Raw genomic sequence first — 110,931 nt, 5'->3', positions numbered from 1 at the left:
CCGGGGCGCGCTCTTGCGCGAACCCGGAACCTCGGAATGAGAGTCTCATATCGAGATTCCGGGTTCGCATGCGCAAGTGCGCACGCGCCCCGGAATGACGAGTGAGTTGCGAACAAGAAATTCAGGAAACGCTCAGGACCAGTCCCATGCCCGTGCCAACCCACGTGTTCGATCCGCCCTTCAACATCCTGCGTTCCAGCCACGTCGTGCTGGATGTCGTCGATCTCAAGGCCAGCCGCGACTTCTATGAGAACGCCGTAGGCCTGCATGTCGAGGACGCCGACAGCGAGACGGTGTATCTGCGCGCCGTCGAGGAACACCAGCATCACTCGCTGGTGCTACGCAAGGCGGCCACGGCCGCGTGTCACCGGCTCGGCTTCCGCGTCGCCAGCGAGAACGATCTCGACAAGGCCGCCGCCTGGTTCGCCGCCAACGGCATTGTCTATTCCTTTGTCGAGCGGCCGTTCCAGGGCCGCACCATGCATGTCACCGATCCGTTCGGATTCCAGATCGAACTCTATGCGACGATGGAGAAGCGCCCGCATCTGCTCCGCCGCTTCGATCTCTACAAGGGTTGCCATCCGCAGCGGCTCGATCATTTCAACGTCTTCGCCGCCGAGGTGCAGGACACCGTCGACTTCTATGCGCGGCTCGGCTTCCGGCTGACCGAATATGGCGAGGAAGACGGCGACAACGGCCGCATAGCCGCGGCCTGGATGCATCGCAAGGGCAATGTTCACGACTTCGCCATCACCAATGGCCGGGGACCGCGGCTGCACCACTTCGCCTATTGGGTGCCGACCGCGATGAACATCCTGCATCTCTGTGATGTGATGGCGTCATCGGGCTATCTGAAGAACCTCGAGCGCGGCCCCGGCCGCCACGGCATCTCCAATGCGTTCTTCCTTTACGTGCGTGATCCCGACGGCCATCGCCTCGAACTCTACACGTCAGACTACCAGACCATGGACACCGACCACGAGCCGCTGCGCTGGTCGCTGAAGGACCCGCGCCGCCAGACGCTGTGGGGGGCGCCTGCACCGAGGTCATGGTTCGAACAGGGCTCACAGTTCAATGGGCAGGCGGTGCGCGAGCCGGCCTTCGTGGCTGATGTAACGATTGCGGATTGAGGCAACATGGCTGTCCTTCGTTTGATACGCGCTATCGACGTGACTTCCCTCCCCCTTGCGGGGAGGGTCGGCCGAGCGAAGCGGAGGCCGGGGTGGGGGTGCCACAGACGCCGTCGCCCGTGGCACCCCCACCCGACCGGCCGAAGAGGGCCGGCCACCCTCCCCGCAAGGGGGAGGGATAAGAAAGGCCAGCGTGCCTTAACTGAATCGGACAAACGATGACCCACTCCCGCCTCGCCACCTTCACCGTCAATGGCACCCTGAAATACGGCGCCGTCACCGACGATGGGATCGTCGATCTGTCGGCGCGCTACGGCGGGGATTATCCGACGCTGCGTGAAGCCATCGCGCATGGCGCCTTGCACCGGCTTGCGGATGCCGCTGCCAACCAGCCTGCGGATTTCGCACTGGACGCCATCACCTGGCAGCCGCCGATCCCCGCCCCGGAAAAGATCATCTGCATCGGCGTCAACTATCCGGACCGCAACGCCGAATACAAGGACGGTCAGGACGCGCCGAAATATCCTTCGATGTTCATGCGCACGCCGCGCTCCTTTGTCGGACATGAGACGCCGCTGGTGCGCCCGCGCGTATCGAGGCAGCTCGACTATGAAGGCGAAGTCGTGCTGGTGATCGGTAAGGCCGGGCGCCACATCGCCGAGGGCGATGCGCTGGACCACATCGCCGCGCTGACGCTCTGCAACGAAGGTACCATCCGCGACTGGGTGCGGCACGCCAAGTTCAACGTCACGCAAGGCAAGAATTTCGAATCCACCGGCAGCCTCGGCCCATGGATCGTGCCTTATAGCGACGAAAGCCAGATCGCCGACATCCGGCTCACCACGCATGTGAACGGCGAGTTGCGGCAGGACGATCGCACCTCGCGGCTGATGTTCGGCTTCCGCTATCTCCTGAGCTATATCTCCACCTTCACGACGCTGGTGCCCGGCGATGTAATCGTCACCGGCACGCCGACCGGCGCCGGTGCGCGCTTCGATCCGCCACGCTATCTCGTCCCGGGCGATGTGATCGAGATCAAGGCGGACGGCATCGGCACGCTGCGCAACGGCGTCGTCGACGAACACTAACGGATTGGAATACGCATGACTGTTCTCACCGGTGGCGAAGCCATCGTCAGCGGGCTCAAGGCGCACGGCGTCGACACGGTCTTCGGCCTGCCCGGCGCGCAGGTCTATGGTCTGTTCGATGCCTTTCATCAGGCGAAGCTGAACGTCATCGGCGCACGTCACGAACAGGCCTGCGGCTATATGGCGTTCGGCTATGCCCGCGCTTCGGGCAAGCCCGGCGTGTTCAGCGTGGTGCCCGGGCCGGGCGTGCTCAATGCCGGCGCGGCGATGCTGACCGCCTTCGGCTGCAACGAGCCGGTGCTGTGCCTCACCGGCCAGGTACCGAGTGATTACCTTGGCAAGGGCCGCGGCCATCTGCATGAAATGCCCGACCAGCTCGCGACGCTCCGCAGTTTCGTGAAATGGGCCGAGCGCATCGACTATCCCGCGGATGCGCCGACCAAGGTGGCGCGCGGCTTCCAGGAGATGATGTCCGGCCGCCGCGGACCCGTCGCGCTGGAAATGCCATGGGACGTGTTCACGCAACGCGCGGATACCACCGCAGCGACGACGCTTGAACCGTTCGCAGCGCCCTCGCCCGATCCCGATCGGATCAAGGCCGCAGCCACGCTGATCAAGGCCGCCAAGGCACCGATGATCTTCGTCGGTGCAGGCGCGATGGATGCGGGCGACGACATCCTCGCACTCGCCGAGATGATCGACGCGCCCGTGGTCGCGTTCCGCTCGGGGCGCGGCATCGTCAGCAATGCCCATGAACTCGGCCTCACCATGGCCGCCGCCTATAATCTGTGGCCGCAGACCGACCTCATGATCGGCATCGGCTCGCGGATGGAATTGCCGACCACGTTCCGCTGGCCGTTCCGGCCGGAGGGACTGAAGTCCATCCGCATCGATATCGATCCCGTCGAATTCAGACGGCTCACGGTTGATGCGCCGATCGTTGCCGATGCGACAGAAGGAACGCGCGCGCTGGTCGCCGCCGTAAGCAAGGCCGGATATACGAAGACGGCCGGGCGTCGCGAGACGATCCGCGCCGCCTCGGCGAAAGCGCAGAAAGACATCCAGGCGATCCAGCCGCAGATGGCCTATCTCGACATCCTGCGCGATGTGTTGCCGGAGAATGCCATTGTCACCGACGAGCTGTCGCAGGTCGGCTTCACGTCGTGGTTCGGCTTTCCCGTTTATCAGCCGCGCACCTTCATCACCTCAGGCTATCAGGGCACGCTCGGCTCGGGCTTTCCCACCGCGCTCGGCGCCAAGGTCGCGCATCCCGATCGGCCGGTGGTGGCGATCACCGGCGATGGCGGCTTCATGTTCGCGGTACAGGAACTCGCCACTGCCGTTCAGTTCAAGATCGGCGTCGTGACGCTGGTGTTCAACAACAATGCCTATGGCAATGTCCGCCGCGACCAATTGCAGGTGTTCGACGGGCGCGTGGTCGCCGCCGATCTGGTCAATCCGGATTTCGTCAAGCTCGCGGAATCCTTCGGCGTCGGTGCTATCAGGGTGACGTCACCGGCGGAGTTCAAGCCTGCGCTGGAGAAGGCGCTGGCGGACGGCGGGCCGTATCTGATCGCGATCGACGTGGTCAGGGACTCGGAAGTCAGTCCGTGGGCGTTCATTCATCCGAAGAAGCCGTAATCACAAACTGTCATTCCGGGGCGCTCGCTTTTGCGCGAACCTCAGCCACTCCAATTGGAGTGGCGGGGAATCTCAAAGTGTTCATCACCTCTATCGTCCGGTTTGCGACGAAGTGGCTTCCATTCCGAGGTTCCGGGTTCGCGCAAGAGCGCGCCCCGGAACGACGAGTTTGTGGCGCTATTACTGCTTCACCGGCGGATCCAGCAACGTGCATCCGCCATCCGCGATCGGCCGCATGATGTCTTCGGCCTTCACCTTGCCCTTGATGCTCAGCAGGTCCCACTCGCCTTTCACGTCCGACGGCTTCTTCACTTCCGCCAGCAGCATGTCGTTCATCAGCCGGCCGTCCTCGCGCACGCGGGCGCCCGGCGCGAAGAAATCATCCACCGGCATCGCCTTCATCTGACGCATCACCTTCAACCCGTCATTCTCGTTCGCGGCTTCGGCGGCGCGCAGATAATGCTTCACGGCACTGTAGACGCCGGCCTGCGCGTGGGTCGGCATCTTGCCGTGCTTGGCCATGAAGCGCTTGCCGAATTCGCGGCTCTTGTCGTCATTGTCCCAGTAATAGCCCTCGAGATACTGCACGCCCTGCGTCGCTTCGGAGCCGAGTGCCTTCACCGAAGTGAGATAGAAGATCAGCACGGCCAATTTCTGCTTGCCCTCGCCGATCTGGAATTCGCGCGCCTGCTTGATATTGGTGACCGTGTCACCTGAGGCATTGGCGAGCGCGATCACCTTCGCGCCCGATGATTGCGCCTGCAGCAGGAAGGACGAGAAATCCATCGTGCCGACCGGATGCTTCACCGCGCCGAGCACCTTGCCGCCGGCAGCTTCCACCACTTTCGAGACTTCCGCCTGCATGGCGATGCCGAACGCATAGTCCGCCGTGATGAAATACCAGGTGTCGCCGCCCTGCTTGACCACGGCCTTGGCGATGCCCTGCGCCAGCGAATAGGTGTCGTACAGCCACATCGCGGCGGTCGGCGCGCATTGCTTGCCGAATACGTCGGCGGTTGCCGAGCCGACATGCACCAGCACCTTGCCGCGCTCGCGCGCCATGTTCTGCACTGCCAGCGAGATCGCCGAATTGCCGATGTCGAAGATCGCATCGACGCCCTGCTGATCGTAGAGATCGCGCGCCAGCGACACGCCGATATCGGTCTTGTTCTGATGATCCGGGCCAAGCAGTTTCACCGGCTGGCCACGCACCTTGCCGCCGACATCGTCGATCGCAAGCTGCGCCGCGACCACGCTGCCGGTGCCGCCGGCATCGGAGAACACCGAACTCTTGTCGTTCAGCACGGCGATGGTGAGAGGTTTGGTGATGGGTTCGGCAAGCGCCGAACCGTTCAAGCAAGCAACAGCAATGGCAGCCAATATGCCCATTCGGGTCATTGTCGTTTCCTCGTTCTGGTTTTTATTGAGGAAAGCGTAATGGCGGCCGAATGCCTTGGCCAGCGAAATTTAATCGATCGATTAAATCGAATTCCGACACGCGGAAAGCATCAGACGACTGGTATCGATGCGCTCCGCCGCTGCAGCCGAACCGCAGCGAGTGCCAGTAGTCCAGCACCGGCCACAGCCCAGCACGCGATGGGCGCCCAGTGCAGCAGCGGCGCATAGTCCGGCAGCTTCTGCAATCCGCCGGCGACCGCAGCCATGCGTGCGAAAGTCGCGAGCGCGAGCGCCGAGAAGACAAGACCGATGACCTTGCCTTCCGCGCCGGTCTCGCCGATCGCCATCGCCGCCGACACCGCGCTCATCATCATGCAGCCCCATGCGGCGCCTGCGATGAATTGCGCAGCGATCAGCATGTTGAGATTCACAGCGAATTCGGCGCCGATCACCGCAAGCGCGCCAAGCAATCCGGCTGCCCCGATGACGATGATGCCGCCCTGACGCTTAACCACCGCGCTGGCTGGAAACATCGCAATGTTGAAGCCGATCCAGAATATCGGCATCAGCCATTCCAGGTCGGCCGGTTTGGCGAAGCGCAGGAACATCGGCGCGCTGTTGATGCTGAAGTGAAGCTGGAAGCCCAACGCGAGAATGACCATGGCGGCGATAAAGAGCTGCGGCATGCGGCCAAGCGCCTTGCCTTGCGCCGGCGAGGCCTTCGCTTCACGCGCGCTGACCTGCACGAGGCCGCGCTCGACGCGCGAAAGCGCCAGCGTCACGATCAGCAAAACCACGCCGGCAAGAACGAAAGGCAGCCGCGGATCGACGCCGCGCAATGTCGCGCCGAGATAGGGCGCCAGCGCACCGGCGACGCCATAGCCGAGCATGGCCAGCGCGGCGAGAAACGGCCGCGACGGGCGCGCCGCATATTTGCCGAGCAATGTCAGCGGCGGCGCGCGCAAGGCCGAGGATGTCGCCGACCAGATCACGATCAATGCGATCAGCGCGACTTGCGCCTTCGGTCCCTGCCCGGCAACGAAAGGCAGCGCAACGAAGGCCGCGCCGGATACCGCAGTCAGGATGCCGACGATGAGACCGAGCCGCCCGACCACGCGCGCGATCCTGTCAGCGACCAGGCCCATCGCCGTATCGGTGACGGTGAAGATCGCCTGATCGAGCATCAGGATGAAGATGACGACAGTCGGCGCAATGCCGACATCGGCGGCGAGCTTCGGCAGATAGATCACATAGGTGACCCAGCCCAGCGTGAAGACCAGTTGCAGGACGGCGAGATAGACGCCCGCAGCATTGCTGGCGGCGGCTTGTGTGCCGGTTCGTTCCTGCTCGCTCATGGTCCCCTCGCCCCGCCCGACCATAGAATGGTCGCGGCAGCCAAGGAAAGCGTTCAACGCTTCTCTTCCTTCCCTTCTCCCCTTGCGGGAGAAGGTGGCGCGGCCGAAGGCCGTGCCGGATGAGGGGTAATGCTGGAGCCCCGCTGCTACCCCTCTCCCGTCTTCGCTTCGCGAAGCCACCCTCTCCCACAAGGGGAGAGGGGAAGATCGCGCGTCACTGCGTCTTGCGGAAGGTCAGATTGATGCGCTGGCCGCCCATGACGGGATGTTCGCCGTCCGGCAGCGGCGCGACGCCGTGATAGGCCAGCCGCGCCGGACCGCCCCAGACCACGACGTCGCCATGGGTCAGACGATAGCGCTTCTGAGGCGCGCTGCGGGTGAGACCACCAAACAGAAATGTCGCCGGCAGGCCGAGCGAGACCGAAACGATGGGCGCGCGCAGATCCAGCTCGTCCTTGTCCTGATGCAGCGAGAGTTTGGCGCCCGGCTTGTAGCGATTGATCAGGCAGGCATCCGGCATGAAGGCATCGAAGCCGGCCTGAACCGCCGCGCGCGCGGCGAGATCGCGAAACGGTGCCGGCATTTCGGGCCATGGCTTGCCGCTGTCGGGATCGACGGGGTCGTAGCGATAACCTGATGAATCCGACACCCATCCGACACGGCCGCAATTGGTCATGGCGACCGACATGGTGTGACCGCCCGGCGTGACCAGATGGCGGAACGGCGCGGCTTTCACGATTGTGCGCAGCGCCGCGATCACATCCGGCTGTTCGGCAGCGAAGAAGTTGCGCAGCAGAACCGCTCCCTCGGCGAGTTCTTCGCACGCAGGCTGGTCGTCCCTGATATCGGCGAACAGGTCGGTCATCGCGGTTGTTCAGTCGTCCCGTCATTTCGCATCGTGAAAGATCACCCCGAGCGTATGGCGCCGGCCCGACTTCACGCGGCTGACGCCATGGCGCAGATTGACGCGATAGCTGCCGCGCGTGCCGGCAACCGGGCGGTGATGCACGGCGAACACTACCGCATCGCCCTGCCGCAAGCCTACCACTTCGGCGCGCGACTGCATGCGCGGCCGCTGCTCCGTCAACACGAATTCTCCGCCGGTGAAATCCTCCGATGGCTCCGACAGCAGAATCGCGACCTGCAGCGGAAACACGTGTTCGCCATAGAGATCCTGATGCAGGCAGTTGTAGTCGCCGGCTTCATATTGCAGCAGCAGTGGCGTCGGCCGTGTCTGGCCGGCCTCATGGCAGCGCTTGAGGAAGGCGGCGTGATCGGCGGGAAAGCGGACGTCGATCCCCATCGCCTCGTTCCAGCGATTGGCGATTGTACTCAATGGTCCGTAGAGCGCCGGACGCAGGCCGGCGATCGGATCGGGCAGCGGATAGTTGAAATATTTGTATTCGCCGCGGCCGAAGCCGTGGCGGCCCATCACGATGCGGCTGCGAAAATGCGTGTCGTCGGGATAGAGCGCCGCGAGATGATGGCACTCGTCGGGGGACAGCAGCTTTTCGAATACCGCACAGCCCTGGGCATCGAGCTCGGTGCCAATGCGCTGCCAGTCGATGGCGGCGATGCGCGTTTGCGACATGGCGTCATTGTTTTCTGGGCGCTTCTTCGCGAGTGAAACCATGTCATCGCCTCCGTCATCCGGCCGCGATCATGTTGTCATGGCCTGTTGGCCATTTTGGGGAAATGGGCGAGCGAAGCCACCCGATTTCCGGATGGAAGCGCTGACCGCCCCACACTGTCATTCCGGGGCGGGACCGACGCCGAAGGCGGCGGCGAGCCCGGAATCTCGTCATGGGAGTCTCCGGGAGCCAAACACTCCGGGATTCCGGGTTCACGTGCGCGAAGATGCGCGCGTGCCCCGGAATGACGAGTGTAGGATTACGGCGAGTGCTTGGCCTCAGCCCACCACCGGCAACGTCTTCACATCATAGCCATGGCTGATCTTGCGCTTCAGCACGGGGTCTTCGATCTCATAATCGAAACGCTCCGCCGGACGGATGCCGCCCTTGGCTGCAAAGGTGCCGCCGAACATCGCGGTGCCGTCTGGCAGCTTGTCGCTGTCGAAACCTTTCTTGATCAGTTCCGCCACCGGCAACATGCCGCTCAGCAGGCCCTCCTGATACAGCACCTTCTCGCCCTTGATGGTGGCCCAGGAGCGCAGGATGATTTGGTCCCAATGCGGAAGCAGTTCGGAGAGCTCCCACACGACAGGTGCGATCGGCTTGTCGCACATCTGCTTCGACACGGTGATGTTGTAGGTCTCGACCTTGCGGTCGGTATGGTCGGAGCCGACGCCGACATAGGTCTTGCCGCCTGACGCGATCAGGCAAAACTCGACTTCACCCGACGAATTCTCGTCGGTGCATTCGATCATGCCATCAGTGGTGAAGCGGCGCGCCGAGCAGCGGTAATAGATCGGAGTCGAAGCCGGCGGCGCGATGCCGAGCGCCTCGAGTTCCTTGATGTGATGATCGCGCGCGACGGGATCGCGGCCGGTCCAGCCGGCGATGACGCCTTGCGTGATCTTGAGCGTCAACGGCGTCTTGCTGCCTTTTGCGTCCAGGGTGAACGCGATCTCGGTGGTCATGTGGTTCTTCCTTGCTTGCAATTGAAAGTGAGCTCCGGCGTCGCGCTCCCTCTCCCCGCCTGCGGGGAGAGGGGTGGGGTGAGGGGGAGCCAGCGAGTGAAACACCGGCTCCCCCTCACCCGGCGCTGCGCGCCGACCTCTCCCCGCAAGCGGGGAGAGGTTAGAAAACATCAGCCGCGAACGAGCGTCTCCATGCCCGCCGCGAGTTCGAAGATGCGGCGGTCGGAGCAGCCGGCGGCTGCCAGCATCAACCCGACAGGCGCTTCGTCCTTTGCGTGGATCGGCAGCGAGATGGCGCAGCCGTCGATCATGTTGATCAGCGTGCAGTTGCGCAACGCCATCAGGTTCTGCTTGGAGAACACCTTGTCGTCAGCCATGTCGGCGATCGACGGCGGCGTGATCGCGCAGGTCGGCAGCACCAGCGCATCGTAAGGCGCGATGCGCTTTTCGGTCCGCGCGATCAACGAACGGCGCATCGGCAGCAGGTCGAGATAATCGGCGGCGTTCTGGGTCTCGCCACGCTGGATGCGCAGCGCGACTCTGGGATCGTAGACGTCGCCCTTGCTGGCAAGCAAATAGCGATGCCAGGCATAGGATTCAGCAGCCGTGAAGCCGCCCTTGGTGCTCATCGGCGCGATATCGTTGAACTCAGGCACTTCGATGCGCTCGATGATCGCGCCCTTGTCGGCGAGCTTCTTCAGCGCGCGTTCGAAGGCGGTGGCCACGACGGGATCGAGATCGTCCATCGCCATGGTGGTCGGTACAGCAAGGCGCATGCCCTTGATCGGGCGCGGCGTGAGCTCAAATTCCGGTTCGCCGGCCAGCACAGCATCCATCGCCGCGCAGCAGGCGACCGAGCGTGCGAGCGGGCCGATGCTGTCGAGCGTAAAGGACAGCGGCACGGCGCCATCGAGCGGCACGCGGCGCTGCGTCGGCTTGTAGCCGACGATGCCGTTGAAGGCTGCCGGAATGCGGCAGGAACCGCCGGTGTCGGTACCCAATGCCGCATGCGCCATGCCATCGAGCACGGAGATGGCGGCACCGGAGGAGGATCCGCCGGGCACATGGCCAACCTCGCGCTTCCACGCCCCCTTCGGCGTGCCGTAATGCGGATTGGTGCCGATGCCCGAATAGGCGAATTCGACCATGTTGGTGCGGCCGATCACCACGAAGCCGGCGCGGCGCAGACGCGCGACGGTGGGCGCGTCGGCATCGGCGGGCGCGGAATCGTCCAGCGCGCGCGAACCGGCGCGGGTCACCTGGCCCTTGATGTCGAACAGGTCCTTGACGGAGATCGGAATGCCGGCAAAGCGCGACGGCGCGGCATTGGCTTTGCGCAGCGCGTCCATGGCATCGGCGGCGGCCAGTGCCGCGTCCTTGTCGACATGAATGAAGGTGCGCTCACCCTCGCCGTTCGGATCGGCGATTTTGGCCAGACAGGCTTCGACCAGTTTGCGGGACGTGGTGCGGCCGGCGGCGAGGTCGGCGGCCAGGCTGGCGAGGGTCGGTGCGGTCTGGTGGAAGTCGTTGCTCATGGTCGCGGCATCCTGTGTGTCTTGCCGGACCCGCAGGTGGTCACGGCGCCCGGTCGGTATCGCCGAAAGTGTCCTCGATTTCCAGATCGAGCAGCGCGGAGCTGAGCGATTTGCCATGCGCATCGAGCGCCAGCGATCGCGTCACCCCGCCGCCAAGCGCCTGATCCATCACGAAGTTCAACGCTGCGAGATTGGGCAGCTCGTAGCGGACCACCTCGCCCGCGACGATGCCCGCAAACAGGGCCTTCACGCGCGCGGCAGTCACCTGCGATACTATCAACGGATATAGCTTTGCGTCAAAGGCAATTACCGAGATGTTGGAAATGTTGCCTTTGTCACCTGTGCGGGAATGGGCGATCTCGCGCAGCTTCACGTCATGCTCCCTCAACCATCCGTACCAACCTACCCTGCCTGGTTGCAGCGGGACAAGCCTCGCACGTATTTCAACCTGAATTCCAATTCGAATTCCACGTCGTCCCGCAGTGAGCAGATACGGCCATGCAGCCCGCGCGCTGGACCGCCCCCGGTGGAATGTGGAATGTCCATCCAGAGGACAACGAACGGGGCCAAATCCCCGTCCAAGGGAGAGAAGACGACACATGGCTGAACCAGCCCGCGCGCGGCCGAAACCGACACCGGAAACCCAGCATTATTGGGACGGCGCCAAAGCCGGCGAATTGCGCCTGCAGCGCTGCGACGATTGCAGCAACGTGTATTTTCCGCCGCGGCCGTTCTGCCCAGGCTGCGCCTCGCGCAAGGTGTCGGTGTTCAAGGCCTCGGGCAAGGGTTTCCTCTACAGCTACGTCATCAATCACCGGCCCGCCGCGCCGGGCTTCACGCCGCCTTATGCGATCGCCGTGGTCGAGCTTGAGGAAGGTCCGCGGCTAATGAGCAACATCATCGATTGTCCGCAGACGCCGGAGGCGCTCGTGCTCGACATGAAGCTCGAGGTCGCCTTCGAGAAACTCGACGACACCATCACCCTCCCCGTATTCCGTCCGGCTGGGGGTTGAGATCATGCGCAGAAACGCAGTCGCCGTCGTCGGCGCAGCCGAGACCACCGAGCTCGGCGTCATCCCCAACACGTCGCAGATCCAGCTTCACGCGGATGCGGCGCTCAACGCCATCAAGGATGCCGGGCTGAAGCTCTCGGACATCGACGGCATCGCCACTGCGGTGGAGACACCGCAGCAGATCGCGCATTATCTCGGCATCACCCCGACCTGGGTCGACGGCACTTCCGTGGGCGGTTGCTCCTTCATGCTGCATGTTCGCCACGCGGCTGCCGCGATCGAGGCCGGGCTGTGCAAGACCGTGCTGATCACGCATGCCGAGTCCGGCAAGTCGATGATCGGCAAATTGCCGCGCTCGATTCCGGCCGACAGCCTGCAGGGCCAGTTCGAGGCGCCTTATGGCGTCTATGGCCCGCCGAGCATGTTCCCGATCCCCGTCCTGCGCTACATGAAGACGCACGGCATCACCCATGAGCAGATCGCTTCAGTGGCCGTGTTCCAGCGCGAATGGGCCGCGAAGAATCCGCGCGCGATGATGAAGGCGCCGATCACGGTCGAGGATGTACTGAACTCGAAGATGATCGCCTATCCGTTCCGCATCCTGCAATGCTGCCTCGTCACCGATGGCGGCGGCGCGTTGATCCTGACCTCGGCGGATCGCGCCAAGGATTTCCCGAACAAGCCGGTCTATATTCTGGGCACCGGTGAGAGCGTGGAAACGCCCATGGTCAGCCAGATGAAGACGTTCGATTCATCGCGCGCCTTCACCGTGGCAGGACCGACCGCGTTCCGCGAGGCGGGGATCACGCACAAGGACGTCGATCACCTGATGATCTACGATGCCTTCGCGCATCTGCCATTGTATGGTCTCGGCGATCTCGGCTTCATGCCGCATGAGGAAACCGGCCAATTCATCGCCGACGGCAACACCCGCCCCGGCGGCAAGCTGTCGATGAACACCAATGGCGGCGGCCTCAGCTACATGCATTCCGGCATGTACGGCATGTATGCGTTGCAGGAAAGCGTGCGCCAGATGCGCGGAATCGCGCCGGCGCAGGTCGAAGGCGCGAAGATCTCAGTCTGTCACGGCGTCGGCGGCATGTTCGCCGCGTCGGGGACGGTGATTTTTACGAACGAGAAGTAGCGCGGCATCGTTACCTTCTCCCCGCTCGCGGGGAGAAGGTGGCTCGAATGCGCGAAGCGCGTTCGAGTCGGATGAGGGGGACTATCCACAGGCTCCGAGCACATGGATAGTCCCCCTCACCCGGATCACGCGCTAACGCGCGTGACCCGACCTCTCCCCGCAAGCGGGGAGAGGTTAGCGCACAACATCAATTTCACCACCAAGAGGAACCACCACATGGCATCTACCAAATCACTCGACGGCAAGGTCATCGTCGTCACCGGCGCGGGTCGCGGCATCGGCCGTGGCATTGCGCTGCTCTGCGCGGCCGAAGGCGCCAAGGTCGTCGTCAACGATCCCGGCGTCGGCACCGACGGTTCGGGCGGCGATGGCGCAACACCTGCCGAGCAGGTCGTCGAGGAAATCACCAAGGCCGGCGGCACCGCCGTTGCCAACTTTGAATCGGTCGCCGAAGCGATCCCGGCCAGCAAGATCATCAAGCAGGCGATGGACACCTACGGCAAGATCGATGGCGTGGTGAACAATGCTGGCATCCTGCGCGACGCGATCTTCCACAAGATGTCCATCGATGCCTTCGAGATGGTGATCAAGGTCCATCTGATGGGCTCGTTCTACACCTCGCATGCCGCCGCGCGTTACTTCCGCGAGCAGAACTCCGGCTCGTTCGTGCACTTCACCTCGACCTCGGGCCTGATCGGCAATTTCGGCCAGGCCAATTACGCGGCGGCCAAGCTCGGCATCGTCGGCCTGTCGAAGTCGATTGCGCTCGACATGGGCCGTTTCGGCGTTAATTCGAACTGCGTCTCGCCGTTCGCCTGGAGCCGCATGATCGGCAGCATCCCGACCGAGACCGAAGCCGAGAAAGCCCGCGTCGAGCGCATGCAGCGCATGGGTCCGGAGAAGATCGCACCGCTGGTGGCGCATCTGCTCTCCGACGACGCCAAGGAAATCTCCGGGCAGATCTTTGCCGCGCGCATGAACGAGATCTTCCTGATGGGCCAGTCGCGCCCGCTGCGCTCCATCCACCGCGCCGAAGGCTGGACCCCGCAGAGCCTTGCCGAACACGGCATGCCGGCGCTGAAGTCGTCGTTCTACAAGCTCGACCGCTCGGCTGACATTTTCAGCTGGGATCCGGTGTAAGCGTTTAATCGGCTCGCGGAAGCATCACTCTCGCGAGCCGATTTCTACAACCCAGAATTTAAAACGAAACAATATTACTCAAATAGCTATGCATAGCGGTCTTATCTGACCCGAGATCGCGCTAATTTCGTCATAAAGAATTCAAACGCCGGCCAAGACCGGCTATGTCACCAGCAATCAACGGGTTTGACGTCACGCATTTGCGGACGAAACCGCATTTGCTGGACGAACATCATGACAGATCACGCGGGCGCGATGCCCTCCGCGGCCATGCCGCATTCCAAGCCGCTGAATTCCCCCGCCCGCGTTTTGCTAGCGAGCCTGATCGGCACCACGATCGAATTCTTCGACTTCTACGTCTATGCCACCGCCGCGGTGCTGGTGTTTCCAAAACTGTTCTTCCCGGCCGGCAACGACACCGCCGCGCTGCTGGCGTCTTTCGCGGTGTTCTCGATCGCATTCTTTGCGCGTCCATTCGGCGCCGTCGTGTTCGGCCATTTCGGCGATCGCGTCGGCCGCAAGACCACGCTGGTCGCAGCATTACTCACCATGGGCGTCTCCACCGTCCTGATCGGTCTGCTGCCGACGCATGCGCAGATCGGCCTCGCCGCACCGCTACTGCTAGTGCTGTGTCGTTTCGGCCAGGGTTTCGGCCTCGGCGGTGAATGGGGCGGCGCCGTGCTGCTCGCCACCGAGAACGCGCCGGAAGGCAAGCGCAACTGGTACGCCATGTTCCCGCAGCTCGGCGCGCCGCTCGGCCTGTTCCTCTCGTCGAGCACGTTCTTCATCCTCCTGCATTTCGTCTCGCCGGAAACTTTCCTGAGCTGGGCGTGGCGCGTGCCGTTCCTCGCCTCCATCGTGCTGATCGCCATCGGCCTGTGGGTGCGCCTGTCGATCACCGAGACGCCGGAATTCCAGAAGGCGATCGAGAAGGCCGAGCGCGTTGCCGTCCCCAGCATAGAGCTGCTGCGCAAGCACAAGCGCAGCCTCGTGCTCGGCACGCTGGTCGGTCTGATGACCTTCGTGTTCTTCTATGTCTGCACGGCCTATCTGCTGTCCTACAATGTCGGTATCGCGAAGATGTCGCTGCTCGATGCGCTCAAGGTGCAGATCGCCGGCGCCGTCGCCTTCGGCACCACCAACATCCTGGCCGGCCTGCTCGCCGACAAGATCGGTCGCCGCACGCTCCTGATCGCCAATTGCCTGATGGTGATCGTATTCTCGTTCTTCCTGGCACCGCTGCTGTCAGGCGGCGTGGCGGGCATCTATGCCTTCGCACTGATCGGTCTCGCGATCTTCGGCATCAATTACGGCCTGATCGGTGCCGCACTCGCGGCACCGTTCCCGACCACCGTGCGCTATACCGGCGCGTCGATGACGTTCAACCTCGCGAGCATCTTCGGTGCCTCGCTGGCGCCCTATATCGCCACCTGGCTGCAGGCAAATTACGGTCTCGCTTACATCGGCTATTATGTGCTTGCCGCCGCGGTGATCACGCTCATCGCGATCTTCGTGTCAGACAAGCACGAGGTCTGAGCGCACGCGCATGACGATTTCAAAGGGGCAGCGCCGGCGCTGCCCCTTTTTGTTTGTCAGTTCGACGACTGTTGCCGCTTGAGTTCATTGCGCGCCGCGTCGCGCTCGAATTCGCCATCGCCCCGGCACACCTCGGCTGCCTGTTTCAGATAGGGCAACGCTTCCTGCGGCTTGTGCTTCACCATCAGATACTGACCGAGATAGAACGACACGCCGCAAGCGCCAAAGTCGTCGTCGAGCCGCATGTCCTTCATTTTGGCGAGCATCTCGTCGCGGGTCATCTGGCCGAGATAGACCGCCACCATTGGCCATGGCCAGCCCTTCCGATCGAGCGTGTCGGTATTGCGCTTCAGCTCGCCCATATCAAAGTCGCCGCTGCGCGCCCGCGCGATGTAGCGCAGCAGCTTCGCCAGATCATATTCGGGCGTCTTCTCCACCACGTTGCCGAAATCGACAGCCGCCTCGGCAAAGTGCCCGACGATGAAATGCGAGTGAGCACGCCGGTTGCGAATGCTGTCATCGTCCGGCGTCAGTTTCAGCGCCGCATCATAGTTCGGAATCGCGCTGGCGTAATCGCCTTTGCGCGAGAACGCAACGCCACGATTGACATAGGCATCAACGGTATCGGAAGCAAGCTCGAGCGCCTTGCTATAGTCGGCGATCGCGCCGTCATTATCGCCGCGCTGCAGCTTGATCTCGGCACGGCCGTAATAGGCCATGTCCTGATTGGTGGTTGAGAGGCGCAACGCGGTTTCGAAATCGGCGAGCGCATGGTCGGAATCGTTGCGCAACAGATAGACGTTGCCGCGAAACGCCAGCGCCAGTGTATTTTTCGGATCAAGACGGATAGCCGAGGAGAAATCCGCGATGGCACCCTTCACATCCCCGCTATTCCGGCGCACGAGACCACGGTTGTTATAAAGCGCCCCCAGTTCCGGCTTGAGCCGGATCGCCTCGTCGTGATTTTTAAGTGCGCGAGCGAAATCACCCTTGGCGGCGTAGATGGCGCCGCGCGCCGCATAGGCAAACGGATAGTTAGGATCGAGCGCGATGGACTTGTCGTAATCGGCAAGGGCAAGCTCGTGATCGTCCTGCTTTTCATGGGCCGTCGCACGCATGTAATAGCCCAGCGCGCTATCCGGACGCATCGCGAGGAAAGCCGAGAAGTCGGCCAGCGCACGCTCCAGATTGCCGCGAGACATCTGCGCAGCCCCGCGGTAGCTCATGGCTTCCGCGCGTTCCGCAGTCGTTGCTGCGGGATTATCGATGATCTCCGTGCAGCCCGCGATCATGCGCTGGTTAACCGGCGGTCGACATGCATTGTCCGCCTGCGCTGACAATGACGTGACGAACAGCAATGCTGCAGAAGCGACTGCAACACATATGTGACAGCGAAACGACGACATGGGGAACCGCGCATCAAATGAGGGCTTTGGTCTTGGTCGCGCGGAACTATCAAAAAGTTCACTGCGGTGCGACGCGACCTTGTGCAGCGCCATGACCGCGCGGCAGCATCGAATTGTGTAGCATCCCCGTCGCAACGGTATTTAAATTCCCGGCAACGGCTGGAAAAAACCAGACAAGCCGGGAGGACGACGATGCCAACTCAGCTCACGCAAGACTCTGCTCACCCCGCCGCACCATCCAACTCGCTCAGTCGCAGAAATATCCTAGGCAGCGCCGCTGCATTGGCAGCGACGACGCTGATCGCACCTGATGCACTCGCGCGCAACTTCGGCCGCGGTGCGGAACCGCAGCGCTATCCCGATCCCGATATCGTCGTCATCGACGCCAATCGCTTCAAGGCGAGAGTCGGTAACACCGTCATCAAGCGGCTCTATACGGGTTGCCTGTGGGCGGAGGGACCGGCGTGGAATGCACAGGGTCAGTATCTGATCTGGAGCGATATCCCTGCCAATCGCCAGTTGCGTTATCTCGACGATGACGGCCACATCTCCGAGCGCTTCCGCTATCCATCCGAGGAGAGCAACGGGAATTCGTTCGACACCGAGGGCCGCCAGCTCAGCGCGCAGCGCACGCGCCTTGTCCGCTTCGAGCACAATGGCAGCGTCACGACGCTGGCTGAACAGGCAAACGGCAAGCCGCTCAACGGACCGAACGACATGGTGGTCAATCCGATCGACAAAGCGATCTGGTTCACCGATCCTGGCTACGGCGCCATCAATCTCTATGAAGGACAACGCGCGGCGGCTGGCGTGGTGCAGCCGAACCAGAAGGAAGCGGTGTATCGCATCGACCCCGCGAGCGGCCAGATCAGCAAGGTCGCGGACGATCCGTTCAAGCCGAACGGCTTGGCGTTCAGCCCGGACTACAAGAAGCTCTATGTCTGCGACACCGGCATCACGCATTATCCCAATGCCAAGAACGTGGTGTGGCAATACGACGTCGACGGCGGCAAGCTCAGCAATGCGAAGCCGCTGATCGACATGACGCTGGATGGCAAGTCCGGCTTCCCTGACGGGCTACGCGTCGATACCGAAGGCAATATCTGGGTCGGCGCCGGCTGGGTCGGCGAGGGCTATGACGGCGTGCAGATCTTTGCGCCGGACGGCCAGCGCATCGGCCAGATCAAGCTGCCGGAAACCTGTGCCAATGTCTGTTTCGGCGGCAAGAAGCGCAACCGGCTGTTCATGACCGCGAGCCAGTCATTGTATGCGGTCTATGTGGAGACGCAGGGCGCCCATTTCTGTTGAGAGGCGCTTTCCCTCCCTCAAGCGGCGGAGCCGCGCAGTGGGGAGGGAAAGAACTACCCGCTATTCCGCAGTCCCGCCGAGATGCCATTGATCGTCAGCTGAATCCCGCGCAGCACCTGCTCGTCCGGATTATTCGCGCGATGCTCTTTGAGCAGCTCAACCTGCACATGGTTGAGCGGATCGAGATACGGGAAACGATTGCGAATCGAGCGATCGAGCAGCGGATTGTTTTGCAGCAGGCGCTCCTGCTCCATGATATCCAGCAGCGTCTCGATGCACAGATGCCATTCGCCGCGGATGCGGCCGAAGATGGTCTCGCGCAGCTTCTGGTCGGCGACAAGCTCAGCATAACGCGAGGCGATGGCGATCGAACTCTTGGCCAACACCATGTCCATGTTGGACAACAGCGTGCGGAAGAATGGCCATTCGCGGTGCATCTCCTGCAGGAACGCCATGCCCTTGTCGGGATGATTGGCGAGCCAGGCCTCGATGGCGCTGCCGAAACCGTACCAGCCCGGCAGCATCAAGCGGCACTGCGCCCATGAGAACACCCAGGGAATGGCGCGCAGATCCTCGATGGCGCGAGTCTTCTTGCGCGAGGCCGGACGGCTGCCGATGTTCAGCGTCGAGATCTCGTTGATGACGGTGGATTCCCAGAAGTAATCGACAAAGCCCTCGGTCTCATAGACCAGACCGCGATAGGCCTTGAAGGCCAGTTCGGAAATCTCCTCCATGGCTTCGAGATATTCGCGGCGCGGCGCGCTGTGCTTCGGCGCCAGCAGGCTCGCTTCCAGCGTCGCGGCGGCCAGGATCTCCAGATTGTTGCGGCCGACTTCGGCGTTGGAATATTTGCTGGAGATGATCTCGCCCTGTTCGGTGATGCGGATCTGGCCATCCACCGCGCCGCCGGGCTGCGCCAGAATCGCATCGTGGCTCGGGCCGCCGCCGCGGCCCACAGAGCCCCCGCGGCCATGGAACAGCCGCAGCCGGATGTGATGCCGCTCGAACACTTCGATGAGCTCGATCTCGGCCTTGTACAGTTCCCAGCCGGACGTAACGAAACCGCCGTCCTTGTTACTGTCGGAATAACCGAGCATGACTTCCTGCACCGCGCCGCGGCTGTCGACCAGCTTGCGATAGTCGTGCAGCGAGAACATCCGGTCCATGATGGCTGCAGAGGCCTGCAGATCCTCGATGGTTTCGAACAGCGGCACGATATTGATGGCGCTGCGGCCGGAACAATCGACGAGCCCGACTTCCTTCAGCAGCACCGCGACTTCGAGCATGTCGGAGACGCCCTTGCACATCGAGATGATGCATTGGGGGATCGCCGCTGCGCCGAATTTCGCATGGACCTGCGCCGCCATGCGAAACAGCGCCAGTTCGCCCAGCGTCTCGTCGCTGTATTTGACGAACAGTGAGCCCAGCGGCCGCGCGTTCTTCAATTCATTCGCCAGCAGCGCGATGCGCGCTTCCTCGCCGAGCGCGAGATAGGACGTGCCGGGCATCGCGGCGTCGATCAGTTCGGCGACGGTGCGCTCATGCACCGCCGAGTTCTGCCGGATGTCGAGGCTGGCGAGATAGAAGCCGAAACAATCCACCGCGCGGCGGAGTTGCCGCAGCCGGCCACGGGCGATGACGGCGGAATTATCAGCGATCAGCGAACGATCGAGCACGTCGAGATCGGCCTTGAACTCCTGCGCCGATGCGTAAGCCGGGGCATCGCCCACGGCCGCGCGGCGGTTCGGCAATTCGAGCGCATGGGCCGTCGCCGCCATGCGGGCATAGACGCCGGATATCGCGAGCCGATAGGGCTCGCCAGCGCGGTGCGGCGACGGATCAGGCGAGCGTTCGGCCAATGCGCGGAGTTCATCGGAGACATCGGCGAGATGCGCCGCCATGGACAGTTCTGCGCCCAGCGCGTGAAGTTCGTCGAGATAGAAGCTGAAGGCGCGCCTGCTCTGCAGCATCATGGTGCCGCGCATCACATCTGCCGTGACGAACGGATTGCCGTCGCGGTCGCCGCCGATCCAGCTGCCCATGCGCAGGAACGAGCCGAGTTCAGTAGCGCCGCCCTGCGCGCGCAGGCTGTCTTCCAGCACACAATGCAGCCGCGGCACTTCGCGCAAAAACGTATAATCGTAGAACGACAATCCGTTGGCGACCTCGTCGAGCACCGTCAGCTTGCTCCGGCGCAGCAGATTGGTCTGCCACAGCGTCACGACGGCGCGGCGCAACTGTTCTTCCGACGCCTCGATCTCCTCGGCGGTGAGCTGCATGCGCTCGCGCCGGTCGAGCAATGCCGCGATTTCCATTTCGCGGTCGATGGTGCTCTTGCGGCGCACTTCGGTGGGATGCGCGGTCAGCACCGGCGAAATCAGCGCCTGTCCGAAGAACTTGCTGAGCAGCGCCGCATCGATCCCGGCCTCGCGCGCGCGCTTCACCGCATGGGCCAGCGTGCCCGATGCGTTAGCCGCATTCGCGCGCTGCGCCCGCATGCGGCGGATGTTGTTCTGGTCCTCCGCGATATTGGCGAGATGGGAGAAATAGCTGTAGGCGCGAACGATGCGCACGGTCTCGGCGATCGACATGCCGTCGAGAATGGCTTCGAGTTCACGCCGCGCCAGCTTGTCCTCGTCGCGGTGAAAACGGACCGAGGTCTGCCGGATATTCTCGACCAGGGCGAATACCGCCTCACCTTCCTGATCCCGCACGGTGTCGCCAAGGATACGGCCGAGCAGCCGGATGTCCTCGCGCAGCCGGGCATCGGCCTCCTGGTGAGCAGGATCGTCACCGCGCTGGGATGCGGGTTCTTCGGTGGGCAGGGTCAGGGACACAAGGACGCTCCAGGAAGTTGCCGGCGCCCCATTTGGTCGCAACTCATGCTGCGACGCAAGACGAAGTTGTGTGGCGATGTAATCCACAGGCCCCTCAGTTGTCGTCCCCGCGCAGGCGGGGACGACAACATAAATCGCGGAACTCACCCCTTCGGCTTCACCTTCGCCAGAATCCGATCCGCCTCTGTCCGCCAGTCGGCGTTGCGCGCGAAACCCGCCTCGCCCTTGGTGCCGAACAGGCCATCATCGGCGAGATCCGCGACCCAGCCCTGACGCTCGGCCGTGCCTTCGGCCGACCATGGCGTGAGCCCGATCTCGCGCACGGTCTCGGCGACCTCGCGGACTTCCTCGCTGCGGCGGCGGCCGTGTTCGATGACGCGCTGGAAGAAATAGGCGCCTTGCTTCTCCCAATCGATGCTCGGGAACGTCTCGACCAGCGAGGCAATCACCGCGTCCTCGACACCATAGGCGCGCGCGGTGGTGAAGCTCTCGATCACCATGGCCTCAAGGCCCTTGATCATGATACTGCGGCACATCTTGGTGGCCGAGGCGACGCCAAGCCTGTCGCTGGCGACTTTCGCATCGAAGCCGATGGCATTGAGCAGCGGCGCGAAATCACGCGCGCCGGTGCCGCCGAGCAGCAGCGGCACCTTGATGCGATACGGGGGAATCGAAGTCATGACCGCGCCCTCGACATAGCGCCCGCCGGCGCCATCGATCAGCGCGGCCGCACGTTGCTTCGCGCCGGGAGATGCCGAGTTGAAATCGAGAAACCATGCCTGCGGCTTCAGACCAGGCACGCAGGCCTGCGCCGCTGGCACCGTCTGGCTCGCGGTCACCGCACAGACGATGAAATCCGCGCGTGACGCGAGATCGGCATGCGAGGATGCGAGCGTGACACCATGGGTCTCGGCATGGTCCCGCAACGTCCCGGCATCTTTGCCGTCGAATTTGAGATCATAGGCGCTGACGCGGAGATCCTGCTTGCGCAGGTCTTCCGCGAGAATGCGCCCAACTTCGCCATAGCCGATCAGGCCGCAGTGCCACTGGTTCGAACGTTCAGTCATGCTTCTTACTGGACCTTGATGTTTGCCGCCTTCAGCACTGGCCCCCATTTGTCCGCTTCGGCATGCATGAATTTGTCGAACTCGGCCGGCGAGGAACCAACCGGCGTGGCATCGATCTTCTTCAGCGCCGCCAGCACCACCGGATCCTTCAACGCCGTCACCAGATCCGCATGGATCTTGGCGACGACATCGGCCGGCATGCCGGCGGGCCCGAGGAAGCCCCACCACACCGCCGTATCGTAACCGGCGACGCCAGATTCGGCGACGGTCGGCACATTGGGCAGCGCCGCCGAGCGCGTCGCCGTCGTCACGGCCATGGCACGCACCGCGCCGCCTTCGAGCTGTCCGACGATCTCGGGCAGCGGATTGATGCTCATGGGAATGTCGCCGGCAATCACGGCCGTGAGTGCCGGCGCACCGCCCTTGTAGGGGATCGAGACGATCTTGGTGCCAGCCATATGGTTCAGCAATTCGCCGGCGAGATGCGCCGAGGTGCCATTGCCGGACATGCCGTAGGACAGCGAGTCCGGCTTCGCTTTCGCCTGCGCCAGCAGCTCCTGCAGGTTCTTCGCCGGATTGTCCTTCGACACCACGATGGCCAGTGGCGAATAGGCGACTTCGCTGATCGCGGTGAAATCCTTGAACGTGTCGTAGGGCAGCTTCGGATAGAAGAACTGATTGAGCGGATGGCCCGATGCGACGAGGATCAGCGTGTAGCCATCGGGCGGTGACTTCGCGAGGGCCTGCGAGGCGATGATGCCACCGGCGCCCGGACGGTTGTCCACCACAGGCTGCTGGCCCCAGGTCTTCGAAAGCGACTGCGCAAAGGTCCGCGCCAGCACGTCAACGGCGCCGCCGGCCGCATAGGGCACCAGGATCGTCACCTGCTTGCTGGGAAACGTCTGGGCGTACAGCGCCGGGCTGGTGAAAGACAGCAGCACAGCCGCCGTGGCGATGGCCAGTTTCATGGGCGCAGGCAAAGACACAGGCATGGATGGTCGTCCCTCTTGTTAATATCGCGCAACAATATCGTGTCGTTGCTGCTTGATATAGCTACTTGGCTGTGGTCGCAGCGCGCAGTCCGGATCGTGCGATGGCCGCATCGACCAGTCCCTGCGCCTTCACATCCTCGGTGAATTTGCGGACAAATGCCATCCCCTCGTCGCGCCCCTTGGGGATCGCGATGGCGTGCCGCTCGACGCCCCAGCGACCGTCGAGCACTTTCGCCCCCGGCGCCTGTTCGGCGAGTTCAAACAGTGTCGCCTTGTTGGTGGCGAACACATCGATGCTGCCGGCGGCCAGCATCCCGGGCGCGAGTCTGATGGCCGGCACGCGGACGACCTCGGCATTCTTCAAATCGCGTGACAGCACCGCATCGGACGAACTGCCGGCGGTGACGCCGACATGAACGCCTTTGACATCGACATCATCAGACCCAGTAACCTTGGAGTCTTTCGCGACGAGATAGCCGAGATCGCTTTCCAGATAGGCCGGGCCGAAATCCATGTCCCTGGCGCGGGAGGCCGATGCATTGGTGAAGGCCGCGTCGACTGCGCCTGTCTTCACCGCCTCGAGAACCTCGGCATTCTTCGAAAAAACCACCGGCTCATAAGGCACGCCCAATTGGCGCGCGAGCTCCTTGCCGAGATCGTAGCCGACGCCGCGAGGGCCTTCGGATTGAGATTCCAGAATGGATGTCGGCGTGCCCGGATAGAGGCCGACACGCAGCTTGCCGGATGGTGCGAGGATCTGCTTCGGCTCGAGATCGACCGCTGTCGCGGGGCCGGCAAACGCCGCAATCACGAGAGTGATCGCCGCGATCTGCGCGGCAAGTTTGTTTCCAATCATTGCCGCACGCATCATCGTCCTCCTAGATGGTCCGTCCCGCTTTTGCCCAATAGGGATCGCGCAGCCGGCGCTTGAAGATCTTGCCGGAGTCTTCGCGCGGCAGATTTTTCTGGATTTCCATCTGCTTCGGCACCTTGTAGTCGGCCAGCGCCTTCTTGAGGTCCGCGCGCACCGTCGTAAGGTCGAGCACCACACCCGGCTGCGGCTCGATCACGGCCATCAGGGACTCGCCGAACTCCTCGTCGGGTATACCGAACACGGCGCAGTCATGCACGCCGGGCACGGCATGCAGTGCGGCTTCGATTTCGGCGGGATAGATGTTGACGCCGCCGGAGATCACCATGTCGCGCTTGCGGTCGCAGATGAAGACATAACCGTCGGCATCGAGATAGCCGACATCGCCCGAGGTGATGAAACCGTCGCGGTCGATCTCGGCGCGCTTCTCCGGCTTGTTGTGATAGGTGAAGTCCGGGTTGCCGGCGATGCGCGAATAAATCTCGCCAATCTCGCCCTGAGGCAGGATCTGGCCGTCATCGCCGAGGAAACGCAGTTCGGCGCCGGGGGCGATCTTGCCGACGGTGCCGGGCTTCTTCAGCGCGTCTTCGGAATTCGCGAAGGTCACCGCACCGGATTCGGTCGATCCGTAGAATTCGTAGATCACCGGCCCCCACCAGTCGATCATCGCTGTCTTGACGTCGGCCGGGCACGGCGCGGCAGCGTGGATGATGTGGCGCAGCGACGACATGTCGTATTTCTTGCGCACGTCCTCCGGCAGCTTCATCAGACGGATGAACATGGTCGGCACCATGAAAATCGTGTCGATCTTCTCGTCCTGCACCACGCGCAGGAATTCTTCGGGATCGAAGCGCGGCATCAGCACCAGCGCGCCGCCGAGGCGCCCGGCACGCAGGGCGAAGGCATTCGGCGCCGAGTGATAGAGCGGTCCGGGCAACAAAGCGCGTGCTCCGGGCTTGAGGCCATAGACGCGTGCACGCATCTGGTCGGCTGACGCCGCCTGCTCCGGTGTCGGCGCGAAACGGCGCACCCCCTTCGGATGGCCGGTGGTGCCCGATGTGTAGATCATGTTGTGCGGCTGCGGCAGCGCGGGGCCGTCATAGGGCGCCTGCTCCTTGAGCCAGCTTTCCAGATCGATCGCACCATCCGGCGTGCCGAGCCGTGCGGGATCGACCTTGTAATTGGCGACGATCTCCGGGGGTGTCGGCACGCTCAGCGATACGATGCCCTGCGGAATCGCATCGCGGAGCTGATGCAGCATGTCGGCATGGGCGATCAGCACGTTGCTGCCGGAATCCTTGATGACATAGGTGATCTCTTCCGGCTTGAAGTGCCAGTTCACCGGCACGCCGTAAGCGCCGAGCTGCGCCACCGCATAGGCGGCTTCGAGAAACGCGATGTCGTTGCGCATCAGGATGCTGACGCTGTCACCCTGCTTGACGCCAAGCCGCGACAGGCCGCCGGCGATGCGGCTCGCGCGTTCGGTCAATTCGGCAAAGCCGCGACGGCGATCGCCTGACATGACGCCTTGAAAGAGGGAGTTTGTCGACATGGATACGTTTCCGGATTTTTGTTTTTGATTTCAGTCGCAACGATGAAGAACCCTCATGGTGAGGAGGCGCCTTGCGCCGTCTCGCACCATCAGCTGATGTGCTCCGTCGCCATCCTTCGAGACGGTGCCAAAGTGGCGCCTTGTGGCTGCTAGTCCACAAAATTCGGCGCGCGCTTCTCGATATTCGCGCGCACGGCTTCGGTCTGGTTCGGTCCACCCATCAGCTTCATCTGCTCGACGGATTCGGCGAGCAGCGCCCGGCCGGGATCGATAGCGAGATTGTTGAGCATGCGCTTGGCGGCGCGGATCGCATCTGGGCTCTTGCCGGCGATCTCGCGCGCCGTCTCGAGCGCCGCTGCGCGCGGATCGTCGCAGATGCGCGTGGCGAGGCCGTAGCTCAGCGCTTCCTGCGCCGAGAAGATGCGGCCGGTGTAAGTGAGGTCGCGCAGGATATCATCACGCACGAGGCTGGCGAGGATCGGCGTGCCGGCCATGTCAGGCACGAGACCCCATTTGATTTCCATGACTGACATTCGCGTGTCCGGCGCGAGAAACCGCATGTCGGCACCGAGTGCCACCTGAAAACCACCGCCGAAGGCGACGCCATGCACAGCGGCAATCACCGGCACCGGCAATTGACGCCAGCCCCACACTGCCTGCTGGGAGTGATTGCAAAGACCGTGAGTGCGCAGCGCGAGGTCGCGCTTCTGACCGCCGCCGATACCGTCGCCGCCATTGTCGTTCATCGCGGCGAATCGTCCCATGTCGAGGCCGGCGCAGAACGCCCGGCCCTCGCCGGACAGCACCACCGCGCGCAGTCCCTTCTCGCGGCTGAGGCGCTCGGCAGTATCGACCAATGCCGCGAACATCGCCGCATCCAGCGCATTCATCTTGTCCGCGCGGACCAGCCGAACATCGGCAACGCCGTCCGTCATGGACACAGAGATGCGGTCTTCCATGGGAGGTTTCCTTCCTAGACTTGTTTTTCTTCCCGCTTTACACGCAAGCGGTATAGGGTTTAGTCAATCAACTAATTAACCCGTCCGCATCCTCTTAAAGCAGGACCCTCCCATGTTCAATCAGCAGCTCCTCGCAGGCCGAAAAATCCTCGTCACCGGCGGTGGCACAGGCCTGGGCAAATCGATGGCGGCGAAATTTCTCGAGCTCGGCGCCGAAGTGCATATCTGTAGTCGCCGCAAGGCTGTATGCGACGAGACCGCAACCGAGCTGATGGCGGAATTTGGCGGCAAGGTCTCCAGTCACGGCGTCGACATCCGCGACGCCGCGGCGGTCGATGCGATGATCGAAGGCATCTGGGCCGACGGTCCCCTCACCGACCTGATCAACAATGCCGCCGGAAATTTCATCTCGCGGACGCAGGACCTGTCAGCGCGCGGCTTCGACGCGGTCGCCAACACGGTGATGCACGGCACGTTCTACATGACCCATGCGGTCGGCCGGCGCTGGATCGCCGACAAGGTGCCGGGCAACGTGGTCTCGATCACCGTGACCTGGGTACGCAACGGCAGCCCCTATGTGGTGCCCTCCGCCATGAGCAAATCGGCGATCCATGCCATGACCATGTCGCTGGCCACCGAATGGGGCCGCTACGGCATCCGCCTCAACACCATCGCGCCCGGCGAGATTCCCACCGAAGGCATGAGCAAGCGCATCAAGCCCGGTGACGAGGCCGGTGCGCGCACCAAGGCGCTCAACCCAATGGGCCGCGTCGGCAAGATGGAAGAACTGCAGAACCTCGCGGTGTTCCTGATCTCCGGCGGCTGCGACTGGATCAGTGGCGAGACCATCGCCATGGACGGCGCACAGGCGCTCGCCATGGGCGGCAACTTCTATCAGCTTCGCGACTGGTCAGACGCCGAATGGATCCAGGCGCGCGACAGCATCAAGGCGCAGAACGAAAAGGACAAGGCGCAGCGGGGCTGATCTGCGTCACGTCGCTTCGCACGCCACAGCCCGACCTCATCCCCGTTTGAACGCAATTGCGTTCAAGCGGAGATGAGGCGCCAGTTGGCGCCGTCTCGAAGGACGAATGGAGTTCACCAGCTCATGGTTCGAGATGCGCGCCAGATGGCGCGCTCCTCACCATGAGGACTGAGTGTGAGACTTGCCGCGCGCCACGCCGCAAAGCCTTGTCTCATTTTTTCAGCCACGCGCCTGCTCCAGCAGTTTCCGCGCAACAAGAAACGCGTCTGCTTCGCAGGCGACGACTTTCGCCGCAATCCCGAATGCCTTTGCAGCCATCGCCGATTGCGCCTCGCGCAGCACGCGGATGACCGTATCCGGCTCGATCGCGATCACGGCGAGACACACGCCAGCCAAAGCCTGTTTGTTGCGCTTGAGCCAGAGCGCCCTCGCCTTTCGATCTTCGTGGGATTCATCGTGCTCACCCGCTTCGAAGATGATCACGAACGGTTCCCCTCGTTCGAGCAGGTCGTCCATTTCGATCTCCCACTGTGCAGGGCTGCGCACATGCATGGCGTCATGGCGCAACCACACGAATGGAAAAGCGGCAATGTCATGAATGAGAAAGGCACGGCTATCGAGGCTCATTGTTTGATCTCCAGATTGCATCGATTTGACCGCCGATGATCTAGACCACGACGCCTCGGGCCGTTAACGGTACTCGGACGATAAATACTGCAAACCGGCCACCTTAGAGGGGCTCTTGATGCGCCAGCGCCATGACATCTTTCACCGAACGCAGTGATGGTCCCGCCGCTGTGGCTGTCTGGGGCAGCGACGAGCCCGGCGATGAATTCCGGTTTGGCACGCGCGAACTCGACTGGCACCATCACCTGCGCGGTCAACTGTTCTGCATCGAAAGCGGATTGATCCGGGTTCACACCAAATACGGTTCATGGCTGCTGCCGCCGCAGCGTATCGGATGGCTGCCGCCCCGCCTCGAGCACAAGGTAACCATGAGCGGCGTGCTCAGCGGATGGGGCGTGTTGCTAACGCCTGCTGCAAGCAGGGCACTCCCCGATCAGCCATGCGTGATGGGCGGTAGTGAATTGCTGCGAGCTCTGGTGAGACGCGCCGCCGGCTGGACCAGCGCCAACCGACTGACCTCAGAACAGGGGCGCGTCGTCGCTGTTTTACTCGACGAGATTCGACATGCGCAGCGGGAAGCGCTGCATCTCCCCATGCCCACCGACCTCAGGGCATTGCGGATCGCCAACACGCTTATCAAACGACCGGACGATGCGCGGACACTGCAGGAACTGGCTGAGGCTGCCGGCCTCTCAGAGCGAACGGCACGCCGCATATTCGCCGCCGAAACCGGCATGAGCTTTATGCAGTGGCGGCAGCAGGCGCGCCTGACGCTGGCTCTAGAACGTCTCGCCGGCAATGAGCCCGTGGCGGACGTCGCCGAAGCACTCGGCTATGCCACGCCCAGCAACTTCATCGCGATGTTTCGTCGCGCCTTCGGCGAGCCGCCCGCGCGTTATTTTGCCAAACAACGCAGGACACCAGCTCGACCTGATCTGGACTAAACGATTTCATCAGATCAGCCAAATTGCTCCGCACGGCGCGTCGCCGCTCACCGCAGTGCAAAATCTTTCTCATCTTGTCAGCACAACCGGACACCCTCACACTCTCCGTAACTAAAAAATAATCGGAGGGAGGGAGACACATGTCCGTTGCGGAAGCGGCCACGCTGGCCGATGTCATTCGCGTGCAAGCAAAGGCGCGCGGCGATTCAATTGCGCTGGTGTTCGAAGGCCGCGACACCAGCTACAAATCACTCGATAGCAACGCCAACCGTGTCGCGAACGGGCTGATCGCGCTCGGCGTCAAGCCAAACGAACGCATTGCCTATCTCGGCAAGAACAGCGACCTCTTCATCGAGCTTCTCATCGGTGCCGTGAAGGCCAAGGTCGTCACCGCACCGGTGAACTGGCGCCTCGCCGCGCCGGAGATCGCCTTCATTGTCGACGACGCCAAGGCAGGCATTCTGTTCGTCGGCCCGGAATTCGTTGACCTCGTGCGCAGCCTGCAACCGCAGTTGCCAAGCGTGCGCGTCGTGATGACCATGGAAGGCGGCGCACCGGAGTGGCAGGACTTTGCCGCCTGGCGCGACGCGCAAAGCGACAGCGATCCGAACATCGCTACGACCAGGGACGACGTCGCGATCCAGCTCTATACGTCGGGCACCACAGGAAAACCAAAAGGCGCGATGCTGTCGCATCAGAATTTCCTGTCGCTGCTGCGCATCGGCGGGACCGACGCAAACCCGGACTGGAATGTCTGGACCGCCGACGACGTCTCGCTGGTGGCGATGCCGGTATTTCATATCGGCGGCGTCGGCTGGACGGTGTTCGGCCTCTATCACGGCGCGCCAAGAGCGTGATCGCGCGGGAGTTCGATCCCAACAAGGTGCTCGATTTCTTCCGCGACTATGGCATCAGCAAACTGTTCCTGGTGCCGGCGGCAATGCAGTTCATCGTGCGGCAGCCGCGTGCGCGCGAGATGGATTTCAGCAAGCTGCGTTACATCTTGTACGGCGCATCGCCGATCCCCGCCGCCCTGCTCAAGGAATGCATCAGCGTGTTCGGCTGCGGCTTCGTGCAGATGTACGGGATGACTGAGACCACCGGTACCATCGTGGTGCTGGCGCCTGAGGATCACGTCGAGGGCCGCGACTGCATGCGCTCCGCCGGCAAGGCGCTGCCGGGGATCGAGATCGCCATTCTCGATGCCGACGGCAAGCCGCTGCCAACAGGTGAAGTCGGCGAGATCGCGACGCGCTCGGCGTCCAATATGGTCGGCTACTGGAACCTGCCGGACGCCACCGCGCGCACGCTGGGTCGCGACAACTGGCTGCGCACCGGGGATGCCGGCTATCTCGACGGCGACGGCTTCCTCTACATCCACGACCGCATCAAGGACATGATCATCTCCGGCGGCGAGAACATCTATCCCGCCGAAGTGGAGAGCGCGATCTGCGATCATCCGGATGTGGCGGAGGTCGCCGTCATCGGCATTCCCGACGATACCTGGGGCGAAGCAGTGAAGGCCGTGGTGGTGGTGAAGCCCGGCAAGGAGCTCAGCGCAACCGACCTGATGAAGTTCACGCGCGAGCGCATCGCGGGATTCAAGGCGCCGAAGACGATCGACTTCATCGCAGCATTGCCACGCAATGCCTCGGGCAAGATCCTGCGACGACAGTTGCGCGATCCGTATTGGGTCGGGAAAGAGCGGCAGGTGAATTGAGAACTTGTTCTGCTGCCGCCGCATTCTACCGGCGCCGGGTATATCGATACAGCGAATGCGAGGGACTTCGTCATCTCGCTACCGCGCTGCTCGTCCGGAATCATCCGATTAGCGTTTTCAGCTAATTGTCTGACGGAGACGTTGAGCGTAGCGTCATGACGGCCGGCCGAACGGCTAGTGAACCTCGTGTATCAGTTGTAGAGGCGCGAAGTCATGCGCAGCGAGATTCGTGACATCAGTTCAGGCAGGGGGAAGGACCCCGCCACCCCGCGCGTCGGAACGCCGCGTCGCCTTGCGGCGATCGTTGTGGGGGACATCTGCGGATATAGCCGCCTCATGGAACTCGACGAGGAAGAAACGCATGCGCGCGTCAAGCGCATCGAGCGTGACCTCATCGAGCCGAGCATTACCGAGCATGACGGCAAACTCGTCAAAAGGACTGGCGATGGGTTCATTGCGATATTCGACAGTCCGGTCGAAGCCGTTCGATGCGGCATCGTCATCCAGCAAAGCATGATCGGGCGCAACGCTGCGCTGCCAAAGAGTTCCTGGATCGAATATCGCATTGGCGTCAATCTGGGAGACGTGATCATCGAGCCCAATGATGTCTTCGGCGATGGCGTCAATATCGCCGCGCGCCTCGAGGGGATTGCCGACCCGGGCCAGGTGTACATCTCGGGCGGCATCTATGAGCAGATCAAGCACAAGCTCGTCTGCGGTTATGAGTCGCTTGGAGATCGCAAGATCAAGAACATTACCGACCCGGTGCGCGTTTACCGGGTGCTTCCTGATCCCGCGGCCTTCAACAAGGCGCGGAAGCGGCGTGAACATGTTCTGATCGTTTCGTTTTGCGCCATCCTGCTGGCTCTCGCAGGCGCCGGCGTCTGGTACATGAGGGCTTACCCGCGCGGTGAAATCGGCAATCAGGCGTCAGCTCCCGCGGCGCCTCCGCAAGAGACAGGGAATGCAGGCACCCGATCAGCGCCCGTGCCCGCCGCCAAGCAAGCCCGGCCTGAACCTGCTCCGGTGGTGACGCCTGCCCCGCCCCCACCGCCAGCACCACCAAAGCCGGTCATAGAGCCCGTCATGGTCCCGCTCCCCGGCGGGACCTTCGCGATGGGCAGCAATGACGACATATCGGAAAAGCCGATACACCAGGTCACGATCAAGCCCTTCGCGATCAGCAAGTATCCGGTCTCGGTTCGGGAATGGAACGCGTGCGCTGCTGCGAATGCATGCCCGTTTCTGGTGACTGGGCGGGACGACATTCCGGTCACGGATGTGAGCTGGACCGATGCCAAGCAGTTTGTCGCATGGCTCGCGAAGGAAACGCAGAAAGCCTTCCGGCTCCCGAGCGAGGCTGAATGGGAGTATGCCGCGCGTGGCGGCACACAAACGAAATACTGGTGGGGCGATCAGCTGCAGCCCGGCATGGCCAATTGCAAGAACTGCACGGACGCCGCCGCCGAACAGCCGCTCAAGCTCGGCAGTCTGAAACCAAATCCATTTGGACTCTACGATATGGGTGGCGGCGTCAATCAATGGACAGAGGATTGCTGGCACAAGAACTATCAGGGTGCCCCGCAGAACGGCGCGCCATGGGTCGAGAACGACTGCGTCTCGCACGTCATTCGATCCGGCTCCTGGAAAAACGATGCGCGTTACGTCCGACCCGCAAGCCGCGATGGCTACGACACCAATGTACGATATCCGACCCACGGCTTCCGGATTGCCATGTCGTCCTGAGACCGCCCCAAAGGAAAGGATCCGTCATGAGGATCACCGGGCTCATCGTGTTGTCCGCCATGCTGTCAACGACGCCCCTTGCAGTCCATGCGCAAGGAAAGTCCGCTCCGAAAGACGCGGTTCTCTATTTCGTGTGGCCACAGGACAAAGCGGTGATCAAGGGCGGGTTCTGGTGTCGTTTCGGTTTGCGGAACATGGGCGTCACTCATGCAGGCGATAATTTCCAGAACAGCGGCCATCATCATTTGCTGATCGATGTGAATGACCCGCTCGATCCCAAGGAACCGATCCCGCAGGACAAGTCGCATCTCCATTTCGGAGCGGGCCAGACCGAAGCACGCATCGAATTGCCCCCCGGCAAACATACGCTCCAGCTCGTGCTGGGAGACGGCGCTCATTATCCCTTCAACCCGCCCATCGTCTCGAACAAGATCACCGTGACAATCAAGTGAGCGTGCTTCCGACGCCGGGACGTGCGGCCTGCTCTGCCAGAACAACAAAAAGGCCCGCTTGCGCGGGCCTTTCGAATTCATGTGGCTTGATCGCGTGTAGATCAGGCGCTCTTGGCGAACGACGTCGCCTTCGAGAAGTTGTCCTGCGCGCTCTTGGCGCCTTCCGACACGAGCTTGCCGAGATATTCGGTCGACGCCTTGGCGCGCGAGCTCAAAACTTCGCCATGGGCACGCACGAGATCGGTCTGCACCTGGAAGGCTTCGGTCAGCGATTTCGCCGAAGCGAGCTTGTCGATGCCAGCGAAGAACGACTGGACGTCGGCATAGAACGCGTCCTGAACGTTGCGGCTGATCTTGGTCGCCTCGGAGACCGAGTTCGACACGGCGGTTTCGATGGCGGAGGTCACCTTCTCGGAATTGGCCTGGAAGTCGGCGGCCTTGTCCTTGGCAGTGCCGGCAGCGCGCTTGACGAAGTCACGGGTCGCTTCGGGCACTTCCATGTTCTGCAGCTTGGTGAACGCCTCGGTGACGGGCGCGAAAGCCTGCTTGACGTTGTTCAGCACGGAATTGGTTTCGGTTTCGATCGTCATGTTCGTCTCCATCCTCGGGTTGGGCCGCCTCTGCAAAGCTCATGCTTGCACTCAGGCTCGGCTCACCCCGTCCCGCCGTTGTGGGCCCGGGGTGCAACTTCTATGACATAGTAAATAATGCACTGCAACATCGATGGTGCATCGCAACATCACAAACCCGTGATATGCCCGGTAATCAGGCGGCGCCTGATGCATTAACGGGCTACCGCCAGAGATCTGAAACAGGAGAGTAACCGACGTGTTGATTTAGCTTTATAATTTAGCATTTCGAGCCGCGGTTTCTTCGGATATCCAACTGGGCAAGGCAAATGGCACCTGCCCTTTAAGTCGGCAAACCGACCTCCCAACGCCTCGACGACCCCAGCCTTAAGTCGTGGGCCTGGCCGGTGTCCGGCCTCGCCTTTGCCATTGCATATTCGCCCCGCGCGCAGGCACACTCATCGGTAGAGCGCCGCAAAGGCGTCGGTGACCATGCGAGGGAGGGACGTATCATGGCGGAAGCCAGCAGGAAGCTGTCCTCAATGGACGCGTCGTTTCTGTATCTGGAAACGCCGGAGATGCCGATGCATGTCGGCAGCATGGCGATCTTTCGCCTGCCCGAGGATTACAAGGGCGACTTCTTCGAGGACTTCAAGGCGATGATCGCCTCGCGCCTGCATGTGGCGCCAATCCTCAAGGCCCGACTGGAAAAGGCCCCGCTAGATATCGACCATCCCTCCTGGGTCGAGGACGACCAGTTCGACATCGACCGTCACATCTTCCGCGGCAGCCTGCCCGCGCCCCATGACCGTCCCACGCTGGAGCGCATCGTCGGCTGGATGCATGCCAAGCTGCTGAACCGCGCCCGGCCGCTGTGGGAGTTCTATGTTTTCGAGGGCATGAAGGACAACGAGATCGGCCTGTATTCGAAGATGCACCATGCCTGCATCGACGGCGGCGCCGGCGCGGCCCTCACCAGCATGATCTATGACGTGACGCCGATCCCGCGCGAGATCGAGAAGCCGGAAGTGCGCGCCAAGCAGCGTCAGGAGCCGCGCGATATCGCAGCGAGCTTCATCGACTCTTACCAGCAGCTCTGGCGTCAGCCGCTGGAGAATTCCGGAAAAGGCATCGAACTGCCGCGCTCCGGCAAGAGCGATATCGGCTCGATCCTGTTCGACAACGCCATGTTCCAGATCGAGAGTGCGGTGAAATTCGCCGGCTCGATCCCGACTATGGTGAAGAGCGCGTCCGACGTGATGGCCAAAATCGCCGATCCGAAATCGCGCGACAGTCTCAACAGCATGCTGTCGCCGCCGACGCTGCTCAACAAAACCATCTCCTCGGAGCGCAGCTTTGCCGGCGTGTCGGTGCCGCTGTCGGCGGCCAAGGCAGTGGCGAAGCAGGCAGGCGGCAAGCTCAACGACGTTGTGCTGGCGCTCTCATCAGGCGTGGTCCGGCGCTACCTCAAGGAAAAAGGCGCCCTGCCCGCCAAGTCGCTGACTGCCGCAGTGCCGATCTCGCTGCGTGAGGAAGGCAACACCGATTCCAACAATCAGGTGTTTGGCATGATCTGCTCGATCGCCAGCAATATCGAGGACCCGAAGGAACGGCTGGAAGCGATCATCGCGCAATCGACGAAGTCCAAGGAGATGTCGCATCCGCTGCGCGCATTGATGCCGCAGGTCTCCAACATCTCCATGCTGGGCGCACCGATCATGGTGCAGATCCTGGCGCTGCTCTACAGCCGCACCAACCTCTCCGACGTGTTGCCGCCGGCGGCCAACATCACGGTGTCCAACGTGCCCGGTCCGCGGCAGACACTCTATGCGGCCGGCGCCGAGCTGCTGCACATCTTCCCGGTCTCCATCGCCACCCATGGGCTGGCGCTGAACATCACCGTGCAGAGTTATCGCGACCAGCTCGATTTCGGCTTCATTGCCGGCGCCAACATCATCCCGCATGTGCAGGTGCTCGCCGACATGATGCCGGACGAATTCGCGCTGCTGCAGGCGGCGTTTGCGCCGCCCGACGTTCTCAAGACCGCCAGCTAGGGAATAACCATGATTGAAATGCCCCCGTTGCAGTTCGCCAAGCTGAATGGCATTCGCATGGGATATTACGATGCCGGCCCCATGAGCGACGCGCCGCCTGTGGTGCTGTGCCATGGCTGGCCGGAAATGGCGTTCTCCTGGCGGCATCAGATCAAGGCACTGGCTGCCGCCGGCATCCGCGTCATCGCGCCGGACCAGCGCGGTTATGGCGCGACGTCGCGCCCCGACGCCGTCGAGGATTACAGTATCGAACATCTCACCGGCGATCTCGTCGCATTGCTCGATCATCTCAAGATCGACAAGGCGATCTTCGTCGGCCACGACTGGGGCGGCTTCATCGTCTGGCAGATGCCGCTGCGGCATCGCGATCGCGTCGCCGGCGTGGTCGGCGTGAATACGCCGCACACCGATCGCGCACCGGTCGATCCGTTGCAGATCTATAAAAAGCGCTTCGGCGAGACGATGTATATCGTCCAGTTTCAGGATCCCGCGCACGAGCCGGATCGCATCTTCGGCGAGAATGTCGACAAGGCCTTCGACTTCTTCATGCGCAAGCCGATGCCGCGCAAGCACGCCAATGTTGGCGAAGCGCCGGTCGGCGGCATCGGCGCGTCGTCAAAGACCAATCTGGCGTTTCCGCAGATGGTCGCTGCTTACGATCCCGGGAAGGACCCGCGCCAGAAGATTCTCTCCGACGAGGAAAAGAAGATCTTCGTCGACGCGTTCAAGGAATCCGGCTTCACCGGCGGCATCAACTGGTATCGCAACATGAGCGCCAACTGGGCGCGCGCCGAAGGGCTCGATCACACCGTGCGCGTGCCCTCGCTGATGATCATGGCAGAGAACGACGCGGTGCTGCCGCCCTCCTCCGCCGACGGCATGGAGAACATCATCCCCGATCTGGAGAAATATCTGGTGAAGGACAGCGGTCACTGGACCCAGCAGGAAAAGCCCGACGAGGTCAGCCAGGTGCTGATCGACTGGCGGCGGAGACGGTTTGGGTAAGAATGAAACCTTTCAACGTCATTGCGAGCGCAGCGAAGCAATCCAGAAAGCAACAAAGAAAGACTGGATTGCTTCGCTGCGCTCGCAATGACGAAAGAGACGAAGCGACAGCGGGGAGAAGACGACCACATGCCATCCACCAATAAACTCGCCCCGATCCCGCATCCGCCCAAGAAGCCGGTGGTGGGCAATATGCTGTCGCTGGACGCCAATGCGCCGGTGCAGGATCTGGCGCGGCTGGCCAAGGAGCTTGGGCCGATCTTCTGGCTGGACATGATGGGCTCGCCCATCGTGATCGTCGGCGGCCACGATCTCGTGGACGAGCTCAGCGACGAGAAGCGTTTCGACAAGGCGGTGCGCGGCGCGCTACGCCGGGTGCGTGCCGTCGGCGGCGACGGACTGTTCACGGCGGACACGAAGGAGCCGAACTGGACCAAGGCGCACAACATCCTGCTGCAGCCGTTCGGCAACCGCGCGATGCAGTCCTATCACCCGAGCATGGTGGATATCGCCGAGCAGCTGGTGAAGAAGTGGGAACGCCTCAACACCGACGAGGAGATCGACGTCGTCCATGACATGACGGCGCTGACGCTGGACACGATTGGCCTGTGCGGTTTCGACTATCGCTTCAACTCGTTCTACCGCAGCGACTACCACCCCTTCGTGGAATCACTGGTGCGCTCGCTCGAAACCATCATGATGACCCGCGGCCTGCCGCTGGAAAGTCTGTGGATGCAGAAGCGCCGCCGCGATCTCGCCGGCGACGTCGCCTTCATGAACTCCATGGTCGACGAGATCATTGCCGAGCGCCGCAAGAATGCTGAGGCGACCGAGGCCAAGAAGGACATGCTCGGCGCCATGATGACCGGCGTCGACCGCGCCACCGGCGAACAGCTCGACGACGTCAATATCCGCTATCAGATCAACACTTTCCTGATCGCCGGCCACGAGACCACGTCGGGTCTGCTGTCATGCGCGATCTACGCGATGCTGAAGCATCCGGAGGTGCTGAAGAAGGCCTATGAGGAAGTCGACCGCGTCTTCGGCCCCGATCTGAATGCCAAGCCGACCTATCAGCAGGTCACGCAGCTTCATTACATCACGCAGATCCTCAAGGAGTCGCTGCGGCTGTGGCCGCCGGCACCGGCCTATGGCATCGCGCCGGTACAGGACGAGACCATCGGCGGCGGCAAATACAAGCTGCGCAAGGGCACCTTCGTTACCATCCTGGTGCTGGCGCTACATCGCGATCCCTCGGTCTGGGGACCCAATCCCGACGCGTTCGATCCCGAGAATTTCTCGAAGGAGGCCGAAGCGGCACGGCCGATCAACGCCTGGAAACCGTTCGGCAACGGCCAGCGCGCCTGTATCGGCCGCGGCTTCGCCATGCATGAAGCGGCGCTGGCGCTCGGCATGATCCTGCAGCGGTTCAAGATGACCGACCACAAACGCTACCAGATGGTGCTGAAGGAAACGCTGACCATCAAACCCGACGGTTTCAAGATCAAGGTGCGCCCGCGCCACGATCACGAGCGCGGCGCCTATGCCGGCCGCACAAACGTGGCCACCTCGGCTGCCGCGCCACTCGCGCCAGTTGCCACGGGTCGCGCGCGGCCCAGCCACAACACACCGCTGCTGGTGCTGTATGGCTCCAATCTCGGCACCGCCGAGGAACTGGCGACACGCGTCGCCGATCTCGCCGAGGTCAATGGCTTTGCGACCAAGCTCGCAGCGCTGGATGACTTTGTCGGCAAACTGCCGACCGAGGGCGGCGTGCTGATCTTCTGCGCGTCCTACAACGGCGCGGCGCCGGACAATGCGACGCAATTCGTCAACTGGCTCGGTACTGACCTGCCGAAGGACGCCTTTGCCAAGGTGCGCTACGCCGTGTTCGGCTGCGGCAACAGCGACTGGCTCGCCACCTATCAGTCGATCCCGCGTTACATCGACGACAAGCTGCGCGAACATGGTGCGACCAACGCCTATGTGCGCGGTGAAGGCGATGCGCGCGACGATCTCGACGGCCAGTTCGAGGACTGGTTTGCGAAACTGCGTCCACTCGCGGTGAAGGAATTCGGCCTCGACACCGGCTTCGAGCGCAGCGCCGACGATGCACCGCTCTATCAGATCGAACCTGTCGCGCCGAGCGCGGTGAACACCGTCGTCGCCCTCGGCGGCGTGGTCCCGATGAAGGTGCTGGGCAACAGGGAATTGCAGAACGGCGCGTCGGATCGCTCGACACGTCATATCGAGATCGAATTGCCCGCGGGAACGAGCTACCGGGTCGGCGACCACCTCAGCGTGGTGCCGCGCAACGATCCCGCTTTGGTCGACGCCGTCGCGCGCCGGTTCGGCTTCCTGCCGGACGACCAGATCCGGCTGCAGGTCGCGACGGGCCGCCGTGCACAATTGCCGGTCGGCGATATCGTCTCTGTCGGCCGATTGCTGACGGAGCTCGTCGAGCTGCAGCAGGTCGCCACCCGCAAGCAGATCCAGATCATGGCGGAGAACACCCGCTGCCCGATGACCAGGCCGAAACTGCTCGGTTATGTCGGCGACGATCCCGCCGCAAGCGAGCGCTATCGCAGTGACATCCTCGCCAAACGCAAATCGGTGTTCGACCTCCTCGAAGAACATCCGGCCTGCGAATTGCCGTTCCACACCTATCTGGAAATGCTGTCGCTGCTGGCGCCGCGCTATTACTCGATCTCATCGTCGCCGCAAGGCGAGACGTCACGCTGCAGCGTCACCACAGCCGTCGTTCAAGGCCCGGCGCATTCGGGCCGCGGGATCTATCGAGGCGTCTGCTCCAACTATCTCAGCGGCCGCCGTACCGGCGACACCGTGCATGCGATCGTACGCGAGACCAAGGCCGGCTTCCGCCTGCCCGCCGATCCCCTTGTGCCGCTCATCATGGTCGGACCGGGAACAGGTCTCGCGCCGTTCCGCGGCTTCCTGCAGGAACGCGCCGCGCTCAAGGCGCAAGGTGCTACGCTAGGCCCCGCGCTGCTGTTCTTCGGCTGCCGCCATCCCGATCAGGACTTTCTCTATGCCGAGGAGCTGAAGGGTTTCGCCGCCGATGGTATCTGTGAACTACACACCGCCTTCTCGCGGGGCGATGCACCGAAGACCTATGTGCAGCACCTCATCACCCAGCATAAGGACTGCGTCTGGGATCTGATCCAGCAGGGCGCCATTACTTATGTCTGCGGCGACGGCGGCAAGATGGAGCCGGACGTCAAGGCGGCGCTGATGATGATCCAGCGCGAGCGCAACGGCGGCGATGACGCTGCGGCGCTGGCCTGGATCGACGACCTCGGCACACGCAATCGCTATGTGCTCGACGTCTGGGCCGGGAGCTAGCGAGAGGCTGATACCAGTTCCATTGTCACAATCGTTGTCACAAAAGCCCGCGCGCACTGTCACAATTGCCATACGCGCAATCTCTCATTAATCGCTGCGACGATTTGTTTGGCGCATGACGCGGTTGTCACTTTTTCGCAGAGACTTTCCGTGTCATATGTTTGACATGAGCCCACGTTCCGCCCGATCCCCCGAACCGATTGATGTCCCGTACGAGCCGCCACAGCTGGCGCGCGCGAACGGCATCGATATCTGTTTCGACATCTTCGGCTATTCGGACGCGGAACCGATGGTGATGATCATGGGCCTCGGCGCCCAGATGATTCACTGGGACGACGACTTCTGCCGCGAATTGGCCAGCAATGGCTTTCGCGTGATCCGCTTCGACAACCGCGACATCGGCCTGTCCTCCAAGATGGCCGGCGGCAAGCCGTTCACTCTGTACGAACTGGCCAAGCTGCGTTTTCTCGGTACGCCCGTCTCCGCCCCCTACAAGCTGAGCGACATGGCGACCGATGTGGTGGCCCTGCTCGACGTGCTGCGCATCCGCTCCGCACATGTGGTCGGCGCATCGATGGGCGGCATGATCGCGCAGGAAATGGCGATCACCTATCCGGAGCGCCTGCGCTCGCTGACCTCGATCATGTCGACCACCGGCAATCCGCGCCTGCCGCAGCCGAGCCGCGCGGTGTCACTGCTGCTGCTGAAGCCGCAGCCGACCGGCTATGAGGCGTTCCTCGAACGCTTCAAGCAGACCTGGCTGTTCCTGCGCGTTGGCAGCTTCCCCGACGACGAAGCCAGGGATATCGACCGCGCCGAGCGGACCTATGCGCGCGGCCTGAGCCCGGCCGGCGTCGGCCGGCAACTCCGCGCCATCCTCGCTTCGGGCAGCCGTAAAGAGCGTCTCGCCACGGTCACCACGCCAACGCTGGTGATCCACGGCAAGATCGATCCCCTCGTGCATCCGGCCGCCGGCCGCGACACGGCCGCGTCGATTCCCGGCGCCAAGCTGATGATGGTCGACCGGATGGGCCACGCTCTGCCGATCTCGATGTGGTCCCTGGTGATCGACGCCATCTCCCGGCACGCGCATGGGGCGAAGCTGCAGCAGCCGCTACAGGTCAACGCGCGCCGCGCGGGCTGAGCCCGCGTCTACTTCTTGTCCTTCGGCTTCACACCGAGGCCCGCCATGTTGGCGAACATTTCCTGAAAGCGCTCGCCCATCTTCGGATCGAACGAGAACCAGCTCTGCATGATCGACTCCGGCGAGAACTTGTCGATGTTGTCCATCATCTTTTTCTGCATCTGATCCATCATCGCCGACTGCATCGGCTGCACATCAGGCAGCCCCAGGAATTCGCGCGCCTCGAGCGGCGTGCAGTCCACGGTGACGATCACTTTCATTATCAGCTCCTGAGGCAAACCGGCCGCTCACGCGAACATGGCGGCGCAGCGGCAGTATCGCCGCTGACGCCTGCCCGATGCAAGCGATGTGACATCTACATTGCAGTTGCGAGATGTCAGCCGAAGCGTTCGGCTGCGAAGGCCTTGGGATCGGTGAACGGCGTGACGCCCGTCACCATGTCCGCGACCAGACGGCCGGTCACCGGCCCGAGCGTGAAGCCATGATGCTGGTGGCCGAAATCGAACCACAGGCCCTTGTGGCGTGGCGCCTTGCCGATCACCGGCAGCATGTCCGGCAGGCATGGCCGCGCGCCCATCCAGGGCTTCGCCTCGACGGGATTGCCGAGCCGGAAGGTCTGCCGTGCGATCGGCAGCGCCCGCTCGATCTGCGCCGGCGTCGGCGGCGCATCGCGGAGCGCGAATTCGGCGCCGGTGGTCAGCCGGATGCCGCGATTCATCGGCGCCAGCAGATAGCCGCGATCGGCATCGAGCACCGGATGGCGCAGCACCGCATTGCCGGATGGCGCCAGATGGATGTGATAGCCGCGCTTGCTCTTGAGCGGGATGTTGTAGCCGAGCGGCCGAAACACCTGATCCGACCATGGCCCGAGTGCGACCACGACATCGCGCGCGACCAGCGCCCCATTCGGCCCGGCCACGCGCCAGTTGCGATCGCTCTGCTCCAGCGTCCGCGCATCGGCGGCGATGAAGCGCCCGCCTTTGCGGATGAACAGTGCGGCATAGGCTTTTGCGAGGCCGCCGGGATCGGGCACGAAGCCCGGCGACGTCCAATGGATCGCACCGGCAAAATCGGTGGACAGGTTCGGCTCCTGCTCCGCAATGGCGGCGGCGTCCAGAACGTCGCCCGGCACGCCATAGGCGCGATGGCGTTCGAGATCCGCGATGCCTTTCGCAAGGGTCGACTCGGAGCGAAACGCGTTGATCCATCCCATCCGGCGCAGAAGCTCCGGCACGCCGGCCTCCGCGATCAGCGCCTCGTGCTCGGTCAGGCTGCGCTGGATCAGCGGCAGCGCCGCCATCGCACTGCGGAGCGCTCCCTCAGGCGACGAGTTCAGGAAATATCTGACGATCCATGGCAGCATGCCGGGCAGCGCGTTGAGATGATAGTGCACCTCGGGCGCGCGGTTCAGCGCATATTTAAACAGCTTGGTGAGGTCGCGCGGCAGCATATAGGGAAACACCGAACAGCACTGGATCAGCCCGGCATTGCCATAGCTGGTTTCCTCGCCGGCCTTCTCATGCCGGTCGACCAGCACCACATTGCGGCCGCGCGCCTGCAGATGCAGCGCCGCCGACACACCGACCATACCTGCGCCAAGCACAAGCACATCAGCCTTGAGTTCCGCCATTCCTGCTCCGAAATCTTGCCGTTCTGGCGGTCGTATTAGCGCTGTGTCGTGACCGAATGATGCACGCGCGCAATGCGTGGAATTGCTTATACCCGCCCCTAGCAAGGATTGCGCCAGCTGCTTCATTGTGCAGCGCATGCCTGCCAAATGCCGCTTGCGTGGCGTGCAATCTCCGCCAACAATGTGACACTCGCTCAACTGTCGGGCGGCCGCGCGGTGATGCAATCGCGGCAATGCAATGGAGAAGCTCAGTATGTCGATCCGTCAGACGTTCATTGCCGCCGCTGCATCGCTGATCGCCTTTGCCACAGTTTCTGCCTCCGTACTGCCCGCCTCCGCACAAACGCTGCGCTATGCCAATCAGGGCGACCTGAAATCGCTCGATCCTTATACGCTGCGCGAGACCACGACGATCGCCCATCACGGCCAGGTCTATGAAGGCCTCGTCGGACGCGGCAAGGATCTGCAGATCATCCCGGCGCTTGCCGAGAGCTGGGAAACACCGGAGCCGACGCGCTGGCGCTTCCATCTGCGCAAGGGTGTCAAATTTCACAATGGCGACCCCTTCGCCGCCGATGATGTCGTGTTCTCCGCCGACCGCGTGCGCGCCAAGGGCTCCGACTTCACCACCGTCATTCCGGCCGATGCCAAGGTGCTCAAGATCGACGACTACACCGTCGATTTCGTACTGACCAAGCCCAATCCCATCCTGACGTCGCAATGGGACGTCTGGTACATCATGGACAAGAAATGGGCGGAGGCGAACAATGCCAACGCGCCGACGCCTGCCGCGGCGACATCGCCAAGCTTCGCGTCGTTGAATGCGAACGGCACGGGCCCCTTCACCATCGAAAGCCATCAGCCGGGCGTGAAGACCGTCTTCAAGGTCAATCCGAACTGGTGGGGCAAGCCCGAGCATAATCTCAAGGAGATCATCTTTACGCCGATCGCCTCCGACGCCACCCGCGTCGCGGCGCTGCTGTCCGGCGAAGTCGACATCATCGAGCCGGTGCCGGTGCAGGACATCGCCCGCGTCAATGGCTCAGCCAACGCCGCCGTGATGGCCGGGCCGGAGCTGCGCACCATCTTCCTCGGCATGGACCAGATCCGCGACGAGCTGCTGTTCTCGAACATCAAGGGCAAGAACCCGTTCAAGGACATTCGCGTCCGCGAGGCCTTCTACAAGGCCATCGACATCGAACTGATCAAGAGCCGCGTCATGCGCGGACTGTCGACACCGTCCGCCTTGATGATCGCGCCGCCGCTGTTCAAGCTCTCCGGCGACTTCGCACGGCCGAAATACGACGCCGACGGCGCCAAGAAACTGCTGGCCGATGCGGGCTATCCCGACGGCTTCGAAGTCGGCATGGATTGCCCGAATGATCGCTATGTCAATGACGCCGCGATCTGCCAGGCGGTGGTCGGCATGCTCGCGCGCATCGGCGTCAAGGTCACGCTGAACGCGCAGCCGAAGGCGCTGTATTTTGCCAAGGTCTTCAAGACCGGCGGCTTCAACACCTCATTCTATCTGCTTGGCTGGACACCGGGCACACAGGATTCGCACAATGTGATGCATGACATCATGGGCTGCCGCGACGATCCCGCGAGCCCGCGCGGCGCCACCAATCTCGGCGGCTATTGCAACAAGCAGTTCGACGCCCTTACCGATCAGGTGCTGCAGGAGACCGACACCGCCAAGCGCGACCAACTCATCAAACAGGCCTATGAGATCGCCGCCAAGGACTGGGCCTATATCCCGCTGCATCAGCAGGCGCTGGCCTGGGGCGTCTCCAAGAAGGTGAAGATCGTGCAGCGCCCGGACAACCAGGTGCTGCCATACTGGGCGGTGAAGCAGGACTAGGCGGCACCCAAGCGGAAAGCGAAGGTCACGCATGCTCGCTTTCATCCTGCGCCGCGCTTTGCAGTCCATTGGTGTGATGATCGCCGTCGGCATCATCGCCTTCACCATGTTCCGCTTCGCCGGCGATCCCGTGAACCAGATGGTGGCCATTGACACCACGCCGGCGCAGCGCGCCGAGGTGCGCGCATCGCTCGGCCTCGACGATCCCGTCCCGGTGCAATTCGCGCGCTACTTCATCAATGCCGTGCAGTTCAAGTTCGGCGTCTCCTACCAGTTTCGTCAGCCGGTCTCGGCGCTACTGAAGGAGCGTATGCCGGCAACGCTGGAGCTCGCGACCTGCGCCACCGTGATTGCCATGGTATTCGGCATCCTGATGGGCATCTATTCGGCACTGCGGAAGGATTCGTTCTTCGCCAAGGTGCTGCAGGCGGTGTCGCTGATCGGCATCTCGCTGCCGACCTTCCTGATCGGCATTTTGCTGATCTATCTCTTCGCAGTGACCCTCGGCTGGCTGCCCTCCTTCGGGCGCGGCGACGTCGTCAAGTTCGGCTGGTGGACCACCGGCCTGCTTACGATCTCCGGCCTGAAGGCGCTGATCATGCCGTCGGTGACGCTCGGCCTGTTCCAGATGACGCTGATCATGCGTCTCGTCCGCGCCGAGATGCTGGAAGTGTTGCGCACCGACTATATCCGCTTCGCCCGCGCCCGCGGCCTGACCACCCGCGCGATCCATTTCGGCCATGCACTAAAGAATACGCTGGTGCCCGTCATCACCGTGGCCGGGTTGCAATTCGGCTCGGTCATCGCCTTCGCGATTATTACCGAGACGGTGTTTCAGTGGCCGGGCATGGGGCTGCTGTTCGTGCAGGCCGTGCAGAATGTCGATATCCCGATCATGGCGGCCTATCTCCTGGTGGTGTCGGTGATCTTCGTGACGATCAATCTGATTGTGGACATCCTCTACACCATCGTCGATCCGCGCCTGCGCGCGACGATCAACCGGCCGGCATGAGGGGAAGATGATGTTTTTCCGGCTTGGCCTCAATCTCCTCATGTCGTCCCCGCCTAGTGCGCCTCCGGCGCACGCGGGGCGGGGACCCATAAACACCGAGTACGCGGCGGCACGCCGGAGGCAACGACGGCGCTTCGCAATTTCGATAGTGGTTATGGATCCCCGCCTTCGCGAGGATGACAGACAGAGTGCGTGGCGGCCTTGGAGGACAAGATGACCGACGCCCCCCTGCCAGACACGCCCGCCCCCCGCACACCGTCCCTCATCGCCCGCGCCATCGACAGCGACATATTCTATTCGTTCCGCCGCTCCAGGCTCACAATGGTCGCCGCCGCGATCGTGTTCGTGCTGCTGATGATGGCGCTGTTTGCGCCTTTGCTGGTCGTGCAGAATCCGTTCGATCCGGCGCAGCTCGAACTGATCAACTCCCGCATCTCGCCGCTCTGGACGGCGGAGGGCCAGAGACCGTTCCTGCTCGGCACCGATGAACAGGGCCGCGACATCTATTCGGCAATCCTCTACGGCATGCGGATTTCGCTCGTGGTCGGCGTGCTCGGCGTCAGTTTCGCGGCAGTGCTCGGCATCGGGCTCGGCCTGATCGCCGGCTATGTCGGCGGTGCCGTGGACAGCCTCATCATGCGCATTGCCGATGTGCAGCTCACTTTTCCGGCGATCCTGATCGCGCTCTTGATCGACGGTGTGGTGAAGTCGGCGCTCGGCAATCATCTCGATGCCTCGACCACGCTGATCGTGCTGGTGGTGGCCATCGGGCTGAGCTTCTGGGTGCAATATGCCCGCACCGTGCGCGGCTCGGTGATGGTGGAGAAGAACAAGGACTATGTCGCCGCGGCGCAGCTGATCGGCCTGCCCGCGCGCGTGATCATGATCCGCCATGTACTGCCCAACACCATGGGGCCGATCCTGGTGATCGCCACCATCAATCTCGCACTCGCCATCATCACCGAGGCAACGCTGTCGTTTCTCGGCTCCGGCATGCCGGACACGATGCCGTCGCTGGGCACGCTGATCCGCATCGGCAACAACTATCTGTTCTCCGGCGAATGGTGGGTCATCGCCTTTCCCGGCCTCGCGCTGGCCTCGCTGATCCTGTCAATCAATCTGCTCGGCGACTGGCTGCGCGATGCGCTGAACCCGAAGCTGCAATGATGCCTCACATCACACAGTGCCCGATATGAGCGTCCCCGTCCTCTCCGTGCGCAACCTGCGCGTCGAATTCGCCAGCCGGCGCGGCGCGCTGCGTGCCATCGACGGTGTGTCCTTCGATATCGCCAAGGGCGAGGTGCTGGGCGTGGTCGGCGAATCCGGCGCCGGCAAATCGGTGACGGGACTTGCGGCCATCGGCCTGATCGATCCGCCCGGGCGCATCTCGGGTGGCGAGATCCTGCTGTCCGGATTGCGCATCGACAATCTGCCGCCGGAGCAGATGCGCCGGATTCGCGGCAAGCGCATCGCCATGATCTTTCAGGATCCGCTGACCAGTCTCAATCCGCTGTATCGGATCGGCGACCAGCTGGTGGAAACGATCCGCACCCATCTCAACATGAACGAGACGCAAGCGCGGAGGCGCGCGGTCGATCTGCTCGCCGAGGTCGGCATTCCCGCGCCGGACAAGCGTGTCGATGCCTATCCGCATGAATTCTCCGGCGGCATGCGGCAGCGCGTGGTGATCGCGCTGGCGATCGCGGCCGAACCCGAACTGATCATCGCCGACGAGCCGACCACGGCGCTCGATGTCTCCGTGCAGGCGCAGATCATCGCGCTGATCAAGCGGCTCGGCCGCGACCATGGCACCGCCGTGATGCTGGTCACCCACGACATGGGTGTGATCGCGGAGACATCGGACCGTGTGGCCGTGATGTATTCCGGGCGCATCGCCGAGATCGGCCCGGTGCGCGACGTGGTGCAGAACCCGTTGCATCCCTATGCCAAGGGGCTAATGGGCGCGATTCCAACGCTGACCGGCGATGCCTCGCAGCGGCTGGTGCAGATTCCGGGAAGCATGCCGCGCCTCTCCGCCATTCCGCAGGGCTGTGCGTTCAATCCGCGCTGCAGTTTTGCGTTCGACCGATGCCGTGTGGAGCGGCCGGAGCCGATCGCTGTGGGCGCGCAACAAGTCGCCTGTCATCTTTATGACCCCCGCCATTCCCAAGACCACGCCCATGTGGAGAGCGTGGCATGACGGCGCTGGTGCAGGCCCGCAATCTCAAACGCGCCTTCGACGTCTCGAAGCCCTGGCTGAACCGCGTCATCGAGCGCAGCCCGATGGAGTTTCTGAAAGCCGTCGATGGCGTCTCGTTCGAGATCAAGCGCGGCGAGACCTTTGCGCTGGTCGGCGAATCCGGTTCCGGCAAGAGCACGGTGGCCCGGATGGTGGTCGGGCTGCTGCCGCCGACCTCCGGCGACGTCATCATCGACGGTGTCTCGATGAGCGATCCCGGGCAGGCGAGCGCGCGCAAGCTGCTGCGCAGGCGGATCCAGATGATCTTCCAGGACCCCTATGCCAGCCTCAATCCGCGGCTGCGGGTCGATGCGATCATCGCCGAACCGATCCGCGCCTTCGATCTCATTCAGGGCGAGCGCGACATTCGCGCCCGGGTCGGCGAATTGCTCACGCTGGTGGGCCTGCATCCCGACGACGGCCAGAAATACCCGCATCAGTTCTCCGGGGGCCAGCGCCAGCGTATCGCGATTGCCCGCGCACTCGCCTCCGAGGCCGAATTCATCGTCTGCGACGAGCCAACCTCGGCGCTGGATGTCTCGGTGCAGGCGCAGATTCTCAACCTGATGCGCGAGCTGCAGGACAAATTCGGCCTGACCTATCTGTTCATCAGCCACAACCTTGCTGTGGTCAGGCATATGGCTGACCGGATCGGCGTGATGTATCTCGGCCGCATCGTGGAGATTGCGGAAGGGCACGAACTCTTCCGCGCGCCGCGCATGCCTTATACGCGCATGCTGCTGGGCGCCGTGCCGGATCTGGCCATGTCAGGCCGCGCACGCATCGCGGTCTCCGGCGAGATTCCGAACCCGATCGATCCGCCCTCCGGCTGCACGTTTCACCCGCGCTGCCCGGAAGTGTTCGATCTCTGTCGCAAGGTCGTGCCGGATCTGGTCGACGGCGTCGCCTGTCATGCGGTCAACAAACTGATCGCGCCACCAAGCGAGGCTGTCCCAGCCGCGCGGCGATAATTGCGATCAGCGCGCACCCAGATCAGGACGCCTGAAACGACAACGCGGCAGGCACCGCAGGGTATCGGCAACAGACCCCCACAGCACCCACCGCGAAATCATTCAGCCGCAAATGTCGCTGCAAGACCGGTCCAGCAAGATCACTGCGCATGAACGTCAGTGCGTCTTCGGACCCGATCCGATCAATCTTCTGCCGGCTCCTCGCCGTCACCGCCGTCTTCGTCACGCTCGACGGGACCGGCCAGAATCTGGTCGGCGATCAGTCCGGAATTCTGCCGGATCGAGGCTTCGATCCTGGCGGTCATGTCCGGATTGGCCTTGAGGAAGGCCTTGGAATTCTCGCGGCCCTGACCGAGGCGCTGACTGTCATAGGAGAACCAGGCGCCGGACTTCTCGACGATTCCCGCTTTCACGCCGAGATCGAGGATTTCGCCCATCTTGGAAACGCCTTCGCCATACATGATGTCGAATTCGACCTGCTTGAAGGGCGGCGCCAGCTTGTTCTTCACGACCTTGACGCGGGTCGAATTGCCGACCACTTCGTCGCGTTCCTTGATCGCGCCGATGCGGCGGATGTCGAGACGAACCGACGCGTAGAACTTCAACGCATTGCCGCCGGTGGTGGTTTCCGGCGAGCCGTACATCACACCGATCTTCATGCGGATCTGGTTGATGAAGATCACCATCGTATTGGATTTGTTGATCGAAGCGGTCAGCTTGCGCAGTGCTTGGCTCATCAGACGGGCCTGCAGGCCGGGCAGCGAATCGCCCATTTCACCTTCGAGTTCGGCACGCGGCACCAGCGCCGCCACGGAGTCGACGATCAGCACGTCCACCGCGCCGGAGCGCACCAGCGTGTCGGCGATTTCCAGCGCCTGTTCGCCGTGATCCGGCTGCGAGATCAGGAGCTCATCGACATTGACGCCCAGCTTGCGGGCATAGACCGGGTCGAGCGCGTGTTCGGCGTCGATGAAGGCGCAGATGCCACCCTTCTTCTGGGCTTCCGCGGCGCAATGCAGCGCCAAAGTCGTCTTGCCCGAGGATTCCGGTCCGTAAATCTCGATCACCCGGCCCTTCGGCAGCCCGCCGACGCCGAGCGCGATATCGAGGCCGAGCGAGCCCGACGAGATCACCTCGATGTCCATCGACCGGTCGTTCTTGCCGAGCTTCATCACCGAGCCCTTGCCGAACTGGCGCTCGATCTGGGAGAGCGCGGCCGACAGGGCCTTGGTCTTGTCCATGGAGGATCCTTCAACGATACGCAGGGCAGTCGGAGTGGTAGCCATTGATCTAGCTCCTTATGAAGGGATTCGCGACAGGACAAACGGCAAGCGCCAGAGGATGGCGGCGCTGTTCGGGTTGAAAATAATGTACCCTATCTGTTCTATGTTCGCAATATGTTCTTTTGAGAATTTTGGCAGCTATATACCCTTTGAAGATGTTCACTAGATTGGGCACATATCCGTCTGCCACAACTAGCTCTAGAGGGCTGTGGGAGACGTACGACAATGGAAAACGGTGGCGTAAAACGCCTTACTATTTCGGCGATAGCAACTGCGCTGGTTTTGGGTGCCATTGGCGGCACGGCTCAGCAAACAGCCGGATACGCACTTCAAGCGTCGGGCGGCGATGTTTGGGCCTATCGCTACATGGTTACAACCATGAATAAAGCCGCTAATTTTTTCACATCACCAATCTTTATAATTCTGGCCTGCGCTGCGGTGGGCGCGGCGATCTATTCTTGGGTCGATCTCGTCATCCGCATGTGGTCTGAAAGATGGCGACTAACAGATCGATTGTCGTTCGGTTCTTCCGACCGTAAGCTTATAGCTATGTCGCTCATGTTGATTTTTGGTGGTGGCTTTGCCCTCAGTGCCCTTTGGCTCGCGGGCGAGAGGTTTATGGTGCCGACGCCTATTCAGAAAATCACCGCGGATGGAATTCCCCAAAGCGACGATCAAAGGGCAGCCATTATTGCACCATTTCAGGCTCAAATAGATGAGCTTAGAAAACAGATTGCTTCTATTCCGCAGCCCGCTCCGGCTTTTTTTGGCGGAGGCCCGGCAGCTACTGCTGGAAAAGAAGTTACCAAGAGAAGTGTACGTGAACTACGAGCTATTTATGAGGGTCGCACGCGATTGCAGGCGGATGCGTTTATCGCTGACGAAAAAGGGAAATGGATTGAAGTAGAAGGAATCGTCCAGAATGTTGATTCTGGCATGGCCTTTCTACAAACAGGACAGGAGGCTCACAATGGAATGCCCGATTATGTCGAATGCCGCTTCGAAGCCAATTGGAATGCTAAATTAGGAACTTATCGCCAGAACGAAAAAATGAAAATTCGTGGCATAATTGGACCAATTCAAAACGGGGCTCAAATATATCTTCAAGGGTGTGAGATAATTTCATGAGTAAATCGACAGATCAGCGCTTCGACCAACTCTTGCAGACAATGGTCACTTAACCGGCACCTTCGAAAAAGCCCGCAAAAGAAGCTCGAACATCAAAGCAGGCTGACGGCACAGGTTATGGCGATACTCGAACTCGCGAAGGTAAAGCTGCAGATGCTTCTTCGAAACCCAAACGTAGTTCCGCTGATCCCGCGCTTCACCTGCGACCAGAACGACTCAATTGAGTTGGCGTGCACATCGCCGCGCCGAATTTAACAGCAGTGGCCTAACTCAAGAAACTGGGATCAGTCGCACTCTGTCGTGACAATTCTGATACGGCACAGCCTAACGGTTCCGGTCCAGCGATCCAGCCGGACAGAGTGGTAGACCGGCTCCCCTCGGAGAGTCATCACCTGAAGAGGCCCCTTTTGCATCGAGTGCCGGATTGATGAAGAAATTCACGACCATCATTCACTTCATCTGGGCAATCTCTGCGGTTACGTTGGGTACGACAATCGGCGCTCTGTACGGGTGGGAGCATCATGGGGGGATTGGTGCCATCGCCCTTGGCTTCGTTGGATTCTGTTTCGGCGCGCTTGCTGCGGCTTCCCCTCAAATGGTCATGCAACTCCTTCGCTAGCCTCAGTGGCCTGGCTCGAAAACGACAGCTGCCCAATTTGAACTAATCCAGCCACTTTTGAACCTTCCTGCGCGTTTCCCGCACAACAGGATGTCCGCATCGCTCATGCGTTCAATCCGACATGGGAAGGTCACACGCCATGAAGACGATCGCACTGCTCTCCGTCGCTGCCCTGTTGCTCGTCGAACTCAGCGGCGCGATGCCCAGGTCGAGCGTGGGTGGCCCGCTGACCATCATGCTGATCATGTTTATCGCCATGCTGGCCGTGGGGATTCACGACGCCTGGACAAAAAAGCGCGGCGCGCTTGGATGGATCGCGAGCATTGTCGCTTCGGTCATCGGCGGCTTCGTGGCGGCGAGCCTGGTCGGCGTGGTCATGGACATGATAGGCTCGCACCTGCACCTGAACGGGTCGCTCGCGTCCTCGCACCATCCTCTGCTCTATATCTCGCTCGCGGGCATGGCGATCCTCACGGTGCTCGGATCATGGATCACGCTGCAGATCCCGGGCTGGGTCCTGAAGCGCAGCGAAGCCCCCCATAGCGGTGCATGAGGCAAGTCTCCCTTCTTTTGGGAACGTTGCCAAGATAAGGCCGCCTCGGTGCACGGCCTCTTTTGGTCAGTCCAGCGGTTTGAACGGGCCAGACGCCGGGTCACCCCAAGGCAGGCAAGTCCGGTCACGCAAGCTGCGGGCCGGCACACTCTGGACAGGCCCCCGCCACCACTTTAGAACGCTTCTAGCCAGGGAGCGTGGATGCCCAAGCCAAAGAAAACCGCCGCCGAACTTCAGAAGATCATTCGAGAAGCCGCCGCAATCGCCGGGCCATGGCCCAAGAACATGAGCGTGATCATCTATTCGCTGGATGACAGCTGGCGCGTCATCGTCAGTTACTCGGATCCGGCACAAACCCCTTTTCGCGACAGGTTGATGGAGATTTGCCGGGGCCTCGCCCATTTCTACGATCTGGACGAACCAGCCTAGAATCGCCTGGTGCCGGGCACCGGGCCCATGTCACCTGTGCCTTATCCCGCGAGATGCGTTTCGCGCGTGGCGATCAGATCGCGGATCGGTTGCGCGATCGGCACCGGGCGATGGGTCTTCTGATCGGTATTGACCCAGACGATCTCGCCAGCGGCAAACAGATCGTCGGCTGCGCGCGCGAAGATGCCGAGCTCGAACACCAGACTGGAATTGCCGATCCGCGCCACGCGCGCGGCGACGTCCAGCTCCTGATCGAACAGGATCGGCGCCTTGTATTCGATCACCGATTTGACGACGTGAAAGTCGACGCCGCTCACTTTGGCGTCGGCAAACTGGTCATAGCCGAGCGCACGAAAATATTCGGTGATGGTCGTGTCGAAGTAAGTGAGATAGTGCGCGTTGAACACGACGCCCTGGCCGTCGATCTCGGAATAGCGCACCCGAAACGGGTGGAAGAACCAGAACCACTCGCGTGACATATGCCCCTCGCTTATGTGCGGCGGCTTCGTTCTCCGCCCGGATGCTCCCCTAGCCTCTCTCGCGCGGCGAAGCCAGCCGCCGCAGGGAGACGTCATGCCGCAACTCAGATCCGCTTGATGGCCTTCGGCACAATGAAAATGTGCAACGCTGCGATGATCACCGACGCCAATATGAGGCCGGGATTGGCGCCGTGAACCTTCTCCGGCGCGAAGGTCGTCGCCGTCCAGATGATCAGGCGCACCGTCAGCATGAAGACGACCATGCCCCACAGCGCAATCCGCTTCGGCGCATCCCATGTCGGCTTGCCGTCAAAGCCCCATTGCATCGCGACGTGCTCACCTGCGATCCGCGGCTCGCCATAGAGGTTGCACCCGATCATCACGGCCAGAGCACATGTAAATACGAGATCGGCCGACAACGTTATTGCCCCATATGTGAAATCGCGGGCCGGATGACGCCCGCATCTCATCTCATCCCATCATATCGCAACGATCATGGCGCCTAATACCATCGCCGCTTTCGATGACGCGCCTTCCACGACAACCCAGAGATGCGCCATGGTTCCGAAAGCGGATCCCTGCACGCGACTGGCTGCGCCAAAAAAACCGTTTATTTGCCGCAAATTTTGCACATTTCTATCGACGCACGGAACAAGTTAGTTTAGCGGTATCATTGTCTTACAGCAACCTCAGGTGCTGCAAGCCATTTACACGCGCGCCAGCTGTGGTCGTTTCCCGTGCCTCGATTTTTCTTTCATATTATCGCCGAAAACACGTTCCTCGACGATGAAGGGACGAGCTTCAAGGACGATCAGGAAGCGATGCTGCACGCACGTCAGCTCGCATCGGAGATGGTGCGCAGCATCGGCGTCGTGAAGGGCGCGATCGTCGTCGAGAACGAAGACAGCGGCGGATTGTTCGAAGTGCCGCTGTCCTGGAGCAACTGACACAGGCGCATATGTCAGTGGCCGCACATGGGCTTCAGTCGATTTGCGCGCCCGGCGGCAAGAGCCGCCGATGCCACGTTATCGCCTGATCAATTCGCAGCGCTGCCGGTCTTGGTGCGTGGCTGTTTCGCGGGTGCAACGGCTTTCGGCGCATCGCTGCGCACATTGCCCCATGGATCGGCCGCGGCCTTGGTGTCGGGAATCTTGCGCAGCGACTCGCGATACGCCTTCTCGGTGATCGCGTCCTGCTCCTTCTCCTCCGCCGACTTGGTCTTCACCTCCGGCATCAGGTTCATCATCTGCGCGGCGGCCGGTCCGGTCAGAAGCGCGAGCGCTGCGACGACGCTGAATAGTTTGCTGGATCGTTTCATGGCACCAAAGCTCCGTGAATTTCGGAGGGGTTATACCACTGGCCATTCGGGCCCGCCAAGCACCTGGCGCAGGGCACCCCGTCGTGCCTCACGCAGGTTGAAACCTTCGGAAACCGGGAAACCGGAAACCCGGGATGCCCGGATGCCGGCCCGGACTGGAGCCTAGTCGCCCAGCACTTTCTCCGCGGCCGTCACGATGCTGATGGTCGGGTGCGCCGCGCAATAGGTGCCGAACTTCTTGGCGTTCTCGACGAACACCTCGGTGTCGATGATCGCATCGTCCGAGTCGCCCTTGTACCAGCCGTCCATCCAGGTCAGCACCATCTTGATCTCGTCGGGGCCGGATTCGACGAATTGCTTGCAGGACATGGTGGACAGATCGAGCACGACGGCCCGGGCCGGCGCGGCGGCGAGCATGGCAGCGGCAGTCAATAACGCGCAGGCGAATTTCATCATGGTCCCCTTCCCCGAAAAATGACGCCGCCGATGGCCGGCCCGAGCGTTCAACAGCCCCACGGTATCATGGAGTTCATTTCCTTGATTTGATATTTTTATGAAATCTTCTGATCCTCCAGAACTTCACGAAGGATGAACAGGCGGGTCCGGATTTCTGCGATCGGCTTCATCGGCCGGCAAGATCGCGGTGCTAGACGTGGCGCATGCAGACGATGCGGGCCACAACCATGATCGAGAAACGAGCGGCTCCACGACACCGGGTTCTGAAGCGCGGCACGCTGGCCTTTGGCGGCGGCGGTATCGATTGCACGGTCCGCAACCTCTCGGCCTCCGGCGCGCGCGTCGATATCGCAAGCCCGCTGGGCCTACCGTCGAATTTCATGCTGGTGATCGAGGCGGATCAGTTCATCCGCCGCTGCCGTCCGGTCTGGAATAACGACCGCCAACTCGGCGTGGCGTTCGAGTAGGCGCCCGTCAGTAGCGCCCACGGCCGCCATAGTTGCCGCCACCGTAACCGCCATAGCCTCCGCCACCGTAATAGATGCGCGGCACCGGCTCGTAATAGACCGGCGGCGCACGGCGGACGATGACCTCTTCCTCGACGATCTCACGGCTGCGCCGCGGCGGTGGCAACGGCTTGTCGGCGCGCTTCTTCGCAGGCTCAGTGGTTCTCTCCGCCTTCTTCGATGCAGGCGCCGCCGCGGGCGGCGCACCGCACGGGCATGTCGGGCCCGGTCCGGCCAATGCGACATTGGTCGGCGCGTTCGCTACCGCATCCGGCACCGGCTTGTTGCGCGTGCGCTCCTCGAGTTTCTGCGCGGTCGATGTCAGATCGCTGTCGGGATATTTCGCCAGGAAGTCGCGATAGGACGGCGCGGTGTTGGTGATGACGGCGTTGTTCCACGCCACCATCTTGTAGTGACGGTCGAGCCATTCTTTCGCCTGCGGGCCGAGCGGCGGCTCGGCATAGAGGCCGACAAAGGCCTCATAGGCTTCCACCGAACCATCCGAGACGATCAGGTTGTTGGCGTCCTGCACCGGCTTGCCCTGCAGCTCCTTGCGCCATTGATCGACGGTCTTCTTCGTCACGGCCGGCTTGGCGCCGGCATCCCCGCCAAAGAAGCGAAAATCATTGACCAGCGACGAACTCTCCCACGGCGTTTGCCGGCCTTCGGTGGCCTGATTGACCGACAGCCGCACGCGCTTGAATGCATCCTCGATCGGCAGGCCCGGCTCGCGCCCCGCCTTCAGCAGCGCCGTCGTATAGGGGCTGTTGCCGTCCTTGCCGTCTTCGGCTTCGGCACCGGGCGACGTGGAGAATGATAACAGCGTGCCGGGCGTGCCGAATTTCACGTCGACCTGGGCAAGCCCGCGGCCGGTGGTCTTGCTGATGGCCGGAAACGGATTGTTGCGGCAGGCATCGAGCAGGATGATGCGGCTCTTGCTCGGCACGGATGTCAGTGTGTTCAGGATGTCGTTGAGGCGCACCGCCTGCAGCGGAATATCGGCTTCGCGCTTCGGATCGATATCGACCGGCACCAGATAATTCTCGCCGTCGATCTGCAGACCGTGGCCGGCATAGAACACCAGCGCCACCGTGTCGGGCCCCTTGGCGGACACATTGGCGGCGAAGCCGGCGATCCTGGCGCGCAGATCGTTCTGCGACAGGTCCGTCGCCGACTGCACCTCGAAGCCGGCATCGCCGAGCATCTGCGCCATGGCCTTGGCGTCATTGACCGGATTGGGGAGCGGCGCGATGGACCGATAGGAGGATTGCCCGATCACCAGCGCCAGGCGGCTCTCGGCCAAAGCGGCTGTTGAGCCGAGAAGAGCGGCGCTCTGCGCACCGAACATCACCGTGGCTGCAACGATCACGCTGCGAATGACAGGAGGAACCATCGAACAGTCTCCCCGGCCCGGGCCGGCTCGCGCGACGGATAATTCCCCGCCTGATTCAACTGAAATCAGGATGGCCGTGCGCCAACAATGCGACGGCCTGCCGCTGCCCAATTTGGTCGCTGTCAACGCAAGCGCGGTTCACAGGAACCGCGTGCGGCATGTGCTGTCCGAAGATTACTTTTTCTTCGCCGCCGTCGTGGGCGCGGGTGCAGGCGCGACGCCGCCCCATGGATCATATTTTTCCTTGGGAGTCGGAACGCGCTCCAAGGCGGCCTTGTAGGCCTTCTCGTCGATCTTCGGCTTTTCGGGCGCAGGCGCATGATCGCTGCCGCCGCGCTTGCCGCCGCCCATCTGCGCTGTCGCCGGCGCAGCCAGAAGCGCCAGTGCCGCGATCGCCAATACCAATGCTCTCATCATGGGTCCCTCCGGCGCCTTGATAGCCTGACGTGCGGGCCATTTTCCAGCCCCAACATGGCCAAGCCGCGACCATCGACCGCAGGTCCGCCCGTCCTCGGAAACGCGCGAATACTCCGGCACTGGCCACCCCGGCCGGCCCATATCCGCTGAAAACACAGGCTTTTCAGCGACCGTTTGGTGAACGATCCGTTGCACATTCCCGTCAAATTTCATGTCCGGAAAAACCGGATCTTGGAATGTTTCTCCTAGTCTCCGCAGACAGCAATGGAGAAGCGGCTTGTGCCGCCTTCCTTGCGACGGGGATCGGGGACGTGGTCGACATTGCAAACCCAGCCGGCATGCATGGCAGCAGGACGACGGGCGCCGGGATGACCGCGGCGAGCCGCCCAGCGTCTGCGCCCGATGCACTTGCGCCGCTCGCGGCAATCGCGCCCGAGCCATGGCATGCGCTGGCACAGCAGGCCATCGAGCCGAACGGCTATTACCTCGCCGACTGGGAACTGGCCGTAAATGCATCCGCGCGCGGCCGCACCGGTGTCGCCGCGCTCAGCGCCTGGATGAGCGACGCCGGAACACCCCGCTTGATCGGACTGCTGCCCGTGATCACCGCGCGGCGCGCCTATCGTCTTCCGCTCCCCGCACTGGTGAGTGCCGACCCCTATGGCACGCTCTCAACGCCGCTGCTCGATCGCGACATGGCACCGGACGCCGTCACGCGCCTGCTGGAGCAGGCCCGCAAGGCCGGTGCGCATGCGCTGATCCTTGAGAACGTCTCGCTCGATGGCGCTGCAATGCAGGCGATCCGCAAGTCGCTCACCATGCAGGACCTGGCGCCGCGCATCCTGCAATCGCACGCCCGCGCCTGCCTCGATGCCACGCGCGATGCCGAGGACCTGCTGCGCGATGCGCTCGGCGCGAAAAAGCTGAAAGAACTGCGCCGCCAGCGCAATCGTCTCGCAGAACACGGCGATGTGACGTTCGATGTTGCACGCACACCGGCCGAAATCGCGGCGACCATCGACACGTTCCTGACGCTGGAAGCGAGCGGATGGAAGGGCAAGCGCGGCACCGCCCTGACGCAGGATGCCGGCGACAGTGCCTTTATCCGCAGCGCCACCAAGGCGCTCGCCGAACACGGCCAATGCGAGATCGTCACGCTGCGCGCCGGCGACACGCCGGTCGCGTCCGGTGTGCTGCTCAGGCATCTCGATCGCGCATTCTATTTCAAACTCGGCGTCGACGAGCGCTTCGCCAAACTGTCCCCTGGTGTCCAGCTCACGCTCGACGTGACCCGGCATCTGTGCGCCGATCCCGTGATTGCAAGCGCCGACTCCACGGCCAATGCCGGTCATCCGATGATCGACCCGATCTGGCGCGGCCGTCTTGCCATCGGCGACGTGCTGATTCCGCTGCGCAAACACGACCCGCTCGTCTCGCTGATTCACGGCGCATTGACCTTGCGTCGCTCGATCCGCGAACCGCTGCGGCGCGTCGCCCGCTCCATCCGCAACCGCCTCCGATAGATATCCAGGGGTTCAACCATGAACGCTGCAACTGACGTCGCGCCGGTGATCTCGGCCGCCAATCAATCGCTCAAGAACGATTTTCCGCTGAAGCCGTTCGCCATCAAGCACAAGCTCGCCGGACATCCGCTGCTGACGCTGCAGCGTATCGCACAGCTCGCATCCGAACTGCCGCGCGATCTCATCGAATACAATTCGGGCAAGGTCGCGATCAGCCAGGACCCCGACGCGATCCCGTCGGTGGATCTCGATCCCGTTGAGGTGGTCAATCGTATCGAGACCGCCGGCGCCTGGATGGTGCTGAAGCGGATCGAGAACTCGCCCGAATATCGTCAGCTGCTCGAAGACACGCTGTTGTCGGTGGCGCGCGCCCGCGGCTTCAATAGCCTGCTCGATGCCGGCTTCGAACAGCTCGAAGGCTTCCTGTTCGTTTCGTCGCCGAATTCAACCACGCCGTTCCATCTCGACAGCGAAGATAATTTCTTTGTCCAGATCCATGGCGAGAAGTTCTTCACGATCTATGACAACAAGGACCGCGCCATCGTCTCCGATGACGAGATCGAGCGCTCGATGACCAAGCATCGCAATCTCAAATTCGACGACAGTTTCGCGCCGCGCGCCGTCGAGTTTCACATGTTCGATGGCGACGGTTGCTACGTGCCCTATCAGTGGCCGCACTGGGTGCGCACCGCCGGTTCGTTCTCGATCTCGATGGCGATCACCTGGAAGACGCGCGAGGTGCGCCGCGTCAACGACCTGCACTTCTTCAACTCTATGCTGCGCGGCATCGGCTTGCCGCAGAAGCCGCCGGGCCAGCAACCGGTGCTGGATATGCTGAAGCTCGCCTTCTATCGCACCGTGACCACGGCGATCAAACCGCTGCGCACGTCATTGGCGATGCGCAAGGTTCTGCGCCGCATCGCGCTTGGCAAGAAGGCGAATTACTATCTGAAGGGCGCGTAAGGCTCAAAGCTCGTCGGCCGAGATCTCGGCGAGCTACGCCAAGCTACGTAGCCCGCATGAGCGCAGCGATATGCGGGGCACATCGGCAACATTCCCGGATATCGCTGCGCTCATCCGGGCTACATGCTGCGCGCCTTACTCCGCCGCCTCGGCGTTCACTTCTGCCGACACCTGACGGATCGCGCGCGCGAGCTTCTCCGCATCCTGCGCACCGGACACGGCATATTTGCCGGCGAACACGAAGGTCGGTACGCCGGAAATACCCTTGTCAGCAGCTTCCTTGGCATTGCCGGAGATCAGTTCGACATCCTCATCAGTGGCGAGACGCTTGCGGATGTCGTCCGCATCGAGCCCGACATCGGCCGCGGCCTGCACCAGCGTCTCGCTCTGCGTGAGATCGCCGCCATCGCGGAAATACAATTCCATCAGCCGCTGCTTGACCTCGGCCGACTTGCCGGACGCCTCGGCCCAATGGATCAGCCGGTGGCAATCGATGGTGTTCGGCTGGCGCTTCACGCTATCCGGCCGGTAGGTCAGGCCCTCCTGCTCGGCCGCATCGACCACACGGCCGGCGATGCCCTTATAGGCTTCGACCGAGCCGAACTTGGTCTCCAGATAGGTCGAGCGATCGATGCCCTCGCGCGGGATCCACGGATTGAGGAAGAACGGCCGCCAATTGACATGCACCGGCACGTCGGGGACCAGCGCCAGCGCATTCTCGATGCGGCGCTTGCCGATATAGCACCACGGGCACACGACATCGGAGACGATATCGATCTGAAGCGGCTTGACGGTGCTCATGGGCGGCCTCCCTGTATTTGTTCCGCCCACAAATAGGCGTCATGGACATCACGGACAAGGCCATTAGTTCCCGTTTGAAGCGATCTCGCGGAGCCTGTTCGCCGTGACGTCATCTGCCGGAAAGAACGTCTCGATGGCGATTTCCGACAGGGTGATATCCAGCGGCGTACCGAAGGTCATGGTCGTCGACATGAAGCTCAGCACATCGTCGCCCAGCCTCATGCGGAACGGCACCACGACGCTGTCAGCCGCGATCGGCGCCGACCGCGCCGGGACCGGATAGGTCTTCAATTCCTGATACAGTTTGAGCAAGTCAGGATCGGCGGTCGCCTCGCATTGTCGATGCAGCCGCTCCAGCAGATGCGCGCACCATTCACCAAGATTGACGGTGCGCGGGGCCAACGCCTCCGGATGAAAGCTCAGCCGCAGCACGTTGAAGGGCTGCCCGAGCAAGCGCGGCGCGATGCCTTCCAGCAGCGGCATCACCATTCGGTTGGCCGCGACCAGATTCCAGTGCCGATCGACCGCCAGCGCCGGATTGGGCTCATGCGCCTTCAGCACGAGATCGATGGCCTGACGCGCCGAGGCCAGCGCGGGATCGTCCAGCGCCCGCTGCGGAAAGGCCGGTGCGAAGCCAGCAGCCACCAGCAAGACATTGCGCTCGCGCAGCGGCACGTCGAGCCGCTCGGCCAGCCGCATCACCATCTCGCGCGATGGCGCGGCGCGGCCGGTCTCGAGAAAACTCAGATGCCGCGTCGAAATCTCGGCATCGCCGGCAAGATCGAGCTGGCTCAGGCGGCGGCGTTGCCGCCATTCACGCAGATGATGGCCGATCCCGGCGGGCCGGGATGTTGCGGAGGATGCTGCTAGCTGTGTGTTCATGGCAAAAAGCTAACACGCGAATTTCGCAGCTTCCATGACCTCACAGGTAATCGATTTGGCTCTGCGGCGCCGGCATCTTCGGGACATCCACAACGACCAACCGAAGGACGATGACCATGATCAATCCCTCTCTCCTGCTTCGCCGCGCCATCCAGATCGACGCCGTCGTCAGCGGCGCCATGGCGCTCCTCCTGACACTTGCCGCAGCCATGCTGGCGCCCCTGCTGCATCTGCCTGAAGCGCTGCTGCTGGAATCCGGGCTGTTTCTGATCGCCTATGCGGCGCTGGTCGGCTGGCTCGGTACCCGCACGGCCATGCCGAAGCCGCTGGTGCTGGTGATCATCATCGGCAACGCGCTGTGGACGCTGGGCAGCATCGGTCTGCTGTTCTCGGGCGCAGTCACGCCAAACCTGCTCGGCCAGATCTTCGTGGCCGCGCAGGCGATTGCAGTCGGCGTGTTCGCGGAGCTGCAATATATCGGGCTGCGCCGAAGCACAGCCCGCAGGCGGCTTAAGCCGCCTTGCTCCTGGCCTTGCCGGTCTTTGCCTTGCTGGCCTTGGCCGACCTAGATTTAGTTGATTTGGCCTTGGTCGCTGCGGAGGTCTTCTTCGCGGCGGCCTTGGTCGTTTTGGCTTTGCCCGAAGCCTTAGCCTTCTTGGCCTTATCTTTGGCCCTCTTGGCCTTCGCCTTTTCTTCCTTCTTCAGCGCCTTGCGCTCGGCCTTCTCCTTGGCCTTGAGCTTCTCGGCACGGGCTTCAGCGCGTTTCTTCTTGCGCTTCTTTTCGCAGGCGTCGCACTTGCAGCCGATCGGCTTCAGGTATTCCTTGAAATACTCCGTGCCGTAATCGTAGTTGATCTCTTCGCCCGGTTCGATCTTCTTGATCGAGCGGATGATGATCCGCTTCTTGGTCGCGTTGACGTCGGATTCGGCGTTCGGCTTGCAGGCATGGTTGATATAGCGCGCGATGTTCTTGCGGATCGAACCGTCGACGGTCCAGCGCTTGCTGATCTGGAACAGATATTTGTTCTCGATCGCGTCGTGCTTCTCATTCTTCGAATCCAGCAGGGGCCCGAAGTATTGGACGATCTTGACGCCCTTCTTGATCGGCTGGGTGGCGAAAAGACCGAGACCAGTTTTGGAACGGCCGATGCGATATGGCTTGGCGGAAGTCGAGGCGGGCATGGGATGAGGAACTGACGCTGCTGGAGACAAAATGAAGGCTGACCAAGCTGTCTAGCGCGATTCAATAAGCCCTGTCAGCCGCTTCCGTTGAACCTTCCCCAGCTTGTGAGCGTCAAAGCTGCATCTTTCCCGTGCTGGATGCCCTGAAATGCCCCGCCTGCGCGCTCTCGCTGCCGCTCTGACGATCCTGCTCGGCGCGACGTCGCTCGCCGCAGCCGACAATATCGGCAGCGTCTACACATCGACTGCCGACAAGGACTGCCGCAAAGTGTCCAACCTCAAACTCGATGGCGATGATTACGCCGCGGAACGGACCTGCCGCGGCCCAGCCGGTCTCGTCGTGATGAAGAACGAGAACGACCTGCGTGAAACAATCACCGTCGGACGCAGCGCCAGCGCTGCTGACAAGGAGCCGGCGGCATTGCAGGGCTTCGGCCCGTTCAACTCCACCACCAGCACCATCGAATGGCGTGTCCTTGCCGGCAAGCCATTCGCGATGATCCAGCGCTGGCACATCGCCGACAATGACGACCCCGAGAAAAATGGCCGGCCAAAATCCAAGCAGATGCTGGTGGTGACGCGACTGCCGCCGGGCGCCGTCTGCCATGTCGCCTATGTCGACGTGACGGCCAATCCGCAGGCCAATGAGATAGCCCGCAAGGCCGCCGACGAACTCGCCCGCGGCTTCGATTGCAACACGGGCAAGGTCAGCGTGATCGGCACCGACGGCCGCGCCACGGCACTGGCGATGGCATCGCGCAATATCCCGGGCCTGGCCCGGTAGGGTTCAAATCGATCGCGCGATCAAAGCTTCGGTATTTTCGCCGCATCAATCACCGCCGTCCATCGCGCGATTTCCGACGTGAGCAATTCACGCATTTCCGGCGGCGTGCTTCCCCGCACTTCGCCACCGATCGCCGCTTCCAGCCGCGCCCTGATCCCCGGGTCGGCCAGAGACTTCAGAACGGCCGCGTTGAGTTGGGCGATGATCCCCGGCGGAGTGCCCTTCGGCGCCAGCAGCCCGGCCCACGTCCTGACATCGAACCCCTTCAGACCTGCCTCGTCGACCGATGGAACGTTCGGCAGCAAGGCACTCCGGGTCGACGATGTGACAGCGAGGCCGCGCACCGCACCACTCTCGATCTGCGGCGCAACAAGCACGCTGGTGCCAACGATCATCGGCACGTCGCCCGCGAGCAGCGCGGTGATCGCCTGGGAGTCGCCGCGATAGGGCACGTGCAGCACGTCGATGCCGGCTGCCGCTTTCAACAATTCGCCAGCAAGGTGATGCGTGCTGCCGAAGCCGACCGATCCGAAACTCAACGATCCCGGCTTGGCCTTTGCGAGTGCGATGAGCTCTCCCAGCGTCTTTGCTTCATGGTCGCTGCGGGTGGCGACGACGAGCGCGTAGTAGACGATCGTGGAGATCATCTCGAAACCATCGACGGGTTGATAGGACAACGACTTGTAAAGCCCCGCCGAAATCGCATGGCCTCCGGTTACAAGGCCCAGTGTATAACCGTCAGGCGCAGCCTTGGCGACCGCATCCGATGCGAGATTGCCACCTGCACCAGGCTTCGCTTCGACGATGACGGTCTCATTGAGCTGCTTCGCCAGCCCGTCGGCAACGACGCGGGAGAGCGTGTCTGCCGCCCCGCCCGATGCGAAACCGTGAACGATACGAATGACACGATTTGGGTAGGCTTGCGCTGAGGCGCCAGGCACGTCGATCGACGAGGCTACAAATATAGACACCGCGAGGCATGCGAGAATTCTGCCCCGAATAGATTTCGACAGCTTGCTCATTATTTCCTCCCCTTTTATTTCTTCAGCGTTGATCGCCGAGTGCCGATCTGTCGCTTCGTAGCGGCGACTTTGTCGGCAGCGATGTCATGTCGCCTTGCGTTTAAACTCCGCGAGTTCCGCCGACGGCACAGGTCCCCAGATGTCGCGCGGAAGTCCGACCCAGACCTTGGGTCGCTGCGGACGATCGCGGTGCCATGGACGCGGCTCGAAATAGCCGAGCTCTTCATCGATCATCTGATCGAGATCGAAGAACAGTTCGATAAGATGGCCATCGGGGTCGCGGTGATAGATCGCGACATTGTGGCCCGGGCCATGACGCACCGGTCCCCACAGGATCTGCATCTTCTTGCGTCCGAGCAGATCGCAGGCGCGATGCATGTGCGAGGCATCACGGAGCTCGAAGGCCGCGTGATGCAATCGCCGACCCGGGCCGCGCGCGAAATTGACGGAGTGATGATCGAAACCACACCGCATGAAGACGAAGGCGTCCTCGATCCAGTCCGACACCCGGAAATTCAGCACGTCACCATAGAATTTCGACGCCTTCAGCGGGTCTTGCGTGTAGAGCGCGATATGGCCGAGGCGGTCGGCTGCAATGCCGCCGACAGGCTGCTCCGCAACAGCGAATGTCGGCCCCGCAAGCAGTTCGATCTCCATTTCCTCGAAGTCGCGGAACAGCACCGAACGAGACACGCCAGGAAGCGGATCGGACTGGATCTCGGCCGCAATTCCCGCGCGCGACAGTGTTGCCACCAGATCAGCGAAATCCAGATCGGGCGCCACTTCGAAGGTCAATCGCCGACAGGCCGCCTGATCGCCACGCTGCAGAACGACGGCGAGCTCGTCCGAGTCGGTAGCCAGCGATGCGCGACTGGCGTCACGCGTTACCACACCGAGTCCGACTACCGTTTGATAGTAGTCGATCTGCCTGTCGATATCAGGCGTAACGAACGTCACATGCCTGATGCGTTTTACCTTGATCATGTGGTCCTCCGTATCTCGTTTCAGACCGATAGCCGTTCGCCTACGGGGTCATGATGATCTTGCCGAGTGCGCCTCCGGACTCCAGCAGCGTGTGCGCCTGCCGGACCTCGGATAATTTCAGCCGTGCGGAGATTGCGGGCTTGATCTCCCCGCGCCCAAGCAGCGAGATCAACTTCCCCATGATGGCGCGGCGCGCATCGCGGTCATGGTCGTAGATGTGAAAGGAGAAGCAGCGCACGGCCGGACAGACGTCGAGATACTTCCGCATCTCTCCCATCAGATTCTCTTCCGGAAGCCCGGCGAAGGCGTTGTAGGAGACCAGCGTCCCCCACTTGCTGAGCACGCCGAGATAGGAGACGAATTCGGGACCGCAAACATGGTCGAGCACGAGGCCGACGCCGCTCCCCCCGGTCAATTCGCGCGTCCGCGCGACGACGTCCTCGTCACGATAGAAGATCACGTGGTCGGCGCCGTTGGATTTTGCGAATTGGGCTTTTTCCGTTGTGCTCACCGTGCCGATCACGGTCATGCCGGCCAGCTTCGCCAATTGCACGATCGACGTGCCGACGCCGCCAGCAGCACCAATCACAAGCACGCTGCCTGCGGGATTACGCCCACCGCATTCATGGAGCAGCGCCCAGGCGACTTGATAGTTCGCAAGGCACACGGCGTCCTGCAAATCGACGGCATCGGGTAGCAGATGGATGGCATCGGCCGGCGCGACCACATATTCGGCGTAACAGCCGCCGCGCTGTGACAGATCGCGGGCGCTCAGCAAAACCTTCTGCCCGACCGAGATGCCGACAACACCGTGACCGACTGCGGAGATGCGCCCGGCGACATCATTCCCCGGATTGGCCGGCAGTGGTGGCATCCACTTGTAAACGCCGCGCCTGATCAAGGCGTCCGGCTGGCCGACGCCAAAAGCCTCAGCCTTGATCTGCACCTCTTTCGGGCCCGGAGCCGGAATGGCGACATCGACATAATCGAGCGCGTCGGGACCACCGGGACGATGAACCAGCACAGCCTTCATGAATCCACCCTGCAGAATATATTTTCGAAAATATGTCCTATTACGAAAATTATTGCAATAGCGGTCCTGCGCCGGCATTCTGCAACCAGCCGGCGCCATCAGCCGGCGGAATCTGAGGTCCATTCCATGACTGCTTCGGCCGTCAAATCGCGCAAAGAATTCGGCAAAACACTCGCGGTCGATATCACGCACCGACTGCGTCAGGATATCGTGGCCTGCCGGCTCAAACCTGGCGAGCCGCTGAAATTCGATGCCTTGAAGCTCGCTTTCGGCGCAAGCTTCACGACCCTGCGCGAGGCGCTGACGTCGCTGACAGCGGACGGCCTGGTCGTTGCCGAGGAGCAGCGTGGCTTTCGTGTGGCGCCCGTTACGAGCGACGACCTGATCGACATCACCCAGACCCGGATCCTGATCGAGATCGAACTGCTCAGCCGCTCCATCGCAAATGGCGGAGATGACTGGGAAATAGCGGTTATGTCGACCCTGCACAGGCTGGGACGCATTGAGGAAAGGCTTCCCGGTAATCACGTCGAGAACCCGGAATGGCAGATCGCTCACCGCCAGTTTCACGAGGCGCTGGTGTCGTGCGGGCGCTCCCCGACGTTGCTCGGCATTCGGACTTCGCTGTTCGAGCGCGCCGAACGCTATCGAAACCTGTCCGCCATGTTTCGCCCGCAACCACGCGACAAGGTCGGTGAACATCGCGCCATCATGCAGGCCGCGATTGCCCGCGATACGAATCTCGCGACGTCCTTGATAGACCAGCACATCCGCAGCACCTCCGACAATGTCGTGAAATACGCGTCTCATCTGCTGACCGAATCCTGAGACGGGATCGCCGGCTAGTCGGCGAAGAAACAGACGGCGTGCCCGAAATCCCGCGTGGAAAGCCCGCTGCAGGCGCCGCCAGCCCTCTTGTCAGGCTTTATTTTCGAAAATATAATCAACTTACGAAATTTAGATATCCGGGATTAAACAGAAAGGCCTCATCATGAAGCTCTTGTCTTTCAGCCATCAGCAGCGCGAGAGCTGGGGAGCCGTCGTCAACGACGCGATCGTCGATCTCGGCAAGGCACTCCCGCACTATCCGACGCTCGCCGATTTCATCGCCAGCCCCGACTTCGCCAAGCGCGACCAGATCGTTGGCGGACACAAGCCAGACCTGAAGCTGTCGGACATCAGCTACCTGCCGGTGATCCCCCGCCCCGAAAAGATCGTCTGCGCGGTGCGCAACTATCTCGACCACCACAAGGAAGCGGTGGCTCACGGCATGGACCGTCAGATCACCGAATTCCCGCCGATCTTTCTGCGGGTCTGGCGCTCACAGGTTGGCCACAACCAGCCGGTGATCCGGCCGAAAGTCTCCACGCACCTGGACTGGGAAGGTGAACTCGCCGTCGTGATCGGCAAAGGCGGCCGCCATATTCCCGAAAGCGAGGCGATGGACCACATCGCGGGCTATTCGATTTATAACGACGTCAGCGTCCGTGATTATCAGCGACACGCGCAGCAGATCGCGGCCGGCAAGAATTTCGTCGGCACCGGACCGTTCGGCCCGTGGCTGGTGACGACCGATGAAGTCAGCGATCCCACCAAGCTCAAGCTCGAAACCCGCGTGAATGGTGACATCGTCCAATCCTCGGACACATCCTTTTTGATCTTCTCGATTCCCCGGCTGATCAATTACGCGTCGGAAATCTTCGACCTCGTCCCGGGTGACGTCATTGCAACGGGAACGCCTGCCGGCGTCGGCTTTACGCGCAAGCCTCCGATCTTCCTGAAGGCCGGCGACGTCGTGGAAGTCGAGATCGAGAAGCTCGGCATCCTCAGCAATCCCGTCATCGACGAATAGTCAGCGGACGGCTCCCTCACAACGCTCGCAAAACACGGACGGGGTCAGCCATGACATCCTATGACATTCGCAAGACCCAGATTTCCGTCGAGACGATCTGGCATGAACGCGGGCCGCGCCTGGCACAACCGCTTCGCGTCGGCACGGCACTGGCGATTATCCGTAATCCTTTTGCTGGTCGCTACGAGCCCGACCTGATGGCATTCCAGGCCGAACTACGCGAACTTGGACGCACACTTGCGGCCGAACTCGTTCACGCGCTCGGCGGCAACGACAAGATCGAAGCCTACGGCAAGGGCATGATCGTCGGTGAAGATGGCGAGCTCGAACATGCGGCGGTGTGGCATGAAGCTGGCGGCTGGGCGATGCGCGAGATTCTCGGCCAGCCCAAAGCCATCGTGCCGGCCGCGAAGACCGTCGGCGGGATCGGCACACGGCTGATGGTCCCGCTCGGCCATATCGAAGCGGCCTATGTCCGCAGTCATTTCAGCACTGCTGAAATGACCATCTGGGATGGCCCGCGCCGCGACGAGATCGCCTTCGGCCTGGTGATGGCCACCGGCGGAAGACCCCATGCACGTATTGGCGGGCTGGCAGCGTCCGATATCTCGGTGCATGACGGACAGCGATAACTCCCGCAAACAGCGCCTGCACGCGACGCCGGCACTTCGCAAAGAGTTTCGCTAGTTCGGCTTTTCCATCGCCCTGGCGACGGTGATCTTCAGCATTTCGACGAACAATTTCTCTGCGTCGGTGTCGTCAGGCAGGCGGCGCAGGATGTCAGTGAGCCGGCCATCGAGGGTCAGCATGGTGAAACCATGCACCAGCGACCATGTCCGCGCGATCTGCGCGGCCTGCTCGATGGTCAGCGCATCGGTGGCGACATTGCCCGGATGGTTCGCACCGACCACACTGGCAAGACCGGCGAAGGATGCATTGGCTGCCTCGCGCAGATTCGGCCGGGTCATGTCGAGCCGCTCGGTACGAAACATCAGCTGATACATGCCGGGCTGCGCACGCGCATAAGCGAGATAGGCCTTGGCGCGGGCGAGCGCGCTTTCGAGCGGCGTCGTGCCGCTCGCACCAGCCGCAGTCATTGTAGCGTTGAAGTTGCGAAAGCCGATAGCGGCGAGTTCGCTGACGAGGCCGGTGAGATCGCCGAAGTGATGCGTCGGTGCGGCGTGCGATACGCCGGCTTCGCGGGCGACGGCGCGCAGCGTCAGGCCAGATAGTCCATCGCGCTCCAGCACGATCTCCGCGGCTTTCAGCAGCGCGCCGTGCAAGTCCCCGTGATGATAGGGAGATTCGGCGCCGGCGGTTTTTTTGGCCACGCCCTTGGCTTGCGAATTTCCTGCGACCTTCTTGCGGCGGTCTTGCGGCACGGCGCGCGGTTTCGCGGTCTTGGTCTGCTTCGTCATGGTCATGTTATAGGTCGTCATTTTTACACTGTAAAGATTTTGCTTGACGAGCCGACCGCTCACATCTAGCAATCTAGACAATGTAAAGATAACGGCATGGGAGACGACGATGGCGCTGCTGGACCCGATCGAGGCTGCTCATGACAATCTTGCGCCGATCCCGATGGAGTGCGACGCGCCATTCCTGACAGTCGTGGGCGAACTACCACGTGAGCTCAACGGCACGCTCTACCGCAATGGCCCCAATCCTCAATTCGAAACCAAAGGCTCGCACTGGTTTGTCGGCGACGGCATGCTGCACGCCTTCCACATCGAGAACGGCCGCGCGAGCTATCGCAATCGTTGGATCCGCACACCGAAATTTTTGGCCGAGCACGATGCCGGCCGCGCGCTCTATCGCGGCTTCGGCCAGAAAATGCCGGATGCCCCCGCTTCGCTTGGCAATGACTCAGGCGCGGCCAATACCAACATCGTCTTTCATGCCGGCCGCCTGCTCGCGCTGGAGGAAGGCCATGCGCCAACCGAGATCGAACCGGGCTCGCTGAAGACGCTCGGCTATCAGAACTATGGCGGGCGCATCGGCGGACCATTCACCGCGCATCCGAAGACCGATCCCGTCACCGGCGAAATGAATTTCTTCGGCTATAACGCCCGCGGTATCTTCAGTCCGACGATCTCGTTCGGCGCGATCGATTCATCGGGTATCGTGACGCGCTTCGAACGTTTCGATGCGCCCTATGCCAGCATGGTGCATGACTTCATCGTCACCGAGAACTACCTGCTGTTTCCGATCCTGCCGATCACCGGCAGCATGGACCGCGCACGCTCGGGCCGCCCACCCTATGCGTGGGAGCCGGACAAGGGTTCTTATGTCGGCGTGATGAAGCGCGGCAGCAGTGCGAATGATATCAAGTGGTTTCGCGCCGAAGCCTGCTACGTCTTCCATGTCATGAATGCGTGGGAGGACGGCGACCGCATCATCGCCGACGTCATGCAGTCCGAGGAAGCGCCGCTGTTCACGCATCCCGACGGCTCGCCGACAGATCCTGCGAAATCCAACGCGCGACTTTGTCGGTGGACCTTCGATCTGGCCGCCAATACCGATCGCTTCACCCGCACCTATCTCGATGATGTCACCGGCGAATTCCCGCGCATCGATGAGCGCCGCTCCGGCCTCGTCAGCACGCAAGGCTGGTACGCCTGCGATAATCCGGCACCGGGCGCCAGCAAGGCCTTTTCCGGGCTCACCCATGTTGGGCGCGGTGGCATCAGACTCGGCCAATATATGCTGCCGCTCGGCGACAGCATCTCCGAGCCGGTCTTCGTCGCGCGCGGCAAGGATGCAGCCGAAGGCGATGGCTGGCTGCTCGCCGTGGTGTGGCGCGCGCGGCAGAAGCGCAGCGATCTGGCAGTGTTCAATGCCACCGATGTGGCCGCGGGGCCGGTCGCCCTCATCCAGCTCGGTCACCGGGTACCGGCGGGCTTTCACGGCAACTGGGTCGACGCCTCATAAGGCTCTGTTTCAAATACACTAAAGCATCAATCCCTTATAATTTTGACAGTGTAAAGATTTTTATTGACGAGCCCGCAAGCAAGGCCTAGAAGAAATCTTGACAACGTAAAGATGGGGGGACTGGAAAACAGCGTGGTGTCCTTTCTGATGATCGGCCCGGCTGCCACCGCCTCCTGAAGCACAACGACAAGAGTTCTCTCTCGACAACAACCGCGCGGAACCACGCCATGATCAACGTCCTCGCCAAGCTGGCCATCGGCTTCCTTTCCACCATCGCCTTCTTCACGACCTTTGCGATCGCCGGAGACGTGCTGATCGCGACTGCCGTCGCCATTGCAGGTGCTGCGACACAGTTCGTTCTCGCACGAACCGCATATCGCAGGCCGGACATGATGACCCGGACAGCAAGCTGGGGCAGCCTGGCCCTCGTGCTGGTTGTGACCGGGACCACGCTCGTCGGCATCGAACCATCCGGCGCGGTCGCCTCGGCTTCTCATGACGTTTTCACGCCGGTCGGCAATGTCTGCCCGCTCACACAACAAGACATATGATCGCAGGATGATGCGCAACGACACAACGGCTTCATAAGCGGCCTCGCAACGCACCTTTACAACGTCAAGACAGCCCGAACTGGAAACGCCATGGCGTCCTTTCTCATCATTGCCCCGTTCGGTGCATTCGCCATGCTGATGATGGTGACGTCGATCGCGATCAGCCTGTTCGCCGCGGCGGCGCTGTCGTTCGGCGTCGTGGTCTGGGACGTGGTCCGCGGCGGCTCGCTGAAGATGCTCGCGGCAGGCTCGGTGCTGATCTTCAGCGCGCTCGGCTGCTACATCACGCTGGTCGACGGCAACTGGAGCGCGGTGGCCGTGCGCCTCGCCGTCGATGTTGGCCTGCTCTCAATCGTGCTACTGTCACTCGCGATCCGTCTGCCCTTCACGCTGCAATATGCCCGCGAGGTGGTTGACGCCGAAACCTCGAAGCTCCCCGGCTTCATGAAGGCGAACTACATCCTCACCTGGGCCTGGGCCGGCGCATTTGTGCTGATGCTGGTGGCGGACATGCTGATCATCTACATGCCCTCGCTGCCGCTGTGGATCGGCTTTGCGGTGGCCTTTGCCGCCCGCAATTCCGCCGTTGCCTTCACCAAATGGTATCCGCAATATCGCCGCGCAAAATACGGCGCTGCGAAACCGGTAGAACCGCTGAAGCCCTGATCCACTTCGCCTGCAAATCGACGCCTGACCATCTCGACTGCATTGGGAGCACTGCGATGAAGGACGTATTCGCCAAACTTGGCCAGGATTTCTTCTCCACCATCGTCTTCCTGGTGCTCTACCTCGTCACCGGTGACGTCCTGCTGGCGACCTGCGTGGCGATTGCGGGTGCCGTCGCACAGTTCGTCTATGCCCGCGTCAAGGGACAGAAGCTTGACGTAATGACCTATGCCAGTCTCGCGCTGGTGGTCGTCCTCGGTGGCGCGACGCTGCTGACCAAGGATCCACGCTTCGTGCTGGCCAAGCCCAGCATCGGGCATTTCGCTATCGGCGCGATCATGCTGCGCAAGGGCTGGATGCTGCGCTACCTGCCACCCATCGTCAGCGAGACGATCCCCGAATATGTGACCGCTGCGGGCTATGCCTGGGCCGCGCTGATGTTCGCGCTCGGCGCCGGTGTCATCGCTGTGGCCATGACCGGCGATATGAAACTGTGGGCGTTCTATGTGTCGGTCGTGGCCATCGGCGCCAAGGTGCTGGCCTTCGCGATCCAGTATGTCGTGTTCCGGGTGATCATCAGCCGCAAGCTTCGCGCAGCTGCAGCGACGTCGCCGCAGATGGGCACCTAGTCGCTCGCGCGCAACTGCGAGCTTCGCAGACGGGCCACTCCGACATCCACCGTCAGCGGCGGCGATGCCGCGGGCGCATGAACCGTGTCGCCCTCATATTCAACCGTGATCCAGCGCGCGCCATCCGCCAGCGCCGAGGTGGTGAATGACGCCATGCCGGCGCGGTCGAGGCCGACATGGGCTGCGAGAATCTGCTCACCATCACGAAATGTCACGCCGCCTTTCGGAACGCCGTCACGGCTGGCAATCGCCGCGGTCAGCGTCACGACCGCTCCAGATGGACAAGGATTCTCGGACGACGACACCGCCACGGCCGGCGTGCCCCGTATGATCTCGACCACCACCGCCGACTGGCTCGGCTGCACCACGACAGGCAGATAATTCGACGTCCCCATATAGTCCGCGCGGAAGCGATGCGGACCCGGCGGCAGTCGCTCGACCACCAGCCAGGGATGGGCCACATCGACCCAGCCAAGCACAGTGAGCGTCGTCTCATCGACAAAGCGGACAATGCCGCCCGGGACGCCGCCACCGCGCTCGCTCGTCACCGACGCCGTGAGCGTCGTGCGGCCGGTCGCATCGATGGATGATGCCAGCGTGGTGCGGGTCTGTTCGGAATGGATGATGGATTGGGCGCGGACTGCGGTCGGACTTGCAAGCACACATGCAGTAACAACGACCAGATGAAAATTGTTCACCTGTTACGCTCCGGTTAGCCGCCCCTGGGGTGAGGCGCGCGGCCGGCGAAAAGGTTCAACACAAAAACCGGACGCGGAGAGGCCGCATGCCGATGTGAACAATTCGTCACAGATACTGATAAAACATGATCCCGTTGACCGCGCTGGCCGCGGCCAACAACGTCACCACCGTCACATTCAGCTTCAGAGCATCCAACATGGTGCGGCCTCGAATTCGTCTGTGGTCTGATCGCTATTGGAACAGCGCCACCTGAGTCGTCACCGCTTTTCTTTTTCGTCCACATCCTTGCGAGTCCCCGGAGAATCGAGTCCCGCGCAGAGACCCGAATTCGGCTGGCCTGCTGCAAGCCTGAGTCGCATTTTGTCGAACCAAATCGCTGATGCCGCGACACAAAACCATGACCCGAATCGCCATCCTGATGGCCGGCTTCATCTGCGCCGGCACCGCATTTGCGCAACCGCTAACACTGCCGCCGGAGACACCGGAATGGTTTGCGAGCGCGCGTGCTTTCGTGCCGCCGGATCGCGTGGCCGGTCAGGCGTTTCATGTCGACATGTCCGATCCGCAGGCGCCGGTCGGATATGTCGCGACCTATCCAGCCGGTGCCAACGATCCAAAAACAGCGGCAAGCGCATTCGATGCCGGTGAGATGCTGGTCGCAAAACTCGCGCGCAGCGACGGCAAGCTGACCACCCTGTCAGCCGAGCTGCGCCCGCGTGACGTCACGCTGAACAGCAACATCCCGCGTGTACTGAGCGCCGCGCATGACGATGCGGAATATCGCAAGCTCCATACTGAATTGCTGAAGACGCGCGGCATGCTGCCGGATGGCGCAATTCCCTGCGATATCCATGGCTGGTCGACCGAACGCGATCCCAACGGATTGAACGTGCGCGCCGGGCCATCGACGAAGGCCAAGGTGCTCGGCACACTGCCGCCGCCCTACAAATTCAAGAGCAAGAGCGAGAATGCCCCTGATGGTGGCTGGCTGACGGAATTCAGGATCATCGGCTTCAAGGACGGCTGGTTCCTGATCGACGGCGCGAAGCCGCCCGGCAAGGACTACGAGCACGAGATCTTCTATCCGCGCAACCACCCGAAGCCTTACAGCGGCCGTGGCTGGGTCGCGGCCAGCAAGGTCGGCGCGCAATATGCGAATGGCGACACGCGGATGGGCGGGCTGTTCCAGGCGCCGCATGTGGACGCGCAATGGACACCGGCCAAAGGCGACGGTGGCAGCGAGATCAGCGCCGACGGCGGCCCCAAGCGCGTTCTCGCCTGCAGCGGATTCTGGGCGCTGGTGGAAAGCCACGACGGCGTCCGCGGCTGGTGGCGACGGCTGTGCTCAAGCCAGGTGACGAATTGCAGCTGAGCTAAAACCAGATTTGCTGTGGCACGCTCAGCGCATCGCGCGGTGCATTGCCTTCCGGCAGACAGCCCACGCAATCGCGCGCGGCCAGCGCCACCGCGCAGGCATCGAGCACATCATCCCGCTTTGCGCCGGTGCGCGCTCGCCTGACGGTCAGCCAGTCGTCGAGATCGCTGAAGCCATTCGCCGTCAGCAGATGACGACGCAGCGCGAGCCCCTCCTCCGCATGTTTGGACGGCAGCGGCGCATCGTCGTTCAGACGGAGAAAGACGAGTTCGGGGTGAGCTTCGCGGATATCGAGATCACGGTGCTCCCGCACGAAGCCATCGACCTCCATGATCTTCGGCCCGAGATGCCAGAGCTGGCGCGAGACTTTCTTCTGCCCGCGCCTCTCGGCCTCCGCGTTGGCGAGGTCGGGATCGGTAAAGTCCTGCCACAGCCAGCGACGTCCGCCGGAGAATACGCGCGAACCGTGGGGGCTGAGCTTCTTGCGGGCGAGCTGATCGCAGCTCCGCACGCCGTCATCGCCAAGGCCGATGGGAATATCGATAGCCGCGCGGGTAAAGTGCTGCGTCGCAAGCCAGGAGATATCGCCGATGAAATCGATGGAGCGCCGGTCGCCGTCGAGTGTGACGGCGACCCAGCCTTTGCTGAAGCCATCGAGCCCGATGGCGATCATCGGGCGCGCTCGGTCTTAGCCGAGGTTTAGTTCCTTGAAGAAGTCGTTGCCCTTGTCATCGATGATGATGAAAGCCGGGAAATCCACGACGTCGATGCGCCAGATCGCTTCCATGCCGAGTTCGGGATATTCCACCACCTCGACCTTCTTGATGCAGTGTTCGGCGAGATTTGCCGCCGAACCGCCGATCGAGCCGAGATAGAAGCCGCCATGCTTCTTGCAGGCTTCGCGCACGGCGACGGCGCGGTTGCCCTTGGCAACCATCACCATGGAGCCGCCGGCGGCCTGGAACTGATCGACGAAAGAATCCATGCGACCGGCCGTGGTCGGGCCGAACGCGCCGGAGGCATAGCCTTCGGGCGTCTTGGCGGGGCCGGCGTAATAGACCGGGTGGTTCTTGAAGTAATCCGGCAGCGGCTCGCCCTTCTCGAGGCGGTCGCGCAGCTTGGCATGCGCCGAGTCGCGTGCGACAATCATGGTGCCGGTCAGCGACAGGCGCGTCTTGGTTGGGTAGTTCGACAGCGTGGCAAGAATGTCCTTCATCGGCTGGTTGAGATCGATCTTCACAACCTCGCCGCCGAGCGCCTGCTCCACCTGCGGCAGATACTGTGCGGGGTTATGCTCGAGCTCTTCGAGATAGACGCCGTCCTTGGTGATCTTGCCGAGCACCTGACGATCCGCCGAGCACGACACGCCGAGCCCGATGGGCAGCGACGCGCCGTGGCGCGGCAGGCGGATGACGCGGACATCGTGGCAGAAATACTTGCCGCCGAACTGCGCGCCGACGCCGGACGACTGCGTCATCTTGAGGATTTCCTGCTCCATCTCAAGATCGCGGAACGCATTGCCATCCGGCGAGCCCTGGGTCGGCAGCGCATCGAGATAGCGGGCCGAAGCGAGCTTCACTGTCTTCATGCAGAGCTCGGCCGAGGTGCCGCCGACGACGATGGCGAGGTGGTATGGCGGGCATGCGGCGGTGCCCAGCGTCATGATCTTCTCTTTGAGGAAGGCGAGCAGACGATCCTTGGTCAGAACGGACGGCGTGGCCTGGAACAGGAAGCTCTTGTTGGCGGAGCCACCGCCCTTGGCCATGAACATGAACTTGTAGGCGTCATCGCCCTCGGCATAGATCTCGCACTGCGCCGGCATGTTATTGGCCGTGTTCTTCTCTTCATACATGGTCAGCGGCGCGACCTGCGAATAGCGCAGGTTACGGCGCAGATAGGCATCGCGGGCGCCTTCGCTCAAAGCGGCCTCATCGTCGCCATCGGTGATGACGTTGCAGCCCTTCTTGCCCATGATGATCGCGGTGCCGGTGTCCTGGCACATCGGCAGCACGCCGCCGGCGGCGATGTTCGCGTTCTTGAGGAAGTCGAAGGCCACGAACTTGTCATTCGGGCTGGCTTCGCTGTCGTCCAGGATATTGCGCAGCTGCTGCAGATGGCCGGGGCGCAGATAGTGGTTGATGTCGCCGAACGCGGCCTCCGAGAGCGCCTTCAGCGCATCCCGCGACACCACCAGCATGTCCCTGCCCAGTACCTTCTCGACCCGCACGCCCTCGGTGGTGACCTTCTTGTAGGGGGTGGTGTCCGCGCCCAGCGGAAACAGCGGGGTGTGCTTGTAGGGCGGGACGGGCTTCGGATCAGGGAAAGCGGTGGGAGCGTTCATGGGCGGGGCCTCAAAAAAGGAGGGGATTTGAGGCCCTTGTAGGCGGTTTCCGGACAGTTTTGAAGGGTTCAAAACAGGGGGACAGGTCCACGATCCCGGGGATAATTCCCTGTTCCAGCAGTAACCGGCTGCGCCGCCGCGCCTTGCATAAAGTGGCGCCCCGCGTTTCAGTGCGGCCGGGGATTGAGGAGAATCGGGAATGTCCATCGACCGCCTGCGCGGCATTTTTTCGGCTGTGGCACTTCTCGCCACGGTGACCCTTGTCGCTTCACCTGCCCGCGCCGACCGCTGCGATGATCTCGCGCGTCAGCTCAAGAGCCAGATCGACGGGCTCAGCGTCGGGCGTACGGCGGCCAATGTGATCTACCTGTCGCATCCGGCGGCCAAACAATTGCGGCTTGGCTGCGCCAGCCGCAATTTCAGCAACGAGATCTATGCGGCGTCCGCGACCCGCAAGCCGGCGCCGGCTTTCACCGATCTCGTCGCGAGTGCAGCCGCCGTCATCTTCACGATCCCCAAGCCGGATACGGTGAAGGGCACCACGCGATGTCTTGGCCGCATGGGGATTTTCCGCGGCGATGACGTCAAGCTGCGCTATCGCCGGCTTGACCTGCGCTGCACCCGCAGCAAGACCTCCGCGAATATTACTATCTCGCGCGGCAAGGACGAATGAGGAATTCGTTTCAATTGTAGTGAAGTCCTAGAGCGGCCGTTCACCACCGCATCCGAACCATCCCGATTGCTGCAAATTGCGGCGCCTGATTTACCAACTCCTTGTTGACGCACAGCCCATGGTCCGACTGCAAGAGTTGGAAACAGGGAATTTGAAATGAGCGTTTCAAGCGTCAGCAGCGCGCCGCCGGTCACACAGGTGACACCAGTCGAGGCGAAGCCGCCAGAGCCGAAGAAGAACGACGACAACGATAGCCGTACCGCGCCGCCCCCGCCGCGCGCAGCGCTGCCGCCCGGCCAGGGTACGCGGATCGACCAGCTCGCCTGAGCCGGCATCATGGGACAGATCAGCCACCGATCACACTGACGCTCTGCCTGCCACACCGCTGCCGCGAATCTGGCATCGGATGCGGAGCTTAGGGGTTCGGCATGATCGTTCGCCTCGTGATAAGGACGCTGGTCTGGTTCGGCGTGCTCGGCGCCGTTTTGTTCACCGCCGCCGGAACCTGGCAATGGCCGGCGGCGTGGTCATTTCTGCTCTTCATGATCCTGCTCGGCCTTGGCGGCGGCCTGTGGCTGATCCAGATCGATCCCGCGCTGTTTGAAGAACGCATGCGCCCCGTCGTACAGCAGGGGCAGCCCCCAGCGGACCGCGTCTTCATGGTGGCGTTCTTTACCGTGGCACTGGTCTGGCTGATCGTCGCAGGACTGGATCAGCGCTTCGGTCTTTCGCAGATGACGGCTGGCGTCCAGGTCGCAGGGGCAGCGATCACGCTCTCGGGAATCGCCATCTCGTTCTGGGTACTGCGCGAAAACAGTTTCGCCGCACCGGTCATCAAGCTTCAACGCGACCGCGGCCACCACGTCATAGATACCGGCCCTTATCATTTCGTGCGTCATCCGATGTATAGCGGCGCCATCCTGTTTTTTCTCGGCACATCCCTCTGGCTTGGCTCGTGGTGGAGTGCCGCGCTGACGCTGATCATGGCCGTGCTATTCGCATGGCGCACGAGGGCCGAAGAGCGCACCTTGCGGGACGGCCTCTCCGGCTACACCGACTATACGATGCGCGTCCGCTATCGTCTGTGTCCGGGGCTCTGGTGACCCGCCACGCGAGCTGCGCAGCGCTACTTGTCCAGCGCCTTGTAGTGCCGGAAGATGCCGTCCTTGTTGAAGGCAATCCGACGGTCGCTGTCGAGATAGGCCTTGATATTCGGCCTGACCGCCACGCGCTCATGCAAATCGATCAGGTCCGGAATTTCCCGCTCGAACTTCTTCATGCGTTTCGGAAAAGCGTAGCGCAGTCCTTCAACGATCTGGAACAGTGACAGATCGACATAGGTCGCCTTGCGGCCGGTGACGTAAGCGCCGTCGCTGGCCTTCAATATCCGCTCGAAATAACCGAGATATTTCGGCACGCGCTCTTTCAGGAATTCGGCGCTGCGCTTTTTGGCGGCGCCTTTCTGATCCTCGTAATAGAGCGATACACCGATCGGGTGATGGGTGTCGTGCACCTCGGCGACGAAATCGGTGATGGTTAGTTGCAGCTCATGCAGTTGCAGGCGCGCCGCTTCCGACTTCGGCGCCAGACCGTGACGTGGGCCGAGATAGAAGAGGATGTTCGCAGTCTGGCCGATCACCATGGTGCCCGCTTTGAGGAATGGCGGCGCGAATGGCGGAATGCCTTTCTTGCTGTCCAGCATCCTGGTCATTGCGGCCATGCCGCCCTTGCCGCGTGCCATGTCACGGTAATCCGCGCCGGCATCTTCCAGCGCGAGACGCACGAACTCGCCACGGCCCTGGATCGTCGGCCAATAATACAGCTCATATCGCATAAGAAACCTCGTCTGGTGTCGCGTCAGGCCATACCAAGGTAACTGCTCACCGCGGAATTCGTTCGCGGCGCTTGTCCCGCAAGAACTCTGCCAGTTTTTGAAACGGTATCCAGACCCAGCGGACAAGGACGCCAACACGCAACCACTTAACCCTCACCTGCGTCGGGTCATACGCAGGGAGCCTCGTTCATTCTATGCCGTGAATGCCCGGCACGAGGCCGGGCATGACGAAGTTTGAGCGTTGAGCTTCGCCTAGTTCGACGCGAAGCAGTACAGCAGCCCGTCGCCGCCGGTGCTCTTCAGGTCGTTCTGCGAGCAACCGCCATCGGGGCCGCGCGACGGATGCGAGGTGTTCCACGACTTCGCCGGCGGCTCTTCATTCAATCCCGTACGATCGATATGACCGACCATGGCCGCGCCCTGCGTGCTGCTCGTCCAGTTCTTGCACGTGCGATCGTCGGTGCCGGCGAAGGCGGTGCCATCGGCTTGTGAGCCGGTCAGCACGTCATGGCGGTTCGGCGTATCGCCGCGGCCGTTGATGACCTCACCCTTCTCGCTGAGCGAGGTCTGCTTGGAGAGGTTGTTGCTGGCGCCGTGCAGGTCGGCAACATCCTTGGCGACGACGACGCCCTTGGCATTCTTCCATGGGCCGTTGCCGATCCGGTCCTTGGCATTGATCGCGGGCTTGCCGTCGGCGGCCTGCGTCGAGAGATAAGCGCGCCAGGTCTTGGCGCCCGCGCCTGCAGCCTGCGCCAGCGTCTGGCAATGATTGTCAGCACCGGCGAGGCCACCGAGATTGCCGCCATTGCCGATGCCATTGCTGGTGACGAAGAAGCTGGTATCCGCGCCCTGCGCGAACGATGGCGACGTTGCTGCGAGCGAGACGGCGACAGCACCGGCGCATAGGCCGAGACGGGTCATGGTCGAGAGAATAGTGGGCATCGATTCCTCCAATTTGTTTTCTTAGCCACGCAACGCCAGTCGCGATGGAGCGCAACTGACCAACACGTCAGCCGGCGGATTATTCCCGCTCTCTTGTGAGATCATCGCAGTGCAACGCACACGCATGACGCCAACAAAAAAGCGCCGCGGAATGATCCGCGGCGCTTGTCCGATTTCGATGACGCAAGGCTTACGCCTGCTGGATCGCCGACAGTTCCCAATCGGCGCCACGTGGGCGCACGAAGGTCCAGATCTCGGTCGCTTCGATCGGCGTTTCGCTGCCGGCCACCAGACGATTGGTGCCGCGCTCCAGCGTCTTGTCGACCAGCGAGAAGCGCATCGCGACGCTCGCATAGTCGGTGTCACCTTCACGCCAGGCTTCCGCCAGGTCGCCCTGCAGCAGCTTCACATCCGACACCTTGTTGATGTCGTTGCGGGCCTTGTTCTCGGCGAGATCCTTGGCGAAGTACGACACCATTTCCGGCGTCGACAGCTTGCCGAGCTTCTCCACATCTTCGTTCGACCAAGCGGCCTGCACGTCGCTGAGCAGCTTCTCGAAAGCTTCGTAATCCTGCGGCGCGATCTCGATCGGCTTGTCGTTGTTCGAGCCGCCGCCGAAACCGAAGCCACCAAGGCCACTGCGCTGGGTCGGCTGTGCGCCATTACCCTGCTGGGCCTGGTTCATGTGCGCCTGGTTCTGGTCAGGACCGTTGCCCGGCCCCGTATAGGCCGAACTGGCCGGACCGGCATAGGCGGACGCGGTCTGGTTACGACGCTGCCACCAGGACATCGCGAGGCGCACGACGATGAAGATCAGGCCGACCTGCAGCAACAGGCCGATGATCGACGAGATACCGCCGAGGCCGCTGAACAGACCGCCGCCGAACAGCATGCCGAGCAGACCGGCGCCGAGGAAGCCGGCAGCAAGGCCGCCGAGCATGCCCATGCCCGGACGGTTGAAGAAACCGCCCTTGCTGGCTGCGCCCGTGGTCGCGCTGTTCATGCCGGGCGAACCCGGCTGTTGCATGGTGCGGTTGAACGGCTGAGCCGCGTTAGGCGCCGTCGACGTGCTCGGCGGGGCCGAGAACGTGCGGTTGCCGCGCGAGCCCGAGCTGCTGCCACCGCCAACGCGGGCGTCGGCAGAGGAGATTGCAATTGTGAGCGGCATCGCCAGCGATAGGACAACGGCCATCGTCTTGACGACGCCGCGCATGCTGAACGTGAAAGTCATGGTCATTCCCTCAATCCCCGGCAGGGGGAAAACACCCCTAACATGGCTACCCCAGCCTAAAATGGAAGCACCGTTCGAGGGTAAACGCTGCGGCCCTCGGTCGCGGCTCGTCATTGAACCTTTGGCGCAAGAGTCATCTTGCTTTCAAACACTTATGCTGCATTGCGGGGTGAATGCGCATTAGAAGGCAGGATGGTATTGCCACCGGCGCTCCGTTAATTCGGCGCCATGGTTTCCTTGACCTTGGCAATCAGCGCGCTCAGGGCGAACGGCTTGGCCAGGAAGGCAAATTGCTCGTTTTCCGGCAGGCTCTTTTCGAAGGCTTCCTCGGCGTAGCCTGACACGAAGATGATGCGAATATCCGCATTGCGGGCGCGCATCTCCTTCAGCAGCGTCGGTCCGTCCATCTCCGGCATCACGACGTCGGAGACCACGAGATCGATGACGCCGTTCTGCTCGTCGAACAGCTCCATCGCTTCGACGCCGTTGCCGGCTTCGATCACCGTGTAACCGCGCGAGCGCAGACCGCGGGCGTTCAGCGCACGCAGGCCTTCTTCGTCCTCGACGAGCAGGATGGTGCCCTGCCCAGTCAGGTCCGCACGCGGCTTGGCGTCGGCAGCGGCTTCCTTGGCGGCGACGGCGGCTGCGATCGCCGGATCGGGAGCGACTTCCTTTTCCTGATGATGGCGCGGCAGGAAGATGCGGAACGTGGTGCCTTTGCCCGGTTCGGAATCGACATAGACGAAACCGCCGGTCTGCTTGACGATGCCATAGACCGTGGAGAGGCCGAGGCCGGTGCCCTTGCCCACATCCTTGGTGGAGAAGAACGGCTCGAAGATCTTCTCGACAATATCGGCGGGAATGCCGGTGCCGGTGTCGCTGACATCAATCCGGACATAATCCGACGGCGGCATGCCCTTGTAGGACAGCCGCCCGGCTTCCTCGGCCGAGACATTGACGGTGCGCACGGTCAGCCTGCCGCCGTCCGGCATCGCGTCGCGCGCATTGACCGCGAGATTTACGATCACCTGCTCGAATTGCGAGATGTCGACCTTCACCGGCCACAGATCGCGGCCGTGCACGACTTCGAGTTTGACCTTCTCACCGATCAGGCGCTTCAGCAGCAGATCGATATCGGACAGCGCATCGCCAAGATTGAGCACCGTCGGGCGCAGCGTCTGGCGGCGCGAGAATGCGAGCAACTGGCGCACCAGCGTCGCCGCGCGCGTCGCGTTCTGCTTGATCTGCATGATGTCCTGGAACGACGGGTCGGTCGGTTTGTGCGCGTTCAGCAGGAAATCGTTGGCCATCATGATGGCGGAGAGCACATTGTTGAAGTCATGCGCGATGCCGCCGGCCAGCTGGCCGATGGTGTCCATCTTCTGCGCCTGGTTGACCTGGTTCTCGAGCGTGCGGCGCTCGGTGGTCTCCAGCATGTAGACGATGGCCGCTTCGGTCTCGCGTTCGTTCTCCTCCACAGCGGTGACAAAGAACTGGCCCCAGCGTTCCTTCGCGCCTTCCAGCAGCGCTTCCACCGGCGGGATATCACCCTGCCCCTGGGCGGCGTGACCGATGGCCGCGACCAGCTGGTTGCGGTCGCGGTCGCTGACGGCGGCCAGGATCGACTTGTTGACGGCGCCCGATGTGTTGAGGCTCTGCGCCAGTTTGGCGAAACGGGCATTGCCGCGCACCACGGTGCCGTCGCGATCCACCGTCGCAATGGCCATCGGCGTATGGTCGAAGAAGCGCATGAAGCGCACTTCGGCGGCGCGTTGCGGATCCGAGCGCTCGTCGCGGGCGCGGCTGATGACAAGGGTGCGCGACGCACCCGGCACGCCGTCGGCGCCGAAAGCGAGCTTGTGATAGAGCCGCACCGGCATGGTCTTGCCGTTGCGCATGCGCAGGTCGATGTCGAAGACTTCGGTTTTGACCTCGCCGGGCATCGGCACAATGGATGTCAGCAACGAGGCGCCGTCACCGGAGACGATGTCGGTCAGCTTCAGACCGCCGGAGCCGATCTCGGCAAGATCGTGATCGAGCCAGTTCGCCAACGTGGCGTTGACATAAACCAGCTCGCCCTTTGGGTTGACCGAGAAGAAGCCGCAAGGCGCGTGATCGAGATATTCGATGGCGTGCTGCAGTTCCTGGAATACGTCTTCCTGGCGTTGCCGGTCGCGGGAAATATCGGCCACCGACCACACCGTGGATTTGGCCTCGCGCTTGCCCTCACCCAGTGGACGCACGCGCATGCGCAGCCAGCGGCCGTGGCTGCCGTCGGGCGCTGCGACACGGACTTCCTCCTGCTGGCGCTTGCCCTCGCGGGCAGCCTTGAGCAGGCGGAAGACGGCTTCGGAGACATCCGGATTACCGATGAAGACGCGCTCAACCGGTCGCGCATCCTGTGCGGAGGCCGCGCCGGTCAATGTGAGATAGGCAGCATTGGCATAGACCACATGGCCCCGCGCATCGGTGACCGCGATACCGTCAAAGGCATGATCGGCCACGGTGCGCATGATCGGATCGTCGGAGGTACGATCGGCAAAGCGGACAATACCGGCGGCAAAGGCGAACAACACGAACAGGCCGACCATCGCCAGCAGCGCCAGCAGGCCCAGAATATAAGGCTGCGCCTGGGCGCGGCCGAGAGTCATGAATGCCACGGCGCAGGCGATGATCGCGGCGGCAATCAGCAGCACCAGCACGATGCTGCCGCTGCGCCGGGCCGGCTCGTGCAGAACCGGATTCTGCGCCGTCGTCGATTGGCGATCGTGGTCGGTCTCGGCGGTCATCGGACGGTTCGTCGCCTGTCGGCAGTTGCGGCAGCGCGGGTTTGCGCGCCTCCTGAGTGCATCAATCGGCTGGCCTTACGCAAGCGCTGCGTCGGCCTATTCGCTTCCAATCCGCCGATTCGCAACACGTTCCCGGCCCCTTGCCCGGCCCTTTCCCGAATCATGGTGTGCGCCCGGACAGGCCGCGCTTCAGGCCCATGACGTAGCCAATGACTTCGGCCACCGCATGGTAGTGTTCGCCCGGAATTTCCTCGTCGATCTCGACGGTGGCGTAAAGCGCGCGCGCCAACGGCACGTTCTCGACGATCGGAATATCGTGCTTGCCCGCAACTTCCCTGATCTTCAGCGCGATGTTGTCGACGCCCTTGGCGACGCAGATCGGCGCGGTCATGCCGCGCTCATAAGAAAGCGCCACGGCGTAGTGCGTCGGGTTGGTGATGATCACCGACGCCTTCGGCACCGCTGCCATCATGCGCTTCTTCATGTTCTGCTGACGCAGCTGCTTGATCTTGCCCTTGATGTGGGGGTCGCCCTCGGACTGCTTGTATTCTTCCTTCACTTCCTGCAGCGACATCTTCAGCTTCTCGTACCAGGTGCGGTACTGGAAGAAGAAGTCGGCAATGGCGACGAAGGCGAGCATCGCCACCACCGAACCCATCAGCTGCAGTGTCAGCGATGTGGTGATGCCGAGGATCGCCGACGGATCGATATGGATCAACGCATCCAGACGAAAACGCTCGGGCCACAGCACCGCGCACATCACGGCGCCGAGCAGCACAAGCTTGAACAGCCCCTTAAGGAAATTAGCCAGCGCCTGCTTGCCGAAGACGCGCTTGGCGCCTTCCATCGGCGACAGCTTGCTGAACTTGGGCACCAGACCTTCGGTGGAGAACACCAGCCGGTGCTGGACCAGATTGCCGGCAAGCGCGGCGATCACGAGAAACAGGATCGGCATGCCCATGGTGGACAAGATGGACATACAAAGGCTCTTGGCCAGCATCAAAAGTCCGGGCCCGTCAGTCCGCATCATCCAGGAATTTTGCAGAAGGTTTTTAAGCGGGGTCTGCAGCCCGCCGCCGACCGAGCCGTTGAAGGTCGACAAGACCAGCGTCGCGCCCGCCAGCAGGAACCAAGTATTGACCTCCTGGCTTTTGGCTACGTCGCCGCGTTCGTGAGCATCGTCGAGCTTTTTTTGCGTGGGGTCATGTGTCTTCTCGGAATCGTCGTCGGCCATCAGCGCGCCCCTATATCCGCGGCATCATTTGTTGCATGACGCCCGTGACGTATTCGAGATAGGTCCCCATCATGGTCGCGAGCACGACGGCGAAGATCAGGAATCCGATCATGATCGAAAGCGGCACGCCGACGAAATAGACCTGCATCTGCGGCATCAGCCGTGCCAGCACGCCAAGCCCCATGTTGAAGACAAGGCCGAACACAAGGAAAGGCGCAGCAAGCTGCGTGCCGATCTTGAACGCCGCCGCGAAGGCATTGGTCGCGAGCTTCGCCACATCGCCCGTCGACATGATCTCGCCGGGCGCGAAAATCTTGTAGCTGTCATTAATGGCGGCGATCACAAGGTGATGCGTATCGGTGGCGAACAGCATCGTGATGCCGAGCATCGTGAGAAAATTGCCGATCAGGACACCCTGCTGACCCTGGGTTGGATCCACCGAGGTGACAAAACCGAGACCGAGTTGCTGCGCGATGATCGATCCGGCGACCTGCAGCGCCGACAGCGTGACGCGCGCGGTGGCGCCGAGCACGACGCCGATGATGATCTCATGCACCAGCAGAACCAGCATCGGCACGATCGATCCCATATCGACGTTATAGGCGCCGCGATGCGCCGGCAGCATGAGAAGGGTCAATCCCAATGCGATCGACAGCTTGGCCCGTGCGGGAATGTTGGTTTCGCCGAATCCCGGCATCAACATCACCATCGTGCCGATGCGGGCGAAGGCCAGCATGAAGGCAGCGGCGAGAGCGGGCAGAAGCGAGACATCGATGCGCATACGGGATTGTGCATCACCCCCCGATGATTCGCGACGATATCCGCAACATGTAGCTCGACAATGCGTCCCCCATGAACGGGAGCGTCAGCATCATGGTGGCAAAGACCGCGAGAATCTTCGGCACGAAGACCAGCGACTGTTCCTGGATCTGGGTCAGCGCCTGCACCAGCGACACCACGACGCCGACCAGGAGGCCCACGACCATCAGCGGACCGGACACGATCACAATCGTCCAGATCGCATCACGGGCAACGTCGAGAGTTTCGGGGCCGGTCATTGCAGTAATCCTTGTGTTACGCGGTGTTTGTGGTGAGGAGGATCAGATCGGCATCTTCATGATGTCTTCGTAGGACTGGATGACGCGGTCACGCACCGAGACCAGCGTCGAGACCGCGACGTCGGTTTCCGCAACCGCCGTCACCACATCCATCACATTGGCCTTGCCGTTGGCCATTGCGATGGTCTGCGCATCCGACTTGCGGCCGGAATCGAGCACGCTACCGAGCGCGTCCTTGAGGACCGCGCCGAACGACTGACCGCCACCGGCGTCGGCCGCCTTGTTGAGACCGCCACCGACGCCACCACCGGCGTCCATGATGCGCGAGAGAGCCGAGTAAGCATTGGCGGCGACAGAGGGAGTTGCCATGGTTCAGCTGTCCTGTTCAGGCCTTGAGGATGTCGAGCGTACGTTGGATCATCCGGCGCGTGGCGCTGATGATGTTGAGATTGGCTTCGTAGGAGCGCTGCGCTTCCTTCATGTCCGTCATTTCCACCAGCGAGTTCACGTTGGGGTATTTGACGTTGCCGGCGGCATCCGCCGCGGGATTGCCGGGCTCGTAGCGCGTGGGAAACGCAGACTGGTCGGGCCTGATGCGGCCGAGGCCGACGATGCGGGCATCCAGCGAGCGGTCCAGCTCGGATTTGAAGGTCGGCACCTTGCGGCGATAGGGGTCTCCGCCGGCGTTCTGTGATGTAGACTGCGCATTGGCGATGTTTTCCGAAATCACCCGCATGCGGCCCGCCTGGGCGCGCAGACCGGAGGTCGCGATGCCCATGGAGCGCGAGAAGTCGCTGATATCGTCTGCCATGATGAGCTCCCTTTATGCGCGCGGCGGCGTCAGCGCTTGCCGATAGCGGTCTTCAACAGACCGAGGCTGCGGGTGTAGAGCGAGGTCGCGGCGGCATAGTCCATCTGGTTGGCCGAGACCTTGAGCATCTCGTCTTCCAGATTGACGGCATTGCCGGCGGGGCGGGTCTCGTAGCCGACCCGGCTGTTCTGGTTGAAGGAGGCCGAGCCCCCGGTGGGCAGGATGTTGGTGCCGGACGCCCGCATCATCGGCAGCGAGCCCATGCCGCCAGCGGTGACGGACGTGTTCCCCGCCTTGTCGAATTTCGGTTCCACGAGATCGCGGGGGCGAAAGTTCGGCGTGTCCGAATTCGAGATATTTTCGGCCAGCACACGCTGGCGCTCCTGATGCCACTGCATCTTGGTGCGCAGCGCCGACAACATCGGCATGTCGCTGATCGCCATCGGCCCTTCTCCGCCCTGCCCGGACGGAGCGTCCTGAGCTAGGCAGAATTTGCCGCCTGCATGGTTAATACGAAGTTAATTTCCGGTGGTACTTGTTACCGAACCGTAAATGAATGCTGCAAAATTGACGTTTTTCGCAAATGCCAACGCTTTTTCGCCTGAATTGGCCGATTAACCATCCCCATCGGCCATACGACGGGGCGGCAGAAGTCGTTTTGGCTGCAGCGATTCATAGTTTATTATTAACCAACGGCAGGTTCTGCCGTGGGGCGTTAACAGATGGGGCGTGATTCACGCTGCGTTCGAAGCGTGCGGGGCTATGTGACCTGCAGCTCTGGACGTGGACGTTGCAGCCACCCTGTCTGGCTGGGGACTTTATGATGCAATCATCGGTGCAATTTATCTTGGCCTTCGTTGTCGTGCTGGCGCTGATCGGGCTTACCGCCTGGCTGGTGCGCCGATTCGCCGGCAACCGGCTGGGCAACAACACCAGCCGCGGGCGCTTGCCGCGGCTTGCGGTGATCGACGCCGCCGCCGTGGACGGCCGCCGCCGCCTGGTGCTGGTCCGCCGCGACAATGTCGAACATTTGCTGATGATCGGTGGCCCGTCGGACATCGTCGTCGAGCCCAATATCGTCCGCGCCATGCCCGGCCGCGAGCAGGCCCCGCAGCGCGGCGGCCTCGCCGCCGATGTCGCAAGCCGTGGCCCGTCGCTGCCTGAAGCCCCGAGCTGGGCAGAGAGCAACGAGTCCGGCTTTGATTCCGAACCGCATGCGCCGGAGCCGGCGCCGCGTCCCGCGCGCCCCTCCTTTATCGAAGAGCCGCGCCGCCCGGCCGCGCCTTTGCCGGAGCGTCGGCCCGATCCGGTGGCCAGCCTCGCGCCGGAACCTGCGCCGCGCCCCGAACCGGCGCCACGCAACGACCTTTTCCCGCAGCGGCCGATTCCGCGAAGTGAAATGCCACGTGCCGAGATGCCACGTAGCGAGCCGATGATGCCGCGCCCGATGCGTGCCGATCCGCCGATCCGCACCACGCCGCAGCCCCGCACGCCGGACCGTCCCGTCGCAGCAGCGCCGACACCGCCTGCTCCGGTTGTTACTGCCCCGGCGCCCGCCCCCGTCGTCGCGCCCCCCGCACCGACGCCAGCCCCTACGCCCGCTCCCGCAGCCGCCGTGTCGTCTGCCGATCAGAACCTCGCCGACATGGCGCAGCGCCTCGAAGCAGCCTTGCGCCGTCCTGCCGGCGAAATCCGCCAGGATGTGCCCGAGCCCCGGGTCGGCGCTCCGTCGGTGGCACCTGAGGCACCATCGATCCGTCCAGCTTCGCGGTCGCCGGAAGTCTCGATCGCCAGCCCTGCCCGTGCGGAGGCGCCGCCAGTCGTCCCGCCGGTCAAATCGGGTTTTGAAAATCTCGAAGACGAGATGGCCTCCCTGCTGGGACGGCCGAAGTCCAATTCGTGAGTTCGGCGAACCTCCCGCGTAGAGTATTTTTCCTTTCTGTTCTGATCGCCGCCGGGACCCTCACAGGTCCCGCGATAGCGCAGGACATCAGCATCAATCTCGGCGGCGGTGGCGGCGGCGTCACCGAACGTGCCGTCCAGATGATCGCGTTGTTGACGGTGCTGTCGATCGCACCGTCGATCCTGATCATGATGACGTCGTTCACACGCATCGTGGTCGTGCTGTCGCTGCTGCGCACCGCATTGGGTACCGCGACGGCTCCGCCGAACTCGGTGATCATCGCGCTGGCGATGTTCCTCACGGCTTTCGTGATGGGACCAGTGCTGCAACGTTCCTATGACGACGGTATCAAGCCGCTGATCTCCAACGACATCACCGTCGAACAGGCTTTGGTGCGCGCATCCATTCCGCTGCGCGGCTTCATGCAAAAGAATGTGCGCGAGAAGGATCTCAAGCTGTTCATGGACCTGTCGGGCGAGCCAGTCCCGGCAACGCCCGAGGACATGTCGCTGCGCATCCTCGTCCCGGCCTTCATGATCTCGGAGCTGAAGCGCGCCTTCGAGATCGGCTTCCTGCTGTTCCTGCCGTTCCTGATCATCGACCTCGTGGTCGCCTCGGTCTTGATGGCGATGGGCATGATGATGCTGCCACCGGCGGTGGTGTCACTGCCGTTCAAGCTGATCTTCTTCGTGCTGGTGGATGGCTGGTCGCTGGTCGCTGGCAGTCTGGTACAGAGTTACGGACAGTAGCGAAGTTCTCGCCTACCGCGCCATCTCGATCTTGCGGACATTGACCACCGGCTGCGGCTTCAGCGAGCCGGTCGGCATCGGATCGGCACTGGCACCTGGCAGGATCGCCTTGGCGCTGCTTTCGGGGAAGCGCGTCTTCATCTCGCGCAGGAAGCCGTCGAGCGTATCGACGGACGCGGCCATCTTGGCAATGGCGGCGAATTCCGAAGAGTTCGTCGAGGTCGGCTTGCTCGCGGTGTCGAAGGCGATCTTGTCGGCACCGACATTCATCAGCGGCGCATACTTTTCGCGGAAGCGCGCGAGACCGAGGGCGTCTTCCGCCAGCGCATAACCCACGACAGCACGGATAATGTCGCTCTTTTCGCTTGGCGTCAGCGGCGAGAAATCCCGCCAGCGGTCGCCATAATAGAGTTCGATCTGTTCGGAGGCTTCGCGCCAGCGCCGCGACGACCAGTAGATATCCGAGCGGAGCCGGATCGCTTCGCGCCCGCTGACATGAGAGATGATGTCGAGAGCCAGCTCACGGCGGCCGATGTCACTCTGCGCCCGCGCCTCAAGCAGCAGCCGCTGCTGGCGTAGTTCGCCATTGAGATCGGCGATACGCGTGGTGCGCAGCGCGGCAATGGCGCGGTCGGGCTTGCGGCTCATCAGATAAACCATCGCCAGACGCGCAGCGACCTGCGAGCGTGCAGCGCCTTCGAGACGGTGATCGACCTGATACTGCAGCAGCTCAGCGGCCTGATCGAGCAGATCGACAGCTACGAGACGATCTGCGAGACGGCGGATCATCTCGTCACCGCGGCGGCCGATCGGCGTCAGTTCGCGAAACTCGTAGAACATCGCCAGCGCATCGACCGGCGGCAGGCTGTCGCCTTTTGGCGAGAGATAGATCTGCGAGAACAACGCCTGAGCTTCGTCCTGCACCTGGCGCGCGGCTTCGCTGTTGGCTTGGCGCTCGGTTGCCGTGCGGGCGGCCAGCAGCGAGTCATTGTAGCGGCCGAGTTCGGCATACATGCGCGACAGGATCTGCAGCACCTGCACTTCCGTGCCGTCGCCGCGCCAGGTCACTGCCAGCACTTCGAGATCATGCAACGCGTCCTCGTTGCTGATCTCGTTGCGCTTCTGGCGCAAATTGACTTCACGCAGCTTGGCTTCCGCTGCGGATTGACGATCCACCGAACCGGTGACGTCCTGATACTTCGACAGCGCGTCCTTCTCGCGGCCGAGCGCCTCATCGAGCCAGCCGCTGAGCAGCATGGCCGCAGGCTTGATCTCCGGCGAGATGCCGACCGTTTCGAGCTCACTCCCGCGCGACGACGCGCCGGCATAGTCCTTGACTTCGAGCGAGGCCCGCAGCGCCAGCATCAAGGCCGCGCGCTGCAGATCGGCCGGCAGCGCCGCGAGCGTGAATTCGGCATTCTTGAAACGCTCGCGCGCTTCGACCCATTTTTCCTGTTTGGCGTAGGCGAGCGCCTTCCACAATTCGCCATCGTAACCCGGCCCGAGCACCGGATTGGCGATATCCTTCAGGGTCTGTTCGGGACGCCCCATCATCGCGCTGGCCACCGCATGAACGATCAGCGCCACGGGGCTTTCCTCGCCGACCTTGGTGTCCGCGATCGCGAGATCGGCGACGCCCTTGGCCTCGTGATACATGCCGCGCGCCATGTAGAATTTGGCCAGATCCATCCGCGCCTGCGGCAGCGAACTAGCTTCGCCCGATGACATCGCGTTGATCAACTCGTCGAAGCGCGCGTTGAACGGGCCTTCCTGATCCTTGCGCCACTGGCCGACATCAAAGATCGGCCGGGCGACCGTCGAGGCACGCTGCGGCGCTGCATCGGCGGCCGACAGCGTCAGGCCACCGGGCTTTGTGAGCATCACCTTGTCGATACTGGCTTCAACGGACACGTCGTCGGAGTTCACCTGAACCACGACGCCGTGGATGGATTCCAGCATCGAGAATTCGACGAAGTCCTGCCGGCGGATGAACCCGCGCGATGGCGGCAACGCGGTGATGATGTTGAGCGTGTCGCCAGCATCCGGATCGACCAGGCGATGCTTCAGACCGGGCTTGGCCAATGGCACCTGCACGCTGGCACGCGAGGGATCGGCAATGTTACGCACCGCGGACAACGGCTGCGACGGTGTCTGCCGGGTGTCGGCGAGCATCAGCGACCAGGCCTGGCCTGCGCCGGCGGGATCGTCGGTCGTGAGAGAGGCCAATTGCGGGCGATTGAGGCGGATGCGGATCGCCTGCCCCTTCTCCAGCGGGATCGTGCTCACATCGGCAATGATCGATCCGCTATCGCGGCGGATCGGCGCGGTGTCGATGGGCCGCGTCGAATCTGCCACCAGCCACAGGATATCGCCGCGGCGAAACAAAGCGATCGGCGTTTGCGATGGAAAGGCAAAGGCTATGCGCACGCCGTCGCTGCTGCGCTTGACCTCAACCGGCATGCCCGCCGGTTCGGTCAGCGCAGCAGCAACGGGTGCAGCAGCAGGGGCCGCCGCAACGACAGGCGCTGGCGGCGGTGTTTCTTTCGCGGGAACCGCGACAACAGGCTCAGCTGCCGGCGCAGGCTTGGGTGCTTCAGCGACCTTGGCCGCCTCGGGCTTTGGCTCTTCCGGCTTCGCTGCCGCGACGGGCGCTGCCGGTGCAGCCGTCGCAACCTCGACTTTCTTCTCCGAAACGATCTCTTTCGCGATCATTTCGGAGCTCGGCGGCACGATCTCGCCGGAGCGCTGTGCCGGGACGCTGGCGGGTTTTTCGACCTCAGGAGGCTTCGCCGCGACCGGCGGTTTCTCGTCCACAGGAGCAGCCACTGGCAGCTTGGCCAGCGGCGACGGCTTTTCGTTCTGCTGGAAGCCGATGTCGACGACGTAGCTCTTGTCCTCGCGGAACGACTTCACATCGACGTCGCCGATCAAGCTGATCTCGACCGCGGTCCGGTTGCCGTCCATCGCCTGACCGATCGATGCAACATTAGCGGGTGCGGACAGTTTGGCATCGGCGAGATCGAACACCAGACCGGCATTGAAGGTGAGCGTCAGCGTCTTCTCGTTCAGCACCGACGATACACCGACACCGCCGGTCTCGAACACGAAGCGCACGAAGGTCGGCTGCACGGATGCGCGTACGCGGATCGGCGGCTTCTTCTGGCTTTCCGCGGCAGCGCGTTGCTGGCGCAAGGCGCGCTCTGCCATGCGCGCACGCTCCGACAATTCCTTGACCACATCCTGCGGCAAACCGGGCGGCATGCCTTTCCAGGTGTCGGGCAACAGATCGATGAAGATGCGCTCGCCCGCCGTCATCGAATTGACAGTCACCCTGCGTGACAAAGCGAGACGGATCGCCGTGCCATCGGGATCGCGGCGCGCGGAGCCGATATAGTCGGGGGCGGCGTCGCCGAGAATCTCGACAGGAATATCGACCGGCCGCTTGAAGCGAATGACGAGAATGGTGCCGGCTTGCGTCACTTCGGACTCCACATCCTCGGCGAGCTTCAACACGATGCGGCCATAACCGCCCGACGTGCCCATGCTGGCGGTGCCCCTCACCGCTTGCGCAGATGCGGCATCCGGGAACGACAGCGCAAAACAGACAATGCCCGCGAGGACCGCACAACGTCGAACGGCCCGCGTCCATGCGCGAGCTTGCGTCCAACATGCAACGGCAGCCGTCCGTGCCATTCAGAAGTGTCTCTCAGCCCGATGCTCGAAGGACGACCAGTCGCCCGCCCTGTGTCGAATCTAGATTCCGCGCTCTAAGGATTTGTTAATTAATTTCTTTAATTCCGGCCCTGCTGGATCGGCCTGCCTTCGATCTTGGGCAGTTCCACCGCCGCGGCAGATCGTTCGCCGCCCGAGGCGCGGCGCGCCAGTTCAACGGTGAGGCGTTCAGCGGCCTCCGGCTGCATCAGACCGAGAATGTCGGACATCTTCCGAGGCGCGATCTGCGAGGCGATCTCGAACAGCACCGGCATTTCCAGCCGGTCGAAGATCTTCGCGGCGTCCTTCGGCTTCATGCTTTCATACATGGTGACGATGCCCTTGAAGCGGGCAGCGTCGACTTCGCTCTTCTGGTCGTTCGCCGTCTTGATACCGGCTTCGACGCCCTTCAATTCATCGACACGGGTTTCGATGCGCTTCTCGGCAGCCTTCAGCAGGCTCTCGCGAATGTCGATCTCACGTGCACGCGCTTCCAGTTCCTGACGGCGCGCTTGCAGCCGTTCAAGGATCGCCCGTTCAGCCGGCGAGATTTGAGGAGACAGTTCGACAGGCGGGTTGCTAGTCGGTTCGATCGCTGCAGGCGCTGCTACCGCGGGCTTCGGCTCTTCCTTCTTGGCTGACACCGAGCCGGTAATGTCGCCGTCCGCTGGCTTGCCGCCCGGGAAGTTGAACATCTCCTGCGCCCACGATCCTTTCGTAGGCTGAGGCTGCGGATCGTAGTTGAACACGTAGCCGCCATCGATCACCAGGCCGGCGATCTTGAGAATCGCCAGCCCGAAAACCGCCACCAAGACGACAGGAAGAATACGAACGTCCCGAAAAGCTTTCATGCAGCGATGCCGTCAGGCCTCCTCCGCTCGGCGAACGCCTGCGCTGCCGCGGCATTGGCCCGCGCTGCGGACACCCGCGGCGCATCAGGGTCGGTTTCGGTGAGCGGCCGTGCCGCCACCGCGATCTTCGACAGCCGGCGTACGACAGCGTCGCTCTCGGCGAGCTGGGCTTTCAGCTGTTCGGCCAGCGCCGTTGCCGCCGAAATCTGGCTGCCGAGATTCTCATTGACGTCGCGCACGGTATGCTTGAGTCCGCCGATCGCACGCTCGGCAATCTCAGTCACGGTGATGAGCTCGCCGATCGTGGCCTTCAACGATTGTTCGTCCGCCTTGAGGCGCTTCAGGCGCTTATTGAGCAGCATGCAATAGGCGATGGTCAGGATCAGAAGCACCGCAACCAGGCTCTCGATCACAATTCCTAATGAATGACTCATTGTGCCTCCATTAATTTAGTTTGCTCGTCAGCCTTCTCAAACATGGCGAAGGTTGTGTTAGGCTTGCGTAATTGTTTCGTGACTCGAATGGCAACGCGGTCGCCGACACGGCCCATGCGACCTTCAGTCAAGGTCACGGCTCCGCAACGCACGGCAACAAGGGCATCGGCCCGCATTTCCAGCGGCAGCGTATCGCCCACTTTGAGAAGCATCAGCTGCTTCAACGGGATCTCCGCCTCATACAACACCGCATCGACGGCGATCTCGGCCTGAGCAATTTCAGTGGCGAGATGGCTTTCCCAGATCGGATCACGGCCGAATTTTTCGCCCATGAACATCTGCATGAGCACGGCGCGGATCGGTTCGATCGTCGCATAGGGCAGCAGCAATTCGATATTGCCGCCGCGGTCTTCCATGTCGATGTGCAGGCGCACCAAGATGGCGGCGTTGGCTGGACGGCTGATGGCGGCGAAACGCGGATTGGTCTCAAGCCGGTCGATGTTGAAGCTCACCGGCGACAGCGGCCGGAACGCCTGTTCAGCGTCGGCCAACACGACTTCGATAAGGCGCTTCACCAGATTGGTTTCGATGGTGGTATAGGGACGGCCCTCGATGCGCAGCGAGGCCTGACCTCGACGGCCGCCGAGCAATACGTCGATCATCGAATAGATCAGGCTGGAATCGACGGTGGCGAGACCAAAATTCTCCCACTCCTCTGCCTTGAACACGCACAGCACGGCAGGCAGCGGAATCGAATTCATATAATCGCCGAAGCGCACCGAAGTGATGCGATCGAGCGAGACTTCGACGTTGTCGGAGGTGAAATTGCGCAGGCTCGTGGTCATCAACCGCACCAGACGGTCGAACACGATTTCGAGCATCGGCAGACGCTCATACGACACCATCGAGGAATCGATGATGGCGCGAATGCCGGAATTCTCGTCGAGATGGACCTCGTTGACGCTGAAGCCGAGAAGGTTGTCGATTTCTTCCTGCGAGAGAACGCGCTCGCCGCCGTTCTTGCCGCCGCCAATATCGCGACCGCCGTCCTCGACCATGGCGGCCCATTGCTCCGCCATGGTGCCGGTGAGTTCGTTTTCGGCAGCCGCTTTCGCCGCCTCAACGGGATCCTCTGAATCCAGAGACGCTTCCCATTCGGCGGCAATTGCGTCCTGATCGACCTGTTCGGGTGACATCAGCCTAAATCCAATTCCTCACTGAATGAGGATTTCCTTGAACAGCACGGCGTTCACGTGATGGGGCGAGATCGCAGCATTGACGCGCCGCGTCAGCTCTTCCTTCAGCCGGAACATGCCAACGGAGCCGTTCAGATCGGTGGTGCGCAGTTCGCGCAGGTAAACCTGGAACATGTCGGTGATGCGCGGCATCGACGGCGTGATCTGCGCCACCAACGGCGCTTCCTTCACCTCGAGCACGATCTTGGCCTTGAGATATTGCACGCGCTCGCCGGGCTGACCGGCAAGGTTCACCAGGATCTCCGGCACATCGATGAAGGCGAGCGGCTTCGCAGCCGGCGCCGCCTCTTTCTTCTCTTCCTTGGAATGCCCCTTCAGGAAGAACCAGCCGCCACCGCCCGCAGCAAGCACCAGCACGCCCACGACGATTGCGATCAACTTGAATTTGCTCTTGGGAGCTGCCGCCTCGTCCCCGGTCGGGGTGCTTTCTGAAGTTTCCGTATCCGCCATCGCCTGCCCGTCCGGGGTTGGGATGAGCTCGATGCTGCAAAGCAGGCTTTAAAGACGCGATACAAATGCTGCCAGCGCCCAAGGCCCTGTGTGATCGTGACGCTAGGTCGCAATGGTTAACGGAATCTTTCTTTTGACGCTCAACTAGGAAAATTTTGCCGGCAAATATGGTCAACAAGACCTTTCTGCCGCCCGTTTTCACGCCCCTAAAACTACCAACAAACTGAAAAATATCATCTTTTTAGCTTGGCACGGCTTTCGCTACGTAGTCTGCGAACCGCGGCTTGGGAGAGCTGTGCGGTTTACGGGATCCACGGCGAGCTTGGGAGAGCGAACCGCGGGAACTTAGGGGAGAACCACCGATGGAGAATATGCTTCTCGTCGGACTGTCGCGGCAGATGACGCTTCGGCGTCAGATGGACGTCGTGGCGAACAACATTGCGAATATCAACACGAGCGGCTTCAAGGCCGAGCGGACGATTTTCGAGGAATATCTGAGCCCGGCCGCCCGCGAAGACAACTTCGTCGGTCGCGACCGCCGCGTGTCCTTCGTGCAGGACCGCGCCACGATGCATGATTTCACCGGCGGCGCGACCGAGCAGACCAAGAATCCGCTGGATGTCGCCATCGACGGCAACGCCTTCCTCGCGGTGCAGACCCCGAACGGCGAGCGCTACACCCGCGACGGCGGCCTGCAGATCAATTCGCAGGGCCAGCTCGTGACAGCGGCGGGCGCACCGGTGCTTGGCGCCAATGGCCCGATCGTATTCCAGCAGACCGACCACGACATCAACATCTCGCAGGACGGCACGGTCACGGTGCTCGAAGGCATCAATCGCATCGACTCCGTGCGTGGCAAGATTCGCATGGTCAACTTCGCGCAGCCCCAGCGGCTGGTGAAGGAAGGTTCCAACCTGTTCTCGGCCGGTCCCGGCGCCAATCCGCAGCCATCCACCACGTCGAAGCTCAATCAGGGCTTTATCGAAAAGTCGAACGTCAGCTCGGTCGTCGAGATGACCCGGATGATCGACGTCACCCGCGCCTATACCGAGCTGTCCAACATGCTGCAGTCGCAGGGCGACGCGCGGCGCTCCGCCATCGAAAAACTTGCCGACGTTCCGGCTTAAGGAATCTGACCCATGCGCGCTCTTTACACTGCAGCGACCGGGATGGCGGCCCAGGAACTCAACGTCCAGGTCATCTCGAACAATATCGCCAATATGCGCACGACCGGCTTCAAGAAGCAGCGGGCGGCGTTCCAGGACCTCATCTACGATCACGTTCGTCGCGTCGGTGCGCAGGCATCGGACCAAGGCACGGTCATCCCTGTCGGCGTCGACATCGGCGGCGGCGTGAAGACCGTCGGCACTCCGCGCTTGATGACACAAGGCACACTGTCTGCCACCGGCGGCGATCTCGATATCGCGGTCCGCGGTGAAGGCTTCTTCAAGATCCAGCTCACCGACGGCACCTTCGCCTATACCCGCGATGGTACGTTTTCCACTGACCAGCAGGGCCGCATCGTCAACGCGCAGGGCAACCTGCTGCAGCCGACGATCTCGATTCCGTCCGCATCGTCGCAACTCTCGATCAATGCCCAGGGCCAGGTCTCGGTCATCGTGCCAGGTTCGACGACCCCGACCGTGCTCGGCCAGATCAGCCTCACCCGCTTCATCAACAAGGCCGGTCTCAATTCGATCGGTGACAACCTGTTCACCGAAACACCTGCCTCCGGCCCACCGCAGGACGGCGTCGCCAATGCCGACGGCTTCGGCGACATGCAGCAGCGCAACCTCGAAATGGCCAATGTCGAAGTCGTCACCGAAATCTCGGACCTGATCGCCGCGCAGCGCGCCTATGAGATGAACGCCAAGGTCATCAGCGCGGCCGACCAGATGCTGCAATCCACCGCCGGCATGTTCCGCTGAGGAGAATGATCATGACATCAGCCATGCGTTCGCTTCTCCTCGCCAGCGCCCTGCTCGCTGCAGCGGCCACCGCTGCGCTCGGCCAGGCGCAGCGCGACGAGGTCATCGCATCGCCGACACTGCGCGCCAATGTCACGGTGTCCAGCGACGTGGTGCGGATTGGCGACGTCATCGACAATGCCGGCCCCACCGCGCAGATCGCGATCTATCGGGCGCCCGACCTCGGCACCGTCGGGACGCTTTCGACCGCGCAGGTCATCGCGGCGTTGCGGCAGCATCAGGTGATCGGCGTCGATACACGCGAGCTCAAGTCCATCACCGTGACGCGGCTGTCGCGCAGCATCGACAGCAAGGATATCGAGAATCAGGTCGCGCAGGCGCTGGAGAACCGCCATGGCCTTGGTGCCGCCGCCAATCTGAGCCTGACCTTCGATCGCGAAGTCCAGGGCCTGCAGCTCGACGCCAGCAATACCGGCGCGTTGCAGCCCGTCGCGGCCCGGTTCGACGCGCGCAGCGGCCGTTTCGACGTCACCTTTGCGATCGGCAACGACTCCAACGTGTCTGCCACCAAGCTGCGTTTCACCGGCAGTGCCGTTGAGACGGTGGAAGCGGCGGTGCTGGTCCGCGGCGTCGAACGCAATGAAGTGCTGAAATCTTCCGATGTTGTCGTCGAGCGTCGCCCGAAAGCCGAAGTCGGCAACGATGGCGTAACGCGCGACCGCGCCGTGGGCATGCAGAGCCGCCGCCAATTGCGCGCCGGTCAGGCAATCCGCAATGCCGACCTCGCCAAGCCTGACCTCGTCACCCGCGATCAGGCGGTGACGCTGATCTACGAAACCGCCGGGCTCTACCTCACGCTCCGCGGCAAGGCCATCGAAGGCGGCACCGAAGGCGACGTGGTCAATGTGATCAACCTGCAGTCCAAGCGCACCGTCTCCGGTGTCGTGGTCGGTCGCGGCCAGGTCGCCGTCTCCGCTCCATCGCCGCGTCTCCCCGCGCAAGTAGAAACTCCCGCGCCAACTCTTGCCCCAACCCGCGAGTCTCTCCCGTCCGAAAAAATCTCCCAGGCCAGACCTCCCCTGACCGACTCTCCCGCTGCCACCTCTCCCGTCGCGCTTGCTGCCAACGACCACGTGCCTGTTTCTCGAAAAGCTGAGTAAAGTTGATGTTCCAGTTCCATCGTCCCTTCGCCACCGGCGCTGCGCTTCTGACGGTCGGCCTTGCTGCCAGCGGCTGTTCATCGATCGACCGTCTCGCGTCCATCGGAGAGAAGCCTGCGCTCACGGCGATCGAAAACCCGACGACGCAGCCCGGCTACAAGCCGGTGCAGATGCCAATGCCAAAGCCGGAGGTCGCATCCTACAACGCCAACTCCCTGTGGCGCAGCGGATCACGCGCGTTCTTCAAGGATCAGCGCGCACGCCAGATCGGCGACATTCTGACGGTCACCGTGAACTTTACCGACAAGGCCAATATCGCCAACGAGACCCAGCGCAGCCGCACCAATACGGAAAACTCGGGGATCACCGACTTTGCGGGCAGCAAGCTGCTGACAGGTTCGGCTGCCTCGGTCCTGCCCGGCCGTCTGCTGACGGCTGATGGATCGTCGTCGAGCGACGGCAAGGGATCGGTCGCACGGCAGGAAGCGTTGCAAACCAGCGTCGCCGCTGTCGTCACCCAATTGCTGCCGAACGGCAATCTCGTGGTCGAGGGCAAGCAGGAAATCCGCGTCAACTACGAGATCCGCGAACTGATCGTCGCCGGCATCGTGCGTCCAGAAGACATTCAGAGCGACAACACCATCGACAGCGCCAAGATCGCCCAGGCCCGCATCGCCTATGGCGGTCGCGGTCAGATTTCGGACGTCCAGCAGCCGCGCTACGGCCAGCAAGTGATGGACGTGCTGCTACCCTTCTAACGTTATGAGCTCCCACATCTCATCGTGCTCCCATGCGATGAGGTGTTCACGCGCGGCCTTCCGTCAGCTCCCCTGGCGGAAGGCCGTCGTCGTTCTGGACAGACTCTAAACGCGGCCAGGCGAAGCGCTGCGGTCAGCTCTTGAAATCCACCTCGACACTGCCCAATCCCAGCAACTCCATCCGGACGTGATCGCCAGCATTGAGCCATGCTGTCTGCACAAGACTACCCGTCAGCACGAAGTCCCCGGCGCGCAATATTTTGCCTCGGGCCGCGAGATGGTTGGCAAGCCAGGCCAGTGCATGATGTGGATGGCCAAGAACATCGGCGCCGTTGCCGCGCCCCACTTCCGTGCCGTTGACGACGGCACGTCCAATCACCGACAGAAGATCAGGCGCCTTGCCACGAGCAACAGGCACCCCCAGAACACATCCTGCCGCAAAGAAATCATCCGCGATCAGTGTCGGCGCATCCATGCTGCGCCAGTCCGCATAACGATCATCGACGATCTCGATAGCCGGATGATAGGCATCGATCGCTGTTGCGACATCATCGGCCGTGAACGGCTCGCCCGACGGCATCAGATCGTTCGCGAACTGGACCGCAATTTCACACTCCACGCCGACATGTACATAGTCGTTGTAGCGCAGCGACGTTCCGGCGGTATGAACACCGCCCATATAGAGTCCGCCGGCGCAAGGATGCGAAATACCGAGATATTGCTGCATCACCGCACTGGTGCAGCCGATCTTGTAACCGACCTGCAAACCGAAATCGGGTGACAGCAAATTGTGAAGCGCGTCCTGCACGCGATAGCCGTCAGCTTCGTCATGCGGGACCGCGTCTGGCGGCAACACGGTGAGCGGCGTGCGGTTATGGCGGACGTAGGCCAGGATTTCGGCGATCGCGAGATATTTTTCCATCGGTGCCCCCTTCGCTGGTCGAACAATTCATGTCGAGACATCAGCGATGCGGGTAGCGATCACCATTCGGCTTGGCAAGCACGCACGGTGTCGCTGCAGCGAACTGATGCTTGCTTGTAATTTCCATCGGACTTCTAAACTCAGCCAAAAACCTTGGTGAGATCCTCGTGGAGCCGCCTCATCCCGGCGGGCCCGGTGAAAATCTCCTTCACCTCGGCCAGAGCTTCCGTCGTCAGGACATCTTCGGAGCGCCGGCCCTGCGCCGCAGTCGCCAGGATGCGCGAGGCGATGGCAGCCTGATTGCAGGAGGTGCGGTGCTGCTCAGGCACCTTCGCGACGACCTTCTGGAGAACGTTGCGCATCAGCGCAATCGTATCGGGATCATAAGAGGCAGGCGCAGCCATCATTCATCCTCCCTTTTTTTCTGGGCCCAGCCTACGTCCTATTGGGGAATGATGACGTTCATATTCGCGTGTTTTAAAATGTCATCGTGCTGCAGTGCAGTGACTGCGACATGCCGCATCGCGCTGCGTGCGCGATGCACATTCGGAATTCCGAAATGTCAAACGGCCGCCCAAGGGGCGGCCGTTTGACATCGGAAAGACTATTCGTCGCGATAGACCTTTTCGCGCTTCTCGTGGCGCTCCTGGGCTTCCACGGAGAGTGTTGCGATCGGGCGGGCTTCAAGCCGCTTGAGTGAGATCGGCTCGCCGGTCTCCTCGCAATAGCCGTAGGTATTATCCTCGATCCGCAGCAGCGCGGCGTCGATCTTGGAGATCAGCTTGCGCTGCCGGTCGCGCGCTCGCAGTTCGATCGCGCGGTCGGTTTCCGACGATGCCCGGTCGGCGAGGTCGGGGTGATTGACGTTCTCCTCCTGCAAAGCCTGCAGGGTGAGTTTCGATTCACGGAGGATTTCTTCCTTCCAGGCCAGCAATTTCGCGCGGAAATAGTCGCGCTGCCGGTCGTTCATGAAAGGCTCTTTTTCGGAGGGGCGATAGCTTTTCAACTTGTCCAAGGCCAATCCATCTATGCGTGCAAGGCGCCGGAAATGACCGGCCGCGCCGCAGCTTATATAGCTAGGTCATGTGACAGACAATAACGTCAGGATACCTCCGGAACGGCCATCCACCGCCGGGTTTCAGGGCCGGAACCGTGCTGCTGCAGCATGTGGCAGCAGCCCGGCCCGGTCTTTGGTCAAAGGGCTGTGGAAGGCTAAACGGCGCTTATACGGGCTACAGCCGGACTTGGGGCCGCTCCGAGCGGATCAGACCTGGCCAGCCTTGGCCAGCTCAACTTCGACCCGCAGCTCGATCTCGGAAAGCACGGCGTCCAGACCGGGGTCGCCGGATGATTCCTTGAGATTGGCTGCTGCACTGCGCAACCGCGCCACCATGGCCGGATTGATCGAGCCCGCGAGCAGGCCGATCTTGAGTTCATCGAGGACATCGAGCGCGCCGCGGCCGCGCTTCACCGAGCGCTTGCGACGCTCCATGGGATCTTCGACGCTCTGCATGGCCAGAAGCGCATCGATACTGTTGGCCGCCCGGGGCGCTACGGTCGGTTTGGTCTCGGAGGTCGGTGTCGCATCAGGCAACGAAAACCCGGTCGAACTGGTTTTCTTCGCTCCTGACGACGGGGCTCCGAATGTAGTGCCGTTCGGTCCGTAAATGCGCATCGGCGTGTCCAGCGAGGGTGATGGCCAATCCCGGCCCACGGCGGCTTGCCGTTCGCTCAGTACCATCGCGAGCGTAAACGGACCTCCAACCGGAAAGGTCGTCTTTTATGGTTAATCAATCGTAAACGGCCCGGCAAAATCTGCCGCAGGCGGCACATTCGCCGGGGCGCAGGCCACTCGCCCGGCCCGAAACTCCTCATCATTCCTATTATAAATCAATGCCTTAAAGCTCTTCGAAACACTGGCACGGCCCTCGCATAATGAAAGTCGGATCGTCGTCATGGGAGTGGCGAGCGGTCCAGTGAAGACCTCAGCGGGGAGCAGAGGATGCCGAGCCTACCTTCGATCCGATTCTGTCAGACGGCCTGTGCGGTGCTGCTCGTGCTGCTCATGCAGGCGGTGTCGGCACATGCGACGTCGCGGATCAAGGATCTCGCCAATATCGAAGGCGTCCGGCAGAATCAGCTGATCGGCTACGGTCTCGTGGTCGGCCTCAACGGCACCGGCGACACCCTCAACAACATCCCGTTCACCCGCCAGTCGCTGCAGGCAATGCTGGAACGCATGGGCGTCAACATTCGTGGCCAGACGCTGCGCACCGGCAACGTCGCCGCCGTCATGGTCACCGGCAACCTGCCCGCCTTCGGCACCCAGGGCACCCGCATGGACGTCACCGTCTCGGCGCTCGGCGATGCCAAGAATCTGACCGGCGGCACCCTGCTGGTCACCCCCCTGCTCGGCGCCGACGGCAATGTCTACGCCGTCGCCCAGGGCTCCCTCGCCATCAACGGTTTTGCCGCCGAAGGCGCTGCCGCCAGCATCACCCGCGGCGTGCCGACCGTTGGCCGCATCGCCAATGGTGCCATTATCGAGCGCGAGATCGAATTTGCGCTGAACCGCCTGCCCAATGTGCGCCTTGCTTTGCGCAACCCCGACTTTACCACCGCCAAGCGCATTGCCGCCGCCGTCAACGACTTCCTGGGATCCAAGACCGCCGAGCCGATCGATCCCTCCACCGTGCAGCTGTCGATCCCGCCGGAGTTCAAGGGCAACGTCGTCGCGCTGCTCACCGAGATCGAGCAGCTGCAGGTCGAACCGGATCTGGCCGCCAAGATCATCATCGACGAACGCTCCGGCATCATCGTGATGGGCCGTGACGTGCGCGTCGCCACTGTCGCCGTGGCGCAAGGCAATCTCACCGTGACGATTTCGGAGAGCGCCAATGTCAGCCAGCCCAATGCATTCTCCAACGGCCGCACTGTCGTCACGCCAAGCACGCGTGTCGGCGTGACCGAGGACGGCAAGAAGTTCGCATTGGTGAAGGACGGCGTTTCGCTGCAGCAGCTCGTCGACGGCCTCAACGGACTCGGCATCGGCCCGCGCGACCTGATCGGCATCCTGCAGGCCATCAAGGCCGCGGGCGCCATCCAGGCCGACATCGAGGTGATGTGATGAACGTCAACACCGCCGTCGCCGCCTATCAGGCCAAGCACCCGACCATCAATGGCCGCCCCGATCAGACCCTGATCGATGCCCTGCACAAAGTGTCGCCACAAGCTCAGGCCAAGACGCGCAAGCAGTCCGAAGACTTCGAGGCGATGTTCATCAACACGATGTTTTCGCAGATGACATCAGGCATCAAGGGCGAAGGCCCGTTCGGCGATACCACCGGCACCGGCGCATGGCGCTCGATGCTGACAGACGAATATTCGAAGTCCTTCGCCAAGGCCGGCGGCGTCGGCATCTCCAACGAAGTCTTTCGTTCGCTCATCATCCAGCAAGCCAATCGCGCCAGCTGATCGCAGAGGACACCGCCATGAACAACGCGCAACGCCAGCAAGCCGCCCCGATCGTCGCACCGCGTTCGGTCGCGACGTTGATGGAAGCCCGCCAGCTCGCCGACGAGTTGATGAAGGTGATGAACGAACTCCTCGCCATCATCGAACAGGAGACGACGCTGGTCCGCGCCGGCAATATCCGTGACGCGATCAAACTCGAAGCACCGAAGGCGGACATTTCACGTCGTTACATCGCGATGATCTCGCTGCTCAAGATCAGCCAGACATATCTCGCGCAGAAGACGCCCGACCTGCTCTCGGCCTTGCGCAAGCACCACGACGTGTTCCGTGCGATGCTGCAGGTCAATCTGACTGTGCTCGCCACCGCGCATGCGGTGTCGGAAGGCATTGTCCGCGGTGTCAATGCCGAGGTTCAGAAGCGTAATATCCCGCAGACCTATACGGCCGCCGGTCGACAGGCTCAGCCGGGCCGGGTCAACATGACACCCATCGTCGTCAGCCGGTCACTTTGATCGTATAGTTCGTCACGCGGCTGTCGCTGCGTTTGACGCACCGCGGCATTGCTATCTTTTGAACTAAATTACAGCACGCAAGTAAGCACCGGATTCAGCCGTTCGGTGCATAATGTTGTTTGGGAACGGGTCGGGATTTATCGAATGGAGCCAGGAGGGCTGCCATGGGTGCCGACTTCAATATCAAACCGGTGGGGGCACCGGTCGCCACACCGGTCATCAGACCCGCACCAGAAGCGGTGCGCGAAGCCGTGCCTACGCAACTGCCTCCCGACAAGACCGTATCGGCAGCGCCCCGCGTGCTACAGCCGAACATTTCTGCGGCGAACTATCAGCAGGTCGATAGTGATCGGATTTCGAAGGAAGTCATCATCGACAAGGGCGCAGGCGAGATCGTCTTCGTGTCTGTGGACAAGAAGTCCAACCAGGTGATCGACCAGTATCCCGAGGAATCGCGACTGCGCTCCCGCGCCTATCTGCGCGCCATGGACACGCTCAACCAGGACGCAAAGCTGCAGAATCGGCGTATGGAGACGGATCGCAGGATCTAATGCGCTGATCAGACGTTGCGCGTTGCAAAGGCCGTATCGAGATAGGTGCTGCCGGTGGCGGCGTCGGTCACGACGTTCTTGATCGTCGCCTTGTTGTTGGCCGTCATCTGGAACTTGGTGTCGCCCACGCGAAACGAGTTATCCTTGATCAGGACCTGCTGATACTTCACGGTCCCCTCGCTCTGATACTTCACCTGCGCGCGGAAGCCTTCGACCTGCGAAATCGCGACCTCGAACTTCTTCCCATTAGCATAGGTGCCCTGCCAACTGCCTTTGTAGGCGTCGGCATCCACCGCCACATACTTGCCTGCCGTGACCGGCGTTGTCGTCTTGTAAGCCGTTGCAAGAATGCTGAGTGCGTCTGCCATCGTGCCTCGTCGCACGCGGCTTCGAATCGCCGCGCCTGTCAGGCGCCATTAGGCCGCTCAGACCGTTAAGCTATCGTTACGGAGTCAGGTTCACGGGCGACCGGACAGTCCCGCGGCAATATTGCGGTTGATATCGATGAGCGCCTGGAGATGTTCGACCTGGCGGACCTGCTGAAGCGCGGTGCACTGCGTCAGAACAAAAATGCCGATATTGGCGATATTCTGCCGGATCTCGATCGATTCCGGATTCTGGTCATTCATGGCATCGCCGACGAAGATGGACCAGAGCTTGCGATTGAACAGAAGAGCGTCGTCGAGACCTGCATCAGTATGGTCCCAATTTTCAACAACGTCCTGAAGCTTGCGCGCTGCTTTCAGAAGGGCTTGGGCTTCGATGTCTCTCGGTGTCGCCGTGGTCTGTGCAGTACGCGCGTAGGCTTGAGCACCGATCGACATTCGCTACCTCAAAAACTCTTCTTCCCGCTTGATCAGCGGACGTAATTCCTTGAGTGCTTTGTAAAGCGCGCCGCTTAAAATAAGCTTACTGACGTCCTCGATCGTTTCGCGAAAACTCGGAACCGCTTCGATCAATTCCTTGATGAAGCCGAGATATAGCTCCTGATAGGCCGGGATATCGTTCTCCAGATACATCATCTGCACGCAGAGATAGACTCGTTTGACCGGCGTCGTTGCAGTCTCCGACGTGAGGATGTCCTTTTCGCGCATGATCGGCGCATCGCCATCGATCAGAAACGCCGTGCGCGTATCGGAATTGGTGATCACGCTCTGACCGATGATGATTCGCTCACCCGGCTTCAGTTCGACTCGCAAAGGCATTCAGCTCTCCTTCCCCGCAGCGGCCGTGAGGCCACATGCAAAGCCAATGGTATCTGGTGCCACGTTTCGGGCGGGCATGACTATCCAGGAACCCTGAAAATACGCCTGCGATTCGAATAATACCAGCGTTCAGCGACCGGCGTCTTCAGTTTGGGGAAAGCCAGGATACCGGGCGACGCGCCGCTGACTACCCGACCAACGAAAAACGGCGGGATTTCTCCCGCGGTTCGGTAATCTTGGTGCGACCGCCAGACTTACTGGAGCAGCTTGAGTACGCTCTGCTGCGACTGGTTGGCCAGCGCCAGCGCGGACACCGCGATCGACTGCCGGGTCGACAGTGCCTGGCTGTTCGCGGCTTCCTCGTTGGTGTCGGCCAGCGTCAGGTTGGACGAGCCGGTCTGCAGCACGTTGATCAGGTTCTTGGCGAATTCCTGACGGATCTGCACGATCGACAGGTTGGAGCCGAGCGCCGAGGCCTGCGCGCGGAGAACCGAGCTGGAGATATTGAGCGCAGCCAGCGTGTTGTTCGCCGAGGTATTGTCGAGAAAGTCAGCGCCTGCGGCAAGCTTGCCGAGACCAAGACCCGCCGGCGTCAGCGTGGTGCCGGCGATGTTGAGCGTCGATTTTCCGGTTTCGTTGAACACGAGCTTGAGCTGATCGCCACCGAGCAGGTTGATGCCGTTAAACGAAGCATCCTGGGACGTGGTCGTGATCTGGTCGATGATGTTGTTGTACTGCGCGACGAGATTGGCGCGCGAGGTCTGTGACGCAAAGTCCGTCACCGGCGTGCTTGGCACCAGGCCATTGAACAGCTTGCCGACGGCCGCGGCCGTGCCGCCAATGGCGCCGATGGTCGACGAGGCCGCATCGTTGGACGTCTGGATGGTCATGAAGCCGGCGGGATCGATGACGGCTTGCAGGTTGTTCGGCGCCAGCGCGGCGTTGAGCTGCGCCAGGGTCGAGACCTGGCCGCTCGCGGTACCGAAGGTGATGTTCGTTGCGGTGCTCGACGGATTGGTTGCCGCGATCGTCAGCGTCAGTGCCGGCGGGCCACCCAGGGCCGTCGGACCTGAGGTCCGCGCCTGGGTCACCGACGTACCCAGCCCGAGCCCGGCGAGCGCGGCGGTGTTCGAGCTCGTGATCGACAGATCAGAAGCCGCACCCGTGTGCAACGTGATCGCCCCGATGGGCGCTGCCGTGTTGACTGCAGAGCCGGTACCACCCGACAGCGCATCGATCTTGCTCAGCAGCGTGGTGACGCTGTCCGTGATGTTGATTTCGTTGGCGCCCGAAGCGCCCGACGCCCTGAAAGTCAGACTCTGACCATTGACGGTGATGGTGTCGTTCGCCGCGAAACTGGTGGCGATCGAGTCCGTGGCGGCAGCACCCGACAGCAGCGTGGCGCCGGTGATGGCAGCGGCATTCTTGTTATTCGCGACAGTGCCGACATAGGTGTTGTCGGTCTTCGTGGATGTACCCAACAGGTTGTCGGCGGTCGCACCGGGATTGATCGGCGTCGTGAACGACGACTTGGCGTTATAGCCGACCGGAATTTGCAGCGCCTGGTTGGCGATCGATTTCGCGGTATCGACCAGCTTCTGCAGCGAGGTGATGCCGGTATTGGCCGCCTGCAGCACCTGCACGCCGTTGCCGATGCCATCGAGCAGGCTGTTGATGTCGCCGGCGCGGCTGTCGAGCCCTGCTGCCGTGAAGAAATTCGTGGGGTTGTCGAGCGCGGTGTTAACCTTCTTGCCCGTCGCAAGACGGTTCTGCGTCGTGGACAAGAGGTCCGCGGTCGACTGCAACGACAGCAGGTTCTGGCGAACCGAAGCCGAAAGAACGATGCCTGACATATGGAAACCTTCCTGTTCCCAGCGCGGTCGACCTTCAGGTCGCGCAAGCGCATGGTGCATCTAACGAGACCCGCCTCGCCGCGATGCTGCCGGTTAAATTTGACGCCCTTCTGGAAGAGGAATCTCGGTCCGCCTTGCGGCGATGCCCGGATTAAACGCGGCCGATTCTCGGCCTACCTGCTTCCTACTCAGGCCGAATATGACCGACGACCATTTAAGATATGGTTAACAGCGGATTAAGGCTTTCGTAAAACTGTCCCAAAACGGCAAAGGCCCGGAAAGCTTGAGCTTTCCGGGCCTTTGCGACGATCGGACAACGAAAAACGGCGGGGCTTTCTGCCCCGCCGCCTTCTGTTTCGACTAGTCCGCTGAAGTTTAGCGGAGCAGCTGGAGCACGCCCTGCTGCGACTGGTTGGCCAGCGACAGCGCGGAGACGGCGATCGACTGACGGGTCGACAGCGCCTGGCTGTTGGCCGCTTCCTCGTTGGTGTCGGCGAGGGTCAGGTTCGACGCACCGGTCTGCAGCACGTTGATCATCTGCTTCGAGAAGTCCTGACGCATCTGCACGACCGACAGGTTCGAACCGAAGGCCGAAGCCTGCGAACGCAGCGTCGAGCTGGCGTTGTTCAAACCGGTCAGCAGCTTGTTGGTGGCAGCGTTGTCGAGGAAGTCTTCGCCCTTGGTCAGCGATTCCAGACCCAGACCAGCCGGATCGAAGGTGACGCCCGAGATGCTGAGCTTCGACTTGCCGGTTTCGTTGAAGGTCAGAGCCAGCGTGTCGCCGTTCAGCAGGTTGACGCCGTTGAAGGAAGCGTCAGCAGCCGTCGTCTTGATCTGATCGATCACCGTGTTGTACTGGGCAACCAGACCCGCACGGGTGTTCTGAGCGTTGACGTCTTCGACCGGAGCGGAGGTGTTCAGCACGCCGAACATTTTGCCCGCACCAGTCG

111 protein-coding genes and 2 pseudogenes (1 of these 113 running past the window's edge) are annotated in these 110,931 nt (G+C 62.2%); 53 read left to right on the top strand and 60 right to left on the bottom strand.

The window, feature by feature from the left end; all coding sequences use genetic code 11:
- Nucleotides 1-146: 146 nt before the first annotated feature.
- The 3 genes from hpaD to A4A58_RS21180 all read left to right on the top strand — a co-directional run bounded on the left by hpaD (nt 147) and on the right by A4A58_RS21180 (nt 3,859).
- A complete protein-coding gene (gene hpaD / locus A4A58_RS21190) occupies nt 147-1,130 on the top strand; it encodes a 3,4-dihydroxyphenylacetate 2,3-dioxygenase (RefSeq protein WP_068735804.1) in 984 nt (327 codons plus the stop codon).
- Between the two features lie 218 nt (nt 1,131-1,348).
- The gene (locus A4A58_RS21185; protein ID WP_068735801.1) at nt 1,349-2,218 is read left to right on the top strand and encodes a fumarylacetoacetate hydrolase family protein; all 870 of its coding nucleotides are present in this window, start codon (nt 1,349-1,351) and stop codon (nt 2,216-2,218) included.
- 15 nt (nt 2,219-2,233) lie between these two features.
- Nucleotides 2,234-3,859 (top strand): thiamine pyrophosphate-dependent enzyme, encoded by a 1,626-nt coding sequence (locus A4A58_RS21180; protein ID WP_068735799.1) that lies wholly within the window; start codon nt 2,234-2,236, stop codon nt 3,857-3,859.
- Between the two features lie 180 nt (nt 3,860-4,039).
- On the opposite strand, the gene A4A58_RS21175 is transcribed toward A4A58_RS21180, so the two are convergent.
- The 7 genes from A4A58_RS21175 to A4A58_RS21145 form a co-directional block, all read right to left on the bottom strand.
- Nucleotides 4,040-5,257, bottom strand: a complete 1,218-nt coding sequence (locus tag A4A58_RS21175; RefSeq protein WP_068735797.1) for an ABC transporter substrate-binding protein — start codon at nt 5,255-5,257, stop codon at nt 4,040-4,042.
- A gap of 110 nt (nt 5,258-5,367) precedes the next feature.
- Entirely contained in the window at nt 5,368-6,612 is a 1,245-nt protein-coding gene (locus tag A4A58_RS21170; protein WP_068735795.1) for an MFS transporter, read from the bottom strand.
- Between the two features lie 214 nt (nt 6,613-6,826).
- On the bottom strand, nt 6,827-7,477 hold the full coding sequence (gene alkB / locus A4A58_RS21165) for a DNA oxidative demethylase AlkB (RefSeq protein WP_068735793.1): 651 nt from the start codon (nt 7,475-7,477) through the stop codon (nt 6,827-6,829).
- A gap of 21 nt (nt 7,478-7,498) precedes the next feature.
- Nucleotides 7,499-8,203, bottom strand: a complete 705-nt coding sequence (locus A4A58_RS21160) for a 2OG-Fe(II) oxygenase (protein ID WP_433993648.1) — start codon at nt 8,201-8,203, stop codon at nt 7,499-7,501.
- Between the two features lie 318 nt (nt 8,204-8,521).
- Nucleotides 8,522-9,211 (bottom strand): DUF2848 domain-containing protein, encoded by a 690-nt coding sequence (locus tag A4A58_RS21155; protein WP_068735788.1) that lies wholly within the window; start codon nt 9,209-9,211, stop codon nt 8,522-8,524.
- A 170-nt stretch (nt 9,212-9,381) separates the two neighbouring features.
- Nucleotides 9,382-10,746, bottom strand: coding sequence for an amidase (locus tag A4A58_RS21150; protein ID WP_068735786.1), 1,365 nt, complete (start codon nt 10,744-10,746; stop codon nt 9,382-9,384).
- 40 nt (nt 10,747-10,786) lie between these two features.
- A complete protein-coding gene (locus tag A4A58_RS21145) occupies nt 10,787-11,119 on the bottom strand; it encodes an AtuA-related protein (protein WP_068735784.1) in 333 nt (110 codons plus the stop codon).
- Nucleotides 11,120-11,345: 226 nt separating this feature from the next.
- Here A4A58_RS21145 and A4A58_RS21140 point away from each other — a divergent pair, with 226 nt between their 5' ends.
- The 4 genes from A4A58_RS21140 to A4A58_RS21125 all read left to right on the top strand — a co-directional run bounded on the left by A4A58_RS21140 (nt 11,346) and on the right by A4A58_RS21125 (nt 15,579).
- The gene (locus A4A58_RS21140; protein ID WP_068735782.1) at nt 11,346-11,759 is read left to right on the top strand and encodes a Zn-ribbon domain-containing OB-fold protein; all 414 of its coding nucleotides are present in this window, start codon (nt 11,346-11,348) and stop codon (nt 11,757-11,759) included.
- Nucleotides 11,760-11,763: 4 nt separating this feature from the next.
- Nucleotides 11,764-12,903 (top strand): thiolase C-terminal domain-containing protein, encoded by a 1,140-nt coding sequence (locus A4A58_RS21135; protein ID WP_068735780.1) that lies wholly within the window; start codon nt 11,764-11,766, stop codon nt 12,901-12,903.
- Nucleotides 12,904-13,119: 216 nt separating this feature from the next.
- Nucleotides 13,120-14,043, top strand: a complete 924-nt coding sequence (locus tag A4A58_RS21130) for an SDR family oxidoreductase (RefSeq protein ID WP_068735778.1) — start codon at nt 13,120-13,122, stop codon at nt 14,041-14,043.
- A gap of 234 nt (nt 14,044-14,277) precedes the next feature.
- Nucleotides 14,278-15,579 (top strand): MFS transporter, encoded by a 1,302-nt coding sequence (locus A4A58_RS21125; RefSeq protein ID WP_068735776.1) that lies wholly within the window; start codon nt 14,278-14,280, stop codon nt 15,577-15,579.
- Between the two features lie 56 nt (nt 15,580-15,635).
- Here the strand turns inward: A4A58_RS21125 and A4A58_RS21120 are convergent, their stop codons facing one another.
- Nucleotides 15,636-16,871 (bottom strand): tetratricopeptide repeat protein, encoded by a 1,236-nt coding sequence (locus A4A58_RS21120; RefSeq protein WP_068735774.1) that lies wholly within the window; start codon nt 16,869-16,871, stop codon nt 15,636-15,638.
- 306 nt (nt 16,872-17,177) lie between these two features.
- Here A4A58_RS21120 and A4A58_RS21115 point away from each other — a divergent pair, with 306 nt between their 5' ends.
- A complete protein-coding gene (locus A4A58_RS21115; RefSeq protein WP_068735772.1) occupies nt 17,178-18,293 on the top strand; it encodes an SMP-30/gluconolactonase/LRE family protein in 1,116 nt (371 codons plus the stop codon).
- A gap of 53 nt (nt 18,294-18,346) precedes the next feature.
- Here the strand turns inward: A4A58_RS21115 and ppc are convergent, their stop codons facing one another.
- The 6 genes from ppc to A4A58_RS21085 all read right to left on the bottom strand — a co-directional run bounded on the left by ppc (nt 18,347) and on the right by A4A58_RS21085 (nt 26,571).
- Nucleotides 18,347-21,130, bottom strand: a complete 2,784-nt coding sequence (gene ppc, locus A4A58_RS21110) for a phosphoenolpyruvate carboxylase (RefSeq protein ID WP_068735770.1) — start codon at nt 21,128-21,130, stop codon at nt 18,347-18,349.
- A gap of 143 nt (nt 21,131-21,273) precedes the next feature.
- Nucleotides 21,274-22,197 (bottom strand): NAD(P)-dependent oxidoreductase, encoded by a 924-nt coding sequence (locus A4A58_RS21105; RefSeq protein WP_068735768.1) that lies wholly within the window; start codon nt 22,195-22,197, stop codon nt 21,274-21,276.
- 5 nt (nt 22,198-22,202) lie between these two features.
- Nucleotides 22,203-23,189 (bottom strand): tripartite tricarboxylate transporter substrate binding protein, encoded by a 987-nt coding sequence (locus tag A4A58_RS21100; protein WP_244499823.1) that lies wholly within the window; start codon nt 23,187-23,189, stop codon nt 22,203-22,205.
- Between the two features lie 61 nt (nt 23,190-23,250).
- Nucleotides 23,251-24,057 (bottom strand): transporter substrate-binding domain-containing protein, encoded by an 807-nt coding sequence (locus A4A58_RS21095; protein ID WP_068736282.1) that lies wholly within the window; start codon nt 24,055-24,057, stop codon nt 23,251-23,253.
- Nucleotides 24,058-24,067: 10 nt separating this feature from the next.
- Complete coding sequence (locus A4A58_RS21090; protein WP_068735764.1) at nt 24,068-25,612, bottom strand: acyl-CoA synthetase; 1,545 nt, start codon at nt 25,610-25,612, stop codon at nt 24,068-24,070.
- A gap of 149 nt (nt 25,613-25,761) precedes the next feature.
- Complete coding sequence (locus tag A4A58_RS21085) at nt 25,762-26,571, bottom strand: crotonase/enoyl-CoA hydratase family protein (RefSeq protein ID WP_068735761.1); 810 nt, start codon at nt 26,569-26,571, stop codon at nt 25,762-25,764.
- 112 nt (nt 26,572-26,683) lie between these two features.
- Between A4A58_RS21085 and A4A58_RS21080 the strand changes: the two genes are divergently transcribed.
- The gene (locus tag A4A58_RS21080; protein WP_068735759.1) at nt 26,684-27,556 is read left to right on the top strand and encodes an SDR family oxidoreductase; all 873 of its coding nucleotides are present in this window, start codon (nt 26,684-26,686) and stop codon (nt 27,554-27,556) included.
- A gap of 219 nt (nt 27,557-27,775) precedes the next feature.
- On the opposite strand, the gene A4A58_RS21075 is transcribed toward A4A58_RS21080, so the two are convergent.
- Nucleotides 27,776-28,072, bottom strand: a complete 297-nt coding sequence (locus tag A4A58_RS21075) for a hypothetical protein (RefSeq protein WP_139069897.1) — start codon at nt 28,070-28,072, stop codon at nt 27,776-27,778.
- Nucleotides 28,073-28,314: 242 nt separating this feature from the next.
- Between A4A58_RS21075 and A4A58_RS21070 the strand changes: the two genes are divergently transcribed.
- From A4A58_RS21070 to A4A58_RS21055, 4 genes and pseudogenes are all read left to right on the top strand, one after another.
- Nucleotides 28,315-29,127: an AraC family transcriptional regulator gene (locus tag A4A58_RS21070; protein ID WP_068735755.1), complete on the top strand. Its 813-nt coding sequence runs from the start codon at nt 28,315-28,317 to the stop codon at nt 29,125-29,127.
- 140 nt (nt 29,128-29,267) lie between these two features.
- Nucleotides 29,268-30,847, top strand: a pseudogene (locus A4A58_RS21065) (fatty acid--CoA ligase).
- A 213-nt stretch (nt 30,848-31,060) separates the two neighbouring features.
- Nucleotides 31,061-32,593: an SUMF1/EgtB/PvdO family nonheme iron enzyme gene (locus A4A58_RS21060; RefSeq protein WP_068735753.1), complete on the top strand. Its 1,533-nt coding sequence runs from the start codon at nt 31,061-31,063 to the stop codon at nt 32,591-32,593.
- Nucleotides 32,594-32,619: 26 nt separating this feature from the next.
- Entirely contained in the window at nt 32,620-33,045 is a 426-nt protein-coding gene (locus A4A58_RS21055; protein ID WP_068735751.1) for a DUF4399 domain-containing protein, read from the top strand.
- A gap of 101 nt (nt 33,046-33,146) precedes the next feature.
- On the opposite strand, the gene A4A58_RS21050 is transcribed toward A4A58_RS21055, so the two are convergent.
- Complete coding sequence (locus A4A58_RS21050) at nt 33,147-33,635, bottom strand: phasin family protein (protein ID WP_068736280.1); 489 nt, start codon at nt 33,633-33,635, stop codon at nt 33,147-33,149.
- A gap of 491 nt (nt 33,636-34,126) precedes the next feature.
- Between A4A58_RS21050 and A4A58_RS21045 the strand changes: the two genes are divergently transcribed.
- The 4 genes from A4A58_RS21045 (at nt 34,127) to A4A58_RS21030 (ending at nt 41,180) form a co-directional block, all read left to right on the top strand.
- On the top strand, nt 34,127-35,668 hold the full coding sequence (locus A4A58_RS21045) for a WS/DGAT/MGAT family O-acyltransferase (protein ID WP_068735749.1): 1,542 nt from the start codon (nt 34,127-34,129) through the stop codon (nt 35,666-35,668).
- A gap of 9 nt (nt 35,669-35,677) precedes the next feature.
- Complete coding sequence (locus tag A4A58_RS21040; protein WP_068735747.1) at nt 35,678-36,673, top strand: alpha/beta fold hydrolase; 996 nt, start codon at nt 35,678-35,680, stop codon at nt 36,671-36,673.
- 129 nt (nt 36,674-36,802) lie between these two features.
- Nucleotides 36,803-40,036 carry a bifunctional cytochrome P450/NADPH--P450 reductase gene (locus tag A4A58_RS21035; RefSeq protein WP_068736278.1) on the top strand — a complete coding sequence of 1,078 codons (3,234 nt, stop codon included), beginning with the start codon at nt 36,803-36,805 and terminating at the stop codon, nt 40,034-40,036.
- A gap of 166 nt (nt 40,037-40,202) precedes the next feature.
- Nucleotides 40,203-41,180: an alpha/beta hydrolase gene (locus tag A4A58_RS21030; protein WP_068736276.1), complete on the top strand. Its 978-nt coding sequence runs from the start codon at nt 40,203-40,205 to the stop codon at nt 41,178-41,180.
- Nucleotides 41,181-41,188: 8 nt separating this feature from the next.
- On the opposite strand, the gene A4A58_RS21025 is transcribed toward A4A58_RS21030, so the two are convergent.
- Nucleotides 41,189-41,440 (bottom strand): DUF6489 family protein, encoded by a 252-nt coding sequence (locus A4A58_RS21025; RefSeq protein WP_068735746.1) that lies wholly within the window; start codon nt 41,438-41,440, stop codon nt 41,189-41,191.
- 116 nt (nt 41,441-41,556) lie between these two features.
- On the bottom strand, nt 41,557-42,810 hold the full coding sequence (locus A4A58_RS21020; RefSeq protein WP_068735744.1) for an NAD(P)/FAD-dependent oxidoreductase: 1,254 nt from the start codon (nt 42,808-42,810) through the stop codon (nt 41,557-41,559).
- A gap of 253 nt (nt 42,811-43,063) precedes the next feature.
- Here A4A58_RS21020 and A4A58_RS21015 point away from each other — a divergent pair, with 253 nt between their 5' ends.
- From A4A58_RS21015 to A4A58_RS20995, 5 genes are all read left to right on the top strand, one after another.
- Nucleotides 43,064-44,671 carry an ABC transporter substrate-binding protein gene (locus A4A58_RS21015; RefSeq protein WP_068736274.1) on the top strand — a complete coding sequence of 536 codons (1,608 nt, stop codon included), beginning with the start codon at nt 43,064-43,066 and terminating at the stop codon, nt 44,669-44,671.
- Nucleotides 44,672-44,702: 31 nt separating this feature from the next.
- Complete coding sequence (locus A4A58_RS21010) at nt 44,703-45,683, top strand: ABC transporter permease (RefSeq protein WP_068735742.1); 981 nt, start codon at nt 44,703-44,705, stop codon at nt 45,681-45,683.
- Nucleotides 45,684-45,896: 213 nt separating this feature from the next.
- Complete coding sequence (locus A4A58_RS21005; protein WP_068736272.1) at nt 45,897-46,850, top strand: ABC transporter permease; 954 nt, start codon at nt 45,897-45,899, stop codon at nt 46,848-46,850.
- A gap of 25 nt (nt 46,851-46,875) precedes the next feature.
- Complete coding sequence (locus A4A58_RS21000; protein WP_068735740.1) at nt 46,876-47,883, top strand: ABC transporter ATP-binding protein; 1,008 nt, start codon at nt 46,876-46,878, stop codon at nt 47,881-47,883.
- Nucleotides 47,880-48,893 carry an ABC transporter ATP-binding protein gene (locus tag A4A58_RS20995; protein WP_068735738.1) on the top strand — a complete coding sequence of 338 codons (1,014 nt, stop codon included), beginning with the start codon at nt 47,880-47,882 and terminating at the stop codon, nt 48,891-48,893. Before A4A58_RS21000 ends, A4A58_RS20995 begins: the two co-directional genes overlap by 4 nt.
- 182 nt (nt 48,894-49,075) lie before the next feature.
- Here A4A58_RS20995 and recA read toward each other — a convergent pair whose 3' ends face one another.
- Nucleotides 49,076-50,179 (bottom strand): recombinase RecA, encoded by a 1,104-nt coding sequence (recA, locus tag A4A58_RS20990; RefSeq protein ID WP_068735736.1) that lies wholly within the window; start codon nt 50,177-50,179, stop codon nt 49,076-49,078.
- 222 nt (nt 50,180-50,401) lie between these two features.
- On the opposite strand from recA, the gene A4A58_RS20985 reads away from it, so the two are divergent.
- Entirely contained in the window at nt 50,402-51,304 is a 903-nt protein-coding gene (locus tag A4A58_RS20985) for a hypothetical protein (RefSeq protein WP_139069896.1), read from the top strand.
- A 45-nt stretch (nt 51,305-51,349) separates the two neighbouring features.
- On the opposite strand, the pseudogene A4A58_RS29745 reads toward A4A58_RS20985, so the two are convergent.
- Nucleotides 51,350-51,549: pseudogene (locus tag A4A58_RS29745) on the bottom strand (transposase); the annotation flags it as partial.
- Nucleotides 51,550-51,731: 182 nt separating this feature from the next.
- On the opposite strand from A4A58_RS29745, the gene A4A58_RS30855 reads away from it, so the two are divergent.
- The 3 genes from A4A58_RS30855 to A4A58_RS20970 all read left to right on the top strand — a co-directional run bounded on the left by A4A58_RS30855 (nt 51,732) and on the right by A4A58_RS20970 (nt 52,905).
- Nucleotides 51,732-51,923 (top strand): hypothetical protein, encoded by a 192-nt coding sequence (locus A4A58_RS30855; protein WP_068735732.1) that lies wholly within the window; start codon nt 51,732-51,734, stop codon nt 51,921-51,923.
- A 139-nt stretch (nt 51,924-52,062) separates the two neighbouring features.
- Nucleotides 52,063-52,476, top strand: a complete 414-nt coding sequence (locus A4A58_RS20975) for a hypothetical protein (RefSeq protein WP_068735729.1) — start codon at nt 52,063-52,065, stop codon at nt 52,474-52,476.
- Between the two features lie 201 nt (nt 52,477-52,677).
- Nucleotides 52,678-52,905, top strand: a complete 228-nt coding sequence (locus tag A4A58_RS20970; RefSeq protein ID WP_068735728.1) for a hypothetical protein — start codon at nt 52,678-52,680, stop codon at nt 52,903-52,905.
- A gap of 41 nt (nt 52,906-52,946) precedes the next feature.
- On the opposite strand, the gene A4A58_RS20965 is transcribed toward A4A58_RS20970, so the two are convergent.
- Both A4A58_RS20965 and A4A58_RS20960 read right to left on the bottom strand, forming a co-directional pair.
- Nucleotides 52,947-53,384, bottom strand: coding sequence for an acyl-CoA thioesterase (locus tag A4A58_RS20965; protein WP_068735727.1), 438 nt, complete (start codon nt 53,382-53,384; stop codon nt 52,947-52,949).
- A gap of 104 nt (nt 53,385-53,488) precedes the next feature.
- Complete coding sequence (locus A4A58_RS20960) at nt 53,489-53,764, bottom strand: hypothetical protein (protein WP_068735725.1); 276 nt, start codon at nt 53,762-53,764, stop codon at nt 53,489-53,491.
- 357 nt (nt 53,765-54,121) lie between these two features.
- On the opposite strand from A4A58_RS20960, the gene A4A58_RS20955 reads away from it, so the two are divergent.
- A complete protein-coding gene (locus A4A58_RS20955) occupies nt 54,122-54,331 on the top strand; it encodes a DUF6894 family protein (RefSeq protein ID WP_068735723.1) in 210 nt (69 codons plus the stop codon).
- 89 nt (nt 54,332-54,420) lie between these two features.
- Here A4A58_RS20955 and A4A58_RS20950 read toward each other — a convergent pair whose 3' ends face one another.
- Both A4A58_RS20950 and A4A58_RS20945 read right to left on the bottom strand, forming a co-directional pair.
- Entirely contained in the window at nt 54,421-54,702 is a 282-nt protein-coding gene (locus A4A58_RS20950) for a hypothetical protein (protein WP_068735721.1), read from the bottom strand.
- Between the two features lie 162 nt (nt 54,703-54,864).
- Nucleotides 54,865-55,155 (bottom strand): HdeA/HdeB family chaperone, encoded by a 291-nt coding sequence (locus tag A4A58_RS20945; protein ID WP_068736271.1) that lies wholly within the window; start codon nt 55,153-55,155, stop codon nt 54,865-54,867.
- A 230-nt stretch (nt 55,156-55,385) separates the two neighbouring features.
- Between A4A58_RS20945 and A4A58_RS20940 the strand changes: the two genes are divergently transcribed.
- Nucleotides 55,386-55,625, top strand: coding sequence for a PilZ domain-containing protein (locus A4A58_RS20940; protein WP_068736269.1), 240 nt, complete (start codon nt 55,386-55,388; stop codon nt 55,623-55,625).
- Nucleotides 55,626-55,632: 7 nt separating this feature from the next.
- Here the strand turns inward: A4A58_RS20940 and A4A58_RS20935 are convergent, their stop codons facing one another.
- Together A4A58_RS20935 and A4A58_RS20930 are read right to left on the bottom strand one after the other, a co-directional pair.
- Nucleotides 55,633-57,057 (bottom strand): caspase family protein, encoded by a 1,425-nt coding sequence (locus A4A58_RS20935; protein WP_068735719.1) that lies wholly within the window; start codon nt 57,055-57,057, stop codon nt 55,633-55,635.
- Between the two features lie 174 nt (nt 57,058-57,231).
- Entirely contained in the window at nt 57,232-57,471 is a 240-nt protein-coding gene (locus A4A58_RS20930) for a hypothetical protein (protein ID WP_068736267.1), read from the bottom strand.
- Nucleotides 57,472-57,785: 314 nt separating this feature from the next.
- Here A4A58_RS20930 and A4A58_RS20925 point away from each other — a divergent pair, with 314 nt between their 5' ends.
- Together A4A58_RS20925 and A4A58_RS20920 are read left to right on the top strand one after the other, a co-directional pair.
- Complete coding sequence (locus tag A4A58_RS20925; protein WP_068735717.1) at nt 57,786-58,997, top strand: GNAT family N-acetyltransferase; 1,212 nt, start codon at nt 57,786-57,788, stop codon at nt 58,995-58,997.
- Between the two features lie 18 nt (nt 58,998-59,015).
- The gene (locus A4A58_RS20920; protein ID WP_068735715.1) at nt 59,016-59,960 is read left to right on the top strand and encodes a JmjC domain-containing protein; all 945 of its coding nucleotides are present in this window, start codon (nt 59,016-59,018) and stop codon (nt 59,958-59,960) included.
- A 135-nt stretch (nt 59,961-60,095) separates the two neighbouring features.
- On the opposite strand, the gene A4A58_RS20915 is transcribed toward A4A58_RS20920, so the two are convergent.
- Together A4A58_RS20915 and A4A58_RS20910 are read right to left on the bottom strand one after the other, a co-directional pair.
- Complete coding sequence (locus tag A4A58_RS20915) at nt 60,096-60,761, bottom strand: DsbA family oxidoreductase (RefSeq protein ID WP_068735713.1); 666 nt, start codon at nt 60,759-60,761, stop codon at nt 60,096-60,098.
- Between the two features lie 63 nt (nt 60,762-60,824).
- A complete protein-coding gene (locus A4A58_RS20910; RefSeq protein WP_068735711.1) occupies nt 60,825-61,643 on the bottom strand; it encodes a helix-turn-helix domain-containing protein in 819 nt (272 codons plus the stop codon).
- A 116-nt stretch (nt 61,644-61,759) separates the two neighbouring features.
- Here A4A58_RS20910 and A4A58_RS20905 point away from each other — a divergent pair, with 116 nt between their 5' ends.
- Nucleotides 61,760-62,212, top strand: coding sequence for a hypothetical protein (locus tag A4A58_RS20905; protein ID WP_244499822.1), 453 nt, complete (start codon nt 61,760-61,762; stop codon nt 62,210-62,212).
- Here A4A58_RS20905 and A4A58_RS20900 read toward each other — a convergent pair.
- A complete protein-coding gene (locus A4A58_RS20900) occupies nt 62,154-62,825 on the bottom strand; it encodes an SET domain-containing protein (protein WP_068735709.1) in 672 nt (223 codons plus the stop codon). The genes A4A58_RS20905 and A4A58_RS20900 overlap by 59 nt on opposite strands.
- A gap of 148 nt (nt 62,826-62,973) precedes the next feature.
- On the opposite strand from A4A58_RS20900, the gene A4A58_RS20895 reads away from it, so the two are divergent.
- On the top strand, nt 62,974-63,609 hold the full coding sequence (locus tag A4A58_RS20895; RefSeq protein WP_068735707.1) for a hypothetical protein: 636 nt from the start codon (nt 62,974-62,976) through the stop codon (nt 63,607-63,609).
- A gap of 20 nt (nt 63,610-63,629) precedes the next feature.
- Here A4A58_RS20895 and A4A58_RS20890 read toward each other — a convergent pair whose 3' ends face one another.
- The 3 genes from A4A58_RS20890 to A4A58_RS20880 form a co-directional block, all read right to left on the bottom strand.
- Nucleotides 63,630-64,631, bottom strand: a complete 1,002-nt coding sequence (locus tag A4A58_RS20890; protein ID WP_068735705.1) for a tripartite tricarboxylate transporter substrate binding protein — start codon at nt 64,629-64,631, stop codon at nt 63,630-63,632.
- Between the two features lie 84 nt (nt 64,632-64,715).
- A complete protein-coding gene (locus tag A4A58_RS20885) occupies nt 64,716-65,615 on the bottom strand; it encodes a VOC family protein (RefSeq protein WP_068735703.1) in 900 nt (299 codons plus the stop codon).
- A 40-nt stretch (nt 65,616-65,655) separates the two neighbouring features.
- Nucleotides 65,656-66,648 (bottom strand): zinc-dependent alcohol dehydrogenase family protein, encoded by a 993-nt coding sequence (locus A4A58_RS20880; protein ID WP_068736265.1) that lies wholly within the window; start codon nt 66,646-66,648, stop codon nt 65,656-65,658.
- Between A4A58_RS20880 and A4A58_RS20875 the strand changes: the two genes are divergently transcribed.
- The 3 genes from A4A58_RS20875 to A4A58_RS20865 all read left to right on the top strand — a co-directional run bounded on the left by A4A58_RS20875 (nt 66,628) and on the right by A4A58_RS20865 (nt 69,132).
- Complete coding sequence (locus A4A58_RS20875; protein ID WP_349509583.1) at nt 66,628-67,476, top strand: GntR family transcriptional regulator; 849 nt, start codon at nt 66,628-66,630, stop codon at nt 67,474-67,476. The genes A4A58_RS20880 and A4A58_RS20875 overlap by 21 nt on opposite strands.
- Before the next feature lie 163 nt (nt 67,477-67,639).
- A complete protein-coding gene (locus A4A58_RS20870; RefSeq protein WP_068735699.1) occupies nt 67,640-68,500 on the top strand; it encodes a fumarylacetoacetate hydrolase family protein in 861 nt (286 codons plus the stop codon).
- Between the two features lie 50 nt (nt 68,501-68,550).
- Complete coding sequence (locus tag A4A58_RS20865) at nt 68,551-69,132, top strand: amino acid synthesis family protein (protein WP_068735697.1); 582 nt, start codon at nt 68,551-68,553, stop codon at nt 69,130-69,132.
- Nucleotides 69,133-69,183: 51 nt separating this feature from the next.
- Here A4A58_RS20865 and A4A58_RS20860 read toward each other — a convergent pair whose 3' ends face one another.
- Nucleotides 69,184-69,918 carry a TetR/AcrR family transcriptional regulator gene (locus tag A4A58_RS20860; protein ID WP_068736263.1) on the bottom strand — a complete coding sequence of 245 codons (735 nt, stop codon included), beginning with the start codon at nt 69,916-69,918 and terminating at the stop codon, nt 69,184-69,186.
- 109 nt (nt 69,919-70,027) lie between these two features.
- Here A4A58_RS20860 and A4A58_RS20855 point away from each other — a divergent pair, with 109 nt between their 5' ends.
- The 4 genes from A4A58_RS20855 (at nt 70,028) to A4A58_RS20840 (ending at nt 73,277) form a co-directional block, all read left to right on the top strand.
- Entirely contained in the window at nt 70,028-71,431 is a 1,404-nt protein-coding gene (locus A4A58_RS20855; protein ID WP_068735695.1) for a carotenoid oxygenase family protein, read from the top strand.
- Between the two features lie 227 nt (nt 71,432-71,658).
- Entirely contained in the window at nt 71,659-71,982 is a 324-nt protein-coding gene (locus A4A58_RS20850; protein WP_068735693.1) for a hypothetical protein, read from the top strand.
- 90 nt (nt 71,983-72,072) lie between these two features.
- Nucleotides 72,073-72,648 (top strand): hypothetical protein, encoded by a 576-nt coding sequence (locus A4A58_RS20845; RefSeq protein ID WP_068735691.1) that lies wholly within the window; start codon nt 72,073-72,075, stop codon nt 72,646-72,648.
- Between the two features lie 56 nt (nt 72,649-72,704).
- Nucleotides 72,705-73,277 carry an inner membrane-spanning protein YciB gene (locus tag A4A58_RS20840; RefSeq protein ID WP_068735689.1) on the top strand — a complete coding sequence of 191 codons (573 nt, stop codon included), beginning with the start codon at nt 72,705-72,707 and terminating at the stop codon, nt 73,275-73,277.
- Here A4A58_RS20840 and A4A58_RS20835 read toward each other — a convergent pair.
- Nucleotides 73,274-73,975: an Ig-like domain-containing protein gene (locus A4A58_RS20835; protein ID WP_068735688.1), complete on the bottom strand. Its 702-nt coding sequence runs from the start codon at nt 73,973-73,975 to the stop codon at nt 73,274-73,276. The two genes, A4A58_RS20840 and A4A58_RS20835, sit on opposite strands and share 4 nt — an antisense overlap.
- Before the next feature lie 398 nt (nt 73,976-74,373).
- Here A4A58_RS20835 and A4A58_RS20830 point away from each other — a divergent pair, with 398 nt between their 5' ends.
- Nucleotides 74,374-75,348: an SH3 domain-containing protein gene (locus A4A58_RS20830; protein ID WP_068735686.1), complete on the top strand. Its 975-nt coding sequence runs from the start codon at nt 74,374-74,376 to the stop codon at nt 75,346-75,348.
- Between the two features lies 1 nt (nt 75,349).
- Here the strand turns inward: A4A58_RS20830 and A4A58_RS20825 are convergent, their stop codons facing one another.
- Nucleotides 75,350-76,024, bottom strand: coding sequence for a DUF429 domain-containing protein (locus A4A58_RS20825; protein WP_081421983.1), 675 nt, complete (start codon nt 76,022-76,024; stop codon nt 75,350-75,352).
- A 15-nt stretch (nt 76,025-76,039) separates the two neighbouring features.
- Nucleotides 76,040-77,692, bottom strand: coding sequence for a fumarate hydratase (locus tag A4A58_RS20820; protein ID WP_068735684.1), 1,653 nt, complete (start codon nt 77,690-77,692; stop codon nt 76,040-76,042).
- A 199-nt stretch (nt 77,693-77,891) separates the two neighbouring features.
- Here A4A58_RS20820 and A4A58_RS20815 point away from each other — a divergent pair, with 199 nt between their 5' ends.
- The 3 genes from A4A58_RS20815 to A4A58_RS20810 all read left to right on the top strand — a co-directional run bounded on the left by A4A58_RS20815 (nt 77,892) and on the right by A4A58_RS20810 (nt 79,468).
- Nucleotides 77,892-78,365: a hypothetical protein gene (locus tag A4A58_RS20815; protein ID WP_068735682.1), complete on the top strand. Its 474-nt coding sequence runs from the start codon at nt 77,892-77,894 to the stop codon at nt 78,363-78,365.
- Nucleotides 78,366-78,521: 156 nt separating this feature from the next.
- The gene (locus A4A58_RS31165; protein WP_165826873.1) at nt 78,522-78,692 is read left to right on the top strand and encodes a hypothetical protein; all 171 of its coding nucleotides are present in this window, start codon (nt 78,522-78,524) and stop codon (nt 78,690-78,692) included.
- Between the two features lie 101 nt (nt 78,693-78,793).
- On the top strand, nt 78,794-79,468 hold the full coding sequence (locus A4A58_RS20810; protein WP_068735680.1) for a methyltransferase family protein: 675 nt from the start codon (nt 78,794-78,796) through the stop codon (nt 79,466-79,468).
- Between the two features lie 23 nt (nt 79,469-79,491).
- Here the strand turns inward: A4A58_RS20810 and A4A58_RS20805 are convergent, their stop codons facing one another.
- The 10 genes from A4A58_RS20805 to flgB form a co-directional block, all read right to left on the bottom strand.
- Nucleotides 79,492-80,199, bottom strand: coding sequence for a glutathione S-transferase (locus A4A58_RS20805; protein WP_068735679.1), 708 nt, complete (start codon nt 80,197-80,199; stop codon nt 79,492-79,494).
- Nucleotides 80,200-80,451: 252 nt separating this feature from the next.
- Complete coding sequence (locus A4A58_RS20800; protein ID WP_068735677.1) at nt 80,452-81,141, bottom strand: lectin; 690 nt, start codon at nt 81,139-81,141, stop codon at nt 80,452-80,454.
- Nucleotides 81,142-81,331: 190 nt separating this feature from the next.
- Nucleotides 81,332-82,372: a Tim44 domain-containing protein gene (locus A4A58_RS20795; RefSeq protein WP_068736260.1), complete on the bottom strand. Its 1,041-nt coding sequence runs from the start codon at nt 82,370-82,372 to the stop codon at nt 81,332-81,334.
- Nucleotides 82,373-82,587: 215 nt separating this feature from the next.
- Nucleotides 82,588-85,161, bottom strand: coding sequence for a cell cycle histidine kinase CckA (gene cckA, locus A4A58_RS20790; protein WP_068735675.1), 2,574 nt, complete (start codon nt 85,159-85,161; stop codon nt 82,588-82,590).
- A gap of 160 nt (nt 85,162-85,321) precedes the next feature.
- A complete protein-coding gene (flhB, locus tag A4A58_RS20785) occupies nt 85,322-86,395 on the bottom strand; it encodes a flagellar biosynthesis protein FlhB (protein ID WP_068735673.1) in 1,074 nt (357 codons plus the stop codon).
- A 10-nt stretch (nt 86,396-86,405) separates the two neighbouring features.
- Entirely contained in the window at nt 86,406-87,176 is a 771-nt protein-coding gene (fliR, locus tag A4A58_RS20780; protein ID WP_068735671.1) for a flagellar biosynthetic protein FliR, read from the bottom strand.
- 13 nt (nt 87,177-87,189) lie between these two features.
- Complete coding sequence (gene fliQ / locus A4A58_RS20775) at nt 87,190-87,453, bottom strand: flagellar biosynthesis protein FliQ (RefSeq protein WP_068735669.1); 264 nt, start codon at nt 87,451-87,453, stop codon at nt 87,190-87,192.
- A gap of 42 nt (nt 87,454-87,495) precedes the next feature.
- A complete protein-coding gene (fliE, locus tag A4A58_RS20770) occupies nt 87,496-87,822 on the bottom strand; it encodes a flagellar hook-basal body complex protein FliE (RefSeq protein ID WP_068735666.1) in 327 nt (108 codons plus the stop codon).
- 16 nt (nt 87,823-87,838) lie between these two features.
- Complete coding sequence (gene flgC / locus A4A58_RS20765) at nt 87,839-88,264, bottom strand: flagellar basal body rod protein FlgC (RefSeq protein ID WP_068735664.1); 426 nt, start codon at nt 88,262-88,264, stop codon at nt 87,839-87,841.
- Nucleotides 88,265-88,293: 29 nt separating this feature from the next.
- Nucleotides 88,294-88,707: a flagellar basal body rod protein FlgB gene (gene flgB / locus A4A58_RS20760; RefSeq protein ID WP_068735662.1), complete on the bottom strand. Its 414-nt coding sequence runs from the start codon at nt 88,705-88,707 to the stop codon at nt 88,294-88,296.
- A 377-nt stretch (nt 88,708-89,084) separates the two neighbouring features.
- Between flgB and A4A58_RS20755 the strand changes: the two genes are divergently transcribed.
- Nucleotides 89,085-90,167: a flagellar biosynthetic protein FliO gene (locus A4A58_RS20755; RefSeq protein WP_068735660.1), complete on the top strand. Its 1,083-nt coding sequence runs from the start codon at nt 89,085-89,087 to the stop codon at nt 90,165-90,167.
- Nucleotides 90,164-90,916 (top strand): flagellar type III secretion system pore protein FliP, encoded by a 753-nt coding sequence (fliP, locus tag A4A58_RS20750; protein ID WP_068735658.1) that lies wholly within the window; start codon nt 90,164-90,166, stop codon nt 90,914-90,916. The genes A4A58_RS20755 and fliP overlap by 4 nt, the downstream gene beginning before the upstream one ends.
- A 12-nt stretch (nt 90,917-90,928) precedes the next feature.
- On the opposite strand, the gene A4A58_RS20745 is transcribed toward fliP, so the two are convergent.
- The 5 genes from A4A58_RS20745 to fliL form a co-directional block, all read right to left on the bottom strand.
- The gene (locus tag A4A58_RS20745) at nt 90,929-94,459 is read right to left on the bottom strand and encodes a tetratricopeptide repeat protein (RefSeq protein WP_349509582.1); all 3,531 of its coding nucleotides are present in this window, start codon (nt 94,457-94,459) and stop codon (nt 90,929-90,931) included.
- A 248-nt stretch (nt 94,460-94,707) separates the two neighbouring features.
- Entirely contained in the window at nt 94,708-95,478 is a 771-nt protein-coding gene (locus A4A58_RS20740; protein ID WP_068735654.1) for a MotE family protein, read from the bottom strand.
- The gene (locus A4A58_RS20735; protein WP_068735652.1) at nt 95,475-95,912 is read right to left on the bottom strand and encodes a DUF6468 domain-containing protein; all 438 of its coding nucleotides are present in this window, start codon (nt 95,910-95,912) and stop codon (nt 95,475-95,477) included. Before A4A58_RS20735 ends, A4A58_RS20740 begins: the two co-directional genes overlap by 4 nt.
- Entirely contained in the window at nt 95,909-97,108 is a 1,200-nt protein-coding gene (gene fliM, locus A4A58_RS20730; RefSeq protein ID WP_068735650.1) for a flagellar motor switch protein FliM, read from the bottom strand. The genes A4A58_RS20735 and fliM overlap by 4 nt, the downstream gene beginning before the upstream one ends.
- An 18-nt stretch (nt 97,109-97,126) precedes the next feature.
- Nucleotides 97,127-97,618: a flagellar basal body-associated protein FliL gene (gene fliL, locus A4A58_RS20725; protein WP_068735648.1), complete on the bottom strand. Its 492-nt coding sequence runs from the start codon at nt 97,616-97,618 to the stop codon at nt 97,127-97,129.
- Between the two features lie 362 nt (nt 97,619-97,980).
- Here fliL and flgF point away from each other — a divergent pair, with 362 nt between their 5' ends.
- From flgF to flgH, 4 genes are read left to right on the top strand one after another with little or no spacing between them, the layout of a single operon-like run.
- Complete coding sequence (gene flgF, locus A4A58_RS20720) at nt 97,981-98,745, top strand: flagellar basal-body rod protein FlgF (RefSeq protein WP_068735646.1); 765 nt, start codon at nt 97,981-97,983, stop codon at nt 98,743-98,745.
- 12 nt (nt 98,746-98,757) lie between these two features.
- A complete protein-coding gene (gene flgG / locus A4A58_RS20715) occupies nt 98,758-99,546 on the top strand; it encodes a flagellar basal-body rod protein FlgG (RefSeq protein WP_068735643.1) in 789 nt (262 codons plus the stop codon).
- A gap of 5 nt (nt 99,547-99,551) precedes the next feature.
- Nucleotides 99,552-100,706, top strand: coding sequence for a flagellar basal body P-ring formation chaperone FlgA (gene flgA, locus A4A58_RS20710; RefSeq protein WP_068735641.1), 1,155 nt, complete (start codon nt 99,552-99,554; stop codon nt 100,704-100,706).
- 5 nt (nt 100,707-100,711) lie between these two features.
- Entirely contained in the window at nt 100,712-101,464 is a 753-nt protein-coding gene (flgH, locus tag A4A58_RS20705; RefSeq protein ID WP_068736258.1) for a flagellar basal body L-ring protein FlgH, read from the top strand.
- Nucleotides 101,465-101,597: 133 nt separating this feature from the next.
- Here the strand turns inward: flgH and A4A58_RS20700 are convergent, their stop codons facing one another.
- From A4A58_RS20700 to A4A58_RS20685, 4 genes are all read right to left on the bottom strand, one after another.
- Nucleotides 101,598-102,386 carry a 2-keto-4-pentenoate hydratase gene (locus A4A58_RS20700; protein ID WP_068735639.1) on the bottom strand — a complete coding sequence of 263 codons (789 nt, stop codon included), beginning with the start codon at nt 102,384-102,386 and terminating at the stop codon, nt 101,598-101,600.
- Between the two features lie 140 nt (nt 102,387-102,526).
- Nucleotides 102,527-102,790 carry a hypothetical protein gene (locus tag A4A58_RS20695; RefSeq protein WP_158005716.1) on the bottom strand — a complete coding sequence of 88 codons (264 nt, stop codon included), beginning with the start codon at nt 102,788-102,790 and terminating at the stop codon, nt 102,527-102,529.
- Nucleotides 102,791-102,990: 200 nt separating this feature from the next.
- Entirely contained in the window at nt 102,991-103,401 is a 411-nt protein-coding gene (gene dksA / locus A4A58_RS20690) for an RNA polymerase-binding protein DksA (protein ID WP_068735634.1), read from the bottom strand.
- A 249-nt stretch (nt 103,402-103,650) separates the two neighbouring features.
- Nucleotides 103,651-104,061 carry a flagellar assembly protein FliX gene (locus tag A4A58_RS20685; protein WP_068736256.1) on the bottom strand — a complete coding sequence of 137 codons (411 nt, stop codon included), beginning with the start codon at nt 104,059-104,061 and terminating at the stop codon, nt 103,651-103,653.
- A gap of 327 nt (nt 104,062-104,388) precedes the next feature.
- On the opposite strand from A4A58_RS20685, the gene A4A58_RS20680 reads away from it, so the two are divergent.
- From A4A58_RS20680 to A4A58_RS20665, 4 genes are all read left to right on the top strand, one after another.
- Entirely contained in the window at nt 104,389-105,513 is a 1,125-nt protein-coding gene (locus A4A58_RS20680) for a flagellar basal body P-ring protein FlgI (RefSeq protein ID WP_068735632.1), read from the top strand.
- Nucleotides 105,513-105,860 (top strand): flagellar assembly peptidoglycan hydrolase FlgJ, encoded by a 348-nt coding sequence (gene flgJ, locus A4A58_RS20675; RefSeq protein ID WP_068735631.1) that lies wholly within the window; start codon nt 105,513-105,515, stop codon nt 105,858-105,860. The genes A4A58_RS20680 and flgJ overlap by 1 nt, the downstream gene beginning before the upstream one ends.
- Before the next feature lie 17 nt (nt 105,861-105,877).
- A complete protein-coding gene (locus A4A58_RS20670; protein ID WP_068735629.1) occupies nt 105,878-106,372 on the top strand; it encodes a hypothetical protein in 495 nt (164 codons plus the stop codon).
- A 164-nt stretch (nt 106,373-106,536) separates the two neighbouring features.
- Entirely contained in the window at nt 106,537-106,923 is a 387-nt protein-coding gene (locus A4A58_RS20665) for a hypothetical protein (RefSeq protein ID WP_068735627.1), read from the top strand.
- 8 nt (nt 106,924-106,931) lie between these two features.
- Here A4A58_RS20665 and A4A58_RS20660 read toward each other — a convergent pair whose 3' ends face one another.
- The 5 genes from A4A58_RS20660 to A4A58_RS20640 all read right to left on the bottom strand — a co-directional run.
- A complete protein-coding gene (locus A4A58_RS20660) occupies nt 106,932-107,291 on the bottom strand; it encodes a hypothetical protein (RefSeq protein ID WP_068735624.1) in 360 nt (119 codons plus the stop codon).
- Between the two features lie 90 nt (nt 107,292-107,381).
- A complete protein-coding gene (gene flaF, locus A4A58_RS20655) occupies nt 107,382-107,747 on the bottom strand; it encodes a flagellar biosynthesis regulator FlaF (RefSeq protein WP_068735623.1) in 366 nt (121 codons plus the stop codon).
- Between the two features lie 3 nt (nt 107,748-107,750).
- Nucleotides 107,751-108,128, bottom strand: a complete 378-nt coding sequence (flbT, locus tag A4A58_RS20650; protein ID WP_068735619.1) for a flagellar biosynthesis repressor FlbT — start codon at nt 108,126-108,128, stop codon at nt 107,751-107,753.
- A 254-nt stretch (nt 108,129-108,382) separates the two neighbouring features.
- Entirely contained in the window at nt 108,383-109,981 is a 1,599-nt protein-coding gene (locus A4A58_RS20645) for a flagellin (RefSeq protein WP_068735617.1), read from the bottom strand.
- A gap of 375 nt (nt 109,982-110,356) precedes the next feature.
- Nucleotides 110,357-110,931: the 3' end of a flagellin gene (locus A4A58_RS20640; RefSeq protein ID WP_068735615.1), read on the bottom strand. Its footprint extends 1,015 nt past the window's final position; the window shows 575 of its 1,590 coding nt (coding positions 1,016-1,590); its start codon lies beyond the right edge, outside the window; the stop codon is at nt 110,357-110,359.

It is taken from the genome of Tardiphaga robiniae (assembly GCF_001618955.1).
Taxonomy (GTDB): domain Bacteria; phylum Pseudomonadota; class Alphaproteobacteria; order Rhizobiales; family Xanthobacteraceae; genus Tardiphaga; species Tardiphaga robiniae_A.
Note: the sequence above shows the minus strand (reverse complement) of the source record. Positions and strands in the feature narration are given on the sequence as shown.

What these genes read in the sequence shown, in the direction of transcription:
- A4A58_RS21030 (WP_068736276.1), top strand. Translation starts at nt 40,203, where the DNA reads ATGAGCCCACGTTCCGCCCGATCCCCCGAACCGATTGATGTCCCGTAC.
- A4A58_RS21050 (WP_068736280.1), bottom strand. Translation starts at nt 33,635, where the DNA reads ATGACGATCGAAACCGAAACCAATTCCGTGCTGAACAACGTCAAGCAG.
- flgG (WP_068735643.1), top strand. Translation starts at nt 98,758, where the DNA reads ATGCGCGCTCTTTACACTGCAGCGACCGGGATGGCGGCCCAGGAACTC.
- A4A58_RS20660 (WP_068735624.1), bottom strand. Translation starts at nt 107,291, where the DNA reads ATGGCAGACGCACTCAGCATTCTTGCAACGGCTTACAAGACGACAACG.
- A4A58_RS21085 (WP_068735761.1), bottom strand. Translation starts at nt 26,571, where the DNA reads ATGGAAGACCGCATCTCTGTGTCCATGACGGACGGCGTTGCCGATGTT.
- flhB (WP_068735673.1), bottom strand. Translation starts at nt 86,395, where the DNA reads ATGGCCGACGACGATTCCGAGAAGACACATGACCCCACGCAAAAAAAG.
- A4A58_RS21180 (WP_068735799.1), top strand. Translation starts at nt 2,234, where the DNA reads ATGACTGTTCTCACCGGTGGCGAAGCCATCGTCAGCGGGCTCAAGGCG.
- A4A58_RS21150 (WP_068735786.1), bottom strand. Translation starts at nt 10,746, where the DNA reads ATGAGCAACGACTTCCACCAGACCGCACCGACCCTCGCCAGCCTGGCC.
- A4A58_RS20670 (WP_068735629.1), top strand. Translation starts at nt 105,878, where the DNA reads ATGAACAACGCGCAACGCCAGCAAGCCGCCCCGATCGTCGCACCGCGT.
- A4A58_RS21075 (WP_139069897.1), bottom strand. Translation starts at nt 28,072, where the DNA reads ATGGACGACCTGCTCGAACGAGGGGAACCGTTCGTGATCATCTTCGAA.
- A4A58_RS20665 (WP_068735627.1), top strand. Translation starts at nt 106,537, where the DNA reads ATGGGTGCCGACTTCAATATCAAACCGGTGGGGGCACCGGTCGCCACA.
- A4A58_RS31165 (WP_165826873.1), top strand. Translation starts at nt 78,522, where the DNA reads ATGAGCGTTTCAAGCGTCAGCAGCGCGCCGCCGGTCACACAGGTGACA.
- A4A58_RS20845 (WP_068735691.1), top strand. Translation starts at nt 72,073, where the DNA reads ATGGCGTCCTTTCTCATCATTGCCCCGTTCGGTGCATTCGCCATGCTG.
- A4A58_RS20850 (WP_068735693.1), top strand. Translation starts at nt 71,659, where the DNA reads ATGATCAACGTCCTCGCCAAGCTGGCCATCGGCTTCCTTTCCACCATC.
- A4A58_RS20870 (WP_068735699.1), top strand. Translation starts at nt 67,640, where the DNA reads ATGAAGCTCTTGTCTTTCAGCCATCAGCAGCGCGAGAGCTGGGGAGCC.
- A4A58_RS21070 (WP_068735755.1), top strand. Translation starts at nt 28,315, where the DNA reads ATGACATCTTTCACCGAACGCAGTGATGGTCCCGCCGCTGTGGCTGTC.
- A4A58_RS20880 (WP_068736265.1), bottom strand. Translation starts at nt 66,648, where the DNA reads ATGAAGGCTGTGCTGGTTCATCGTCCCGGTGGTCCCGACGCGCTCGAT.
- flgJ (WP_068735631.1), top strand. Translation starts at nt 105,513, where the DNA reads ATGAACGTCAACACCGCCGTCGCCGCCTATCAGGCCAAGCACCCGACC.
- A4A58_RS20920 (WP_068735715.1), top strand. Translation starts at nt 59,016, where the DNA reads ATGAACGCTGCAACTGACGTCGCGCCGGTGATCTCGGCCGCCAATCAA.
- A4A58_RS20860 (WP_068736263.1), bottom strand. Translation starts at nt 69,918, where the DNA reads ATGACGAAGCAGACCAAGACCGCGAAACCGCGCGCCGTGCCGCAAGAC.
- A4A58_RS21000 (WP_068735740.1), top strand. Translation starts at nt 46,876, where the DNA reads ATGAGCGTCCCCGTCCTCTCCGTGCGCAACCTGCGCGTCGAATTCGCC.
- A4A58_RS20795 (WP_068736260.1), bottom strand. Translation starts at nt 82,372, where the DNA reads ATGACTTTCACGTTCAGCATGCGCGGCGTCGTCAAGACGATGGCCGTT.
- A4A58_RS21185 (WP_068735801.1), top strand. Translation starts at nt 1,349, where the DNA reads ATGACCCACTCCCGCCTCGCCACCTTCACCGTCAATGGCACCCTGAAA.
- A4A58_RS21040 (WP_068735747.1), top strand. Translation starts at nt 35,678, where the DNA reads ATGATTGAAATGCCCCCGTTGCAGTTCGCCAAGCTGAATGGCATTCGC.
- A4A58_RS20890 (WP_068735705.1), bottom strand. Translation starts at nt 64,631, where the DNA reads ATGAGCAAGCTGTCGAAATCTATTCGGGGCAGAATTCTCGCATGCCTC.
- A4A58_RS21055 (WP_068735751.1), top strand. Translation starts at nt 32,620, where the DNA reads ATGAGGATCACCGGGCTCATCGTGTTGTCCGCCATGCTGTCAACGACG.
- A4A58_RS21005 (WP_068736272.1), top strand. Translation starts at nt 45,897, where the DNA reads ATGACCGACGCCCCCCTGCCAGACACGCCCGCCCCCCGCACACCGTCC.
- fliM (WP_068735650.1), bottom strand. Translation starts at nt 97,108, where the DNA reads ATGTCACCCGAACAGGTCGATCAGGACGCAATTGCCGCCGAATGGGAA.
- A4A58_RS20945 (WP_068736271.1), bottom strand. Translation starts at nt 55,155, where the DNA reads ATGAAATTCGCCTGCGCGTTATTGACTGCCGCTGCCATGCTCGCCGCC.
- A4A58_RS20865 (WP_068735697.1), top strand. Translation starts at nt 68,551, where the DNA reads ATGACATCCTATGACATTCGCAAGACCCAGATTTCCGTCGAGACGATC.
- A4A58_RS20940 (WP_068736269.1), top strand. Translation starts at nt 55,386, where the DNA reads ATGATCGAGAAACGAGCGGCTCCACGACACCGGGTTCTGAAGCGCGGC.
- A4A58_RS21120 (WP_068735774.1), bottom strand. Translation starts at nt 16,871, where the DNA reads ATGATCGCGGGCTGCACGGAGATCATCGATAATCCCGCAGCAACGACT.
- cckA (WP_068735675.1), bottom strand. Translation starts at nt 85,161, where the DNA reads ATGACCGCCGAGACCGACCACGATCGCCAATCGACGACGGCGCAGAAT.
- A4A58_RS21130 (WP_068735778.1), top strand. Translation starts at nt 13,120, where the DNA reads ATGGCATCTACCAAATCACTCGACGGCAAGGTCATCGTCGTCACCGGC.
- alkB (WP_068735793.1), bottom strand. Translation starts at nt 7,477, where the DNA reads ATGACCGACCTGTTCGCCGATATCAGGGACGACCAGCCTGCGTGCGAA.
- recA (WP_068735736.1), bottom strand. Translation starts at nt 50,179, where the DNA reads ATGGCTACCACTCCGACTGCCCTGCGTATCGTTGAAGGATCCTCCATG.
- A4A58_RS21035 (WP_068736278.1), top strand. Translation starts at nt 36,803, where the DNA reads ATGCCATCCACCAATAAACTCGCCCCGATCCCGCATCCGCCCAAGAAG.
- A4A58_RS21125 (WP_068735776.1), top strand. Translation starts at nt 14,278, where the DNA reads ATGACAGATCACGCGGGCGCGATGCCCTCCGCGGCCATGCCGCATTCC.
- A4A58_RS21095 (WP_068736282.1), bottom strand. Translation starts at nt 24,057, where the DNA reads ATGCGTGCGGCAATGATTGGAAACAAACTTGCCGCGCAGATCGCGGCG.
- flgF (WP_068735646.1), top strand. Translation starts at nt 97,981, where the DNA reads ATGGAGAATATGCTTCTCGTCGGACTGTCGCGGCAGATGACGCTTCGG.
- A4A58_RS21140 (WP_068735782.1), top strand. Translation starts at nt 11,346, where the DNA reads ATGGCTGAACCAGCCCGCGCGCGGCCGAAACCGACACCGGAAACCCAG.
- A4A58_RS21175 (WP_068735797.1), bottom strand. Translation starts at nt 5,257, where the DNA reads ATGACCCGAATGGGCATATTGGCTGCCATTGCTGTTGCTTGCTTGAAC.
- A4A58_RS21170 (WP_068735795.1), bottom strand. Translation starts at nt 6,612, where the DNA reads ATGAGCGAGCAGGAACGAACCGGCACACAAGCCGCCGCCAGCAATGCT.
- A4A58_RS20645 (WP_068735617.1), bottom strand. Translation starts at nt 109,981, where the DNA reads ATGTCAGGCATCGTTCTTTCGGCTTCGGTTCGCCAGAACCTGCTGTCG.
- A4A58_RS21115 (WP_068735772.1), top strand. Translation starts at nt 17,178, where the DNA reads ATGCCAACTCAGCTCACGCAAGACTCTGCTCACCCCGCCGCACCATCC.
- A4A58_RS20895 (WP_068735707.1), top strand. Translation starts at nt 62,974, where the DNA reads ATGCCCCGCCTGCGCGCTCTCGCTGCCGCTCTGACGATCCTGCTCGGC.
- A4A58_RS20700 (WP_068735639.1), bottom strand. Translation starts at nt 102,386, where the DNA reads ATGGAAAAATATCTCGCGATCGCCGAAATCCTGGCCTACGTCCGCCAT.
- A4A58_RS20815 (WP_068735682.1), top strand. Translation starts at nt 77,892, where the DNA reads ATGTCCATCGACCGCCTGCGCGGCATTTTTTCGGCTGTGGCACTTCTC.
- A4A58_RS20830 (WP_068735686.1), top strand. Translation starts at nt 74,374, where the DNA reads ATGACCCGAATCGCCATCCTGATGGCCGGCTTCATCTGCGCCGGCACC.
- flgA (WP_068735641.1), top strand. Translation starts at nt 99,552, where the DNA reads ATGATCATGACATCAGCCATGCGTTCGCTTCTCCTCGCCAGCGCCCTG.
- fliE (WP_068735666.1), bottom strand. Translation starts at nt 87,822, where the DNA reads ATGGCAACTCCCTCTGTCGCCGCCAATGCTTACTCGGCTCTCTCGCGC.
- flgB (WP_068735662.1), bottom strand. Translation starts at nt 88,707, where the DNA reads ATGGCGATCAGCGACATGCCGATGTTGTCGGCGCTGCGCACCAAGATG.
- A4A58_RS21100 (WP_244499823.1), bottom strand. Translation starts at nt 23,189, where the DNA reads ATGCCTGTGTCTTTGCCTGCGCCCATGAAACTGGCCATCGCCACGGCG.
- A4A58_RS20820 (WP_068735684.1), bottom strand. Translation starts at nt 77,692, where the DNA reads ATGAACGCTCCCACCGCTTTCCCTGATCCGAAGCCCGTCCCGCCCTAC.
- A4A58_RS20950 (WP_068735721.1), bottom strand. Translation starts at nt 54,702, where the DNA reads ATGAAACGATCCAGCAAACTATTCAGCGTCGTCGCAGCGCTCGCGCTT.
- A4A58_RS21105 (WP_068735768.1), bottom strand. Translation starts at nt 22,197, where the DNA reads ATGACTGAACGTTCGAACCAGTGGCACTGCGGCCTGATCGGCTATGGC.
- A4A58_RS20935 (WP_068735719.1), bottom strand. Translation starts at nt 57,057, where the DNA reads ATGGTTCCTCCTGTCATTCGCAGCGTGATCGTTGCAGCCACGGTGATG.
- A4A58_RS20680 (WP_068735632.1), top strand. Translation starts at nt 104,389, where the DNA reads ATGCCGAGCCTACCTTCGATCCGATTCTGTCAGACGGCCTGTGCGGTG.
- A4A58_RS20755 (WP_068735660.1), top strand. Translation starts at nt 89,085, where the DNA reads ATGATGCAATCATCGGTGCAATTTATCTTGGCCTTCGTTGTCGTGCTG.
- A4A58_RS30855 (WP_068735732.1), top strand. Translation starts at nt 51,732, where the DNA reads ATGAAGAAATTCACGACCATCATTCACTTCATCTGGGCAATCTCTGCG.
- A4A58_RS20900 (WP_068735709.1), bottom strand. Translation starts at nt 62,825, where the DNA reads ATGCCCGCCTCGACTTCCGCCAAGCCATATCGCATCGGCCGTTCCAAA.
- A4A58_RS21020 (WP_068735744.1), bottom strand. Translation starts at nt 42,810, where the DNA reads ATGGCGGAACTCAAGGCTGATGTGCTTGTGCTTGGCGCAGGTATGGTC.
- A4A58_RS20735 (WP_068735652.1), bottom strand. Translation starts at nt 95,912, where the DNA reads ATGAGTCATTCATTAGGAATTGTGATCGAGAGCCTGGTTGCGGTGCTT.
- A4A58_RS20840 (WP_068735689.1), top strand. Translation starts at nt 72,705, where the DNA reads ATGAAGGACGTATTCGCCAAACTTGGCCAGGATTTCTTCTCCACCATC.
- A4A58_RS20975 (WP_068735729.1), top strand. Translation starts at nt 52,063, where the DNA reads ATGAAGACGATCGCACTGCTCTCCGTCGCTGCCCTGTTGCTCGTCGAA.
- A4A58_RS20740 (WP_068735654.1), bottom strand. Translation starts at nt 95,478, where the DNA reads ATGAAAGCTTTTCGGGACGTTCGTATTCTTCCTGTCGTCTTGGTGGCG.
- A4A58_RS20930 (WP_068736267.1), bottom strand. Translation starts at nt 57,471, where the DNA reads ATGAGAGCATTGGTATTGGCGATCGCGGCACTGGCGCTTCTGGCTGCG.
- hpaD (WP_068735804.1), top strand. Translation starts at nt 147, where the DNA reads ATGCCCGTGCCAACCCACGTGTTCGATCCGCCCTTCAACATCCTGCGT.
- A4A58_RS20825 (WP_081421983.1), bottom strand. Translation starts at nt 76,024, where the DNA reads ATGATCGCCATCGGGCTCGATGGCTTCAGCAAAGGCTGGGTCGCCGTC.
- A4A58_RS21060 (WP_068735753.1), top strand. Translation starts at nt 31,061, where the DNA reads ATGCGCAGCGAGATTCGTGACATCAGTTCAGGCAGGGGGAAGGACCCC.
- A4A58_RS20965 (WP_068735727.1), bottom strand. Translation starts at nt 53,384, where the DNA reads ATGTCACGCGAGTGGTTCTGGTTCTTCCACCCGTTTCGGGTGCGCTAT.
- A4A58_RS20985 (WP_139069896.1), top strand. Translation starts at nt 50,402, where the DNA reads ATGGAAAACGGTGGCGTAAAACGCCTTACTATTTCGGCGATAGCAACT.
- flgH (WP_068736258.1), top strand. Translation starts at nt 100,712, where the DNA reads ATGTTCCAGTTCCATCGTCCCTTCGCCACCGGCGCTGCGCTTCTGACG.
- A4A58_RS21090 (WP_068735764.1), bottom strand. Translation starts at nt 25,612, where the DNA reads ATGTCGACAAACTCCCTCTTTCAAGGCGTCATGTCAGGCGATCGCCGT.
- A4A58_RS21135 (WP_068735780.1), top strand. Translation starts at nt 11,764, where the DNA reads ATGCGCAGAAACGCAGTCGCCGTCGTCGGCGCAGCCGAGACCACCGAG.
- A4A58_RS20910 (WP_068735711.1), bottom strand. Translation starts at nt 61,643, where the DNA reads ATGAACACACAGCTAGCAGCATCCTCCGCAACATCCCGGCCCGCCGGG.
- A4A58_RS20855 (WP_068735695.1), top strand. Translation starts at nt 70,028, where the DNA reads ATGGCGCTGCTGGACCCGATCGAGGCTGCTCATGACAATCTTGCGCCG.
- A4A58_RS20960 (WP_068735725.1), bottom strand. Translation starts at nt 53,764, where the DNA reads ATGATCGGGTGCAACCTCTATGGCGAGCCGCGGATCGCAGGTGAGCAC.
- A4A58_RS21045 (WP_068735749.1), top strand. Translation starts at nt 34,127, where the DNA reads ATGGCGGAAGCCAGCAGGAAGCTGTCCTCAATGGACGCGTCGTTTCTG.
- A4A58_RS21010 (WP_068735742.1), top strand. Translation starts at nt 44,703, where the DNA reads ATGCTCGCTTTCATCCTGCGCCGCGCTTTGCAGTCCATTGGTGTGATG.
- A4A58_RS20905 (WP_244499822.1), top strand. Translation starts at nt 61,760, where the DNA reads ATGATCAATCCCTCTCTCCTGCTTCGCCGCGCCATCCAGATCGACGCC.
- A4A58_RS21015 (WP_068736274.1), top strand. Translation starts at nt 43,064, where the DNA reads ATGTCGATCCGTCAGACGTTCATTGCCGCCGCTGCATCGCTGATCGCC.
- flbT (WP_068735619.1), bottom strand. Translation starts at nt 108,128, where the DNA reads ATGCCTTTGCGAGTCGAACTGAAGCCGGGTGAGCGAATCATCATCGGT.
- fliR (WP_068735671.1), bottom strand. Translation starts at nt 87,176, where the DNA reads ATGCGCATCGATGTCTCGCTTCTGCCCGCTCTCGCCGCTGCCTTCATG.
- A4A58_RS20745 (WP_349509582.1), bottom strand. Translation starts at nt 94,459, where the DNA reads ATGGGCACGTCGGGCGGTTATGGCCGCATCGTGTTGAAGCTCGCCGAG.
- A4A58_RS21160 (WP_433993648.1), bottom strand. Translation starts at nt 8,203, where the DNA reads ATGTCGCAAACGCGCATCGCCGCCATCGACTGGCAGCGCATTGGCACC.
- A4A58_RS20800 (WP_068735677.1), bottom strand. Translation starts at nt 81,141, where the DNA reads ATGCCCACTATTCTCTCGACCATGACCCGTCTCGGCCTATGCGCCGGT.
- A4A58_RS20805 (WP_068735679.1), bottom strand. Translation starts at nt 80,199, where the DNA reads ATGCGATATGAGCTGTATTATTGGCCGACGATCCAGGGCCGTGGCGAG.
- A4A58_RS20995 (WP_068735738.1), top strand. Translation starts at nt 47,880, where the DNA reads ATGACGGCGCTGGTGCAGGCCCGCAATCTCAAACGCGCCTTCGACGTC.
- fliL (WP_068735648.1), bottom strand. Translation starts at nt 97,618, where the DNA reads ATGGCGGATACGGAAACTTCAGAAAGCACCCCGACCGGGGACGAGGCG.
- A4A58_RS20915 (WP_068735713.1), bottom strand. Translation starts at nt 60,761, where the DNA reads ATGAGCACCGTCAAGCCGCTTCAGATCGATATCGTCTCCGATGTCGTG.
- A4A58_RS20885 (WP_068735703.1), bottom strand. Translation starts at nt 65,615, where the DNA reads ATGATCAAGGTAAAACGCATCAGGCATGTGACGTTCGTTACGCCTGAT.
- A4A58_RS20875 (WP_349509583.1), top strand. Translation starts at nt 66,628, where the DNA reads ATGAACCAGCACAGCCTTCATGAATCCACCCTGCAGAATATATTTTCG.
- A4A58_RS20970 (WP_068735728.1), top strand. Translation starts at nt 52,678, where the DNA reads ATGCCCAAGCCAAAGAAAACCGCCGCCGAACTTCAGAAGATCATTCGA.
- A4A58_RS21025 (WP_068735746.1), bottom strand. Translation starts at nt 41,440, where the DNA reads ATGAAAGTGATCGTCACCGTGGACTGCACGCCGCTCGAGGCGCGCGAA.
- flgC (WP_068735664.1), bottom strand. Translation starts at nt 88,264, where the DNA reads ATGGCAGACGATATCAGCGACTTCTCGCGCTCCATGGGCATCGCGACC.
- flaF (WP_068735623.1), bottom strand. Translation starts at nt 107,747, where the DNA reads ATGTCGATCGGTGCTCAAGCCTACGCGCGTACTGCACAGACCACGGCG.
- A4A58_RS21155 (WP_068735788.1), bottom strand. Translation starts at nt 9,211, where the DNA reads ATGACCACCGAGATCGCGTTCACCCTGGACGCAAAAGGCAGCAAGACG.
- A4A58_RS20810 (WP_068735680.1), top strand. Translation starts at nt 78,794, where the DNA reads ATGATCGTTCGCCTCGTGATAAGGACGCTGGTCTGGTTCGGCGTGCTC.
- fliQ (WP_068735669.1), bottom strand. Translation starts at nt 87,453, where the DNA reads ATGACCGGCCCCGAAACTCTCGACGTTGCCCGTGATGCGATCTGGACG.
- A4A58_RS20695 (WP_158005716.1), bottom strand. Translation starts at nt 102,790, where the DNA reads ATGGCTGCGCCTGCCTCTTATGATCCCGATACGATTGCGCTGATGCGC.
- A4A58_RS21080 (WP_068735759.1), top strand. Translation starts at nt 26,684, where the DNA reads ATGTTCAATCAGCAGCTCCTCGCAGGCCGAAAAATCCTCGTCACCGGC.
- A4A58_RS20685 (WP_068736256.1), bottom strand. Translation starts at nt 104,061, where the DNA reads ATGCGCATTTACGGACCGAACGGCACTACATTCGGAGCCCCGTCGTCA.